This window comes from Streptomyces sp. NPDC041135 (genome assembly GCF_055592085.1).
Map to the genome: position 1 here is coordinate 281,459 of NZ_JBVIYZ010000006.1, position 111,309 is coordinate 392,767.

A 111,309-nucleotide genomic window follows, 5' to 3' on the forward strand; every position below is an offset into this window, starting at 1 on the left:
TCTGGTCGAGCCGCTCCGCGATGCGGGCGCGCATGGGGACGACGCCTTCCTCTTCGAGTTCGAGGATGGTGCGGAGATACATCTCCGTGGTGTCGATCAGTCCGGACATACGTGCCCCTCGATTACCTTCGGCCGGAAGCTCACCGCTCGCCGGCGCGTGCGCTGGCCCTGGATTCAATTCTGACGCATACCACTGACAACCGTGCCGCGCGTCCGAAACCATACGGGGGCGGACCACACGGTGGCGGACCACATGGGCCGGACCCCCAGGTGCCGCCGGGCCGGGGACCGGCGGCGCGGCGCTCCCGCCGTATTGACAGCGCACTGGTCCAGACCGCACGGTGATCCGCGACACAGACGCTGCGAAGGGGCACCGCATGAGCGACGGTACGCCGGCCGGCCAGTTCTTCGACGCCGCCATCGGCCTGCTGCGACAGGTCCGCGACGAGGAGGCGGAGTCGATCGCGGCGGCCGGCGCCCTGCTCGCCGACACCGTCGCCGCCGGCGGCCGCCTCTTCGCCTTCGGCGCCGGGCACTCCTCCCTCGCCGCCCAGGACGTCGTCTACCGCGCCGGCGGCCTGGCCCTGATGAACCTGTTGGCGGTGCCCGGGGTCGTCGGCGTCGACGTCGTCCCCGCCACCCTCGGCTCCGCCCTGGAACGCGTCGACGGCCTCGCCGCAGCCGTCCTGGACACCTCACCGGTCCGGGCCGGCGACACCCTGGTGATCGTCTCCCTCTCCGGCCGCAACGCCCTGCCCGTGGAGATGGCGCTCAACGCCCGCGCCCTGGGGCTGCGGGTGATCGGGGTGACGTCGGTGGCGTACGCGGAGCAGACCAAGTCGCGGCACGCCTCCGGGACGTTCCTGAAGGACCACTGCGACATCGTCCTCGACTCCAAGATCGCGGTCGGCGACGCGGAACTCACCCTGGACACCGTCCCCGCGCCCTTCGCACCCGCCTCCACCGTGGTCACCACCGCCCTCCTCCAGGCGGTCATGGCCACGACCGCCGCCCTCCTGGCCGACCGCGGCATCGAGCCCCCTCTGCTGCGCTCCGGGAACGTCGACGGCGGCCACGAGTGGAACGGCCGGGTCATGGAGGAGTACGGCGACCGGATCTTCTACCGCCGCTGAGGCTTCAGGAGCCTGCTTCAGGGACCCGCTTCGGAGTCCGGCCGGGCCGTCAGCGCCGCCGCCAGGTCCAGCGCCGCCGCGATCCGCACCGCGACGTCCTCCGCGTACACCGCGTCGGGGCGCTCGAAGCGGCTGCGCCCGGCGCCGCGCAGGAAGGTCACCACGCCCAGCGTCCGGCCCCGGCTGCGCAGCACCGCGCACAGGGCGTGCACCGCGTCCTGCGGCCACTGCCGGGCCAGCGCCCACTCCCGCGCCCGCTCCGCCGGGACGTCCCCGGCGTCCGCGCGCACCATCCCGGCCCGCTCGACGCACTGCAACGCCGGATGCCCCTCCTCGTAGCGCACCGGCAGGCCGGCCGCCCCGGTGAGCGGGCTGGGCCCGGGCGCTCCGGAGGGCGTGGCGGCGATCCGCACCAGCCGTACGGGGGCCGCCGTACCGGCGTCGCGCGCGTGCGGGCCCTCGGGGCCGTCGGCCCGGGCGCCGCCCGCCAGCCGGTCGACCAGGGCGTGATCGGCGAATCCGGCCAGGGCGAAGTCCAGGTGGACGGTGGCCGCCTCGGCCGGGTCCTCGCACTCGGCCGCGGCGCGGGCGGCCCGGTGCAGCTGGCTGGTGCGGAAGCGCAGCAGGGAGGCCTCCTGCTCGCCCTGCTTGGCCTCGGTGACGTCCAGGAAGAACCAGCCCACGCCGAGCGGCACCGGTTCCTCGGTGAGCGGCGACGCCAGCCGCAGGAACCCGCTGCGCCAGCACCGCCGCTTCTCGCCCTCGGGCGTGCGCACGCTCACCCACATCTCGGCCGGCGCGGGCGGCGCGCCCTCCCCCAGGACGTGCGTGAGGGCGCTCTCCAGGTCCTCCACACCCTGTGCGAGCAGCTCGCCCAGGGGCCGGCCCAGCACCGAGGTGCGCCCGATGCCCAGGGCACGCGCGGCGTGCGCGTTCACGACGGCGGGCCGCAGGTCGGCGTCGACCAGGACGACCCCCCAGGCCGCGTCCTCGAACAGAGCCTCGCTGAGCGCGATCGACCGCTCCAGGTCGATCTGGGTGTGCACCTCACTGAAGGCGCAGTAGACGCCCGCGGGCTTGCCGTCCGGTCCGCGTACGGCCGCGGACTGAGTGCGCACCAGCACCCGTCCGCCGTCCTTGGTGACCAGCGCGAACTCGTGCACCTGGCGGCCGGGCGCGTGCATGGCGGACAGCAGCCGCGCCGCGACGTCCTCGGCGTCGGCGCTACGCACCGCCCAGCCGGCGAAGCCCCGCCGCCCGACGGCCTCGGCCGCGCTCCAGCCCAGGATGCGCTCCGCCTCGCGGTTCCAGTGGGTGACGACACCGTCGGCGTCGAAGGCGCACAGTGCCGCGTCCATGCCGTCCAGCAGGGCGGCGAGCAGGTCGGAGCCGCCCGGGTCCTCCGGGCCGCCACCACCCCGTGGACCGTCCGGGCCCGGGCCACCGCCGCGCTCGGGCTCGTCGGGCCCCAGCTCGTCGGTGGTCCCACTTCGCCGGGAAGCACTCACCTGGACCCCCTGCAGGCTGCGTCCGCACGTAAGGCGCTGTTCACTCGCCGCTCTTCATTCAACTCGAACGTGACGCAGCCCACACCGTGTTCCCGCAAGATTGCCGGAATCGTTGTGCGCGCATCAGGACGCGCCCCCCGCGGCCGCCCGTCCGCCCCTCCCGCAACGGCTGCGTCCCACGTCAGTCGGCCGGTGCCGGGAGCGGGCCGAGGCGCAGGTCCACCCATTCGTCACGTTCCCCGTCCAGCACGTACCGGTCGGTCTCCACGAACCCGTGGCGCAGGGCGAACCGCAGCCCGTCCGCGTTCGCGGCCAGCACGCACGTCTCGACCACGGCGGCGCCCCGCACGCGCGCGTGGGCGAGCGCGTGCTCGTACAGCGCCGTGCCGAACCCGCGCCGCCGGTACGCGGGCAGCACGCGCGCGATGACCGTCGCCACCCGGTCCGCCCCGGTGGGCGGCCGGACGGTGGAGCAGCCGACGAGGACGTCACCGAGGTAGGCGTTGTCCAGCCGGTAGCGCGCGTGCCGGTCCCGGGCGTCGTCCGGGGACATCGCGGCCGGCGGCACCACCAGGTTGTGGACGTGCCGCCACTGTTCGAGCGCGTCCGCGCCGTCCACGGCGGCGAACAGCAGGCCGTCCGGTGCGGCGGGCGGGCCGGGGGTCACGCCGGCCGCCGGGCGGTGACTTCGATCTCTATCTTCATGCGCTCGTCCGCCAGCCCGCAGACCATCATCGTCGCGGCCGGCCGCACCGGGCCGAACACCCGGCGCAGCACCGGCCAGCACGGCTCGAAGTCGGCCCGGTCGGGCAGCAGGTAGCGCACCCGCACGACGTCCTGGAACCCGCAGCCGGCCTCCCGCAGGGCGGTGCCGATGTTCCACAGGCACTGTTCGGCCTGCTCGACGACGTCCTCGGAGATCGTCATGGTGGTGTAGTCGAACCCGGTGGTCCCCGAGACGTGCACCCGGTCCCCGTCCACCACGGCCCGCGCGTAGCCGATCTCCTCCTCGAACACCGAACCGCTGAGGATCACGTGCCGCCCGTCGCTGTCGCTCATGCCCGGACGCTAGCCGGGGGCGGGCGCGGACGGCCAGGAAAAAAACGCTTGAACAACCGCCGAGGCGTTTCTTAGGGTGTGGAGCACACGAGAAGGGAGGTGGTTCGGCAGATGTATCAGAACCGGACGCGTGAGGTGGCTGCGGGCTAGCGGCCCGTCACCACACCGAGTGCGGTGCCGGACCAGCACGTGACAGAGGCGTGCAGCCGGCCCAATCCCAGGCAGTCACCCGACCCGCGAACTCGCCGGTACGTCCGGCCGGCTCCCCGCCGACAGGCGGTGGAACCCGAGTTCGCGGGTCGTCTGCGTGTGCGCCCGCACCGGGCCGCCCACGCGACCCGGGCGGCCCGTGCGGCCGCCGCGGGCGTCAAGGGCGTCACTGGCCTCTGGGGCCTCAGGGGCCTCACGCTGCCTCACGGGCCGAGCCGCTCGATCCGCCAGGAGCCGTCGGGCCGCGCCACGTACCGCAGCCTGTCGTGCAGGCGGTTCTCCCGGCCCTGCCAGAACTCGACCGTCTCCGGGACGACGCGGAAACCGCCCCAGTGGGGCGGCACCGGGACGGGCTCGCCCTCGGGGTGGCGGGCGCGCAGGTCGGCGTAGTGGGCGTCGAGGGCGGCGCGGGAGGGGATCACCGCGGACTGTGTGCTGGCCCAGGCGCCGAGCTGGGAGCCGTGCGGCCGGGTACGGAAGTAGGCGGCGGTCTCGTCCCGGCCGGTGCGGCGGGCGACGCCGGTGACCACGACCTGGCGGGCGAGCGGGTGCCAGGGGAACAGCAGGGACACGTACGGGTTGGCGGCCAGGTCGCGGGCCTTGCGGGAGTCGTAGTTGGTGTAGAAGACGAAGCCGTCGGTGTCGTACTGCTTCATCAGGACCGTGCGCGAGCTGGGCCGGCCGGCCGCGTCGGCCGTGGAGACGACCATCGCGTTGGGTTCGTAGAGCGTGCCGTGGGCGGCCGCCAGCGCGGCCTGTTCGAACCAGCGCTCGAACTGGTCCATGGGGTGAGTGGCCAGGTCCTTCACGTCGAGGCCCTCGGCCCGGTACTGCTTGCGCATGGCGGCGGGGTCCAGGAGCGGGTCACGGTCGGTCACCCGGTCATCTTGCCGCACCGGGCGCGCGGGCGCGGGGTGGCACTGAGTGTCGCTGGGGCTCCCCAATCGTGGCACTCGGGGATATCGTGCTGGTTCCGTCCGCATGGCCTGTCCGTTTCTTCCGCCGCACGGGGCCGCCGGCCGATCGGGGCATCGCCGGTGCGACCGTCACCACACCACTAGGAGCCGCCTGATGTCCGATTTCGTACCCGGACTCGAAGGGGTCGTCGCGTTCGAGACGGAGATCGCCGAGCCGGACAAGGAGGGCGGTGCCCTGCGCTACCGGGGCGTCGACATCGAAGAGCTGGTCGGGCACGTCTCCTTCGGGAACGTGTGGGGGCTGCTCGTCGACGGCGCGTTCGATCCGGGGCTGCCGCCCGCCGAGCCGTTCCCGATCCCGGTGCACTCCGGTGACATCCGCGTCGACGTGCAGTCGGCGCTCGCCATGCTGGCCCCGGTGTGGGGTCTGAAACCGCTGCTCGACATCGACGCCGACCGGGCCCGTGACGACCTCGCGCGCGCGGCCGTGATGGCGCTCTCCTACGTCGCCCAGTCCGCGCGCGGACAGGGGCGGCCGATGGTGCCGCAGCGGGAGATCGACAAGGCGCAGTCGGTCGTCGAGCGGTTCATGATCCGCTGGCGGGGCGAGCCGGACCCCCGGCACGTCGCGGCCGTCGACGCCTACTGGACCTCCGCCGCCGAGCACGGCATGAACGCCTCCACCTTCACCGCCCGGGTCATCGCCTCCACCGGCGCGGACGTGGCCGCCGCGCTCTCCGGTGCCGTCGGCGCCATGTCCGGGCCGCTGCACGGCGGCGCCCCTTCGCGCGTACTGCACATGATCGAGGAGATCGAGCGCACGGGCGACGCGGTCGGGTACGTCAAGCGGGCCCTGGACCGGGGTGAGCGGTTGATGGGCTTCGGCCACCGCGTCTACCGCGCCGAGGACCCCCGCGCGCGCGTGCTGCGCCGTACCGCCCGTGAGCTGGGCGCGCCGCGCTTCGAGATCGCCGAGGCGCTGGAGAAGGCGGCGCTGGAGGAACTGCACAACCGCCGTCCGGACCGGGTGCTGGCGACCAACGTGGAGTTCTGGGCGGCCATCATGCTGGACTTCGCCGAGGTCCCGGCGCACATGTTCACGTCGATGTTCACCTGCGCCCGGACGGCGGGCTGGTCGGCGCACATCCTGGAGCAGAAGCGGACGGGACGGCTGGTGCGCCCCTCCGCCCGGTACGTGGGCCCGGGCCCGCGCAGCCCCCAGGACCTCGAGGGGTACGCGGACATCGCCCACTGAGCGGCGCGACGCGGCCGGGGGCAGCAGCAACGCGGGAGGCCGCGGGAGCGGAGGGCGGCAGCGGGGCGGGGCGCTCAGCCCAGCGCCTCGTCCAGCAGGGCCGCCCACTGCGCCACCACCCGCCGGCGCCGCCCGGCGTCGTCGGTGAGCAGGTTGGCGAGCCCCAGGCCGCGGGCCATGTCGAGCAGGCCCTGCACGCTCTCGCGCACGCCGGGGCGGGACTCGTCGGCGCCGAGCAGCTCGACGGCGATGCGGTGGGTCTCGCGGCCGACGCGGGCCTCCAGCTCGGTCACGCGCGGGCGCAGCTGCTCCTCGTCGGAGGCGGCCACCCACAGCTGGAGGGCGGCCCGGAAGAGGGGGCCGGTGTAGAGGTCGACGAGGGCGGCGACGACGGCCCGGCGGTCGGCGGCGCCGTCGGGGAAGAGGGCGCGCAGGGCCGTGGAGCGTTCCTCGGCGACGTACTCGACGGCGGCCGTGAAGAGGTCCTCGCGGGTACGGAAGTGGTGCTGGGCGGCGCCCCGGGAGACGCCGGCGCGTTCGGCGACGACGGCGACCGTGGAGCCCGCCCAGCCCCGTTCGGCGAGGCAGGCCACGGCGGCCGCCAGGAGCCGCTGCCGGGTGGCCCGGCTGCGGTCCTGCTTGGGCACACGCGTGTGTTCGTCCGTGGTCACACCACCCACGCCGCATCCCGTCGTTCGAGGAAGGCCGTCATCCCCTCCCGGGCCTCGGTGGAGGAGAACAGCCGGGCCGAGAGCGCCGTCAGGTCCCCCGCGTCCCGGTCGAATGTCTCCAGCACCCTAGCCGTGAGCAGCCGTTTCGTCTCGGCCAGGCCTTGCGGGGAGGAGCGGCGCAGGCCGTCGAGGACGGGGGCGAGGGCGGTGTCGACGTCGTCGGCGGTGAGGGTGAGCAGGCCCGCGCGGACGGCTTCGGCGGCGTCGAAGCGTTCGCCGGTGAGGCAGTAGCGGGCGACGGCGCGCGGGTCGGCGCGCGGCAGCACCGGCAGGGAGATCACCGCGGGTGCCACCCCGATGCGTACCTCGGTGAAGGCGAAGGTCGCGGCCGGGGACGCGGCCGCGATGTCGCAGGCGGCGAGCAGGCCGAGGCCGCCGGCCCGGACGTGTCCGGTGATCCGGGCGACGACGGGTTTGGGCAGCGCCACGATCTGCCGCAGCAGGGCGGTCAGCGCGTCCGGGTCGGGCGGGTCGCGCAGGTCGGCACCGGCGCAGAAGGTGCCGCCGGTGTGGGTCAGGACGACGGCCCGCACCCCGGTGTCCCCGGCGCAGTCGGTGAGCGCGTCGGCGAGGGCGCCGACGAGGGCCGCGGACAGGGCGTTGCGGCTGCCGACGGCGTCCAGGCTGAGCGTCTCCACGCCCCGCGCCCGGGTGCGTCCGACCGCTGTCACGAGGTCTCCCGGGGTTCGCGCAGCTGCCGGCGCAGGATCTTGCCGGAGGCGGCGCGGGGGACGCTGTCGGTGAAGGTGACCCGGCGCACCCGTTTGTAGGGGGCGACGCGTTCCGCGACGTGCATCATGACCTCGCTCTCGGACAGGCCGGGTGCGCCGGGCCGGCGGACCACGTACGCGTGCGGGATCTCGTTGCCGTCGTCGTCGCGGGCACCGACGACGGCCGCGTCCGCTATGCCCGGGTGGGTCAGCAGCAGCGCCTCCAGTTCGGCCGGGGCCACCTGGAAGCCCTTGTACTTGATGAGTTCCTTCACCCGGTCGACGACGAACAGCCAGCCGTCCGCGTCGACGTGCCCGACGTCCCCGGTGTGCAGCCAGCCGTCGGTGTCGATCATGGCGGCGGTGGCGTCGGGGCGGCCGAGGTAGCCCTTCATCACCTGCGGTCCGCGGATGAGGATCTCCCCGGGCTCGCCGGTGCCGAGGTCCTTGCCGGGGTCGTCGAGGGAGACGATCCGCATCTCGGTGCCGGCGATGAGCCTGCCGACCGTGCCGGGCGGCGCCGCGTGCATGGCGGCCAGGGGGACGACGTGGGTGCCCGGGGACAGTTCCGTCATGCCGTAGGCCTGGCCGACCGGGGGCAGGCCCAGGCGCCGGGAGCAGGCGGCGGCGAGCTCGGCGTCCAGCGGGGCGGCGGCGCTCATGACGTATCGCAGCGAGGACAGGTCGTAGCGGGCGACGGACGGGTGCTTGACGAGGGCCAGGACGATCGGCGGGGCGACGTACAGGCCGGTGATGCGGTGGGTCTGGATGGCCGCGAGGAACGTCTCCAGGTCGAAGCGGGGCAGGACGACCACCGTGGCGCCCCGGCTCAGGGGCGCGTTCATCAGCGCGGTCAGGCCGTAGATGTGGAAGAAGGGCAGCACGGCGAGGATGCGGTCGCCGGGGCCGGCCGAGACGGCGGGTTCCAGCTGGGCGAGGTTGGTGGCGATCTGCCGGTGGGTGAGCATCACGCCCTTGGGGACACCGGTGGTGCCGGAGGAGTACGGCAGCGCCGCGACGTCCTCGGCCGGGTCGATCGCGACCCGGGGTTCCGGCGCCGCGCAGGCCAGCAGGTCGATCAGGGAGCGGTGGCCGGGCGCGCCGTCGCAGACCAGGATCTCGCGCACGCCGCCCGCCAGTGCGGCGGCCCGGCGGGCGGACTCCAGCAGCGGCGAGACGGTGACGATCCAGCGGGCGCCGCAGTCCCGCAGCTGCTTGGCGAACTCCTCGGGCGTGGCGAGCGGGTGCACGGTGGTGACGCAGGCACCCGCGCGCGTGGCCGCGTAGAAGGCGACCGGGAAGACGACGGTGTTCGGGCTGTGCAGGGCGAGCACGTCGCCCTTGCGCAGGCCCGCCTCGGCGAACGCGGCGGCCAGCCGCCGGTGGAACCGGTCCACCTGCGCGTACGTGAGGGTGGTGCCGTCCGTGCCGTCGACGAGGGCCGGCCGCTCGCCGAACTCGGCGGCCCGGCCCAGGACGGCCTCGTGGATGGGGAGTTCTACGGGCAGGACGTCTGCGTACGTGCTGCGGAACACGGTTCCTCCAAGACGGCCTAGTACGACTTGGGCAGGCCCAGGGTCTGGTGGGAGACGTAGTTGAGGATCATCTCCCGGCTCACCGGTGCGATACGGGCCACGCGCGCGGCCGTGATCAGCGAGGCGAGCCCGAACTCGCGGGTGAGGCCGTTGCCGCCGAGGGTGTGCACGGCCTGGTCGACGGCTCTCACACAGGCCTCCCCGGCCGCGTACTTCGCCATGTTGGCGGCCTCGCCCGCCCCGGTGTCGTCCCCGGCGTCGTAGAGGTGGGCGGCCTTCTGCATCATCAGCCGGGCCAGTTCCAGGTCGATGTGCGCCTGCGCGAGGGGGTGGGCGATGGCCTGGTGGGCGCCGATGGGGGTCTGCCAGACGGTGCGGTCGCGGGCGTACTCGATCGCCCGGGCCAGGGCGTAGCGGCCCATGCCGATGGCGAACGCGGCCGTCATGATCCGCTCCGGGTTGAGCCCCGCGAACAGCTGGAGCAGGCCCGCGTCCTCCTCCCCCACCAGCGCCTCGGCGGGCAGCCGCACATCGTCCAGGACCAGCTCGAACTGCTTCTCCGCGGCCTTGAGTTCCATGTCGATGGGGTGCCGCCGGAAGCCCTCGGTGTCCGTCGGGACGATGAACAGGCAGGGCTTGAGGCGGCCGGTGCGGGCGTCCTCGGTGCGGCCGACGATCAGGACGGCGTCGGCCATGTCGACGCCGGAGATGAAGACCTTGCGGCCGGTCAGGAGCCAGTCGGTGCCGTCCCGGCGGGCCGTGGTGGTGATGCGGTGGGAGTTGGATCCCGCGTCGGGTTCGGTGATGCCGAAGGCCATGAGCCGGGTGCCGTCGGCGAGCCCGGGCAGCCAGGCCCGCCGCTGCTCCGGTGTGCCGAAGCGGGCGATGACGGTGCCGCAGATGGCGGGTGAGACGACGAGCATGAGCAGCGGGGAGCCCGCCGCGCCCAGTTCCTCCAGCACGATGGACAGCTCCGCTATGCCGCCGCCTCCGCCGCCGTGGCTCTCGGGCAGGTTGACGCCGAGGTAGCCCAGCTTGCCCGCCTCGGCCCACAGTTCGGTGGGGGGTTTTCCCTCGGCGACGGTGCGGGCGATGTAGGCGCGGCCGTAGCGCTTGCCGAGGGCGGCCACCGCGGTTCGCAGGGCCCGGTGCTCTTCGGTTTCGACGAGAGTGCTCATGCGGCTCCTTGGCGTGCGGATGGTGGGTGGCCGGTGCGGATGGTGGGTGGCCGGTCGCGCGGGTCGCCCGCGCCCCGGGGCCGGACAGGCTTCAGCTGGGCCGCACCACCGCCAGGACCGTGCCGGGCTCGACCTGCTGCCCGGACCTGGCGTGCAGTGCGCTGAGCGTTCCGGCTGCCGGCGCCGAGATCTGGTGCTGCATCTTCATCGCCTCCAGCCAGATGAGTCCCTGGCCGGCCTGGACCGTCGCCCCTTCCGCGAGGCCCTCGGCGACGCGGACCACCGTGCCCGGCATCGGGGCCAGCAGGGAGCCGGGTGCGTGGCGGGTGGCGGGGGCGGGGAAGCGGGGCAGGGCGGTGAGGGTGGTGGCGTTGACGTGGACCTGGTCGCCGTAGCGCTCGACGGCGTACGTCCGCTCGACCCCGTCCACCTCGAGCACGACCGTGTGCGCGTCGGCGCGCACCACCCGGACGCCGTCGGCGGCCAGACCCTGCCGGGTGTGCCGGTAGCGGACCTCGTGCTCCTCGCCGGCCATCGCGTACCGCTTGACCTGCGGCTGGGAAGGAACGTTGCGCCAGCCGCCGAAGCGGGAGCGGCCGTGGGCGTCGGCGAGGGCGGCGGCCAGCGGGGCGTACGGGTCGGCGGCCGGTACGGTCAGCGCGCCGAGGTGGCGGTCGTAGAAGCCGGTGTCCATGCGGCCGGCCGTGAACTCCGGGTGGCGCAGGGAGCGTACGAGGAGGTCGCGGTTGGTGACCGGGCCGTGGATCACGGCCTTCTCCAGGGCTCCCGCCAGTTTCCGCACCGCCTCCGCGCGCGTGTGGGCGTGCGCGACGACCTTGGCGAGCAGCGGGTCGTAGTGGACGCCGATGGGGTCGCCGTCGGTGTAGCCGGTGTCCAGGCGGACACCGGCCGGTACGGCGAGGCGGTGCAGGGTGCCGGTCTGCGGGGCCCAGTCGCGCGCGGGGTCCTCCGCGTACAGGCGGGCCTCGATGGCGTGCCCCCGCGCGCGGGGCGGGTCGGCGGGCAGGGCGTGGCCCTCGGCGACGCGGATCTGCTCGGCGACCAGGTCGAGGCCGAACACCGCTTCCGTCACCGGGTGCTCGACCTGGAGGCGGGTGTTCATCTCCAGGAAGTGCGCGCGGCCGTCGGCGACGAGGAACTCGACGGTGCCGGCGCCGACGTAGCTGACGGCCCGGGCGGCGCGGATGGCCAGCGTGCGCAGCTCCTCGGCGAGCCGGTCGGGGAGTCCGGGCGCCGGGGCCTCCTCGACGACCTTCTGGTGGCGGCGCTGGAGCGAGCAGTCGCGGGTGCCCAGCGGCCACACCGTGCCGTGGGTGTCGGCGAGGATCTGCACCTCCACATGGCGGCCGTGCTCGATGTACGGCTCCACGAAGACCTCGCCGTCACCGAAGGCGCTCGCCGCCTCGGCACGTGCGCCCTCCAGCGCGCTCTCCAGCTCCGCCGCCCGGCGCACGACGCGCATGCCGCGCCCGCCGCCGCCCGCCGCGGCCTTCACCAGCACGGGCAGGTCGGCCTCGGTGACCTCCGTGAGGGGTGCGATGCCCATCAGCTCCTTGGCGCGCGTCTTGGACGCCATCGCCTCGATCGCCTCCGGTGGCGGCCCGATCCAGACCAGCCCCGCGTCCAGGACCGCGCGGGCGAACCAGGGGTTCTCGGAGAGGAAGCCGTACCCGGGGTGCACGGCGTCCGCGCCCGCCGCCACGGCCGCCCGCACGATCAGGTCGCCGCGCAGGTACGTCTGCGCGGGCGTCGCCCCCGGCAGCCGTACCGACGTGTCCGCCACGCGCGTGTGCAGGGCGGCGGCGTCGGCGTCCGAGTGCACCGCGACGGTGCGGATGCCCAGGTCACCGCAGGTACGCATGATCCGGCAGGCGATCTCGCCCCGGTTGGCGACGAGCACAGAAGTGATCACTGGTGGTCCCTCACATCCGGAAGACGCCGAAGCCGCCGCGGGCGCCCTCGTAGGGGGCGGTGTGCACGGCCGACAGGCACAGGCCGAGGACGGTGCGGGTGTCGCGGGGGTCGATGACGCCGTCGTCGTAGAGCCGCCCGGACAGGAACGCCGGCAGCGACTCGGCCTCGATCTGCTGCTCGACCATGGCGCGCAGGGCGGCGTCGCCGTCCTCGTCGTAGGGCCTGCCCTTGGCGGCGGCCGACTGCCGGGCGACGATGGAGAGCACCCCGGCGAGCTGCTGGGGGCCCATGACGGCCGACTTGGCGCTCGGCCAGGCGAACAGGAAGCGCGGGTCGTAGGCGCGGCCGCACATGCCGTAGTGCCCGGCGCCGTAGGAGGCGCCCATCAGGACGGACAGGTGCGGGACCCGGCTGTTGGCGACCGCGTTGATCATCATGGCGCCGTGCTTGATGATGCCGCCCTGCTCGTACTCCTTGCCGACCATGTAGCCGGTGGTGTTGTGCAGGAACAGCAGCGGGATGTCGCGCTGGTTGGCGAGCTGGATGAACTGGGCCGCCTTCTGCGACTCCTCGCTGAACAGCACGCCCCGGGCGTTGGCGAGGATGCCGATGGGATAGCCGTGCAGGCTCGCCCACCCGGTGGTCAGGCTCGTCCCGTACAGCGGCTTGAACTCGTCGAAGTCGGAGGCGTCGACGAGCCGGGCGACGACCTCGCGCGGGTCGAAGGGCGTCCTGAGGTCCCCGGGGACGATGCCGAGCAGGTCCTCCTCGTCGTACTTCGGGGGCGCCGCCGGGCCCGGGTCGCCGTACGCCTTGCGGTGGTTGAGGCGGGCCACGACGCGCCGCGCCTGGCGCAGGGCGTCGCGTTCGTCCACGGCGAAGTGGTCGGCGAGGCCCGACACGCGCGCGTGCATCTCGGCGCCGCCCAGCGACTCGTCGTCGCTCTCCTCGCCGGTGGCCATCTTCACCAGCGGCGGTCCGCCGAGGAAGACCTTGGCCCGCTCCTTGACCATGATCACGTGGTCGGACATGCCGGGGACGTAGGCGCCGCCCGCGGTGGAGTTGCCGAAGACGACGGCGACGGTCGGGATGCCGGCGGCGGACAGCCGGGTCAGGTCGCGGAAGACGGCGCCGCCCGGGATGAAGATCTCCTTCTGGGAGGGGAGATCGGCGCCGCCGGACTCCACCAGGCTGATGCAGGGCAGCCGGTTGGCGAGGGCGATGTCGTTGGCGCGCAGTGCCTTCTTCAGGCTCCAGGGGTTGCTGGCGCCGCCGCGCACGGTCGGGTCGTTGGCGGTGATCAGGCACTCCACGCCCGCGACGACCCCGATGCCGGTGACGAGCGAGGCGCCCACCGTGTACTCGCTGCCCCAGCCGGCCAGCGGCGACAGCTCCAGGAAGGGGGTGTCCGGGTCGAGGAGCAGCTCGACGCGTTCGCGGGCGAGCAGCTTGCCGCGCGCGCGGTGCCGCTCGACGTACTTCTCGCCGCCGCCCGCGAGGGCCTTGGCGTGCTCGGCGTCGAGGTCGGCGAGTTTCGCGAGCATGGCCTCGCGGTTGGCCCGGTGATCCGGACCGGCCGTGTCCAGCTGGGAGTCGATCACGGTCACAGCAGGGCCTCCGGGACGTCCAGGTGGCGGGAGCGCAGCCATTCGCCGAGGGCCTTGGCCTGCGGGTCGAAACGGTGCTGTGCGGCGACGCCCGCGCCGAGGATGCCCTCGACGACGAAGTTCAGGGCGCGCAGCCGCGGCAGGACGTGCCGGGTGACGGGCAGTCCGCGGCTCTCCGGGATCAGCTCCCGGAAACGGTCGACGGTCAGGGTGTGCGCCAGCCACCGCCAGGCGTCGTCGGTGCGGGCCCACACCCCGGTGTTGGCGTTGCCGCCCTTGTCGCCGCTGCGGGCCCCGGCGACCAGACCGAGGGGCGCGCGCCGGGTGGGACCGGGAGGCAGGGGCGCCGGCAGCGGCGGACCCGGTACGGCTTCCAGCGCCTGGGTGTCCTGGGGCGCGGGCACGGGGACGCGGCGGCCGTCATGGAGGACGGCCACATGGGAGACGGCACCATGGGGCACGGCCATGTCCTCGAAGACCCCATAGGGTGCGCCTTTCCCCGGTGGGGCCAGCACATGGAAGCCGGGGTAGCTGGCCAGGGCCAGCTCGATGGCGGCTCCGCTGAGCGCACGCCCGACGGCCTTCTGGTCCGGGTCCCGGACCACCAGCCGCAGCAGCGCGCTGGCCGCCTCCTCGGTGCCGGCGTCGGGGCGGTCGGTGCGCACCAGGTCCCACCGCACTTCGGCGGGCGGTGCCGCGGCGAGCGTGTCCGCCAGCTGCGCGCGCACCAGCTCCGCCTTGGCCTCGATGTCGAGCCCGGTGAGGACGAAGACGACCTCGTTGCGGAAGCCGCCGAGCCGGTTGACGCCGACCTTCAGCGTGGGCGGCGGCGCCTCCCCCCGCACCCCCTCGATCCGCACCCGGTCCGGCCCGTCCTGGCTCAGCCGTACGGAGTCCAGCCGGGCGGTCACGTCGGGGCCGGGGTAGCGGGCGCCGCCGGTCTCGTACAGCAGCTGCGCGGTGACCGTGCCGACGTCGACCAGCCCGCCGGTGCCGGGGTGCTTGGTGACGACGCTGCTGCCGTCGGCGTGGATCTCGGCCAGCGGGAACCCGGGGCGGCGCACGTCGGCCTCCCGGAAGAAGGCGTAGTTGCCGCCGGTGGCCTGGGTGCCGCACTCCAGCACGTGCCCGGCGACGACGGCGCCCGCGAGGCGGTCGTGATCCCCCGGCCGCCAGCCGAAGTGGGCGGCGGCCGGCCCGGTGACCAGGGCCGCGTCCGTCACCCGCCCGGTGACGACGATGTCGGCGCCGGCCCGCAGGCACTCCGCGATGCCGAAGCCGCCCAGGTAGGCGTGGGCGGCGAGGGCTCCGGGATGCGCGGCGGTGAGGTCGTCGCCCTCGACGTGGGCGACCGTGACCGGGATGCCGAGCCGCCGCGCCGACTGCCGTATCGCGCCGGCGAGTCCGGCCGGGTTCAGGCCGCCCGCGTTGGTCACGATCCGTACCCCGCGCTCCCGGGCGAGGCCGAGACAGTCCTCCAGCTGCCGCAGGAAGGTGCGGGCGTACCCGGCCTCCGGGTCCTTCAGCCGGTCCCGACCGAGGATCAGCATGGTCAGCTCGGCGAGGTAGTCACCGGTGAGGACGTCCACCTCGCCGCCGGTGAGCATCTCGCGCAGGGCGTCGGAGCGGTCACCGTAGAAACCGGAGAAGTTGCCGACGCGCAGCGGCTTCACCGCCCGGGTTCCCGCGCCGGGCGCCCGGTGCCGGGCGGCCCCGCGAAGGCCTGGGCGATGTCCAGCCAGCGGTCGGCGTCGGGGCCCTCGGCGCGTACGGCGAGGTCGGCGCGGTGGGCGCGCTGGGTGACCAGGAGGCAGAAGTCGAGGGCGGGGCCGGTGACGCGCTGGGCGGCGTCCTGCGGACCGAAGGCCCACACCGCGCCCGACGGGGCGGTGACCTCGATGCGGAACTCCTCCTGGGGTGCGGGAACGCCATGCACCACGAAGGCGAAGTCCCGCGCCCGCACACCGATGCGCACCACATGCCGGAGCCGGTCGGTGGGGGTGCGGACCACACCCAGGGCGTCCGCCACGTCCTGGCCGTGGGCCCAGGTCTCCATCAGCCGCCCGGTCGCCACGGAGGCGGCCGACATGGGCGGTCCGAACCACGGGAACCGCGCACCCTGTGGTGCCGCCCGCAACGCCGCGTCCAGCGCGCCGCGTCCCTCGCGCCAGCGTGCGAGCAGCTCGGCCGGCGGCAGCGCGGCGCCCTCGTCGGCGGCCGTGTCGACGAACGAGTCGGGTGCCGTGAGCGCCTTCTCGGCGACCTCCCGGAAACCGGCTTCGTCCGTCAGGGCGAGCAGTGCGCCCCGGTCGGTCCAGTGCAGGTGGGCGATCTGATGGGCGATGCTCCAGCGCGGCGCGGGGGTGCTGAGCGCCCACCGCTCGTCGCTCAACTCGGCCACCAGGCGGTCGAGTTGTTCGCTTTCCTCACGCAGATCGTCGAAGACGGGCGTCGGATCGGACATGCGGCGAGCATGGCAGCGGCCCGGGAAACAATCAAGCGTGCTTGCATGGTTTGTTTCCCGGGCCGTTCACGTGCCGCCGCCGGCGCCGCTGCGGCCGCCGGACGGCTGTCAGCCGGTGGGTGCGAGGTCCAGTTCGACCTCCTGGCGTGTGCCCCAGCCCGTGCGGTAGCAGGTGGCCATGGCGTACCAGCGCACGACTCGGAAGACGGTGAACGCGAACAGCTGCGCCACCGGTGCCGCCAGGAACGTCAGGAACTGGGCGCGGAACGGCTCGTCGCTGCGCCGGAAACCGAGGTAGCGCAGGGCCTGTCCGTAACCGACCAGGACGGGGATCAGCAGCAGCTGCCACGTCCACACCCCCCGCACGACCGGCAGGTAGAGGAAGAGGGCGACGAAGACGACCGTGGAGAGCGCCATCTGCACCCAGCCGATCAGGTGGCCCCAGTAGGCGTAGTTGTCCAGGCGCGGATACCGGAACCGCCAGAAGGTACGGATGAAGGCGCCGCGCATCCACCGGGTGTACATGCGGAACAGCTGCGAGAGGTGTCCGGCATGAGCGTGGTCGCGAAGGCCGTGGGCTGCTGCACCGCCTTGCCGTGCTGGAGGGCGTAGATGGTCAGCATGGAGTCGTCGGAGAACTCCACCTTCCGCCCGAGGAAGGTCTCGTTGAGGTAGCCGTCCAGGTTGTCCTCGACGATCGGGGCCCGGTAGGCCGCCGGCACGCCGGAGTTGTCGAGTACGCCGCCCAGCGCGGACTGGGCCGAGCGGTCCACCAGCCGGCCCACCACGAACCACAGGTCCGTCAGCCGGACCAGCACGTCCCGCCGGCGCCGCCGCTCGCCCTTGCCGTTGGCGTTGCCCCGCAGGTCGGTAAGTTGTTACCGAACCGTCTCGTCCTGAACTGCCTGGTCCGGGGCCGTCTCACCCTGGACCGTCTCCGCGGGGGCGTCTCCGTCGGAGCTGTCTCGTCCCCGTCCCATCTGGGTCCGCACCGCTCCGATGCTCGCCGCGATGACCAGCGCGATGGCCGCGGCCTCCGTGGCCGACAGGGTCTGGTGCAGGACGAGGAAGCCGGCCGAGGCCGCGATGGCCGGTTCCAGGCTCATCAGGATGGCGAAGGTGGAGGCGGGCAGGCGGCGCAGGGCCAGCAGTTCCAGGGTGTACGGGAGTACGGAGGAGAGCAGCGCCACCGCGGAACCCAGCGCGACGGTCGTGGGGTCGAGCAGGCGGGTCCCCGCCGCCGCGACGCCCAGCGGGAGGAACAGCAGCGCGGCCACCGCCATGGCCAGCGCCAGGCCGTCCGCCTGCGGGAAGCGGCGGCCCGTACGGGCGCTGAAGACGATGTACGCCGCCCACATGACCCCGGCCCCCAGCGCGAAGGCGACGCCCACCGGGTCCAGGTCGCCCACACCCCCGCCGCCCAGCAGGAAGACGCCCGCCAGGGCGAGGGCCGCCCACACCGCGCTGACCAGGCGCCGGGAGGCCAGCACGGAGAGGGTCAGCGGGCCGAGGACCTCCAGGGTGACGGCGGCGCCCAGCGGGATGTGGGCCAGCGACTCGTAGAAGAGGCCGTTCATCGCACCCATGGCGACACCGAAGATGATCACTGTGCCCCAGTCGGCGCGCGAGTGGCCGCGCAGCCTCGGACGGCAGACCAGGAGGAGGACGACCGCCGCCGCGAACAGGCGCAGGGTGACCACGCCCAGCGCGCCGGCGCGGGGCATGAGGGTCACCGCGAGCGCGCCGCCGAACTGGACCGAGATGCCTCCGGCGAGCACCAGGCCCACCGGTCCCAGCGAGCCGGACGAGCCGAGCCGGCCGGGTGAACGGCCTCGACCGGGGCCTCCGGCGGGGACGGGGGCACCCGAGGGCGTGACCGCCGGGGGTACGGGCGGCGGGGTGGCTGCGCTGGGGGTGGTCACGGGCGGTCCAGGGGTCGGCGCGGATCTCGGTCGTGCATCGCGATGTACTTCCAAGTCCAGGGTAGTAGACCGTCGTCAGGAGTGTGCGGCCTCTATGTAACTGTTCTGGATGCTGAGATGCGCCCGTTTCAGATGTCGGGCCAGGTGTCCGGATGCGCGCCGGGCCAGGGCTGTTGCGGTGACCAGGCCGGAGCTTGGGCATGAGCATGAGCCTCGGCATGGGCCTGGGCCTGGTACGGCGAGGGCGCCGAGTAGGCGGGGCAAGCGTGGTGGGGCTCGGGGGACTGGGGCTCCTGGTACTGGTGGGATTGGTACGACTGGGCCGGTACTGCCGCGTAGGCCTGTTGATCAGCGTCGTACGGGAAGCCGTGCGGGAACTGGCCGTGTGGGAACGGCAGCTGGAGTTCGCCGGTGTCCATCACCGCGTTGTTCTGGGAACGGTGCAGGCGGGAGTAGGCGCCCTGGCGCGCCAGGAGGTCGGCGTGGCGGCCGGTCTCCACGATGCGGCCCCGGTCGACGACGAGGATGCGGTCGGCGTCGGGAGCCAGGTTCAGGTCGTGGGTGATCATGATGGTCGTCCGCCCGGCCATCAGGCGGCGCAGCGGTGTGACGATCCGGCGCGCGGCCATCGCGTCGAGCCCCGTCGTCGGCTCGTCCAGGACCAGGACCGGCGCGTCGCGCAGGATGGCGCGGGCGATGGCCAGCCGCTGGAGCTGGCCGCCGGAGAGGCGGGCCGAGTGGGGGTCGACCCTGGTGTCGTACCCGTCGGGCAGCCCGAGGATGAACTCGTGGGCGTCCGCCGCCTTCGCCGCCTCCACGATCGCCTGTTCGCTGGCGCCGGGGCGGCCGCAGGCGATGTTGGCGCGGACGGTGTCGTGCAGGACCAGGGTCTCCTGCGGGAGCAGGGTGACGTAGGTGCGCAGCCGGGCCAGCGGGAAGTCGCGCAGCGGGAGGCCGTCGAGGAGGATCTCGCCCGCGTCGGGGTCGTAGAAGCGCAGCAGGAGCTTCGACACCGTGGACTTGCCCGCCCCGCTGGGGCCCGTGATGATCACCAGTTCGCCGGGGCTGACCGTGAAGGAGAGGTCCTCCAGGGCGCTGCTGTCGGCCCCGGGGTAGCGGAAGCCGACGCCACTGACCTCGACGGTGCCGTCGGGGCGGCCGGTCTCCACGCCTCGCCGGGGATCGGCGACCGAAGGCCGGACGTCCAGGATCTCGATCAGGCGTTCGGCGCCCGCGGTGGCCGCGGTGACGGTGAGACCGAGCTGGGCCAGGCCCCGGACGGGCGGATAGAGGTAGCCGAGGAAGGCGGCGAAGGCCAGGAGCTGGCCGAGCGTCATCCGGCCGGTGGATATCTCCCAGGCGCCGATGCCGATGACGGCGAGGACGCAGATGGTCTCGATGACCTGGACCAGCTGCTCATAGGCCTCGTTCAGCCGAGTGGAGCGGACCGAGGCGCGGAACCACGCCCCCGCCTCCTCGCTCAGCCGCCGGCGCTCGGCGTCCCGCCGGTCGTAGGCCTGGGTGAGGACGATGTTGCCCAGCGATTCCTCGACGACCGAGGTGATCGCCCCGTCGGCGACCCGGCCCTCGCGCGAGACGTCCTTGATGGACCCGGAGAAGCGCCGGGCGGCGAGCCAGAACAGCGGGGCGAGGACGAAGGTGGCGGCGGCCAGGTCCCAGCGCAGCCAGAAGGCGGCGGCCGCGTAGAAGAGGGCGGAGAACAGTGCCGAGGCCGCACCCACGCAGCCGGAGACGACCATGGTCTCGATGGCCTCGACGTCACCGGTCAGGCGGGAGAGCAGATCGCCCTGGCGGTGGCGCTGGAAGAAGTGCGGGGGCAGTTGCTGCACGTGGTCGAAGACGTGCTCGCGCAGGCGCATCACGAAGCGTTCCGTGACCCAGGCGGCCAGCGAGTTGCCCGCGTACGCGACGATCGCGCCGACCACCGCCACGCCCAGCCACTGCGCGGCCGGGGACCAGAACGCGGTCGTCGAGCCCTGCTGGAGGGCGTGGTCGGTGAGGTCGCCGAACAGCAGGATGGCCGCGGTCTCCGCGAGCGCGGCGAGCACCGTGCACACCCAGACCACCAGCAGCCAGCGGCGCAGCCCCCGGGTCAGCGGCCAGAAACGGCGGAAGGCGACACGGGCGGGAATGGTGGGGGTGTCCTCGCATGGCGCGTCCTCGTATGGAGTGTCCTCGCATGCGAGGCTCTCGCCGTCCTCGAAACCCTCAGCGCTCTCGCCACTCCCGGCTTCCGCACGCATGGCCCGCCTCTTTCGATTCCCGCAGCTTCCGCGATTCGGCGATTTCTGCGATTCCGCGATTTCTGCGATTCTCGCGACTCACCGAATTCTGCGGTTTCTGCTATTCGCTCGGTTATTTTCGGCCGCTCGGACCCGGACGCCGCCCGGGTGCGGGCCGGAAGGGGTGCGGGCCGGAAGGGGTCGACTGTGCACCGCCGACCCCGGTCCCAGCGATTCCTCAGTGCTCGGTCAGCCGGTTCAGCGGTCCTGGCCGGGCAGCGGCTTGGGGAGCGCCGGCGCCTGGTGCTTCTTCTTGGGCTTCGGCTTCGGCGGCGGGGGGAGCTGCTTCGACTTGGGCTTGGGGGGCAGCGGGGCAAGCTTCTTGAAGCTCATTCCGTCTCCTGGTGTCTCGCGGTTCAGTGGCCCGGGAATTCCGTGTCCGGCTCCCGATGACCAAGAATCTACACGCCCCTCGCGAGCGGAAAAGGCAAAAATGGCAAAGGGGCGCTGTGAGAAGCCATGGATAAGCTGGGAGTTGTTCCGGGAAGCTGAGAGTGCCCTCAGCGCCGGGACAGATAGACGTCCAGCGCCTTGTGCAGCAGCCGGTTCAGCGGGAAGTCCCACTCCCCCAGGTACTCCACCGCCTCACCGCCCGCGCCGACCTTGAAGCGCAGCAGGCCCAGCAGGTGGTTGGACTCCTCGAGGGTGTCGGTGATGCCCCGGAAGTCGTACACGGCGGCGCCCAGCCCATGGGCGTCGGTCATCATGCGCCACTGCATGGCGTTGTTGGGCTGGACCTCGCGCCTGCGGCTGGTGGAGGCGCCGTAGGAGTACCAGACGTGCGTGCCGACGGTGAGCATGGTGGCCGCGGCGAGCACCTCTCCGTCGTGGTGGGCGAGGTAGAGCCGCATGCGGTCGGGGTGTTCCGCGGTGAGGGCCGTCCACATGCGCTGGAAGTACGCCAACGGGCGCGGCAGGAAGCGGTCCCGCTCGGCCGTCTCGGTGTACAGGGCGTAGAAGGCCGGCAGGTCTTCATAGCCGCCGCGCACGACCTTGACGCCCGCCTTGTCCGCCTTCTTGATGTTGCGGCGCCACTGCTGGTTGAGGCCGCCCTGGATGTCGTCCAGGGATCTCCCGGCGAACGGCACCTGGCACACGTACCGGGGCTGCCCGGCGGCGAAGCCGTCCTCGCCGCCCGGCTCGGTCCGCTGCCAGCCCATCCGGCTCAGCCGTCCGGCGAGTTCCAGGGCGAGGGGCTCGTGCGACGTCGCCTCCGCGTCCCCCAGCCGGCGGGCGCCCGGGTCGGCGATCGCGGCCTTGACCGCCTCGGGGCTCCAGCGGCGCACGACGACGGGCGGCCCCATCTTCACCGAGAAGGCACCCCGGCGCTTCAGGTATGCCAGCATCGGTTCGAGCCAGCGCCCCAGGTCGGGTGTGTGCCAGTCGATCACCGGCCCCTCCGGGAGGTACGCCAGGTACCGCTTCACCTTCGGCAGTGGGCGCAGCAGCACCAGACCCACCCCGACGAGCTGCCCGTCCGTGTCGAACCAGCCCAGGCTCTCCGCCGTCCAGTCCGGCTTCACCGCGCCCCAGGACGGCAGCTGCATATGGCTGGCCGAGGGCCGGCTCGCCACGAACGCCAGGTGCTCCGCGGGGGTGATGGTCCGGAGGGTGAGGGTGGTCATGCGCGGGCTCCTTGTGACGAGGTGAGGGGCAGGAGGGGTGCGTGCCGGGTGGGAGGTGACTGTGCGTCAGTCTTTTCGCAGCCTACGAAGGGTTCTGCCGTCCCGCGGTCCCGCGCCTCCGGGACCTTTCGTGTCCGCCGCCCGGACGGCGCCATGGCGTGGCCCGCGCTCGGCGTCCGGTCAGCCTGGCTCCTCCCCCGCCCCTGGCCTGATCGGGTCCTGCGGCGCGCTTTCCAGCGCCTGGGCCAGCACCTCCGCGAGGTGCCGCCCCCGCACCCCGGCCAGTTGCTCCAGCTGGGTGCGGCAGGAGAAGCCGTCCGCCAGGACCACCGCCCCCTCGGCCGCTTCCCGCACCGCCGGCAGCAACTGTTCCTCCGCGCAGGCTCTGGACACCTCGGTGTGGCCCCGCTCGAAGCCGAAGTTCCCGGCGAGTCCGCAGCAGCCACCGCTCAGCTCACCGCTCAGGCCTGCCGCCTCGCGCAGGCGCCGGTCGGGGGCGTCACCGAGGACCGCGTGCTGGTGGCAGTGCGTCTGGCCCACCACCGGGCGGTCGAGAACAGGGGGCTTCCAGTGCGGGGCGTGCCGTTCCAGCGCCTCCGCGAAGGTGACCACGGCTGAGGCCAGCCGGGCTGCGCGGGGATCGTCGTGCAGCAGCTCGGGCAGGTCGGTGCGGAGGGCGGCGGCGCAGCTGGGTTCCAGCACGACGACGGGCGCCCCGGACCGCAGCACCGGTTCCATCAGGTCGAGGGTGCGGCGCATGACCGCGCGGGCGTGATCCAGCTGGCCGGTGGAGACGTAGGTCAGCCCGCAGCAGACCCGGTCGCGTCGCGGGCGCCCGGCGGCGCGGGCCGGCGGCAGTGCCACCCGCAACCCGGCCGCCTCCAGCACGCGGACGGCGGCACGGCCGACCGACGGCGAGAGGTGCTCGGTGAAGGTGTCGGGCCACAGCACGACCAGGCCCTCGGCGTCGGCCGGCGGCACGGTCGCGGCCGGCGGCACGGTCACGGCCGGCGGCACGGTCACGGCCGGCGGCACGGTCACGGCCGGCGGCACGGTCGCGGATACGGGGCGTCGGGCCTCCCACCGCCCACGCCCACGCCCGCGTCCGCGTCCGCGTCCGCTCCTGCGCCACCAGCCGCTGAACGTCTCGGTGGCCACCCGGGGGATCTCCCGCTCCTCCGCGATCCCACCCAGCCGTTTCGCCCACCGGGCCAGCGGCGGGACCGAGGCGAGCGCGTTGACCAAGGGCGCGGTACGGGTGCGGGCCACCCAGCGCAGCCAGAGCGGCAGCCGGCCCATGGCGTAGTGGGCGGCGGGCCGCCGCCGGCCTTCGTAGTGATGGTGCAGGAACTCCGCCTTGTAGGTGGCCATGTCGACGCCGACCGGGCAGTCGGAGCGGCATCCCTTGCAGGACAGGCACAGGTCCAGCGCGTCCCGCACCTCCGTCGAGCGCCAGCCGTGCGTCACCAGCTCGCCCGCGAGCATCTCGTGCAGCAGCCGGGCCCGGCCGCGGGTGGAGTGCTCCTCCTCGCCGGTCGCCCGGAACGACGGGCACATGACGGCCGGCCCGGACACCTCCGTCGTACGGCACTTGGCGACCCCGACGCAGCGGCGGACGGCCGCCGGGAAGTCGCCGCCGTCGGCCGGGTAGCCGAACGCCACGTCCACCGGGCGGCGCGGCAGGACGGAGAAGCGCAGGCCGGCGTCGAGTGGCGCGGGGCGGACCAGGATGCCGGGATTGAGGAGATCGCCGGGGTCCCAGACGGCCTTGGCCCGCTCGAACAGGGCGACCAGGTCCGCGCCGTACATCCGCGGCAGCAGCTCGGCCCGGGCCTGGCCGTCCCCGTGCTCCCCGGACAGCGAGCCGCCGTGCGCCACCACCAGGTCCGCCAGTTCCTCGGAGAAGCGGCGGAAGCGGCCGATGCCCGCCTCGGTCAGCAGGTCGAAGTCGATGCGGACGTGGATGCAGCCGTCCCCGAAGTGGCCGTACGGCGTCCCGCGCAGCCGGTGCTCCGCCAGCAGGGTGCGGAAGTCCCGCAGGTAGGCGCCGAGCCGGGCGGGCGGGACGGCGCAGTCCTCCCAGCCGGGCCAGGCCTCGCTGCCGTCCGGCATCCGGGTCGCCGTGCCGGCCGCGTCCTCCCGGATGCGCCACAGGGCCCGCTGGGCGGCCAGGTCGGTGACGATCAAGGCGTCGGTGACATCCGCCGCGCGCACGACGGACGCGGCCCGGGCATGGGCCTCGGCTGCCGACTCCCCGCCTGTCTCCACGAACAGCCAAGCTCCTGCCGGGGGCAGTCCGGCCGGGGACGGCACCAGGTCGGCGGCCATGCCCTCCACGGTCAGCGGCCCGTGCGGCAGCAGTCCGGCGGCGGCTTCCGCGGCGGCGCTCTCGTCGCCGTACGGCAGCACGGCCAGGGCACGTGCCCGGGGAGTCTCGACCAGGCTGACGGCGGCCTCGGTGAGGACGCCCAGGGTGCCCTCCGAGCCGCAGAAGGAGCGGGCGACATCGGCGCCGTTCTCGGGGAGCAGCGCGTCCAGGGCGTATCCGGAGATCCGGCGGGGCAGGTCGGGGAAACCGGTGCGCAGGCGGGCCAGTTCTCCTTCTACCAGGGCCCGCAGCCCGTCCGGGGCCCCCTGCCAGTTCCGGCCGAGCCGCAGCCGCTGCCCGCCTCCCGTGACGACGGCCAGCTCACGCACACTGTCCGCGGTCGTGCCCCAGGCCACCGAGTGGGAACCGCACGAGTTGTTGCCGATCATGCCGCCGAGCGTGCACCGGCTGTGCGTGGACGGGTCGGGACCGAAGCGCAGCCCGTGCGGGGCGGCGGCCTCCTGCAGCCGGTCGAGGACCAGCCCCGGCTGCACCACGGCGGTACGCGAGCCGGGGTCCAGTTCCAGCAGCCGGTTCATGTGCCGGGTGAAGTCCAGCACCACGCCGGTGCCCGTCGCCTGGCCGGCGATCGAGGTGCCGCCGCCGCGTGCCACCACCGGCACCCCGCGCACCCGGCACACCTCCAGTACGGCCGCCACGTCGTCGGCGTCTCTCGGGGCGACCACGCCCAGCGGGACGCGCCGGTAGTTGGACGCGTCCATGGTGACCAGCGCCCGGGCGGTGACGCCGAAGTCCACCTCACCCCGGACGGCCCGCCGCAGCTCCGCCTCGAGTTCCGAGAGATCCGTCATGCGTCCCAGGATGCATCCGATCACCGACGGTCACGCCGAGTTGTCCACAGGCACCCCGTATTGCTCATACAAGCCCACCGGTAACCCTTCGGCGACCCGCCGCCGACGCCGTCACGGCACGGCGTTAACCGTGCGACTCGCCAGTGGCACCACACGGCACCACCTGGCGCCACACGGGCACCACACGACCACCGAGTGGCATCACTGAGTGCCACCGAGTGCCGCCGGGCGCCACCTCTCGCCACCAACAGCACCACCAAGCCCAGGAAATTCCACCGCGGCACACCAATATGTAGAAGGAAGTGCAGCTCACAGCGGTTCAGCCCATCGAGTGAGCCAAAGCCTCTCGCCATGGCACCACTCGTGTGCCATCATGGTGCCATGAACTTGACGCCCTACGTCGACAACCTCCGGCAGGAGCTGGCCGTCGCAGCCGAGGCCGGCGGAGATGACGCACGCGCCCTCGCCGAGCGGCTCGCGACCCCGCTGGAGTCCGCCGTCCGCCTGACGCTCCTCAACGCACTGTCCGACGCGATGGTCGAGGTCACCCGGGAGATGGCGCCCGGCTCGGTCGACGTGCGGCTGCGCGGACTCGACCCGGAGTTCGTGGTGACCGCGCCCCCCGCCCCAGAACCGTTCCCCGACACCCGGGAGCCGGTCTCGGAACCCGTCGCGTCCGCGCCGCCGGCGCCGGTCGCGGACGCCGAGGACGGTGCCATGGCGCGGATCAACCTGCGCCTCCCCGCTCACCTCAAGGCCCGCGCCGAGAGTGCGGCGGCGGCGGAGGGTCTGTCGGTCAACGCCTGGCTGGTGCGGGCCGTGGCCACCGCCCTCGACGGCGGGGAGCGGCCGAGCACGCCGGGCCGTGGCAAGGAGAAAGGCGGCCGGGGCTTCACCGGCTGGGTCCGCTAGGACCTCCGCTCACAGCACTCCGCTCACAGCACTCAACACCCCGCCTCACCAGCGGGTTCACCCAACCGAGCCAAGAGGACGGAACAGCCATGCCTTCTTTCGAGACCCCCGGACCGATCTCCGTCACCCTGGAACTGGAGGTCGGCACCGCCCGGATCACCGCGGGCAAGCGCACCGACACGGTCGTGGAGGTGCTGCCGAGCAACGGTAGCGACGACCTCGACGTGCGGGCCGCACAGCAGACGCAGGTCACCTTCACCGGCGGCCGCCTCACGGTCAGGACGCAGAAGAAGCGGTCCCTGTTCGGCAAGCCGGGTTCCATCGACGTGAGCGTCGAGCTGCCCGCCGGATCCGACGTCCGGGGCACCACGGCCATGGGCGGTTTCCACTGCACCGGCCGGCTCGGCGAGACCGTGCTCAAGACCTCGCTCGGCGACCTCCGGGTCGACGAGGTGACCGTCGCCCAGCTCAAGACCGACCACGGTGACATCCACCTGGCCCGCTCGACCGGAGACGTCGAAGTCACCGGATCGGGGCGGATCGAGATCGGCGCCGTCGACGGCACGGTGTCCGTCAAGAACGGCAACGGCGGCACCGCGGTCGGTGAGGTCACCGGTGAGCTGAGGGCCAACGCGGCCAACGGCGACATCACCGTCGGCACCGCGCACAGCGGCGTCGAGGCCAAGTGCGCCAACGGCCGGATCGTGATCGGCGTCGCCCGTGCCGGGGTCGCCGCGACGTCCTCCAACGGCGGCATCCGCGTCGACGACGTGGCCCGCGGCCGTATCGACCTGCGCACCTCCGTCGGCGACCTCGAGGTGGGCATCCGGGAGGGCACCGCCGCCTGGCTGGACCTCGACCCCAAGTACGGCACGGTACGCAACTCGCTCGGCGCTTTCGACGGCCCCGCGGACGACGACGAGACCGTCGAGGTGTACGCGCGGACCGCGGCCGGCGACATCATCGTCCGCCGCGCCTGAGCCCACGCCCTGCCTCCGTGACCCCGGCACCCCCTGACCCCGCACCCTCGTGACCCAGGCACCCCTGACTCCCCGGAAGGGAAGCGGCATGACTGCCACCCGGACACCCGCGCCGAACACCACGGCGCCGGCGATCACCGCCACCGGACTGCGCAAGTCCTACGGCGACAAGCTCGTCCTCGACGGCATCGACCTGTCGGTGCCGCAGGGCACCGTGTTCTCCCTGCTGGGCCCGAACGGGGCCGGCAAGACCACCGTGGTCAAGATCCTCTCCACCCTGGTCACGACCGACGCGGGCGAGATCCGCGTCGGCGGCCACGACCTGGCCACCGACCCCCGGGCCGTGCGGGCCGCGATCGGCGTCACGGGCCAGTTCTCCGCCGTCGACGGCCTGATCACCGGCGAGGAGAACATGCTCCTGATGGCGGACCTGCACCACCTCTCCCGTCGCGAGGGCCGCCGCACCACCGCCGAACTGCTGGAGCGCTTCGACCTCGCCGAGGCCGCCAAGAAGCCGGCGCAGAGCTACTCCGGCGGCATGAAACGCCGCCTGGACCTCGCCATGACGCTCGTCGGCGACCCGCGGATCATCTTCCTCGACGAGCCGACCACCGGCCTCGACCCGCGCAGCCGCCACTCCCTGTGGGAGATCATCCGCGAACTGGTCTCCGGTGGGGTCACCGTCTTCCTGACCACGCAGTACCTGGAGGAGGCCGACGAACTCGCCGACCGCATCGCGGTGCTGAACGACGGCCGGATCGCGGCCGAGGGAAGCGCCGAGGAGCTGAAGCGGCTCGTCCCCGGCGGGCACGTACGGCTCCGCTTCACCGATCCGGCCGCGTACCGGTCCGCCGCCGAGGCACTGCGCCCGGTCACCCTCCCCCACGCCCGGCTCCGCAAGAGCAGAGGAAGCTCCGCCGACGAGGGGCTGACGCTGCACGTCCCCAGCGACGGCAGCCAGCGCGCGCTGCGCTCCGTCCTGGACCTGCTGGACGCGGACGGCATCGAGGCGGACGAACTGACCGTGCACACCCCCGACCTCGACGACGTGTTCTTCGCCCTGACCGGCGGCGCCGGTGTCCCCGACCAGCCCAAGGAGGCTGTCCGATGAGTTCCCTCGCCCTCGCCGTGCGCGACTCGTCCACGATGCTGCGGCGCAACCTGCTGCACGTCCGGCGCTACCCGTCCCTCACCCTGAACCTGCTGCTCACGCCGATCATCCTGCTGCTGCTGTTCGTCTACATCTTCGGCGACACGATGAGCGCGGGCATCGGCGGCGGTCCGGACCGCGCCGCCTACATCGCCTACGTCGTCCCGGGCATCCTGATGATGACCATCGGCGGCACCGTGGTCGGGGCCGCGGTGTCCGTCGCCACCGACATGACCGAGGGCGTCATCGCCCGCTTCCGCACGATGGCGATCCACCGCGGCTCGGTGATCATCGGGCATGTCGTCGGCAGCGTGCTTCAGTCGCTCGCCAGCGTGGTCCTCGTCGGCGCCGTCGCCGTCGCCATCGGCTTCCGCTCCACGGACGCCACGGCCCTGGAGTGGCTGGCGGCCTTCGGGTTGATCGCGCTGTTCGCCCTGGCCCTCACCTGGATCGCCGTCGGCATGGGAATGGCCGGCCCGAACGCCGAGGCCGCCGGCAACAGCGCGATGCCGCTGGTCGTCCTGCCGCTGATCTCGAGCGCCTTCGTCCCGGCCGACGCGATGCCGGGCTGGTTCCAGCCGATCGCCGAGTACCAGCCGTTCACCCCGGCCATCGAGACGCTGCGCGGGCTGCTGCTCGGCACCCCGATCGGCGACAACTGGTGGATCGCCATAGCCTGGAGCCTCGCCCTGACCGCGCTCGGCTACCGCTGGTCGACGGCGCTGTTCCACCGCGACCCGCGATGAGAGCGCACACCCCGCCACAGCCGCGCCGGACACCCCCTGCACCGGCACTCGAATGCTCGTACAACCCGACAAGTCCGCGGCTCGGAAATCTCGTCTCATCGAACGGACACGGTTCCGTCCGGTTTCGCATAGGAGATACCCTCCGGCACGTGGCCGATATCCAGATCCCCGCTGACATCAAGCCCGCCGACGGACGCTTCGGCGCGGGCCCCTCCAAGGTGCGGACGGAGGCGCTGGACGCCCTCGCCGCGACCGGCAGCTCCCTGCTCGGCACCTCTCACCGCCAGGCCCCGGTCAAGAACCTGGTCGGCCAGGTGCGCGAAGGCATCAGCTCCCTCTTCTCCCTCCCCGAGGGTTACGAGGTCGTCCTCGGCAACGGCGGCTCCACCGCCTTCTGGGACGTCGCCACCCACGGACTGATCGACGCCAGGTCCCAGCACCTGAACTTCGGCGAGTTCTCCTCCAAGTTCGCCAAGGCCGCCAAGCTCGCCCCCTGGCTGGGCGAGCCCACCGTGATCGCCTCCGACCCGGGCACCCACCCGGAGACGCGGGCCGAGGAGGGCGTGGACGTCTACGCCCTCACCCACAACGAGACCTCCACCGGTGTCGCCATGCCGATCAAGCGCGTGGCCGGGGCCGACGAGGGCGCGCTGGTCCTGGTGGACGCGACGAGCGGCGCCGGCGGTCTGCCGGTCGACGTCGCCGAGACCGACGTCTACTACTTCGCCCCCCAGAAGTCCTTCGCCTCCGACGGCGGCCTGTGGATCGGCGTCTTCTCCCCGGCCGCGATCGAGCGCGCCGAGCGGATCCACGCCTCCGGCCGCCACGTCCCGGAGTTCTTCTCGCTCCCGACGGCGATCGACAACTCCCGCAAGAACCAGACGTACAACACCCCGGCCCTCGCCACCCTCTTCCTGCTCAACCAGCAGCTTGAGTGGATCAACGGCCAGGGCGGCCTGGACTGGTCCACGGCCCGCACCAAGGACTCCTCGACCCGCCTGTACTCCTGGGCGGAGGAGTCCAAGTACGCCGCCCCGTTCGTCTCGGACCCGGCCAAGCGCTCGCAGGTCATCGGCACGATCGACTTCTCCGAGGAGATCGACGCCGCCGCCGTCGCCAAGGTGCTGCGCGCCAACGGCATCGTCGACACCGAGCCGTACCGCAAGCTGGGCCGCAACCAGCTGCGCATCGCGATGTTCCCGGCGATCGACCCGGCGGACGTCGAGGCGCTGACCAAGTGCGTCGACTACGTCATCGAGAAGCTGTAGCCGTCCCGCCACGACACCGAAGGGCGCCCGGCAGCTCACCCGCCGGGCGCCCTTTCGCGTGCTCAGGCGCGCATCAGGTGCGCAGCACGAAGCCCTCCGCAGGCCGAGCTGCCGGCGACGGCTCGTCTCCCTAGCCCGACAGCACCGGAACCCAGTGATCCCTCACTCGGCGCAGACGCTGCCGGTGGCCGGCGATCCAGTCGTCCGGCGGGACGAGCGGGACCCGCACGGTGACCATGGAACCCGACTCGTCCTCCACGGTCACCTCCGGGCAGCCGCGCTCGCCGCTGAGCTGCACGCGGACGGTCGGCCCCCTGCTCATCTCCATCCAGGCCGCGTCCGCGCCGCCGTCGAGCCGGTCCAACGCCTCGGCCCAGCCCTCCAACTGCCGCACCCCGAGCGCGAGGTCGACACGGCCGGAGACGAAGGGCGTCTGGACGACGATCTCGGCGCTCAACCCAGCGGTCCACCTGGGGTCACGCCCCAGGACGTTGACCGTGACGCTGTTGCCCTCGTCATCGGCCAGGGAGATGAGCTCCCTGGGGGGACTGTCACCCATGCCTGCCCTTTCGTCCGCGACCCGTGCGAGATCCTCGCTCGGCCGGAGGGCATCTTCCATCCCAATTCATCAGCGGTTGCGCGACCCGGTCTGCCGTGCCCCCTCCGCGGGTGAGGGGGGCACGGCAGGCCGGGGTGGTGGTCAGCTTGCTGTGCAGGTCAGCGTGGGTGTCGTGCCGGCGCCCGGGGTGCCGCCGAAGCCGAAGCTCGCTGAGGCGCCCGCCGCGAGCGACCCGTTGTGAGCGGCGTTCACGGCGGTGACCGTGCCTCCGCTCTGGGTGTACGACGCGTTCCACATGCTGGTGACCTTCTGCGACCCGCTCCAGGTCCAGGTCACCTTCCAGCCCTTGATGGCCGTGGTGCCCGTGTTGGTGACCTTGACGTCGGCGTTGAAGCCGCTGCCCCAGTCGCTGCTGACGGTGTAGGTGGCGCTGCACGCGGCGGTGCTGCCTCCGCCGCCGCCGCCGCCGCCACCGCCGCCACCACCGCCACCGCCGCCCGTGCCCGGGAAGCCGGCGGCCTTGATGCTCGCCAGGTAGCCGTCCTTCGCGGTGTCGACGGTCGCCCAGTCGTCCTTGAGGATGCCACCGGTGTCACCGGAGTTGGGGTTCCACGCCCAGTACGTCCACTGGAAGGAGTCGGCGCCGTAGGTCGCGGTGGGCCGGAGGTAGCTCACCAGCGCGGCCAGCCACTTCTGGTCGACGGTGGACTGGAGGGTGGTGCCGAACTCGCCCACCCAGACCGGGGCGATGTTCTGCTTGAAGATGTAGCCCCAGTACTTGTCCCAGACGCCCGGCATGTTGGCCGGGAACGACGGGTCGGTGAACCAGGTCTGCTGGGCGACGCTGGTGGCGTAGTCGTGGGCGGAGTACACCACCCGGTTGGCCACGCTCAGTTGCACCGGGTACTGGGCGACGCCCATCAGGTTGCCGCCCCACCAGCCGGAGACGCCGTCGACGGTCTGCACGCCCTCGACGAAGATCAGCACGTCGGGGTTGGCGGCGAGGACCGCGTCACCGGCCCGCTGGGCGGCCAGGCGCCAGTCCTTCGTGGTGTCGCCGCAGCCCCAGCAGGCGGGATCGTGCGGCTCGTTGTGCAGGTCGATGCCGATCACCGTGGAGTTGCCGGCGTAGCGCGCGGCCAGCGACTTGAGGTTGCTGATCCAGGTCGACTCCGGGACGGAGGCGGTGTACCAGAGCGCCGACTGGCCGCCGGAGTCCGGGCGGTGCCGGTCGAGGATGACCTTCAGGCCGTCCTGCCCGGCGTAGGCGACGAGCTTGTCCATGACCTGGAGCGAGTTCAGGCCCTGGAGGTCGGTGTTCTTGCCGGCGGAGAAGTCGATGCCGGCGGGGACGGTCCCCGGCTTGAAGATGTCGTCGCTGTAAGGCAGCCGGATGGTGTTGTAGCCCAGCGACTTCATCTGGTCGATCATGCTCTTGTAGTCGCGGGACCAGAGACCGTGGACGACGTAGTTGCCGGTCTCGAAGCCGAACCAGTTGATCCCGGCGATACGCACCGGCTGGCCGGACGCGTCCAGGATCTGCCGGCCGCTGGTGTGCCAGTAGCCCGCCCCGGGGGCGGTGGCCGCGTGCGCGGACTGGGCCGCACCGGCCAGGGGCAGGAGGAGCGCGGCGGCGGCAGCACACAGCGCTCTTCGCAAGCTGCGGAACATGTTGCCTGGTTCCTCTCGGGGTAGCGCGGCCCCGGAACAGGATGGGAGCGCTCCCATTGCCGCGCTCCACCAGGAAACTGGCACACCATGGTCACGTCAAGATGTGTGACAGCCTCTGTTGCCCCGCCGACCCCGCGCGCCCCGCTCGTTCAGCCGCGCCCGGCCCGCCCCCTGCGCCGCAGCCGCCGCAGCCGCCGCATGCCGAACAGGACGAGCGCGCCCAGGGCGACGGCGACCGCTCCGTTCCTGAGGCCGGAGCCGCCCGCGCCGGCGGACCCGTCACCGGCGGCCGGGCTGCCCCTCCCGGAGGGCGAGCCGGCGGCCGACGCCCCCTCCGGCACGTCCTCGGCCCGCACGGCGCTGCGGGCGCCCTCGCTGCCGTACATCAGCTTCGTGCCGTCGGCGGAGTAGGTGACCGACTCGCCCTGCCCCTGGAGGGGTACGTCGAGACGGCCCCCGCGCTTGATCGTGCCGCCGTCGACGTCGTACCAGATGCCTCCGAAGTAGCCGCGTACGGCGAGCCGGCGGCCGTCGGGCGAGAACGCGGCGTCGGTCGCCCACAGGTCGACGGCGGCGACCGGCTTGAAGACGTTGGTGCCCGAGGCGGAGAGCCGGGCGGGGCCTTCGTAGAGGTGCCCGCCGTTCTCGTTCTTGTCGATGATGTAGACGCGCCCGGTGCGCGGGTGGACGACGAGCGACTCGGCGTCCCGGGGACCGTTCGCGTACTTCACCACGTACTGCGTGGCGCGCACGGTCCGGTCCGCCAGCACCTTCGGCTCGGGCAGCCGGTAGATCCACACGTACGGCCACCGACCGCCGAAGTTGTCCCCGATGTCGCCGACGTAGATCTGGTTGCCGGGTCCGATGGAGATGGCCTCGACGTCGCGCGGGGAGCCGATGCCGCGCAGGGTGAGCGTGGCGACCGTGCGGCCCGTCCTGCTGTCCACGGCGTAGAGGTAGGGCCCGTCGTCGCTGTCGTTGTGCGTCCAGTAGATGCCCGGGTGGAGCCGGGACGCGGCGAGGCCGCTGGACTCGGTGATCCGGGGGTCGGTGATCGTGAACCCCTCGTCACCGTCGGCGGCGGAGGCGGGCGCGGCGAGGCCACCGGTGAGCAGGCCACCGGTGAGCAGGAGGGCCCCGGCGAGGAGGGCGGACGGTCGGCGCATGCGCCAAGCCTGCCATCCCCCGCCGGGCGGCCGGACGGGAGGCGTGATCGGCTTGGCAGGAAGGCGAGATGGGCTCGGCAGGAAGGCCTGATGGGCTCGGCAGGGAGGCCTGATGGGCTCGGCGGGGAGGAGTGGCCGGTTTCCCGGTGAGGCGTGGTCGGCTTCACACGGAACCGGGTCGGCCGGGGGCGGGGAGATCGTCCATCATGAGCGGATGCTCAGGTTCATGCCCGTAGGCGACTCCATGACGATCGGCAGCGCGGGCGAGCACACCTGGCGTCACCGGCTGTGGCGGCACCTGTGCGAGACGTACGCCGGCCCCTTCACGCTCGTCGGCCCGCGCGAGACGCTGTACGACAAGGCGGCTCAGGCACCGGTGTCGCTCGCCTACGCCGAGCCCGGTTTCCCCCGCGGGCACCTGGCGGGCTGGGGCGAGGGCTGGCTGCACATGGCCCCGCTGATCGGCGGGGCGGTGCGTGAGTGCCGGGCGGACGTGCTGCTGGTGTCGCTGGGGCTGATCGACCTGGGCTTCTACACCAACGCGGAGCAGACCGCGGAGAACGTGCGGGAGTTCGTGGCGGCGGCGCGCCGGGCGCGGCCGGACATCCGCATGGTGGTGCTGCCGGTGCTGCGCAATGTGCGGGCCGCGACGGACGAGGCGTTCGGCGAGCAGGTGGCGCGCTTCAACGAGCTGCTGGCCAAGGCGGTGGCCGACCTGGACGAGCCGCGCTCCCCGCTGGTGCTCGCGCAGCCGCCCGAGCCGTACGACGTCCGCACCGACACCTACGACGGCACCCACCCGAGCGCCCGCGGGGAGCACCGCATCGCCGGGGCGTTCGCGCGGGCGATGTACGAGGCGTGGGGGCTCGGGGAGCCGTACCCGGCGGGCCGGGGCTGAGCGGCCGGACGGGAGCCGGGGCCGCCTCGGCCGGAGGCGGCACCGGCACCGGCACCGGCACCGCGAGCGTTCGTCCGGCGGAGGTGCCCGACCCGCTTGCTTAGAGCGCACTCCACGCCGTTGGCTAGGGGCCCATGGAGTACACGCAGCTCGGACGTACCGGACTCAAGGTCAGCCGACTCGTCCTCGGCACCATGAACTTCGGACCGCAGACCGACGAAGACGACAGCCACGCGATCATGGACGCGGCGCTCGACGCCGGCATCAACTTCTTCGACACCGCCAACGTGTACGGGTGGGGTGAGAACAAGGGGCGGACGGAACAGATCATCGGGAACTGGTTCGCCAAGGGCGGCGAGCGGCGCGACAAGGTCGTGCTCGCCACCAAGGTGTACGGCAACATGGCCCCCGAGGGTGAGCCCTGGCCCAACCACGACAAGCTCTCCGCGCTGAACATCCGGCGGGCGGTGGACGCCAGCCTGAAGCGGCTGCGAACCGACTACATCGACCTGTACCAGTTCCACCACGTCGACCGGTCCACCCCCTTCGACGAGATCTGGCAGGCCGTCGACGTCCTGGTGCAGCAGGGCAAGATCCTGTACGCCGGGTCGTCCAACTTCCCGGGCTACAAGATCGCCCAGGCCAACGAGACCGCGGTCCGCCGCGGCGGCACCATCGGCCTGGTCAGCGAGCAGTGCCTGTACAACCTCGCCGAGCGGCGCGCCGAGATGGAGGTGATCCCGGCCGCCCAGGACTACGGGCTGGGGGTCATCCCCTGGTCGCCGCTGCACGGCGGACTGCTGGGCGGGGTGCTGAAGAAGGAGACCGAGGGCGGCCGCCGGGCGAGCGGGCGGTCCGCGGACGCGCTGGCGAACAGCGCGGTGCGCACCCAGATCCAGGCGTACGAGGACCTGCTCGACAAGCACGGGCTGGAGCCCGGCGAGGTGGCGCTGGCCTGGCTGCTGACCCGGCCCGGGGTGACGGGGCCGATCGTCGGGCCGCGTACCGCGGAGCAGTTGGCGTCCGCGCTGCGGGCCGTGGAGCTGGAGCTGGACCAGGACCTGCTGGGCGGGCTGGACGAGATCTTCCCGGGTCCGGGACCGTCCCCGGAGGCCTTCGCCTGGTAGGCGGAGGGTAGGTGGCCGACCGCCTCCGGCCGCGCGCGGCGGCCGGGGGCGGCGACGGGGACTGCGGTGACGGCGCGGCGGCGGGGGGCCGGAAGGCTGCTACCTGCCGACCGCCGCCGCCACCGCCACCACCACGAACAACAGCACGAGCGCACCGGCCATGATCCGGTTCCGGGTTTTCGGGTCCACGCCTTCGAGCCTAACCGGCGCCGCCGAGTGCCCAGCGGGCGACCGCCTCGTACCGGGGCTGCTCCCCGGGCACCCCGGACGCGGGCAGGTTGCTGCGGACCAGCGTCAGCTCGCGGACGGTCCAGGTGCGGCCGGTGAAGTCGCGGAGGCCGCCGGGGCCGTCGAGGTAGGGCGTCACGTCGAGCGCGTCGCGGCTGCGGGCCACGGTCAGGTGGGCCGTGTACCGGCGGTGCTCGCCCATCGGTACGCCCGCCTTCCGCGCCGCCGCCTCCGCCCGGTCCGCCAGCAGCCGCAGCGCCTCCACGTCGCCCCGGGCCCCCGCCCACAGCGCCCGGCCGTGCCCGAACCGGCCACCGCCCGCCACCGCCAGCTCGAAGGGCGCGGTACGGCGGGCGGCGCGCTCCAGCCGGGCCGACAGCTCGGGTACGACGTCGTCGCCGACCTCGCCGTAGAAGGCGAGGGTGTAGTGCCAGCCGGGGCGGCCGGTCCAGCGCAGTGCGTCCGCGCCGGGGCGTTCGCGCAGGCGGGAGACGACGGCGGCGAGTTCGTCGGCGGCCTCCTCGGGGGGCAGCACGGCGGCGAAGAGTCTCATGGCGTCACCCTGGCAGGGAACCTGCCGCCCGGCGAGCCTCCCCCGCCCGGCGCCCGACCGCGCGGAGCCGCCGGCCCAGGCGGGGCGGGGCCACGGTGAGGCGGTCCCACGGCGATCCCACGGGGGGTGTCCCTCCCGGGGCCGGACCCGGACCCGGGAGGGGTGCGCGCGCCCGGGCGGGGGCGCGGGGGTTATGCGGCCGTCGCCAGCCGTTCCCGCTCGCGCGGGACGAACCGCACCTGCGGATGACCGTGGTGCCAGCCCACCGACAGCTTCAGGCCGCCGACCCGGGCCAGGAGCAGGCCGACCGTGACCGCGGCGGCGGCCGAGACCACACCGCCGAGGACGAAGCCGACGCGGGGGCCGTAGGTGTCGGTGATCCAGCCGACGAGCGGCGCGCCCAGCGGCGTACCGCCCATGAAGACCATCATGAACAGGGCCATCACCCGGCCGCGCATGGCCGGGTCGGTGGCCATCTGCACGGCGGTGTTGGCGGTGACGTTGACCGTCAGGCCGGCGATCCCGATGGGGACCATGAGCAGCGCGAACAGCCAGTACGACGGCGCCAGCGCGGCCACGATCTCCAGGGCGCCGAAGGCGGCCGCCGCCGCGATCAGCACGCGCAGCCGGGCCGTGCCGCGGCGGGCGGCGAGCAGCGCGCCGACCAGGGAACCGACGGCCATCAGCGTGTTGAACAGGCTGTAGGCGCCGGCGCCGGCGTGGAAGACGTCGTCCGCGTAGGCCGACAGCCAGACGGGGAAGTTGAAGCCGAAGGTGCCGATGAAGCCGACCAGGACGATGGGCCAGATCAGGTCGGGGCGGCCGGCGACGTAGCGCAGGCCCTCCCGGAGCTGGCCCTTGCCGCGCGGCGCCCGCCGCACCACGTGCAGCTCGCGTCCCCGCATCAGCAGCAGGCCGGCGATGGGCGCGACGAAGGACACGCCGTTGAACAGGAACGCCCAGCCCGTGCCGACCCCCGTGATCATCACACCGGCGACGGCGGGCCCGACCAGGCGGGCCGACTGGAAGTTCGCGGAGTTCAGGCTGACCGCGTTCTGCAGCTGGTCGGGGCCGACCATCTCGGAGACGAAGGACTGGCGGGCCGGGTTGTCGACGACCGTGGCCAGGCCGACGGCGAACGCGGTGACGTAGACGTGCCAGACCTGGACGTGGCCGGAGAGGGTCAGGAAGGCCAGCACCAGTCCGGTGAGGGCCATCGCCGCCTGGGTGGCCAGCAGCGTGGGGCGCTTGGGCAGCCGGTCGACGAGGACGCCGCCGTACAGACCGAAGAGCAGCATCGGCAGGAACTGCAGGGCGGTGGTGATGCCGACGGCCGCGGAGGAGCCGGTGAGGCTGAGCACCAGCCAGTCCTGGGCGATGCGCTGCATCCACGTACCGGTGTTGGAGACGACCTGGCCGATGAAGAACAGGCGGTAGTTCCGGACCTTCAGCGAGCTGAACATCGAGGACCGGGCGGGGCCAGGGGTAGCAGGGGTGGTCGGTGCGGGGGCGGAAGCTGCTCCGGGTCCCGTACTCAACAGGGTTCGCCTCCTTCGGTGGCTTGGCTTACAGGTGTGCGAGCTTCTCCAGCACGGGGGCGGCGGCGCGCAGCGCGGCCCACTCGTCCTCGTCCAGGTCCTCGACCAGGCCGGCCAGGAACGCGTTGCGCTTGCGCCGGCTCTCCTCGAGCATCGCCTCGGCCTGCTCGGTCTTGGTGACGACCTTCTGGCGCCGGTCCTCGGGGTGCGGCTCGAGCCGGACCAGCCCCTTGGCCTCGAGCAGCGCCACGATGCGGGTCATGGAGGGCGGCTGGACGTGTTCCTTGCGGGCCAGCTCGCCCGGGGTGGCGCTGCCGCAGTTGGAGAGGGTGCCGAGCACCGACATCTCGGTCGGGCTCAGCGACTCGTCGACCCGCTGGTGCTTGAGCCGACGGGACAGCCGCATCACGGCGGAGCGCAGGGAGTTCACGGCGGCAGCATCGTCGCCATGGGTAAGGTCCGGCATGTTCTTTAGCGTAACTCATTACCCTCCCTAAGGACCACCGGAGACACGCCCAGTGCCCGTGACCCTGGCCACTGAAACCCGCCCATCACCCGTACGAGTGATACGGGAACGGATCGGCGCGCACGGCGCCCGCCTCCCCCGACCCTCGTGCCATGGGGACCAGCGTGCTCAGCCTGCGGATGGACGGGGAGCTGCTCGACCGGCTCCGGCACCACGCGGCGAAAAGAGGAATGAGCGTCCAGGACTATGTGGTCCGGACGCTCATTCGGGACGACTTCGACGAGCGGTTCCAGACCGCGGTCGAGGAGACGGAGAGGTTCTACGGGGTCACCTGACCCCTGGGGCTCAGGTCAGGCCCAGGGCCGGCATCAGGTAGTAGAAGGCGAACACCGCGGAGACGACGTACATCGCCACCGGGACCTCGCGGGCCCGGCCGACGGCCAGGCGCAGCACCACGAAGGTGATGAAGCCCATGCCGATGCCGTTGGTGATCGAGTAGGTGAACGGCATCATCACCATGGTCACGAAGGCCGGGACGGCGATCGTGTAGTCCGCCCAGTCGATCTCCTTGATGGAGCCGGCCAGGATCAGGAAGCCGACCGCGAGCAGCGCCGGGGTGGCGGCCTGGGAGGGCACCATCGTGGCGAGCGGCGTCAGGAACAGCGCCACGGTGAACAGCGCGCCGGTGACCAGGTTGGCGAAGCCGGTGCGGGCGCCCTCGCCGACGCCCGCGGTGGACTCCACGAAGCAGGTGGTGGCCGAGGAGGAGCTGGCGCCGCCGGCGGCCACGGCGATGCCGTCGACGAAGAGGACCTTGTTGATCCCGGGCATCTGGCCCTGGGCGTCGGTGAGCTTGGCCTCGTCGCTGACGCCCATGATCGTGCCCATGGCGTCGAAGAAGCAGGACAGCAGGACGGTGAAGACGAAGAGGATCCCGGTCAGGATGCCGACCTTGCCGAAGCCGCCGAACAGGCTCACCTTGCCGAGCAGGCCGAAGTCGGGGGTGGCGGCGGGGTTGCCGGGCCACTTCGGGGTGGTCAGGCCCCAGGACGGCACCGTGGCGACCGCGTCGACGATGAGCGCCAGGACGGTCATCGACACGATGGAGATCAGGATCGCGCCGGTGACCTTGCGCACGATCAGCGCCAGGGTGAGCAGCGAGCCCAGCACGAAGATCAGCACCGGCCAGCCGTTGAGGTGGCCGTTGGCGCCGAGCTGGAGCGGGACGGTCGTCTGGGCGACATCCGGGATGCGGCTGACGAAGCCGGAGTCGACGAGCCCGATCAGCATGATGAACAGGCCGATGCCGATGGAGATGGCCTTGCGCAGGCCGTAGGGCACCGCGTTCATGACCCGCTCGCGCAGTCCGGTCGCCACCAGCAGCATCACCACGAGGCCGGCCAGGACGACCATGCCCATCGCGTCCGGCCAGGACATGCGGGGCGCGAGCTGGAGGGCGACGACCGTGTTCACGCCGAGGCCGGCGGCCAGGGCGATCGGGACGTTGCCGATGACGCCCATCAGCAGCGTGGTGAACGCGGCCGTGACGACCGTGGCCGTGACCAGCTGGCCGTGGTCGAGCTGGTGCCCGTACATGTCCTTGGCGCTGCCGAGGATGATCGGGTTCAGCACGATGATGTAGGCCATCGCGAAGAACGTCGCGAAGCCGCCGCGGATCTCCCGGCCGAGGGTGCTGCCCCGCTCGGAAATCTTGAAGTAGCGGTCTACGGCGCCGTATGCGGGCGCTCCGCCCGGCTGGTCGGGGGCGGGGACCTTGGCTGGTGCCGAGGTGGACATGCGGGACCTTTCCTCACCAGTGGGCGTCCCCCGAGCCCGATTGGTGGCTTTCTACGAATAAATGCGGCCAGAGGCAAACGGTTTCAGTATGAAGATATGAGTGCGGTTGCGCCATCTCCGCGCGTAGAACAGATCGGCTCGTAAGCTGTGCGCATGGCCGCTTTCTCTTCGGGACCCTTCAAGCACGAGGCGCCGGAGCCACTGGAAGGCCCGGTGGTCGCCACCGTCACCGGCGGCACGATCCTGTGGTTCGTGCTGTTCCTGGTCCAGCTGCCCTTCTACGGCTGGTTCGACGACCACGGCCACACCTGGTGGCTGTGGACGTGCCTGGCCGGAGGCGGCCTCGGGCTGATCGGCATCTGGTACGTCCGCAGGCGCGACGCGGCGATCAAGCGGTCGGCGGCCGCCCCGGCCGAACCCTCCGGGCGGCCCACCGCCTCCCCCTCCGAGTAGCACCCGGGGCCGACCGGGCGGTCCCAGGGGCCGTCGGCCGCTCGGCAGGTGAAGCCGTACGTCCGCACGTACCGTCGAATGCATGACGCACGTCGACGCGGGCGCCGGACTCGACCCCGTGCACCCTGTGCCGTCGCCCGTGCCGGAGACCCCGCCGGGCGGGCTGAGCGCGGCCGAGGTGGCCGCACGGGTGGCCCGCGGCGAGGTCAACGACGTGCCGGCCCGCAGCAGCCGCTCGCCCGCCGAGATCGTGCGCGCCAACGTCCTCACCCGCTTCAACGCCATCATCGGCGTCCTCTGGCTGCTCATGCTGTGCGTCGCGCCGATCCAGGACAGCCTCTTCGGCTTCGTGATCCTCGCCAACACCGGTATCGGCATCGTGCAGGAGTGGCGGGCGAAGAAGACCCTGGACTCCCTCGCGGTGATCGGCGAGGCGCGGCCCACCGTGCGCCGGGACGGCACCGCCACCGAGATCGCCACCGGTGAGATCGTGCTCGGCGACCTCGTCGAGACCGGCCCGGGCGACCGCGTCGTCGTGGACGGCGTCTGCGCGGGGGCCGAGGGGCTGGAGGTCGACGAGTCGCTGCTGACCGGCGAGGCCGACCCGGTGCCCAAGCGCCGCGGCGACCCGCTGCTGTCCGGCAGCTTCGTGGTCGCGGGGTCGGGGACGTTCACCGTCACGAAGGTCGGCCGCGAGGCCTACGCCGCCCAGCTCGCCGAGGAGGCCTCCCGGTTCACCCTGGTCCACTCCGAGCTGCGCACCGGCATCTCCACCATCCTCAAGTACGTCACCTGGATGATGCTCCCGGCCGCCGCCGGCCTGGTCGTCACCCAGCTCGTGGTGAAGAACGACGGCCTGAAGGACGCCGTCGCCCGTACCGTCGGCGGGATCGTGCCGATGGTCCCGGAGGGGCTGGTGCTGCTGACCTCCGTCGCCTTCGCGATCGGTGTGATCCGGCTCGGCCGCCGGCAGTGCCTGGTGCAGGAGCTGCCGGCCATCGAGGGCCTGGCCCGCGTCGACACCGTCTGCCTGGACAAGACCGGCACCCTCACCGAGGGCGGCATGGACGTCACCGCCCTGCGGCCGCTCGACGGCAGCGACGAGACCCACGTGCGCAAGGCGCTGGGGGCGCTCGGCGAGTCCGACCCGCGGCCCAACGCCTCCCTCAGGGCGATCATCGACGCCTTCCCCGACAGCGAGGAGTGGCGGTGCGTGGAGTCGCTGCCGTTCTCCTCCGCCCGCCGCTACAGCGCCGCCACCTTCAGCGAGGGCGACGGCGAGAGCAGCACCTGGCTGCTGGGGGCGCCCGACGTGCTGCTCGGCGACGACGACCCGGCGCTGACCGAGACCGAGCGGCTCAACGAACAGGGCCTGCGGGTCCTGCTGCTCGCCCGCGCCGCCCGCGACCTGGACGACCCCGAACCGGCCGCGGACGCCCGGCCCGCCGCGCTCGTCGTCCTGGAGCAGCGGCTGCGCCGCGACGCCGCCGCGACCCTGCGCTACTTCGCCGAGCAGAACGTGCGCGCCAAGGTCGTCTCCGGTGACAACGCGGTCTCCGTCGGCGCGGTGGCCGCCAAGCTCGGCCTGCCGGGCGCGGCGGTGGACGCGCGCCGGCTGCCCACCGGGCGGGCGGAGCTGGCCGAGGCCCTGGACGGGGCGAGCGTCCTGGGCCGGGTCACCCCGCGGCAGAAGCGGGACCTGGTCGGCGCGCTGCGCTCGCGCGGGCACACGGTCGCGATGACCGGCGACGGCGTGAACGACGTCCTCGCGCTGAAGGACGCCGACATCGGCGTCGCGATGGGCTCGGGCTCGGAGGCGACCCGGGCGGTGGCGCAGATCGTGCTGCTGGACGACAGCTTCGCCGGCCTGCCGTCGGTGGTCGCCGAGGGCCGCCGGGTCATCGGCAACATCACCCGGGTGGCCACGCTGTTCCTGGTCAAGACCGTCTACTCGGTGCTGCTCGCGGTGCTGGTGGTGTGCCGGCAGGTGGAGTACCCGTTCCTGCCCCGGCACCTGACCCTGCTGTCCACCCTCACCATCGGCGTCCCCGCCTTCTTCCTGGCCCTCGCCCCCAACACCGAGCGGGCGCGGCCGCACTTCGTCCGGCGGGTGATGCGGTACGCCGTGCCGGGCGGGGTGGTGGCCGGGGCGGCGACCTTCCTGACGTACCTGCTGGCACGCCACCACTACAGCGGGCCCGGCGCGCTGGACGCGGAGACCAGCGCGGCCACGCTCACCCTGTTCCTGGTCTCCCTGTGGGTGCTGGCCGTCATCGCCCGCCCGTACACCTGGTGGCGGGCGGCCCTGGTGGTCTCGATGGGGGCCGCGTTCCTGCTGGTGCTGGCGGTGCCCGCGCTCCAGGACTTCTTCGCGCTGAAGCTGGTGGGCACCGCGCTGCCGTGGGCGGCGGTGGGGATCGCGATGGTGGCGGCGGCCGTGCTGGAGGCGCTGTGGCGGTGGACCGACCGCCGGTCGGCCGTCCGGGAGAGCCGGGACGCCCGGGCCGGGGAAACGGTCCGGCCCCGGAGGCCGTGAGGTCTCCGGGGCCGGACGGGCGGTGACGCCCCGCGGGCCGGTGGGCCCGCGCCGCTTACTTCACGTCGACGAAGTCACCCGCGGCGCTGACCGCCGGGGTGGTCGAGGTGCCCGCGAAGGAGTAGCGGAAGTAACCGTCGGCCGTGGCCGTGGTCGTGGTCTTCAGGTTGCCCGAGGAGTCCGTCTTGACGGTCTTCAGCGTGGTGTAGGTGCTGGAGCCCGACTTGCGGAACTGCAGGGCCACCGGCTGGGCGGTGTAGCCGTGGTACTTGTGGTCCTCCCAGTTGGCCCGGGAGAGCTTGCCGGTGACCGTGATGGTGGCGCCCTTGCGCACCGGCTCCGGCGAGGCGTTGACCGTCTGCTGGGAGTTGCGCTGGACCAGGGTGGTGCCCAGGCCGAACTGCGCGGTGCTCGCCTCGGTGGCGTAGTTCAGGGCGAGGCCGCCGCCGTGCCAGGTGCCGGCGTCGGAGTTGATCAGCTCCTCGTAGTCCACGCCCGGGTAGATGTCGATCAGGCCGGTGCAGTTGGCGGTGGTCTCCGTGGCGGCGATGCAGGTGGCCGCCTCGTCGCCGAGCAGGACGTTGTCCGGGGCGTCGGCGGAACCCTTGTAGATGAAGGGGCCGTTGGCGAAGTCCTCGGAGGTGATGTCGACGTCGGCGCCGTGGGTCAGGGTGTACGTGACCTTGGTGGAGACGTGGTTGGTGGTACCGACCTTGACGGCCTTGGCGATCTTGAAGTTCGAGAAGGACACGTCGATGTCCCCGTCGGCGGCCGCGGCGCTGAAGGCGGACTTGCCGGAAGTGGCGTGCGAGACCGCCTGCCCCGCGACGGCGCGGTAGGACGAGGCGTCGTCGGCGGCGTGGGCGGCCGGCATCGCGAAGGCGGAGAGGGCCAGGGCGCCGGAGACGGCGGCCACGGTGGCACGAGTGCGCATGCGTTCCCCTGTGTGGGAAGGGTCCCGGCGACGGCCGCACCGCACGGGTGCGTCGTCGTCGCCGGAACCGAATGATCCTGGGAGCCTGCTGGCTCGCAAGATCAGATCCCCGGTGGATGCGAATGGTTGTACGGGATTCGAAAATTTTCCGGTAAACCAATGGGGGCAGACGCTCGCTCGAACACTCAGTCGAACCAGCGGTCGCGGGCCAGCTCCTGGGTCCGGGACGGGTCCTCCAGCAGGGCCGCCACCTCGAACCGGCGCGGCCACTGCCCGGCCGCCCAGGCCAGGCCCGCGGCGACGCCCTCCAGGGTGGCCGCGTGCAGCACGCCGTCGCGGGTGAGCCGCCAGTCGATCTCCACACCGTCCACGACGAGTTCGTCGTGCTCGACGTAGACGTCCGGGGTGCGCGGGCCGAGCAGTACCCGCACCGGCTCCGGTACGTCGTGCTCGGCGCCCTCGGAGGTGACCTCGCCGGTGACGGACTCGCTCAGCCGCCGCACCTGGAACAGCTCGGCCAGCTCGGCGGCCCGGGCCGGGCGCACCGGCAGCAGCGGCACCCCGGCGGCGAACGGCAGCAGGTCGGGCGAGTCGACGACCACGGCGTCGGCGGCGTCCACCACCTCCACCCGCCCGTCCAGCACGGCCCGCAGCTCGTCCGGCAGGGTCACCTGCTCGGGGTCGAGGTCGGCCAGCGCGCTGTACAGGCCGTGCAGCTGGGCGGCGGTGACCGGGCGGTCGGGGTCGGCGAGCCGGTCCAGCAGCTCGGCGGCGCCGCCGGGTTCGTCCAGCAGGGCGGCGACGGAGGTGCGCACCCCGAGGGCGCGCAGCACCTGCTCGTCCGCGAAGCCGGTGGCGTCGGCCTCGTCGTACAGGCCGCGCAGCAGCGGATCGCCGCCGGACGCCAGCAGTCCGGCGGGGCGGCGGCCGTCCAGCACCGGATGACCGCGCAGCCACCAGGCGGTGTACGGCCGTACCAGCTCGTGGGTGCCGTCGGGCAGCAGGATGCGGACCGGCTGGGTGAGCGCGTCGCGCAGCGGGGGGCGGGCCAGCAGGGCGAGGGCGCGCGGCCACTGGTCGTCGTCGACCAGGTCCAGGTCGCGGACGGCGACCAGCTCGGTGGCGACGGGCGGCACGGGCGTGTCGGGGAAGCGGTCGAGGATGTCCTCGCACCACACGTCGACGGCGTCCAGCAGACCGGCGTCGTCGGGAGCGGGGAAGTCGCCGTCCCCGGGCTCCAGTTCGTCCGGGTCGAGGACCACGTCGGTGGCGCGGACCAGCGCGAAGTCGGCGAGCACCCCGCAGGCGGTCAGCGGCTGTTCGCCCCACTTGGCGGCCAGCTCGCCGTCGACGGCGGCCAGTTCGCCCTCCCGGACGACCCGGGCGAAGGGGCTGCCGGGGAAGACCAGTTCACCGGCGGGGGCGAGTTCACCGTCCTCGTCGGGCAGGGCGAGCGCGCCCAGCCAGGGCTCGTCGCCCGGTTCCAGGTCCGCGTCGCGCACCAGGGCCAGCACGGTGTCGGCGAGTTCCTCGGCGTCGGGCGCGTCCTCCTCCCAGGACAGCGCGCCCTCGTCGTCGAGCGAGGCGGCGACGGCGGCCCGCACCTGCGGGGTGGTGAGCACCGCGCGAGGGGTCGCGGGCAGCGCGCCCAGCTTCTCCAGCAGCGGGTGGACGGCGTCCTGGTGGGCGACCTTCAGACCGAGCCGGGCCAGCATCCCGGCGTCGATGCCGGGCGCCTGCGCGGTGGGCAGCAGCACCTGCCGCGGGCCCACGGCCGTACGTCCCGCGGCGCCGCCGAAGCCCCGCGCGTCGTCCCCGGCCAGCGGCACCGGCAGCCCCGACAGCCGGTCGGGGTCGACGCCGGCGAGGCTGTCGTACAGCCGCCACCACCAGCCGGGGTTCTTCTCCAGGCCGGCCAGCCGGTCGATCGCGTCGGCCAGCGGCAGCCGGGCCACGCCGAGCGTGCGCAGCTCCGCGCGGCGCTCCAGGCCGGCCGGGAGCAGCGTGGGCAGCACCTCCGCGAGGACCCGGACGGTGTCCGCGCCCGCGCCCTCGACGACCTCGGCGTCCCGGGGGCGCAGCGCCTCCGGGAGGCCGTCGGCGTCGTCGGCGTCCTCGTCGCGGGGGCCGGCGGCAGGCGGCAGGAACGCGGTGCGCGGCAGCCGCTCCAGGATGGCCCGGCGCAGCGCCCCGTCCAGTTCGCCCTTGGCCAGCGGTCCGGGCACCAGGCCGATGACGCCCTCGGTGACCGGGCGCCAGTCGGCGAGGAGCCCGGCGTAGGCGTCCGCCGCCCGCTGGACCAGGAAGTCGGTCAGCGGGCCGGGTGCGGCGTGCCGGCGGGTGGTGTCCAGCGGGAAGGAGGCGATGAGCAGGGCGGGCACGCCCAGCGGCTCGTCGCTGGGCGTGGGGGCGTGCAGCACGGGGGCGGTGCGGGGGCGGGCCGGGGCGCCGTCGGCACTGGCGGGGTCCTCGGGCACCGCCCAGGTGACCGACCAGTGCGGGCGCAGCCGCTCCTCGACCGGGCGGTCGGCGAGCAGGTCCGGGGTGAGCGGCCCGTGCGCGGAGGCGGTGTGCCAGCGGGTGGTGCCGTCCCGGGAGTCCTCAACGACCGTGCGGCTGCCCTCGGTGCGGCGGGTGAGGGTGCGCGGCGGGGCGTCGCCGCTCTCGATCACCACCTCCGCGAGGCCGGGCAGGGCGAGCAGCAGGGCGTCGTCGACGGCGTGCAGCAGGCGTTCGGCGAGACCGGCGGCGGCCGGGTCGCGCAGCGGCAGGACGACGACCGTGTCGTACGGGCCGGGCGCGGTCCCCTCGGCGGCGAACGGCAGGCGCAGCAGCGGCACGTGCCCGTCGCGGCGGCGGATCTCGTCGCCCAGGCCCGGGCTGTGCCGGGCGGTGTCGGCGGCCAGCTCGCGTGCCTCGGCCAAGGACCAGCGGACGCCGCCGTGCCGGCCGAGGACGGCGGGCTCGTCGGTGACGGCGAGGACGGCGGCGAAGCCGACGCCGAAGCGGCCGACGGATCCCTGGGTGTGCTCGGTGCCGCGTTTGGCGGAGGCGCGCAGGGTGGCGAGCGACTCGACGCCGGCCGCGTCCAGCGGGGCGCCGGTGTTGGCGGCGGCCAGGACGCCGTCGCGCAGGGTGAGGCGGAAGCGGCCCGGCACCCCGGCGCGGGCGGCGGCGTCGGCGGCGTTCTGGGCCAGCTCGACGACGAGCCGGTCCCGGTAGCCGCCGAGGACCAGGTCCTCCTCGGCGTTGGCGTCCTCCCGGAAGCGGGCGGGGCTGGTCGCCCAGGCGTCCAGGACGCCACGGCGCAGACGGGCGGTGCCGAAGGGGTCGGCGCCCTCGGCCGCGGGCTGCACGAACATGCTCACGTTCACCTCTTCATCGTCACCGTGATGACGAAGGTACCGCTCGTCGGTACCGCGGTGCCGTCTGCCCCATGGGTGGTCCCGTGGCCCCGCGGCCGCGCCCGTGGGCGCTCGTCGGCCGAGGGGACGCGCCGGCGCGGGGTGTCAGGAGTGGCCGAGTTCCGCCGTGTCCTCGTCGGAGACCGCCGGCACCGAGCCCGAGTCGGGCGCCGGGCGCAGCGGGAAGGGGTCCACCCGGGTCTCGTCGATCACCGGCTGGGCCGGCTGGGGCGGCTTGGGCATGACCGCCGCCTCCGAGTGGCCGCCGCAGCCGTAGGCCAGGGAGACGACGCGGCCGTCGGCCGGGGAGAACTCGTTGGCGCAGACGCCGAAGGCCTGGCCGAGGGAGCCGCCGATGCGGGCGAGGAAGCCGCAGCTCTCGCAGGAGGCGGGGGCCGCCTGGGCCATCGGGGTCTTGGGGCCGAACGCCTCCTCCCAGCGGTCGGCGGCGATGTGCAGGCCGTAGCGGGAGAGCACCCGGGCGCGGCGCAGCCCCAGTTCCTCGGCGACGGAGGCGATCGACCCCCGGGAGGGCACGGTCGGCTGGCTCGCCGGGGCGCCCGGCGTGACCACCGCGTCCTCGGCCTCCGCCAGCTCGGCCAGGTCGGCGGAGAGCGGCGAGTTGGGCGGCGGCTCCTCGCTCTCGGCGTAGCCGGGCTCCAGGCGCAGGTCGTCCTGGTCGGTGGGCAGCAGGTCGCCGGGGCCCATGTCGCCGGGGCGCAGCCGCTCGCTCCACGGCACCCACTCGGGGGCGAGCAGGGAGTCCGGGCCGGGCAGCAGCACGACCTCGTCCAGCGTGACGAGCTTGGCGCGGGAGGCCCGGGCCACCGTCACCGCCCACCGCCAGCCGCGGTAGCCCAGCTCCTTGCACTCGAAGAAGTGCGTGACAACGCGGTCGCCCTCGGAGACCACTCCCGCGTGCTCGCCGACCACGCCGGGCGCGGCGGCCTCCTCGGCGGCGGAGCGGGCGAGGTCGACCGCCTCGGCGCACAGGCGGTCGGGGGTGCGGCTTCGCGTTGTCGCTGCGCTCACAGGTATCGCTTCTCTCCTACGCCGTCTCACGCGTGCGCCGGCCTCCGGCGGTGGGGCGGACGGAGCGGACCTGGGGGCCGCATCGACGTCCGCGTCCGACCGCGGGTCGGGCGCACCTGTGCCATCCATTCTGCGGGATGGCTGAGATACGCACGCTACCTGTTCGCGTGCGCTCGGCCTACACCGACGGGGGGGTTCGCCGCCTCGCGGTGATGTTTCCGGCCCGGCGGCCCGACTCGCTCGGTGCCAAACCGCACTACGGACCCCGGTCCCGGGGCACTATGAACCTCGTGGCAGCCGCGAGGTCATCCGAGGGCGCCGCCGGGGTCGGCGGCGCCGTTCGCGCGGTCGGACGTGCCCTGCACTACCCGGTCACCGGCACCGCTCGGGGCATCCGCAAGGCCACCCACGCGCACGGCGCTGGCGAGTCCGGGCTCGGCAAGCTGATCGAACTCCACGGGGTGAACGGCGCCGGCGACGTCATGATCACCGTGGCGCTGGCCTCCACCGTGTTCTTCTCGGTGCCGACCGACGAGGCCCGCGGGCGCGTCGCGCTGTACCTGGCGATCACGATGGCGCCGTTCACCGTGCTCGCGCCGGTGATCGGGCCGCTGCTGGACCGGCTGCCGCACGGCCGCCGGGCGGCGATGGCGGGGGCGATGCTGGCCCGCGCCCTGCTCGCGCTGATCATCTCGGGGGCGGTGGCCGACGGCAGTCTGGAGCTGTATCCGGCCGCGCTGGGCGTGCTGGTGGCGTCCAAGGCGTACGGGGTGGTCAGGAGCGCCGTGGTGCCCCGGCTGCTGCCGCCCGGGTTCTCCCTGGTGAAGGCCAACTCGCGGGTCACGCTGGGCGGACTGCTGGCGACCGGGGTGGCCGCGCCGGTGGGCGCGGGGCTCCAGACCGTCGGCTCCGCCTGGCCGCTGTACTGCGCCTGCGTGATCTTCCTCGGAGGGACGGCCCTGTCGTTCACCCTGCCGCCGAAGGTGGACTCCGCCAAGGGCGAGGACGTGGCGCTGCTCGCGGCCGACGCGGAGCACCTGCACGGCCCGCACCGCGGCCAGGTCAAGCGCCCCGGGCTGCGCACGGTCGGCCCGGCCGTCACGCACGCGCTCGGCGCCAACGCCGCCCTGCGCTGCCTGTCCGGCTTCCTGATCTTCTTCCTCGCCTTCCTGCTGCGCGAACACCCGCTGACCGGGGAGAGCGCGGCGGTGTCGCTGGGCATCGTCGGCGTCTCGGCGGGCGCGGGCAACGCGCTGGGCACGGCGGTGGGGGCCTGGCTGAGGTCGCGGGCGCCGGAGATCATCATCGTGACCGTGGTGGCGGTGGTGGCGGGCACGGCGGTCGTGGCGGCCGTGTTCTTCGGCGCGTTCCTGGTGGCCTGCCTGGCCGCGGTGGCCGGGTTCGCCCAGGCGCTGGCCAAGCTCTCGCTGGACGCGCTGATCCAGCGCGACGTGCCCGAGCTGGTGCGCACCTCGGCGTTCGCCCGCTCGGAGACGCTGCTGCAGATGGCCTGGGTGTTCGGCGGCGCCGTCGGCATCGTGATGCCGCTCAACGGCACCCTGGGCCTGGCGGTGGGCGCCGCGCTGGTGGCGGTCGGCTGGCTAACCACGGTGCGCGGGCTGCTGGGCTCGGCCCGGCAGGGCGGGACCACCCGGGCCCGCGTGGCGTAACGAACCGGGCACGCCGCACCCCGCATGGGGGGACGGCCCGCACCGCCCGATAGCCTTCGGTCATGACCACGCTGCAATCCGCTGTGCGACGCCGCCGCGCCGTCGCTGCCGCCGGTGCCGTTTCCGCGGGACTGCTCGTTCTGTCGGCCTGCGACAAGCCGTCGCCGATGTCGACGATCACCGTCGGCACCCGTTCGGTCAGCTCCGAGGCCACCTGCTACAACGACGGCGACGCCCTGGACACCGCGTCCCTGACGAAGTGCATCAAGGACACCGACATCGAGTCCATCAAGGTGGACCCGGACGAGACGGTCCGCCTCGGTGTCGACCCGAAGATCGCCGACAGCGGCTGGACGGTCCTGATGAACGGCCAGCCCCTGACCGACTCCAGCACCAAGACCTACCGCACCATCCCGGGCAGCGTGTTCTTCAACGCCCAGTACGGCGCGCAGGGCAACACGACCACGGTCTCCATCAAGGAGGGCGACAAGACGGTCAAGGGCCTGTGGTCCTTCAAGCTCAAGAAGGACTCCTGACCACGTCCCCGCCACGGGTACTGGTGGCCACCGCGGTCCTGCCCGAACGGGACGCGGTGGCCCGGGCGTTCGCGGGCCCCGCGCACGAGGTGCCGCTGCCGGGGGCGACCCTGCTGCGCACCGGCGCCGGGTACGACCTGCTCGCCGCCGGGGTGGGACCGGCGCTCGCCGCCGCCTCCACCGCCGCCGCGCTCACCGCGGCCGCCCTCACCGGCACCCCCTACGACCTGGTCGTCTCGGCCGGGATCGGCGGCGGCTTCCTGCCGGGGGCGCCGCTCGGCTCGCTGGTCGTCGCCGACGAGATCACCGCGGCCGACCTGGGCGCCGAATCACCCGACGGCTTCCTGCCGGTCACCGCGCTCGGCTTCGGGACCGTCACCCACCGTCCGCCGGAATCAGCCGTACGAGCGGCCGCCGGGGCGACCGGGGCCGCCACCGGAGCCGTCCTGACGGTCTCCACCGTGACCGGCACCGCCGCCCGCGCCGCCACGCTGCGCGCCCGCCACCCCCGCGCCCTGGCCGAGGCCATGGAGGGCTTCGGGGTGGCCGAGGCGGCCGCCGCGCACTGCGTGCCCGTGCTGGAGATCCGCGCGGTGTCCAATCCGGTGGGCCCGCGCGACCGCGCCGCCTGGCGGATCGGCGAGGCGCTCGCCGCCCTCACCGAGGGCTTCGGGAAGCTGCCGGCCGCCCTGGAGAGTTGGAACACCCATGACCACTGAGCCTCTGCGGACCGCCTACTCCCCCTGCCCGAACGACACCTTCGTCTTCGACGCCCTGGCCCACGGCCGCGTCCCCGGCGCGCCCGCCCTGGACGTCACCTTCGCCGACATCGACCTCACCAACGGCATGGCCGAGCGCGGCGAGTTCGACGTGCTGAAGGTGTCGTACGCCGCCCTGCCCTACGTCCTCGGCGACTACGCGCTGCTGCCCTGCGGCGGCGCGCTGGGCCGGGGCTGCGGGCCGCTGGTGCTCACCCGGGAGGCGGGGGCTGCGGTGGACCTGGCGGGCCGCACCGTCGCGGTGCCGAGCGAGAGGTCGACCGCGTACCTGCTGTTCCGGCTGTGGGCGGCGGACACCGTGCCCGGCGGGGTCGGCGAGATCGTGGTCATGCCGTTCCACGAGATCATGCCGGCCGTGCGGGACGGCAAGGTCGACGCGGGGCTCGTCATCCACGAGGCCCGCTTCACGTACCAGGACTACGGGCTGCACCGGCTCGCCGACATGGGCGAGCACTGGGAGGCCACCACCGGGCTGCCGATCCCGCTGGGCGCGATCATCGCCAGGCGGTCGCTGGGCGCGGACACGCTGCGGCTGCTCGCCGAGTCGATCCGGACCTCGGTGCGGGCGGCCTGGGACGACCCCGAGGCCTCCCGCCCGTACGTCATGGCGCACGCCCAGGAGATGGACCCGTCCGTCGCCGACCAGCACATCGGGCTGTACGTCAACGACTTCACCGCGGACCTCGGCGAGGACGGGTACGCGGCCGTCCGCGGGCTGCTCACGCGCGCGGCGGCCGAGGGACTGGTGCCGCCCCTCGGCCCGCGGGCACTCGACTTCCCCTGACGGGCCGTGCCGGCCGGGCGGCGGGCGGTCAGACGTCCAGCTGGTCGGCGACCGCCCGGAGCAGGCCGGCGATCTTCTTGCCGGAGGCCTTCTCGGGGTAGCGGCCCTTCTCCAGCATCGGCGTGATGTTCTCCAGGAGCGTCGTCAGGTCCTGCACGATCGAGGCCAGCTCGTCCGGCTTGCGGCGGGTCGCGGCCGCGACCGACGGGGTGGGGTCGAGCAGGATCACCGACAGGGCCTGGTCGCCGCGCTGTCCGGCGACCACGCCGAACTCCACGCGCTGTCCCGGCTTGAGCACGTCGACTCCGGCGGGCAGGACCGAGGAATGGACGAAGACGTCACCGCCGTCGTCACGGGAGAGAAAGCCGAAGCCCTTCTCACTGTTGAACCACTTGACCTTGCCGGTAGGCACGTCTGTCCTCGTCCTCGTACTCGTCGGAAAACTGCTGGGAAAGGGCTCTTGATAGCACTCGGGCGGGTCGACCTCGACCCGCCGGTACCAAGGCTAATGGTCTTGGGGCCGCTGACAAGACGTCCCCCGGTTGTTCCTTCGCGCTGGGAACTACCCTGGTCCGGTGCGTGACAAAACCCAAACGAATTCCGCCCGGCCCGGCGACGGACTGATCCGCGCCGGTGCCCTGGTCTTCTTCGCCGGAGCCGTGGCCACCCTGGTCACCGTGGCCCCGCTGCTGCTCGGCGCGACGCCTTTGCCGACGTACATGTTCGGACTGAGCATGCTGATGGGCGTCGGCTTCCTCATCGCGGGCGCGGGACTGCTGCGCTCCATCGCGGACGGCCGCCGCCGGGACCGGGACGCGGCCTCCCGGTAGCCCCGGCAGGGCCGGGTGACCCTCGGGGCAGGGGCTCAGGCGGCAGGGGCTCAGGCGGCCCGGCGGTGGCCGGTGAGCCAGGCCGGGAAGGCGGACAGGTCGTCCAGGACGACGTCGGCCCCGGCCGCGCGCAGTTCCGCGGGCGCGCACGGGCCGGTGGCCACCGCCACCGACAGCGCCCCGGCGGTGCGGGCGCCCCGCACGTCACCGACGTGGTCGCCGACGTAGACCGTCGCGCCGTGCTCGCGCAGCGCCCGCGCCTTCTCCTCGGCCCACAGGTCGCCGACGACCGCGTCGGGCTCCATCCCGAGGTGGCTGAGGTGCAGCTTCGCGTTGGGCTCGTACTTGGCGGTGACGACGAGGGCCCGTCCGCCGGCCTCCCGCACGGCCGCGATGGCCTCCCGGGCCCCGGTCATCGCCAGGGTCGGGGCGATGGCGATGGCCGGGTACATCTCGCGGTACAGGGCGGCCATGGGCCCGACCTGCTCCGCCGGGAACCAGTTGAGCAGCTCGTCGGCGAGCGGCGGTCCCAGCCGGCTGACCGCCAGGTCGGCGTCGATGTACGTCCCCGTCCGCTCCGACAGCGCCACGTAGCAGGCCCGGATGCCGGGCCGGGAGTCGATGAGCGTCATGTCGAGGTCGAAGCCGACGGTGAGGGCGGGGAGCGTCATGCCCGCCATTGTGCCCGGGGCCCGCGACGGCCGGCCGGGCCCGCTCATCCACCGGACGCGCTGGTCCACCGGACGCGCTGGTCCACCGGACGCGCTGGTCCACCGGACGCGCTGGTCTACCGGACGCGCTGCGAGCGCCACAGCAGGAACAGCGCCGAGGCGACGGCGGCGCCCCGGACCACCCAGGGCCAGGTCTCCGTGAGGGCTTCGCCCAGGTGACCCTGGGCGATGGGGGCGCCCCAGCGGCCGTCGGTGCGGCCCCAGAGCCAGACCACGCCCGCGGCGAGCGCCAGGCCGGGCAGGCCCATCACCGCCCACTTGGTCTCGGCCGCGGTGAGGCGGCGGGAGCCGTAGGCGATGAGCCAGCCCAGCAGCAGCGCGAACCAGTTGCCGAGTACGGCACCGGCCACCAGGGCGGCGGCGGCGAGCAGCAGCAGGGGGTTGCTCCAGCGGGCGGCCGGGCGGGACAGCCGCCGGCCGGGCAGCAGCCGGCGGCGCGCCGGGGCGGGGGCCGCGGCGTCCGGGGCCGCGGCTGCGTTCGGGTCCACGGCGGTGTCCGCCCCGATGCGGGCCGGGGTGCCGGTGGGCGCCGTGCCGGTGGGTGCGGGCCGGCCGGGGAGGCCGTCGCGGTCCGGCCGGTCCTTCTCGGGGCGCTGGAGCAGTTCCGGGATCTCCACGCCGCCCACGAAGCCGGGCACGCTGTCGCCCGGACCGAACGGGCTGCTGTCCGTCCGCCACCAGTCCGGCTGCGCGGCGCTGTCCCCGAGTTCATGCGCGCCGGCCAGATGCGGCGGCGACGGCACGTCCGGCCGGGCGGGCCGCTCCGGTTCGGCGGGCGGCCCGGGTTCGGCGGGCCGGGGCCGCGGCACGATCCGGCGCAGCCCCTTCGGCCGGTCCCCGCCCCGCGGCCCGCGCTCGGAGGTCACCGGCTGCACGGGCACCGAGGCCGCCGGTGCCCGCGGGGCGTCCCCGCCGTCGCCCGCGGCCGCGACGACCTCCTCCGGGGAGCCCAGCCGGTCCACGATGCGGCGCACGGCGGCGGGCGAGTCCACGACCGCCTGGGCGCGCCGCCGGTCGATCTCGTCGCGCAGCCGGGACACCAGCCGCATCCGGGCGGACGACGGCAACTGGCGCTGCTGCGCCACGTCACCGACGCGGCTCAGATACTCGTAGACGACCCGGTCGCTCTCGATACCCACGAAGTCCCTCCGGGGGCAGCGGTGTTGTTCCCCGGTGCACGAAGGTACCGCTTCCGCGCGGGTGCCCGGCGGGGCGGGGCGGCCGGCGCACCGCCCCGCCGGGGCCGTCCGCGGGCATCCCCACGGCCACACCCAGCCGGTACCGTTGGCCGGATGAGCACCGAGGAGAAGCCCGCGGCCCCGCGTTCCCTCGCGGAGGCGCTGCGCGCGAGGGACGACACCTCCCTGGCCGCGCTGCTGCGCGCCCGCCCGGACCTCATCACGCCCGTCCCCACCGACCTCACCCAGCTCGCCACCCGCGCCGGGACCCGCGCCTCGGTGCTGCGCGCCCTGGAGCGGCTGGACCGGTTCGCCCTCCAGACGGCCGAGGCGCTGGCCGTGGCCCCCGACCCGGCGTCCTACGGCGACCTGCTCGGTCTGATGGCGGGCGACGCGGGCGATCCGGCCGTCGCCGCCGCGCTCCCCCGGGCCCTGGGCACCCTGCGCGAACAGGCGCTGGTCTGGGGCGACGACGACCGGCTCAGGCTGGTGCGCACGGCCCGCGAGGTGCTCGCGCCCGGGCCGCAGCACCCGTCCCCGACCGGGCTCGGCCCGAGCGTGCGGGAGGCGACCGCGGGCATGTCGCCGGGGCGCATCCAGGAGATCGTCGGCGCGGCCGGACTGCCGTCGACGCACGACTCCGTCTCCGCAGTCGCCGCGCTGAGCGCCCTCTTCGGCGACCGCGCGCGCATGACGGCCCTGCTGGACACCGCGCCCGCCGAATCCCTTGAGGTGCTGTCGCGGCTGGTGTGGGGGCCGCCGTACGGGCAGGTGACCGCCGATCCGGCGGCCCATCTGCGCTGGCTGCTCGACCGGGGCCTGCTGCTGCCGACCGCGCCGGGCACGGTGGTGCTGCCCCGGGAGGTCGCGCTGCACCTGCGGCGGGGCCGCGCGCACCGCGCGGCCGAGCCGGTGCCGCCCGCCGTCGAACCGGCCGCCACGCACCGTCCACAGGTGGTGGACGCCACCGCCGCCGGGCAGGCCTACACCGCGCTGGACACCATCGAGGAGCTGCTGAAGGACTGGGACGAGGGGGGTCCGGCCGTCCTGCGGGCCGGCGGGCTGAGCCAGCGGGACCTGAAGCGGACCGCCGTCGCCCTCGACGTGGCGGAGCCGGTGGCCGCCTTCTGGGTGGAGCTGGCCTACACCGCCGGGCTGATCGCCTCCGACGGCGAGGCCGACGAGCGCTACGCCGCCACCCCCGCCTACGACGAGTGGCTGGAGCGGCCGCCCGCCGAGCGCTGGGGACGGCTGGCCCGGGCCTGGCTGACGGCCACCCGCACGCCGGGGGTGATCGGCGGACGCGACGGCAAGGACCGCACGCTGTCCGCGCTCGGCCCCGGCCTGGACCGCTCCGCCGCCCCCGAGGTGCGCCACCGCGTCCTGAGCCTGCTGGCCCAGCTCCCCGAGGGCGCCGCCCCGGCCGCCGACTCCGTACTGGCCCGGCTGGGCTGGGAGCGCCCGCTGCGCGGTGCGCAGCGCGGCCGGCCCGAGGACGACCTGCGCTCCCGCCTCGCCCTGTGGACCCTGTCGGAGGCGGAACTGCTGGGCGTGACCGGGCGCGGGGCGCTGTCCGGGCACGGGCGGGCGCTGCTGGGCGCCCCGGCCCCGGCGGGGCCCGCGGCCGAGCCCGCCGGGCCCGGGGACAAGCTGCCCGTGCACCACCGGCCCGCCGCGCCGCTGGAGCCGCTGAGCGGGTCCGAGCAGGGTGTCGCCACCGCCGCCGCGGTGCGGCTGCTCGCGCCGCTGCTGCCCGAGCCGCTGGACCACGTCCTGCTCCAGGCCGACCTCACCGCGGTCGCCCCCGGCCCGCTGCAACGCCCGCTCGCCGAGGTCCTCGGGGTGCTCGCGGACGTCGAGTCCAAGGGCGGGGCGACCGTCTACCGCTTCACCCCGGGCTCGGTGCGCCGCGCCCTGGACGCCGGCCGCAGCGCCTCCGACCTGCACGACTTCCTCACCGCCCACTCCCGCACCCCGGTCCCGCAGCCGCTCGCCTACCTGATCGACGACGTGGCCCGCAGACACGGCCGGCTGCGCGTGGGCGCGGCCTCGGCGTACGTCCGCTGCGACGACGACACCCTGCTGAACGAGATCCTGGCGGACAAGCGGTCGGCGGGTCTGCGGCTGCGCCGGCTGGCCCCGACCGTGCTGGCGGCCCAGGCGGACCCGGGCGCGCTGCTGGAGGGGCTGCGCTCGATGGGGTACGCGCCCGCCGCCGAGTCCGCCGAGGGCGACGTGCTGATCACCCGGGCGCACGCCCACCGCTCCCCGCCGCGCACCGCCCCGGAGCCGGTCCCGGACGGGCCGCCGCCGCCCGACGCCACGCTGCTGGGGGCCGCGATCCGGGCGATCCGGGCGGGTGACCTGGCGGCGACCACACCGCGCCGGACGACCGGTGCCCCGCTGCCCGGCGGCGAGCTGCCCCGCACCTCCCCCGCCGAGACGCTCGCCACCATGCAGGCCGCCGTCCTGACCGGTGAGGCCGTGTGGATCGGCTACGTCAACGCCGAGGGCGCCGCCAGCCAGCGCGTCATCGCCCCGGTCCGCGTCGAGGGCGGCTTCGTCACCGCCTACGACCACACCGCCGACGAGGTGCGCACCTACCCGCTGCACCGGGTGACGGGGGTCGCGGAGCTGGCGGACGAGCAGCCCTGACCGCCGGCCCCGGCGGGCCCACCCGGGCCGGCCGGCCGCGGCCGGCCCTGATCACCGCCGGAAATGGCACACTGGACGTTTGGCCGCTGCCATGGGCGCGGGGAACATGGCCACAGGGAAAGGGGGCCGCGCGTGAATGGTCCACTCATCGTCCAGTCCGACAAGACGCTGCTCCTGGAGGTCGACCACGAGCGGGCCGACGACTGCCGCCGGGCCATCGCGCCGTTCGCCGAGCTGGAGCGGGCGCCGGAGCACATCCACACCTACCGGGTGACCCCGCTGGGCCTGTGGAACGCCCGGGCGGCCGGGCACGACGCCGAGCAGGTCGTGGACGCGCTCGTGGAGTTCAGCCGCTACCCGGTGCCGCACGCGCTGCTCGTCGACGTCGCCGAGACGATGGACCGCTACGGGCGGCTGACGCTCAGCAAGCACCCGGCGCACGGGCTGGTGCTCACCACCACCGACCGGCCGGTGCTGGAGGAGGTCCTGAAGTCCAAGCGGATCATCCCGCTGGTCGGCACCCGGCTCGACCCGGACACCGTCGCCGTGCACCCCTCCGAGCGCGGGCAGATCAAGCAGACGCTGCTGAAGCTGGGCTGGCCCGCCGAGGACCTCGCCGGCTACGTGGACGGCGAGGCGCACCCGATCGAGCTGGCCGAGGACGGCTGGGCGCTGCGGCCCTACCAGAAGCAGGCGGTGGAGAACTTCTGGCACGGCGGCAGCGGAGTGGTCGTGCTGCCCTGCGGCGCCGGGAAGACGCTGGTCGGGGCCGGGTCGATGGCCCAGGCGAAGTCGACGACTCTCATCCTGGTCACCAACACCGTCTCGGCCCGGCAGTGGAAGCACGAGCTGGTCAAGCGGACCTCGCTGACCGAGGAGGAGATCGGCGAGTACAGCGGGACGCGCAAGGAGATCCGCCCGGTCACCATCGCGACCTACCAGGTCCTGACGACCCGTCGCAAGGGCGTCTACCCGCACCTGGAACTCTTCGACTCCCGGGACTGGGGCCTCATCGTCTACGACGAGGTGCACCTGCTGCCCGCGCCCGTCTTCAAGTTCACCGCCGACCTCCAGGCGCGGCGCCGGCTGGGTCTGACCGCCACGCTGGTGCGCGAGGACGGACGGGAGTCGGACGTGTTCTCCCTCATCGGGCCCAAGCGGTTCGACGCGCCCTGGAAGGAGATCGAGGCGCAGGGCTACATCGCGCCCGCCGACTGCGTCGAGGTCCGCGTCAACCTCACCGACACCGAACGGCTGGCGTACGCCACCGCCGAAGCCGAGGAGAAGTACCGCTTCTGCGCCACCACCGCGACCAAGCGGAAGGTCACGGAGGCGATCGTCCGCCGGTTCGCCGGGCAGCAGATCCTCGTCATCGGCCAGTACATCGACCAGCTCGACGAACTGGGCGAGCACCTGGGCGCGCCGGTCATCAAGGGCGAGACCTCCAACGCCCAGCGCGAGAAGCTGTTCGAGTCCTTCCGGCAGGGCGAGATCAGCGTGCTGGTGGTCTCCAAGGTCGCCAACTTCTCCATCGACCTGCCGGAGGCCACGGTCGCCATCCAGGTGTCCGGCACGTTCGGCTCCCGGCAGGAGGAGGCCCAGCGCCTGGGCCGCGTGCTGCGCCCCAAGGCCGACGGCCACCAGGCCCACTTCTACTCGGTCGTCGCCCGCGACACCATCGACCAGGACTTCGCCGCCCACCGGCAGCGCTTCCTGGCGGAACAGGGCTACGCCTACCGGATCATGGACGCGGACGAACTGCTGGCGGACGGCTGATCGTCCCCCCGGGCGGACGACCGGGCCCCGGCCAGCGCCGCGAACAGCAGCACCGGCACCAGCAGGGCGTACGGCGAGGCGAGCGGCTGCTGCCACCAGGGCAGCCGCAGGTCCACGTCGCCCCGGTGCGGGACCAGCCACATCGTGCGCGCGGTGAACACGGCCGCCGTCAGCGCCACGAGCAGCGGGCGGCCGTCGGACAGCAGCACCGCCAGCAGCGGGACGCACCACACCCAGTGGTGGGACCAGCTGACCGGGCACACCAGCAGACCCGTGAAGGCGGTCAGCAGCACGCCCCAGCGGGCGTCGCGGACCCGGGCCGCCGCCCACAGCCCCGCCACCGCCACGGCCGCCGCCGGCAGCGCCCAGGCCGGTCCCGGCGCCGGGTCCCCCAGCGCCCGGGCGATCAGGCCCTGGAGCGACTGGTTGTCGACGATCCAGACCTTGCCGACCCGGCCCGTCTCGTACAGGCGGCGCGTCCAGAAGTCCACGCTCGCCGCGGGCAGCAGCAGCGCCCCGAGCAGGACGGTGCCGGCGGCGGTCGCCGCGGCCGTCGCCGCCTCCTTCCTGCGGCCGGTCAGGAGGAGGTAGGTGATGAAGACGGCCGGGGTGAGCTTGACGCCGGCCGCCAGGCCGACGGCCACGCCCCTGGCCCGGGCCCCGGCGGGCCGGGTGAGGTCCCACAGCACCAGACAGGCGAGGGCGAGGTTGATCTGGCCGAACAGGACCGTCTGGAAGACCGGTTCGAGCCACAGGGCGAGCGCGGTGGCGGCGCAGCGGGCGGACGGGGACAGGGTGCGGCCCGCCAGGCGGGCGGAGAGGGCGACGAGGACGGCGAGCAGGAGCGCGTTGCCCGCCAGGGACGCCGCCTTCAGCACCGGGACGGGCGGCCAGGCCGCCGGGACGAACAGCGCGGCCGCGAAGGGCGGGTAGGTGGCCGGCAGCCGCCACCGGGTGGCCGTGAAGCCGTACAGGTCACCGCCGTGCGCGGCGGCCTCGCCCTCGGCGCGGTAGACCAGCGCGTCGGCCATCGGGGCGTGCCGCAGGAGGCAGAGGGCGGAGAAGGAACCGAGGGACAGGAGCAGGAGGCTGGGGGCGAGCAGGCGGGCAGGAAGCAGGCGGGGCGTCGCCGTCCGTCGGGGCACGGGGCGACCTTATGGGGTCAGACGCGGCGTATGCCCGCTTCCTCGCCGTACTCGCCGAGGACGACGACGCTGAAGGCGGCGCTGAGGAACACCCGGACGGCCCGCACGGCGTCGCCCAGGCGGTGGTGGGTCACGCCCGTCACGGCCGTGGCGCCGGACGGGGGACGGTGGACAGGGATGTGGTTGACGGCTGCTGCGCTCATGACTCCATGGTGGAACACCGGACATACCACGCGCATCGGCCTGCGGGTCGGTATCCGGCGGCCGTCCGTCCACCCCCGGACGGACCCCGTCCCCTACCCCCGACCGGCGCCTTCCCCTAGGGGGAGAGCCTCCCGCCGGCCGGACGGCAACGAAGGCCGTTCTCCCGGCGGCGGGGGGCCGCGCGGAAAAGCATTGGCCCTCACCGCCCGCACCTCATTACAATCTCCGCCCTTGCCCGCCTCCCCCAGGGAGTGCGACCGCCCGGACGGAAACCGGCCGGTCCCCGCGGCGGCGACCGCACCGCGGCCACCGCCGCCGCAGACCCAGACGCAGCACACCCAGATCCGGAGGCACCCCCTTGTCCACGCCCGTCGACGACCCGCTCGGCCCCCTCGCCCGAGAGCGCTCCCACCTGTCCGCCTCCCGGGCCGCGCTGCGCGCCATGCGCAAGGACGTGGAGTCGCTGGACATCAAGGACGTCACCGCGAACTGGGTCAACGCCGAGGTGCTCGCCCGCCAGATCGACGAGCGGATCAAGGCGCTGGCCGACCTCAGCGACACCCCGCTGTTCTTCGGCCGGCTCGACTACCTGCACGCCCCGGGGGCCGACCGGGCCGAGGGCGCGCAGGGCGAGCGGTTCTACATCGGGCGCCGGCACGTGCACGACGCGGACGGCGACCCCATGGTCATCGACTGGCGCGCGCCGGTCTCGCAGCCGTTCTACCGGGCCTCCCGGAAGGACCCGATGGACATCGGGCTGCGCCGCCGCTTCGGCTACACCGGCGGCGACCTGACCGCCTACGAGGACGAGCGCCTCTCCGACCCGGCCGAGTCGGCGACGGCCACCACCAGCAAGCTGCTCCAGCAGGAGATCGAGCGCCCGCGCGTGGGCCCGATGCGGGACATCGTGGCCACCATCCAGCCCGAGCAGGACGAGATCGTCCGCTCCGGCCTCGACGGGACGGTGTGCGTCCAGGGCGGCCCCGGCACCGGGAAGACGGCCGTCGGCCTGCACCGCGTGGCCTACCTGCTCTACGCCCACCGCGAGCGGCTGGCCCGCACCGGTACCCTCGTCATCGGGCCGAACAAGTCCTTCCTGCACTACATCGAGCAGGTCCTGCCCGCGCTGGGCGAGCTGAGCGTGCGGCAGGCGACCGTGGACGACCTGGTGTCCCACGTCGAGGTGCGCGGCACGGACGAGGCGGCCGCCGCCGTCGTCAAGGGCGACGCCCGCATGGCCGAGGTCCTCAGGCGGGCCCTGTACGCGCACGTGAGCATGCCGACCGAGCCGGTCGTGGTGGTGCGCGGCTCCCGCCGCTGGCGGGTCCCGGCGTACGAGGTGGAGGAGATCGTCCGCGAGTTGCTGGCCCGCGACATCCGCTACGGCGCCGCGCGCGAGGCCCTGCCGCAGCGCATCGCGCACGCCGTGCTGGTGCAGATGGAGCGCTCCGGGGAGGCGCCGGACGACCGGGTGCAGGACGCGGTGGCCCGCAACACCGCGGTGAAGGCGGCGGTCAAGGCGATCTGGCCGGCCGTCGACCCGGCGAAGCTGGTCCTGCGGCTGCTGACGGACGCCGCTTTCCTCGCCGCGCACGCCGACGGCGTCCTCGACGAGGACGAGCAGAAGACGATCCGGTGGGCGAAGCCGGTGCGCAGCGTGAAGTCGGCCCCGTGGTCGGCCGCGGACGCCGTGCTGATCGACGAGGCCACCGACCTGGTGCGGCGCACCCACTCGCTGGGGCACGTGGTGCTCGACGAGGCGCAGGACCTGTCGCCGATGCAGTACCGGGCCGTCGGCCGCCGCTGCACCACCGGCAGCGCCACCGTCCTCGGCGACCTGGCGCAGGGCACCACCCCGTGGGCGACCCGCGGGTGGGACGAGGCGCTGGCGCACCTGGGCAAGTCCGAGGGAGTGGTCGAGGAGCTGACCGCCGGGTTCCGCGTGCCGACGGACGTCATCGCCTACGCCTCCCGGCTGCTGCCGCACATCGCGCCCGGCCTCGCCCCGGTCGCCTCGGTCCGCGAGAACCCGGGGTTCTTCGACGTCCGCGAGATCGCCGGGACGGCCGAGTCCGTGGCCGCCTGCGAGGAGCTGCTGCGCAACGAGGGGTCGACCGCTCTGATCGCCGCCGACGCCCGGATCCCGGCGCTCGCCGAGGCGCTGACGGCGGCGGGCCTGCCGTATCTCGCGCCCGGCGAGGAGACCACCCGGTGGACGCGCCTCACCCTGGTGCCGGCCTCCCTCGCCAAGGGCCTGGAGTACGACTACGTGGTCCTCGACGAGCCGCGGGCCGTGGTGGACGGCGAGCCGGACGAGCGGACGGGGCTGCGGCGGCTGTACGTCTGCCTCACCCGCGCGGTCTCCGGGCTGATCGTGACCCACACGGCCGCCCTGCCCGCCCAGCTGTCCTGACCGCCCCGGCGGCCGGGGGCGGCGCCAGGCGGGGGCGGGCACGCGCGCAGGGCACGCCCTACGCGGCCACCGCGCCGTCCAGCACCCTGCGCCACTCGGCGACCGCGTCCCGCGACACCGGCCCCGCCCAGCCGCGGGGCCGGGCCGCGCCGCCGATGTGGAAGCCGTCGATGCCCGCGGAGCGCAGGGCCGGCACGTGGTCCAGGCGCAGTCCGCCGCCGACGAGGAGGACGGGCTCGTACCCCGGCTCGCCCCGCCGCCGCGCCTCCGTGAGCAGCGTGGGCAGGCCCTCGTCGACGCCGGCGGCCGAGCCGGCGGTGAGGTAGGTGTCCAGGCCCGCGAGGTCGGCGAGCTGCTTGCGCAGGGCGTCGCGGTCGGCGGCGCGGTCGATGGCCCGGTGGAAGGTCCACCGGCAGCCCTCCAGCTCGGCGACGACCTCCTCCACCGCCGTCAGGTCCAGCCCGCCGTGCGGGTCGAGGAACCCGAGCACGAACTGGTCGGCGCCCTCGCCCCGCAGCTCCCGGGCCGCCCGCACCAGCCGGTCGACGCCGGCCGGGCCGCCGGCCGCGAACCCGTCGGCGAGCCGCAGCATCACGCGCAGGTCGATGTCGACGGCGGCCCGGATCGCGGCGAAGGTCCGCGCCGACGGGGTCAGCCCGTCGGCCGCCATCTCGGTGACCAGTTCGAGGCGGTCCGCGCCTCCGGCCTGAGCGGCGACCGCGTCCTCGGCGTCGAGGGCGATCACCTCCAGGACTGCACGCGTGCTCATAGGACCCCTTCCGTCGGTGTTCCCCTGGAGCGGCTACAGGTCTAGTCCAATCTCAGGGTACGTCGGAAGGGCCCGGCGTCGCGACAGTGCCTCCGGCATCCGCACCGGCCGGCGCGCACGGACGGCGTGCGGGGGCCGCGCGGGCGGGAGAATGAGGGGCATGGCCGATCCCGATGCCCTGCGTCCCCGCTTCGTCCGCGCCCTGGAGGCGGCCCGCGGCCCCGGCGGGGGTCCCGATCCGCTGCTCTACGCCGACCGCCTGCTCGCCCGCTGGCAGGAGCCGCAGCGCCGCTACCACACCCTCACCCATCTGACCGCGGTCCTCGACCACGTGGACGTGCTGGAGGAGTACGCCGGCGACCCCGACGCCGTGCGCCTCGCGGCCTGGTTCCACGACGCGGTCTACCTCCCCGACCGCTCGGAGAACGAGGAGCGCTCCGCCCGCCTCGCCGAGCGCGCGCTGACGGAGGCGGGCGTCGGCGCCGAGCGGACCGCGGAGGTGGCCCGCCTGGTCCGGCTCACCGTCACCCACGACCCCGCCGACGACGACCGCGACGGCCAGGTGCTGTGCGACGCCGACCTGGCGATCCTGGCCGCGCCCCCGTCGGCGTACGCCGCCTACACCGCGCAGGTCCGCGAGGAGTACCACTTCGTGCCGAACGACGCCTTCCGCGCGGGCCGCTCGGCCGTTCTACGCCAACTCCTCGCCCTGCCAAGGCTGTTCAGCACCCCGCACGGACAGGCGACATGGGAGGTGACGGCCCGTCACAATCTGGCGGCCGAGCTGGAAATGCTGTCGACCTGAGCCGTCCGGGCCGCCTAGGGTGCGGCCCATGCGCGCACTGGGTGGGGAACAGGTGGAAGAGGCCGTCGCGAGCTGCGTGGCGGCGCTGCGGCCGGCCGTGGACCGGGACTGGACGGCGGTGCCGGCCGGGGGACTGGAGTGGAACTGCCGTACCACGGCGTTCCACATCGCCGAGGACTGCGTCGCCTACGCCGCCAACCTGGCCGGACGCGCCCAGCACGGATACGTGCCCTTCGAGATCACCCTGGACGAGGGCACCGGCGAGGCGGAGCTGCTGCACGTGATCGAGGCGACCGGCGCCCTGCTCGCCGCCGCCGTCCGCACCGCCCCGCGCGACGCCCGCGGCTACCACCCCTACCCGTTCGGCAGCGCCGACCGCGAGGGCTTCGCCGGGATGGGCATCGCCGAGATCCTGCTGCACACCCATGACATCGCCCGGGGACTGGACCTCGCGTACGAGCCGCCCGAGGAGCTGGCCGAGTCCGTCCTGACCTGGCTGTTCCCGCACGTGCAGCCCGGGCCGGAGGCCTGGCCGACGCTGCTGTGGGCCACCGGCCGCGGTGAACTGCCCGGCCGGGCCCCGGTCACCGAGTGGCGCTGGCGCAACAACCTCGTGATCCCCGCCGAACGCCTCACCCTCACCGGCGTCCGCCCCGCCGCCGCGCGCGATCTGCGCCTGGGCGGCGACGGCGGCTTCGAGTGGATCGCGGGCGGCCCCTTCGAGGGCACCCGGGAGGCCGCCGGCATGCTGGTCAAGGCCTACGAAGCGGGCGTGCACCGGCCGGAGTTCGGCATCTTCGTCCTGGTCCGGCGCTCCGACGGCCGGGCCGTGGGCGGCATGGGCTTCCACGGCGCCCCGGACGATGAGGGCCGCGTGGAGATCGGCTACGACCTCGCCGAGGGCGCCCGCGGCCAGGGGTACGCCACCGAGGCCCTGACCGCGCTGGCGCGGTGGGCGCTGGCCCGCGACGACGTACGGACCCTGTTCGCCACCATCGACCACGACAACCTGGCCTCCAGGGCGGTCGTCACCCGCGCCGGGTTCCGCAAGGTGAGCGAGCCCACCGACAGCGGCGAGGACGGCGAGACGCTGGTCGCCTACGAGCTGCGCGGCTGACCGCCCGCGCCCGGACCGCCCGCGGACCCGGCTCTCCGCCCGGCCCCGCCCTTGGGCCGGCGCAGCCCGGCCCCGTACAGCAGCCGCACCACCTCGCGGCTGCCGACCTCCACCGCACCGGCGGCCACCGCGTCCGCGTACCGGTGCGAGGGGAGGTCGTAGTGGTCGCCGTCGAAGGCCCGCCGGGGCATGCCCAAGGCGGCGGCGAACAGGTGCAGTTCCTCGTAGGAGACGTCGCTCACCAGGTGCGACCACATGCGGCCGTGCCCGGGCCAGCTGGGCGGGTCGACGTACACGGTCATCGCGGCCGCCTCACGAGGACGCCGGCCGGCCCGTGGCCCGCGCCAGCGTCCCCACCGCGGCGACCCGCACGCCCGCCTTGTGGCACACCCAGTGCGGATCGGGCCCCAGTTCCGGCTCCACGTCCAGCGCGTGCGGGTCGCCGGAGCCGCACACCGGGCACAGCGGCCAGCGGCCGTACCGCTCCAGCAGCGCGTCCTGCACGTCCTGCGCGACCAGCCCGGCGACGAAACCGGCGCCGTCCGGCCACTGCTGGACCCACCAGCGGCGCTGGACGACGGAGTCCTCGACCAGCGACACCACGTCCGCCTCGGCGACCTCTCCGGCGACGAGGTCGGCGAGCACCAGGGCGCGCGCGGCGTGCAGGGCCTGCTCCAGGGGGCTGATGGGATCCATGCACCCATTGTGCGCACTCTTGACCCCGGCACCGAGCCGAAAATATCTTTCAGAGGTGACCCAGGACGTGAAGGAAATTTTCGGGGGCGCGCTCGCGGCCAAGGTGCGCACCCTCGCTCCCTCCATGACCCGTTCCATGCAGCGCGTCGCCGAGGCCGTCGCGAGCGACCCGGCGGGCTGCGCCGCCCTCACCGTCACCGGCCTCGCGGAACTCACCGGCACCAGCGAGGCCACCGTGGTGCGCACCGCCCGGCTGCTCGGCTACCCCGGCTACCGCGACCTGCGCCTGGCGCTGGCCGGACTCGCCGCCCAGCAGCAGTCCGGCCGCGCGCCGGCGATCACGACCGACATCGCGGTGGACGACCCCATCGCCGACGTCGTCGCGAAACTCGCCTACGACGAGCAGCAGACCCTCGCCGACACCGCCGCCGGGCTCGACACCGTCCAGCTGGGCGCGGCCGTCACCGCGCTGGCCGGCGCCCGCCGCACCGACGTGTACGGCATCGGCGCCTCCGGGCTGGTCGCCCAGGACCTCACCCAGAAGCTGCTGCGGATAGGACTCATAGCCCACGCCCACAGCGACCCGCACCTCGCGGTGACCAACGCGGTGCAGCTGCGCGCGGGCGACGTCGCCCTGGCCATCACGCACTCCGGGTCCACGGGCGACGTCATAGAGCCGCTGCGGGTCGCCTTCGAGCACGGGGCGACCACCGTCGCGATCACCGGGCGCCCGGACTCACCGGTCACCCAGTACGCCGACCACGTGCTGACCACCTCCACGGCCCGGGAGTCCGAGCTGCGGCCGGCCGCGATGTCCTCGCGCACCGGTCAGCTCCTCGTGGTGGACTGCCTGTTCGTGGGGGTGGCGCAGCGCACCTACGAGTCGGCGGCGCCCGCCCTGGCCGCGTCCTACGAGGCGCTGGCCCACCGCCACCGCAGTTCCTCCCGCTAGACCGGGCGGGGGACCGTTCCGCCCGGTGCCGGGCGAGGGACCGTACGACCGGCTGCCGCGGGGACGCCGTTCCGCGCGCCGGGAACCGCACAGACCAGCGTTCGAAAAGAGCCCTGCCTCATGACCTCCACCCCCCGCTCCCTCCAGTCCGAGCTGGCCGCCCTGACCACCGAGGCCTTCCGGCCCGAACTCGCCGGCATCGACCGGCTGTCCACCCTCGACATCGCCCGCCTGATGAACGGCGAGGACACCGGTGTGCCCGCCGCGGTCACCGGGCAGCTGCCGCGCATCGCGGCCGCGATCGACGCCGTCGCCGAGCGGATGGCGCGCGGCGGCCGGCTGGTCTACGCCGGCGCCGGCACCGCCGGACGGCTCGGCGTGCTGGACGCCTCCGAGTGCCCGCCCACCTTCAACACCGCTCCCGGCCAGGTCGTCGGCCTGATCGCGGGCGGACCGCGCGCGATGGTCACCTCCGTCGAGGGCGCCGAGGACTCCGCCGAACTGGCCCGCGAGGACCTCGACGCGCTGGCGCTGACCCCCGAGGACAGCGTCGTCGGCGTCTCCGCCTCCGGCCGCACCCCCTACGCCGTCGGCGCCGTCCGGCACGCCCGCGCCCGGGGTGCGCTGACCGTCGGCCTGTCCTGCAACGCGGACAGCGCCCTGGCGGCCGCCGCCGAGCACGGCATCGAGGTCGTCACCGGGCCCGAACTGCTCACCGGCTCCACCCGTCTGAAGGCCGGCACGGCGCAGAAGCTGGTGCTGAACATGCTGTCGACGATCACCATGATCCGGCTGGGCAAGACCTACGGGAACCTGATGGTCGACGTGCGCGCCTCCAACACCAAGCTGCGCGCCCGCTCGCACCGGATCGTGGCGCTGGCCACCGGCGCGGCGGACGACGAGATCGAGAAGGCGCTGACCGAGACGGGCGGCGAGGTCAAACACGCGATCCTGGCCATCCTGGCCGGCGTCGACGGCCCGACGGCCGCCCGCCTTCTGGAGGAGTCCGGCGGCCATCTGCGCGCCGCGCTGGCGAACGCGGGCGGCTGACCCGCACCCTCGGGGAGTGCCTACCCCGTGCGACACCGCCACCGCGCTCCTCGCCCCGCTGGGCGGCCCCGCGAACATCGTCTCCGTGGCCCACTGCATGACCCGGCTGCGCCTCGTCCTCGCCGATCCCGCGGCCGCGGACGAGGCGGCGGTGCGGGCGGTGCCCGGGGTGCTGGGGGTGGTGGCGGACGGGGAGGCGTACCAGGTGGTGCTCGGTCCCGGCGTGGTCGCGGAGGTCACCGCCGAGGTGACCCGGCTGACCGGGGACGGCACGGCCGCCCGGCTCGCCTCCCGGGGCGCCGAACTGCGCGAGGAGCGCGAGCGGCGCCACACCGGGCCCGTGCGCACCGCCCTGCGCCGCGTCGCCGGCGTCTTCGTGCCGCTGATCCCGGCGCTGATCGGCTGCGGCGTCCTGGCCGGCCTGAACGGGCTGCTGGTCAACGCCGGTCTGCTGCCCTGGCTGACCCCCGCCCTGGCCGCCGTCGCCTCCGGCTTCATGGCGCTGATCACGGTGTTCGTCGGGTACAGCACGGCGAAGGAGTTCGGCGGCACGCCGGTGCTGGGCGGCGCGGTGGCCGCCGTCATCGTCTACCCCGGGGTGGCCCAGGTGACGGTGCTCGGGGTGCGCCTGGCGCCCGGGCAGGGCGGGGTGCTGGGCGCGCTGGCGGCGGCGCTGCTGGCGACGCGGGTCGAGCGGTGGTGCCGGGGCCGGGTGCCCGGGGCGCTGGACGTGCTGCTGACGCCGACCGTGACGGTGCTGGTCTCGGGGCTGGCCACGCTGTACGGCCTGATGTACGCCGCCGGTGCCGTCTCCGCGGCCATCGGCACGGCCGCCGACCGGCTGCTGGTGACCACCGGCGCCTTCGCGGGGCTGGTCCTCGGCGGCCTGTTCCTGCCGCTGGTGATGCTGGGGCTGCACCAGGCGCTGATCCCCATCCACACCACCCTCATCGAGCAGCAGGGCTACACCGTCCTGCTGCCCCTGCTGGCCATGGCGGGCGCGGGCCAGGTGGGCGCGGCCCTCGCGGTCTACGTCCGTCTGCGCCACGACACCTCGATCCGCACGACGATCCGGTCCGCGCTCCCGGCGGGGCTGCTGGGCGTGGGCGAACCGCTGATCTACGGCGTCTCGCTGCCGCTGGGCCGGCCCTTCCTGACGGCCTGCGCGGGCGGGGCGGCGGGCGGGGCGTTCGTCGGCTTCTTCGCGATGGCCGGGGACCGGGTGGGCGCGACGGCGATCGGGCCGTCGGGCTGGGCCCTGTTCCCGCTGCTGGCGGGCAACCGGGGCCCGGCGCTGACGGCGGCCGTCTACGCGGGCGGCCTGCTGACCGGCTACCTCGTCGGCTTCGTGGCCACCTACCTCTTCGGCCTCGGCGGCCACGGGCACCCGGGCGGCGACGGCCCGGGTGGACGCCTCGGCGTGACGCCCACCGGCGGCCGGTCGTTGCCCCGGGCATGATGAAGAAGCTCCTGGCCGCGGCCGCCCTGGCCGTCACCTCCGCCGCCCTGACGGCGCCCGCGCAGGCCGCCGCCACCGCGACCGCCACCGACCGGGACGCCGGCCACTGGACCGCCACCGACACGGTCGCGTGCGCCGAGGGTCCGGCGGTGTACCCGGTGCTGCGGGCCGTGACCCCGCCGCCGCTGCTCAGCGCTCCCGCGCGCCCCTGCGGCGAGGGCAGCCTCCTGCACCACGGTCGCTGACCGGCGGCGGGGAGGGCGGGCCGGTGCCGGCCGGCCGCCGCCCTCCTACAGTGGACGGACACGGGCCCGCGAAGGCCACCGCCGGACCGCCCCCTGCGCCCGCACAGCCGAAGGACCAGGCCGACCGACCATGAACCACGCCCAGCTCACCGCCCTCGGCCGCGCACTGCGGCTGCTGGGCGAGCACGGAGAAGCCCTCAGCACCGACACCCCCGACTCCCGGCTGCACGAGGTCAAGGCCGATCTGCGGCGCGCGCTCAACCTGCTGGAGGAGAGCGTCACCACCGGCGTGATGACCACGCGGTGCCCGGAACATCCGAACGGGCCCGTCGACAAGGGCGCCCCCGACCTCTGCCTGCTGTGCGAGACCCGGCGCCGGGCGGCCCGGCGCTCCGGCTTCCAAAGCGGCCGGGGCCGCGGCGAGCCGGCCGAGACCGCCGCCCCGAGCCCCTCGCGCTACGGCGTCCGGGCCGACCGGCCCCAGCCGCAGCAGCGCTGGCTGCCGGAGCTGTGGAACGGGCGGGAGTGGCAGCTGTGCGGCACCCCGCGGCGCGACCGGCACGAGGCCGAGCTGTACCTGGCCGCCCAGCGCCGCGGCTCCCGGCCGGCGATGGCCTACCGCCTCGTGCACGAGTTCACCGACTACGAGGTGCTGCGGATCTGGGGCACCCCGGTCCAGACCGACATCGAGCCGATGGGCAACCTGTAGCCCGCGCCGGCCGGTCCCTCAGCCGAGCAGCGGCAGCACGGGGACGCCGTACCCCTCCCACAGCCGGGCGCGCTCCGCGGGATACCCCGCCACCCCGGCCCCCGGGGCGGCGTCCAGGAACTGCGTCAGCCGCCGCTCCGGGTCGAACGCGGGCCAGCCCGGCTCGCCGTCGGCCGCGAACGCGGTCCAGGACCGGCGGAAGCGGGACGACAGCTCCGCCGCCTCCTCGGACACGTCACCGTCGAACAGCAGCAGGCCCAGGTCGGCGGCGAAGGTGCCGAACAGGAGCGGGATGTCCAGTCCGTGGCAGGAGCCCAGCAGGTGGCCGCCCGGCGCCGGCCAGGTGAGCTGGTAGAGGTGCGCGCTGCCGCCGCCCGCCACCTGGGCCTCGGCCAGGCGCAGGGAGGGTATGCCGAACAGCCAGTCGGTGTGGACGTGTTCGTAGAGGTCGGCCGGCGTCGCCCCGGGGAAGGCCGCGCGGTAGGCGCGCTCGCCCGCCTCCCCGCCCGGCAGGTACAGCCGCATGACGGCGCCGGCCTGCTCGTCGGTGATCTTGCCGAGCAGGCCGCCGAGGACCATGAAGAGGCGGAACTCGTCGAGGTTGTGGCCGACCAGGAGGTCGATGTCGCGGGCCGCGCCGGACGCGAGGGCCTCCCAGGGGGTCGTGGGCAGGACCTCGCCGTCGACCACCGGAGAGTAGGGAGTGGCCGTGAGCGCCGCCGGGCCCCACCGGTCGCGGTACCGCTCCATCGTCGCGCCGAGGGCCTCGCCGGCCTCGACCAGCCGGCCGGGTGGGGCCGCCGCCAGGTCGGCCGCCGTCGGGCGCAGGCCCGCCTGTGCCGCCAGCGCCGTCGCCATGTCGCGGGCCAGGCCGGCGGAGAAGAAGGTGCCGGGCACGCTCTGGGCCACCGCCCGCCGGAAGAGGCCGCGCGCGGCCGGCATCGCCAGCAGCGAGACCACCGAACCCGCACCGGCCGACTCGCCGAACACCGTGACCAGATCCGGGTCGCCGCCGAACGCGGCGATGTTGGAGCGCACCCACTCGAGGGCCGCGACCTGGTCGAGCAGGCCCCGGTTGGCCGGGGCGCCCTCGACGTGGGTGAAGCCCTCCACGCCGACCCGGTAGTTGAAGGTGACGACCACCACGTCACCGTCCCGGGCGATGCGCCGCGCGTCGTAACCGGGCTGCCCGGAGTGGCCCGTCTTGTATGCGCCGCCGTAGATCCACACCATGACCGGGAGGCGCGCGGCGGGGTCGGGGTCGGGGGTCCAGACGTTGGCCGTCAGCCAGTCGCCGTCCGCCGGCGCGCTCACCGCGGCTCTCCGCGTGGTGAGTCCGGCGCTCTGCGGGGGCGGCGGGCCGAAGGCGTACGCCTCGCGGGTCCCGTCCCAGGCGCGCGCGGGGCGCGGCGCTTGGAACCTGGCGTCGCCGACCGGCGGCGCCGCGAACGGTATGCCGCGGAAGACCGCCTGCCCGTCCTCCCACCGGCCGCGCAGCGCGCCGGTGGTGGTGCGCACCACGGGCTCGGGGCCGCCGGGAACCGTCCCGCGGGACGCGGATGTCGTCATGATCGCTCCTCACTGGTCATCAGGGGAACGGCCGGGGCCGCCCGGACGTGCCGGGCGGCCGCCACTCCATCCCTGTGGGTGACGGCCGCGCCCGCGGGCGGCCCGGTGGTGTCAGACGAGGGTGCGCAGGGACTCCGCGTCGTAGGGCGTCAGCTCGTCGAGGCGGCCGGAGAGGACCTTGGCCGCCCACTGCGGGTCCTGGAGCAGCGCCCGGCCGACGGCCACCATGTCGAACTCCTCGGCCTCCAGGCGGTCCAGCAGGTTGTCGATGCCCTTGACCGGCGCGCCCTCGCCCTGGAAGGCGCGGGTGAAGTCGCCGTCGAGGCCGACCGAGCCGACGGTGATGACCGGCTTGCCGGTGAGCTTCTTCGTCCAGCCGGCGAGGTTGAGGTCGGAGCCATCGAACTCCGGCAGCCAGTAGCGGCGGGTGGAGGCGTGGAAGGCGTCCACGCCGGCCGCCACGAGCGGGGTGAGGACGGCCTCCAGCTCCTCGGGGGTCTCGGCGAGCCGGGCGTCGTAGGCCTCCTGCTTCCACTGGGAGTAGCGGAACAGGACGGGGAAGTCCGGGGAGACGGCCGCGCGGACGGCGGCGACGACCTCGGCCGCGAACCGGGTGCGGGCGACCGGGTCGCCGCCGTAGGCGTCCGTGCGGCGGTTGGTGCCCGCCCACAGGAACTGGTCGAGGAGGTAGCCGTGGGCGCCGTGCAGTTCGACGCCGTCGAAGCCGATGCGCTCGGCGGCGGCCGCGGCCTCGGCGAACGCGGCGACGACGGCGTCCAGGTCGGTGCGGGTCATCGCCCGGCCGGTGCCCTCGGTGCCGTCGATGCGCAGTCCGGAGGGGCCGACGGCGGGGGCGTCCGGGAAGGGCGGCTGGCCCTGCTCGCGGACCATGCCGACGTGCCACAGCTGCGGGACGATCGTGCCGCCCGCCGCGTGCACGCCCTCGGCCACCTTCGCCCAGCCCGCCAGCTGCTCCTCGCCGTGGAAGCGCGGGACGCGGTTGCTCTGCCCGGCCGACTCGTGGCCGACGTAGGTGCCCTCGGTGACGATCAGGCCGACGCCCGCGGCCGCGCGGCGGGAGTAGTACGCGCGCACGTCGTCGCCGGGGACGCCGCCCGGGGAGAACTGGCGGGTCATGGGGGCCATCGCGATCCGGTTGGGCACGGTCAGGCCGTTGAGCGCGACCGGGCGGGAGAGGATCTGGGCCGCGCGGGTGGCGGGGGGCGTGGTGGCCGTCACGGTGGGGGCTCCTCGGGTAAGGGGCGGGCACGGCACCGGCCGGAAGGTCGACCGGCTGGTATGTGCACGCGCATCGAGTACGTCTCCCTGCGCAACGACCGGCCCCCGCCACCGCATTCCGCCGCCCGGCGCGCCTCCCGTGTGACCCCGGACACGCCGGAGGGCGGCACCCCCTGCGATCCAGGGAGTGCCGCCCTCGGCGACGGACGGGTCCGATCCTCGAAGAGGATCAGAAGTCCATGTCACCGCCCGGCATGCCGCCGCCGGCCGGAGCGGCGTTCTTCTCCGGCTTGTCGGCGATGACGGCCTCGGTGGTGAGGAACAGCGCGGCGATGGAGGCGGCGTTCTGCAGCGCGGAACGGGTCACCTTCGCCGGGTCGATGATGCCCTCGGCGACCAGGTCGACGTACTCGCCGGTCGCGGCGTTGAGGCCGTGACCCGGGGTGAGGTTGCGGACCTTCTCCACCACGACGCCGCCCTCGAGGCCGGCGTTGACGGCGATCTGCTTCAGCGGGGCCTCGAGCGCCAGCTTGACGGCGGCGGCACCGGTGGCCTCGTCGCCCTCCAGCTCGAGCTTCTCGAAGACCTGGGAGGCCTGGAGCAGGGCCACGCCACCACCGGCGACGATGCCCTCCTCGACGGCCGCCTTGGCGTTGCGGACGGCGTCCTCGATGCGGTGCTTGCGCTCCTTCAGCTCCACTTCGGTGGCGGCGCCGGCCTTGATGACCGCGACACCGCCGGCGAGCTTCGCCAGGCGCTCCTGCAGCTTCTCGCGGTCGTAGTCCGAGTCGCTGTTCTCGATCTCGGCGCGGATCTGGTTGACCCGGCCCTGGACCTGCTCGGCGGAGCCGGCACCGTCCACGATCGTGGTCTCGTCCTTGGTAATAACAACCTTGCGGGCGCGGCCCAGGAGGTCCAGGGTCGCGTTCTCCAGCTTGAGGCCGACCTCCTCGGAGATGACCTCGCCGCCCGTGAGGATGGCGATGTCGCCGAGCATGGCCTTGCGGCGGTCGCCGAAGCCCGGGGCCTTGACGGCGACGGACTTGAAGGTGCCGCGGATCTTGTTGACGACCAGGGTCGACAGGGCCTCGCCCTCGACGTCCTCGGCGATGATCAGCAGCGGCTTGCCCGACTGCATGACCTTCTCCAGGAGCGGGAGCAGGTCCTTGACGGAGCCGATCTTGGAGTTGGCGATCAGGATGTAGGGGTCGTCGAGCGACGCCTCCATCCGCTCCATGTCGGTGGCGAAGTACGCCGAGATGTAGCCCTTGTCGAAGCGCATGCCCTCGGTGAGTTCCAGCTCCAGACCGAAGGTCTGGGACTCCTCGACGGTGATGACGCCTTCCTTGCCGACCTTGTCCATGGCCTCGGCGATCAGCTCGCCGATCTGGGTGTCGGCGGCGGAGATGGAGGCCGTGGAGGCGATCTGCTCCTTGGTCTCGACGTCCTTCGCCTGCTCCAGCAGGGCGGCGGAGACGGCCTCGACGGCCTTCTCGATGCCGCGCTTCAGGGCCATCGGGTTGGCACCGGCGGCCACGTTGCGCAGGCCCTCGCGGACCAGCGCCTGGGCCAGCACGGTCGCGGTGGTCGTACCGTCGCCGGCGACGTCGTCCGTCTTCTTGGCGACTTCCTTGACCAGCTCGGCGCCGATCTTCTCGTACGGGTCCTCGAGCTCGATCTCCTTGGCGATGGAGACACCATCGTTGGTGATCGTGGGGGCGCCCCACTTCTTCTCGAGGACGACGTTGCGGCCCTTGGGGCCGAGCGTCACCTTCACGGCGTCCGCGAGCTGGTTCATGCCGCGCTCGAGGCCGCGCCGCGCCTCCTCGTCGAACGCGATGATCTTGGCCATGTGAAGTGGTCCCTCCAGGACTGGGGGTGATTCCTTCGGACCGCGCCCGCGCCCGCGACGGACGGCTCGCCTACCCCGTGGTTCCTTGCCCCACTTGGTCTGCGGCCTCACCGACCCGGTCCTTCGTTGTCACTCTCACCTTCAGAGTGCTAACGCCAATGATTAGCACTCGGCACCCCCGAGTGCAAGCGCCGGCCGGGATCGGAGGCGCACTGTCAGCCTCCCGCGAACAGCGGGGAGGAGCGCGCCGGCCCAGCACGCGCCCCGGCGCGCGCCCCCGTACCCCTCTCGCGCCCGTCGCGGCGTGCGCCATCGGGCCCGGGCCGCGCCGGCCCGCGCCGGCGCAGGGCGAAGGGCCCGCCCCCTGGCCGGGTGCGGGCCCTTCGTGACGAGCGGTGAGAATGTCTAGGCGGTGACGCGAACCATGTCGGCCTGCGGACCCTTCTGGCCCTGCGAGATCTCGAACTCGACCCGCTGGCCCTCTTCCAGGGTGCGGTAGCCGTCCATCTGAATCGCGCTGTAGTGGACGAAGACGTCCGCACCACCGTCGACCGCGATGAAGCCGTACCCCTTCTCCGCGTTGAACCACTTGACGGTGCCCTGAGCCATGCCTAACTCCCCTATTACTGGCCCTTGCACAGATCCGCACTTCGCGGACCCGGGTCAGACCTCACCCCCCAACGTTGGGGGCGTGCGCCGGAACGCGTCGACCGCGGCCGAATGTATCTGTCCAACTGCCGTCTGCAACAGGTCAATCGGACGGGGAATTCTGGACGAACGGCGTCCGGAATGTGCGCCGAATGCATCCGAATGCAGGGCAAGTCGGGCCCCACAAACGCCGCAAAGGCCACATAAAGGCCAGTCAATTTGGCGACTTCTCGTCGGGCGGGCGCCGGCAATCCGGGGCTTGCGACCCGGGAACCGCGGGCGGGTTCCCCAACCTTACCCCGCTCAACCACACTGAATTGCCCCTTCCGTTTCTCGCGCGGAAGGGGCAATTCGATGAACAGCCGGTGACCTCGATTACCGAAGGTAATGACCGGCCCGCGTCAGCCGCCGGCGACCGCCGGAATGATGGAGATGCCGGCACCGTCCGGAGTGGCCGTCCCCAGACCCTGCTCGAAGCGGACGTCGTCGTCGTTGACGTACACGTTGACGAAGCGGCGCAGCTTGCCCTGGTCGTCCAGGACCCGGGCGGCGATACCGGTGTGGTTCTTCTCCAGGTCCTCGATGACCTCGGCGAGGGTCGCGCCCTCGGCCGTCACCTCGGCCTGTCCACCGGTGTAGGTGCGCAGGATGGTGGGGATGCGGACGTTGACGCTCATGATGCGAGGCCAGCCTCTCGGAAAGAGTCCAGGGTGGGGCGGATGGTCGCGGTCAGGCCCGTGCCGGCCACCGCGTCCAGGGTCTTCAGGCCGTCACCGGTGTTGAGGACGACCGTGGTCAGCGTGGGGTCGAGCAGACCGCTGTCGATGAGCTTCTTCGTCACGCCCACGGTCACACCGCCGGCGGTCTCGGCGAAGATGCCCTCGGTCTGCGCCAGCAGCCTGATGGCGTCGACGATCTCCTCGTCGGTCACGTCCTCGACCGCGCCGCCCGTGCGGCGCGCGATGTCCAGCACGTACGGCCCGTCGGCCGGGTTGCCGATCGCCAGCGACTTGGCGATGGTGTCCGGCTTCTGCGGGCGGACGACGTCGTGACCGGCCTTGTAGGCGGTCGACACCGGCGAGCAGCCCTCGGCCTGCGCGCCGAAGATCCGGTAGGGCCGGTCCTCGACGAGGCCCAGCTCGATCAGCTCCCGCAGACCCTTGTCGATCTTCGTGAGCTGGGAGCCGGAGGCGATCGGGACGACGATCTGGTCCGGCAGCCGCCAGCCGAGCTGCTCGCAGATCTCGTACGCCAGCGTCTTGGAGCCCTCGGCGTAGTAAGGCCGCAGGTTGACGTTGACGAAGCCCCAGCCCTCGCCGGCCGGGTCGCCGATCAGCTCCGAGCAGAAGCGGTTCACGTCGTCGTAGTTGCCGTCGATGCCGACCAGCTCGCCGCCGTAGACCGCGGCCATGACGACCTTGCCCTGCTCCAGGTCGTGCGGGATGAACACGCACGAGCGCAGGCCCGCCCGGGCGGCGGCGGCGCCCACCGCGCCGGCCAGGTTGCCGGTCGAGGAGCACGACAGCGTGGTGAAGCCGAACGCGCGCGCCGCCTCCAGCGCCTGGGCCACCACGCGGTCCTTGAAGGAGTGCGTCGGGTTACCGGAGTCGTCCTTCACATACAGTCCGCCGGTGACGCCCAGCGACCGGGCGAGGTTGTCGGCCTTGACGAGCTTGGTCCAGCCGGGGTTCAGGTTGGGCTTGCCGGCCACGTCCGCCGGGACGGGCAGCAGCGGGGCGTAGCGCCAGATGTTCGCGGGGCCCGACTCGATGCGGCGCCGCAGTTCCTCGGTGTCCCAGGCGGAGAAGTCGTAGGCGATCTCCAGCGGACCGAAACACTCCTCGCAGGCGAACACCGGGCCGAGGGGGACGCGGTGACCGCACTCCCGGCAGCTCAGGGCCGCGGCGGGACCGAGGTCGACGGTGGGATTGCCGGTGGTGGCAACAGTCTGCACAGCCATGTGAGGCGAGGCCCTTTCTCCTCATCTTCCTCACGACGCATCTCGCCGTGAGACGGATTTGGCACCTTCCCTAGCCGGGAGCCTCGCGCGTGGACGAGTACCGACTGGAGGGTTGCCGGGGCTTCATCGGGCCGTTTCCCTCTGCCCCTCTGGATGAGCTGTATGGAGTTGTGAACGCGGGTGACCCCGGACATGCGATGGTCATCGGCGTTGTTCAAGACTGTAACCGAAGGCCAGGACAGTTGAGAGAGTCGTCCGTACCGCGAGATGGATCACATGGTCACGCCATGTGGTCACGACAGTGAGGAGCACCGGACCGTGCTGGAAGAAGTCGAGCGCTGGCTGGCCACTCGCTCCTGGTCCGTGGCCGACCGCCCGCTGCACCGGATACTGGCCGCGAAACAGCGCACGGGCCAGTCCGTCTCCGTCGTCCTGCCCGCCCTCGACGAGGAGCGGACGGTCGGGGACATCGTCGCGGTGATCCGCCACGACCTCATGCGGCAGGTCCCGCTCGTCGACGAGATCGTCGTCGTCGACTCGGGGTCCACCGACCGCACCTCCGAGGTGGCCGCCGCCGCGGGCGCCCGGGTCGTCCACCGCGACGACATCCTGCCGCGCGTCCCGGCCGTCCCCGGCAAGGGCGAGGTGCTGTGGCGCTCGCTGCTGGTCACCGGCGGGGACATCGTCTGCTTCATCGACGCCGACCTGCGGGAGTTCTCCTCCGACTTCGTCTCCGGGATCGTCGGCCCGCTGCTGACCGACCCGGACGTGGACCTGGTCAAGGCCATGTACGACCGCCCGCTCGCCGGCGCGGCGGGCCAGGGCGGCCGGGTCACCGAGCTGATGGCCCGCCCGCTGCTGAACATGCACTGGCCGCAGCTGGCCGGGTTCGTGCAGCCGCTGGGCGGCGAGTACGCGGCCCGCCGCTCGCTGCTGGAGCAGCTGCCGTTCCCCGTCGGATACGGCGTGGAGCTGGGGATGCTGGTGGACGCGCTGCACCTGGTGGGCCTGGACGCGCTGGCCCAGGTGGACGTGGGCGAGCGCGTCCACCGCCATCAGGACGGCCAGGCGCTGGGCCGGATGGCCGCGGCCATCTACCGCACCGCCCAGCTGCGGCTGGCCCGCGGGCATCTGATCCGCCCGGCCCTGACCCAGTTCGAGCGGGGCGAGGACGGCTTCGAGCCGCGCACCTACTCGGTGGACACCGAGGAACGGCCGCCGATGGCGGAGATCGCGGAGTACGCGGCGCGCCGGGTGGCCTGACCCGGTGCCTGCCGGGCCGGGCGGCACCTTCCGTACGTTTGAGCGTTTCCGGGCCGGGCTAGGTTGAGGCGTATGGCTTCCACGCACGCTGCTGAGGTGCTGGTCGCGTCCAATCGCGGCCCGGTCTCGTACGAACTACGCCCCGACGACGGAAAGGGCTCGCTGCACGCCAGACGAGGTGGCGGCGGGCTCGTCTCGGGTCTGTCGGCCATCGGGCCGGACGCCGGCGCGGTGTGGGTGTGCGCCGCGCTGAGCGACGCCGACCGCGAGGCGGTGCGCCGGGCCGGGGGCGGGCACCTGCCGGCCGAGGACACCGGCGGGCAGCGCGTGCGGATGCTCGACATCGACGCGGACGTGTTCGCCGACGCCTACAACGGCATCGCCAACTCCGTGCTGTGGTTCATCCACCACCTGCTCTACCAGACCCCTCTGGAGCCGGTGTTCGACGCGGAGTTCCGGCGCCAGTGGGCGGCCTACCGGGAGTACAACCGGGCCTTCGCCGAGGCCCTGGCCGCGGAGGCGGCCGAGGGCGCCGCGGTGGTCATCCAGGACTACCACCTGGCGCTGGCCCCCCGGATGCTCCGCCAACTCCGCCCGGACCTGCGCATCGGGCACTTCTCGCACACCCCGTGGGCGCCGCCGGACTACTTCCGGCTGCTGCCCGACGACATCGCGGCCGAGCTGCTGAGCGGCATCCTGGGCGCGGACCGGGCGGCGTTCCTGACCCGGCGCTGGGCGGACGCGTTCACCGACTGCTGCCACGCGGTGCTGGGCCCGGGCATCCCCTCCGGCACCCGGATCGGGGTGCACGGACTGGGCGCCGACGCGGACTTCCTGCGGGAGCGGGCGCACCGGCCGGACGTGGACGAGCGGATGGCGGCGCTGCGCGAGGAGATCGGCGAGGGCCGCAGGACGGTCGTCCGGGTCGACCGCACCGAGCTGTCGAAGAACATCGTGCGCGGCCTGCTGGCCTACCGCCAGCTCCTCGACGACCACCCGGAGTGGCGCGAGCGGGTGGTCCACGTGGCCTTCGCCTACCCCTCCCGGCAGGACCTGGCCGTGTACCGCGACTACACCGCCGAGGTGCGGCGGGTGGCCCAGGAGATCAACGACGCGTACGGCACCCCGGGCTGGACGCCGGTCGTGCTGCACGTCAAGGACGACTTCGCCCGCTCGCTGGCCGCCTACCGGCTGGCCGACGTGGCCCTGGTCAACCCCATCCGGGACGGCATGAACCTGGTCGCCAAGGAGGTCCCGGTCGTCTCCGACGAGGGCTGCGTGCTGGTGCTGTCCCGGGAGGCGGGGGCGTACGAGGAGCTGGGCGAGGACGCCGTCACGGTGAACCCGTACGACATCCAGGGCACCGCCGAGGCGCTGCACCGGGCGCTCACCCTGCCCGCGGCGGACCGCGCCGAGCGGACCAAGCGGCTGGCCGCCGCGGCCACGGCGCTGCCGCCGGCCCAGTGGTTCCTGGACCAGCTGCACGCGCTGCGGGAGGATCAGCCCAGCTGAGCCGCGAGCGCCCCGAGCAGCGCGACGACGCCGGCCGCGCCGTCGACCACCAGGTCCGCCCGTTCCGCCAGCTCGGTCACCTCGGCGCTGCCGCTGCACACCAGCAGTCCGGGGACGCCGTCGGAGCGGAGTTCGCCGACGGCCGCGAAGGCGGGCAGGTCGCCGAGGTCGTCGCCCGCGTAGAGGACGGCCTCGGCGCCGGTGGCGCGGACGTGGTCGAGCAGCGCGACGCCCTTGTCCATGCCCGGCGGGCGCAGTTCGAGCACCATGCGGCCGGGCTCGACGATCAGGCCGTGCCGGGCGGCGAGGCCGGCGAGGGGTTCGCGCAGCGCCTCGAACGCGGCCTGCGGGTCCTCGGCGCGCCGGGTGTGCACGGCGACCGCGCGGCCCTTCTCCTCGATCCAGGTGCCGCGCACGGCGCCGATCCGGTCCAGGAAGCCGGGCAGCTCCGCGCGCGCCGCGGTGACCCCGGGGTGCGGGGGCGGGGCGCTGACGGTGCCGGTGACGGCGTCCCAGCGCTCGGCGCCGTAGTGGCCGAGGACGACGAGGTGCTCCAGGCCGGGGACGCCGGCGAAGCCGCCGTTGCGCACCGCGACGGCGGCCGGGCGGCCGGTGATCACGGTGATGCCCGCGACCTTCGGGGCCAGGGCGGCCAGCGCGGCAACGGCGCCGGGGTGGGCGCGGGCCTGTTCGGGGTCGTCGACGATCGGGGCGAGGGTGCCGTCGAAGTCCAGCCCGATCACCGCGGCGCGCGGCCGCTCGAGCAGGGCCCGCAGTCCGTCCCGTCCGGCCGGGGTGGCGGGGGCCGGCAGCGGGTTGCCGGAATCGGTGGAGTCGGTGGTGTGGATGCCCATGAAAGGACCCTATCCAGCGAGGACCGGCGCACGCATGGCCCCGGCCCGCCGCACCCGGGGTCCCGGTGGCGCCGGGGTCAGCGCTCGGTGCGCCGGGCGTCCCGGACGCGGCGCAGGCGGTTGACCGTCACCGGGTCGTGGGCGAGGGCCCGCTCGTCGTCGAGGAGGGCGTTGAGCAGCTGGTAGTAGCGCACGGGGGCCAGGCCCAGCTCCTCGCGTATCGCGCGTTCCTTGGCGCCGGGGCCGGTGAAGCCCCGGCGCTCCAGCGCCAGCACGGCCCGCTCCCGTACCGGCAGGCCGCCCGGCTGCCGGCCCGCCTCCTGATCCCGGTCACGGCCCGTGCCGCGCTCGTCCTCCGCCATGCCCGCAACGCTAACGCCGGGCACCGACAACCGGCACTCAGCCGGTGGCGTCGGCGCTGTCCGCCGTGGTGGCCGCGGTCTGCAGCCGGGTCAGCACGGCGACCGGGCTGCCGTCCGGGGCGACCGCCCGGCCGATGTCCTTCTTCACGGCAGCGCTGACCGCAGCCCAGGAGGTCTTGCCGACCGGGTACAGCTCGGAGGTCGGCAGCTGGTCGAGGAAGGCGTGCAGGTCCTTGTCCTGGTCCGAGGCGCTCATGATGTCGGAGGCGGAGCTGGTGACCGGCAGCAGCCCGTACTCGCGGGAGAAGGCGACGACGTTCTTCTCGGCGTAGACGTAGTCGAGGAAGTCGCCGATCTGCTCGGCGTGCCCGTTCTGCCGGAAGCCCATCATCCAGTCGGCGACGCCGAGGGAGGCCGCGGCCCTGCCGGTCCGGCCGGGCATCGCCACCATGCCGAACTTCACGCCCTTGCGGGCGGCCTGCCGCATCAGGGTCGGGTGCCCGTCGAGCATGCCGACCTTGCCGTCGGCGAAGGCGGCGAAGGCGTCGGCGCGGTTGAGCCGGCCCGGGGCGACCGGCCCGGTCAGACCCTTGCCGACCAGCTCGTCCTTGAGCCAGTTGAAGGTCTCGACGTTCTCCGCGGCGTCCAGGGTGTAGGTGCCGACGTCGTCGGTGTAGCCCTTGCCGCCGCTCAGCAGCCACTGCATGGTCTCGGCCTGCGCCTCCTCGGGGCCGAGGGGCAGCGCGTAGGGGTAGGTCACGCCCTCCGCCTTCAGCGCCCGGGCGTCGGCGGCCAGCTCGCTCCAGGTGGTGGGCGGGGTGAGGCCGGCCCGGGCGAAGAGGGTCTTGTTGTAGAAGAGCACGCGGGTGGAGGCGGCGAAGGGGATGCCGTACTGGGTGTGCTTCCACTGGCCGGCCTCGGCGAGCTGGGCGGGGAAGTCGGCCTGGGTGCGTATGGAGAGCAGGTCGGAGGCCTGGTAGAGCTTCCCGGCGGCCGCGTAGTCGGCGTAGGCGCCGATCTGCGCGATGTCGGGGGCGTGGCCCGCGTCGACCAGTTCCTTGACCTTGGCGTCGACGTCCTTCCAGGAGTGGACGCTGACGTCGACGTGCACGCCGGGGTGCTGTGCCTCGTAGGCCTTGGCCAGCCGGTCCCAGTACGTCCGCGAGCTGTTGGCCGCGGAGTCGCCGTAGTCGGCGGCCACCAGCTTCAGGGTCACGTCCGAGGATCCGGTGGCCCCGCAGCCGCCGAGCACCGCCGTCATGCCCAGTGCGGCGAGCGCCGCGATCGTTCCCGAAGTCCGACGACGCACTGCCAATGCCCCAACCCTGCTGTCTCGCTGTTCAATATGTGGACACATAAGGTCTACACCACGTGAGTGGACTAGACCTCTTGCGGGTCGGGGGGTCACACTGGCCTCGTGAGACATGTCATCGCCCTGGACGTGGGCGGTACCGGAATGAAGGCCGCCCTCGTCGGGGACGGCGGTGAGCTGCTGCACCGCGCCCGGCGCGCCACCGGCCGCGAGCGCGGCCCCGAGGCGGTGGTCGAGGACATCCTCGGCTTCGCCGCCGACCTGCGGGCCCACGGCACCGAGCGCTTCGGCGCCCCGGCCGCCGCGGCCGGCCTCGCCGTGCCCGGCATCGTCGACGAGGCCCGGGGCGTCGCCGTCTACGCGGCCAATCTCGGCTGGCGGGACGTGCCCCTGCGGGCCCTGCTCGCCGAGCGGCTCGGCGTCCCGGTGGCCCTGGGCCACGACGTGCGCACCGGCGGGCTCGCCGAGGGCCGGGCCGGCGCCGGCCGGGGAACCGACCGGTTCCTGTTCGTGGCGCTCGGCACCGGGATCGCCGGCGCCATCGGCATCGACGGCCGGGTCGAGGCGGGCGCGCACGGCTTCGCGGGCGAGATCGGGCACGTCGTCGTACGCCCCCAGGGCCTGCCGTGCCCCTGCGGGCAGCACGGCTGCCTGGAGCGGTACGCCTCCGCCGCCGCGGTGAGCGAGGCGTGGGCCACCGCCGGCGGCGACCCGGACGCGGACGCCGCCGGCTGCGCCGAAGCCGTCATGTCCGGCGACCCGAACGCCGTACGGGTCTGGCAGCGGGCCGTGGACGCGCTCGCCGACGGGCTGGTCACCGCCCTCACCCTGCTGGACCCGCGCACCCTGATCATCGGTGGCGGGCTGGCCGAGGCCGGGGAAACCTTGTTCACGCCGCTGCGGGACGCCGTCCGGCGCCGCGTCACCTTCCAGAAGCTCCCGGCGATCGTCCCCGCCGCCCTCGGGGACGCCGCCGGCTGCCTGGGCGCGGGACTGCTCGCCCAGGATCTCCTCGCCACCACTGACCCCTCGGAGGTACCCGCCTGATGGCCCCCAGCTTGGTTCTCGCCGGTGCCCGGGTGGTGCTGCCCACCGGGATCGCGCACGACGGGCGCGTGACCGTCGAGGGCACGAAGATCACCGAAGCCGGTCCCGGCGGCGACGGGGGCACCGCGGCCGCGGCCGTTTCCGCCGGCGCCGAGGTCGTGGACGTACGGGACCACTGGGTGGTGCCCGGGTTCGTCGACCTGCACAACCACGGCGGCGGCGGCGCGTCCTTCGCCGGCTCCGCCGAGGAGGTCCTCCGGGCCGTCCGCACCCACCGCGAGCACGGCACCACCACGCTCGTCGCCTCCACCGTCACCGACGAGATGGACCTGCTCGTCCGGCAGGCCGGTCTGCTCAGCGAGCTGGCCGAGCAGGGGGAGATCGCCGGCGTCCACTTCGAGGGGCCGTTCATCTCGCCGTGCCGCAAGGGCGCGCACTCCGAGGAACTGCTGCGCGACCCGGAGCCGGCGGAGGTCCGCAAGCTCATCGACGCCGCGCGTGGCCAGGCCCGCATGGTCACCCTCGCCACCGAACTGCCCGGCGGCCTGGACTCCGTACGGCTGCTCGCGGAGCACGGAGTGATCGCGGCGGTCGGGCACACGGACGCGACCTACGAGCAGACGGCCGCGGCCATCGACGCGGGCGCCACGGTCGCCACCCACCTCTTCAACGCCATGCCCGCCCTCGGGCACCGCTCCCCCGGCCCGGTCGCCGCCCTGCTGGAGGACGAGCGGGTCACCGTCGAGCTGATCAACGACGGCGTCCACCTGCACCCCGCCGCCCTGGAACTGGCGTTCCGTCACGCGGGCGCGGACCGGGTGGCGTTCATCACCGACGCGATGGACGCGGCCGGCTCCGGCGACGGCCGCTACCTGCTGGGCCCGCTGGAGGTCGAGGTCAGCGAGGGCGTGGCCCGGCTGGTGCACGGCGGTTCCATCGCCGGCTCCACGCTCACCCTGGACCGCGCGCTGCGGCGGGCGGTGACGGTCGACGGGCTGCCCGTGGAGCAGGCCGTCGCGGCGCTCACCGCCAACCCGGCCCGGCTGCTCGGCCGCTACGACCGCGTCGGCTCCCTGGAACCCGGCAAGGACGCCGACCTGGTGATCCTGGACGCCGACTTCACCGTCCGCGGTGTGATGCGCCGGGGAGAATGGGTGGTCGCGCCCCGACTGCCCTGATCCGTCCGGCAGTTCGGCGGACGGCGGCCGCGCCCGGCACTGGGCCGGCCGCCGTCCGTTTGGCATGATCGGGTCCCGGAACCGGACGGCAGGCACGCACGTCGAGGGAGGTCGGCCCGGGTGATCCTCACGGTCACGCTGAACACCGCTCTCGACGTCACCTACCGGGTGCGCGTCCTGCGCCCGCACACCACCCACCGCGTCACGGAGGCCGTCGAGCGGCCGGGCGGCAAGGGCGTCAACGTGGCCCGGGTGCTCGCCGCCCTCGGGCACGAGGTCACCGTCACCGGGTTCGCGGGCGGCGCCACCGGGGACGTGGTGCGCTCCCGGCTCGCGCACACGCCGGGCCTGACCGACGCGCTGGTCCCGGTCGCCGGGACCACCCGGCGCACCGTCGCCGTCGTGGACGCGCTCAGCGGTGACACCACCCAGTTCAACGAGCCCGGGCCGCACGTCACGGCCGCCGAGTGGGCCGCCTTCCAGGAGCGCTACGGCGTCCTGCTGCGCTCGGCCTCGGCGGTCGCCCTGTGCGGGAGCCTGCCGCCCGGGGTGGCGGTGGGCGCGTACGCGGGGCTGATCCGGGCGGCCCGGGCCGCCGCCGTCCCCGTGCTGCTGGACACCAGCGGCGAGCCGCTGCGGCGCGGGGTCGCGGCCCGGCCGGACGTGGTGAAGCCGAACGCGGTCGAACTGGCCGAACTGACCGGCTCCCACGACCCGGTGCGCGCCACCCAGGACGCCCGCCGCCGGGGCGCCCGGGCGGTCGTCGCCTCACTGGGCCCGGCGGGCCTGCTGGCCGACACTCCCGAGGGCCGCTGGCGGGCCGTCCCGCCCGCCCGCGTCCACGGCAACCCCACCGGCGCCGGTGACTCGGCGGTGGCGGGCCTGCTCGCCGGGCTGGTCGAGCGCCTGCCCTGGCCGGACCGGCTGGCCCGCGCGGCCGCTCTGTCCGCGGCGACCGTCGGCGCGCCCGCGGCGGGCGAGTTCGACCACGCGGCCTACGAGAACCTGCTGGGCCGGGTCGCGGTGACCGGGCAGGCCGGCGCGGCCCAGCGCATGTCCGGCTCCGGCCAAGTCACTTCTTGACCTGGCCCTTCTTGACCCAGAGCTGGTCGAGCAGCACGTCGCACTTGTCGCCGCTCTGGCAGCTGACGGACACGGTGTTCGAGCCCTTGACGAGCGTGGGATAGGAGAAGGTCGTGGTCCAGCCCTTGGCGTAGTCGCCCTTGGCGGCCTTCGCCCAGTTGGCCATGCCGAACTTGGTGCCGAACGGCTTGCCGTTGACGATCAGCGTCATCGACTGGTCCTCGCCGGGCACGCTGTAGCGGGCGAAGACGGTGTACGAGCCGGCCTCGGGGACGTCGAAGGTCCAGGTGGCCGAGGCGCCGGCCTGGTTGAGGCCGCCGATGTAGGTGCCGCCGGCGCCCAGCGCGCCCGGGACGTCCGAGGCGGTGGCCGCGCCGCCGGCCGCCTGGATGGTCTTCGCGTCGGCCTTCGGCAGCTCGGCGGGGGGTGCCGAGGCGCTGTCCGACGGGCTCGGGGAGCCGCTCTGCGACTGGGTCGGGGTGGCGCCGGCCTGGCTGCCCCCGTCGTCGTCGGAGTTGCCGTTGAGCATGGCCACGCCGATGCCGATGACGACCGCGGCGACCACCGCGACGGCGCCGATCAGCAGGCCCTTGGTGTTCGGCCCGCGCCGGCCGCCGCCGATGCCGGTGGACGCCATGGCCTGCCGGCCGGTGGGAGCACCGCCCGGGAGCGTCTCCGGGGCCTGGTAGTGGGCGTTCGGCCGGCCGTGGGCGCCCTGCTGCTGCGGCGGCGGCGTGCTCGGCGCGTACGTGCCCTGCTGGCCGTAAGCCGGCTGCTGGCCGTACTGGCGCTCGCCGACCGGACGCACCCTGCTGACCGAGTTCGGGTAGCCGTAACCGCCGCCGGACGGCGGCTGGGCCCCTCTGGCCTGGCCGTCTGCGTACAGGTAGCCGAACGGGTCGTCGTCCTCGGGCGTGCTCGCGCCGTTGTCGCCGGGCGTCATCCCTTGGTACTCCTCAACAGGTGCGTGCGGATGCGGTACAGCTGATGAATGGCGAGCCTACCCGCTCCCGCTGCCCCGAACGGGTGACCCACCTCGCAGCCATGCGCCGACCTGCGCGTCAGCCTGCCCGGCGGTGCTGTTTGGGACGAGATCGTTTCTCGACGTACATCCGCTCGTCGGCGGACTTCAGCACCTCGTCCGCGCTCATGCCGCAGTGGGCCCACCCGATGCCGAAGCTGGCGCCCACCCGCACGGCCCGGCCCTCGGCCCGGATCGGCTGGATGATCTCGTTGCGCAGCCGTACGGCGAGGTCCTGTGCGTCGGCCTGGCCGAGGCCGTCGGCGAGGATCACGAACTCGTCGCCGCCGAGCCGGGCCACCGTGTCGCCGTCCCGCACGCCCCGCGACAGCCGCCGGGCGACCTCGATGAGGACCGCGTCGCCCGCGTTGTGCCCGAACCGGTCGTTGATCGACTTGAACCCGTCGAGGTCGCAGAAGAGCACCGCGAGGCCCTTGGTGCCGTCGTCGCGGCCCTCCTCGGGGGCGACGGTGTGCACGTGGTGGTCGTAGGCGTCGTAGGCCGCCGCGCCCCCGGCGAAGTCGAAGCCGTGCCCGCCGGCGTCGAAGGCGGGGTGGCCGTAGGCCGCGTCCAGCGACTCCAGCGCACCGGCGTGGGCGGGGCGCCGGCACAGGCGCGCCGCCAGGCGGGAGCGCAGCTCGGCGGAGTTCGGCAGGCCGGTGAGGGAGTCGTGGGAGGCGCGGTGGGCCAGCTGGAGCTCGCGGCGCTTGCGCTCCTCGATGTCCTCGACGTGGGTGAGCAGGAAGCGGGGGCCGTCCGCGGCGTCGGCGACCACGGAGTTGCGCAGCGACACCCACACGTAGGTGCCGTCGCGGCGGCCCAGGCGCAGCTCGGCCCGGCCGCCCTCGGCGGAGGTCCGCAGCAGGGTGCCGATGTCCTCGGGGTGGACGAGGTCGGAGAAGGAGTAGCGGCGCATCGCGGAGGCCGGGCGGCCCAGCAGCCGGCACAGGGCGTCGTTGGTGCGCAGGATGCGGCCGTGCTGGTCGCCGCCCATCTCGGCGATGGCCATGCCGGAGGGGGCGTACTCGAAGGCCTGGCGGAAGCTCTCCTCGCTGGCGCGCAGCGCCTGCTGTTCGCGTTCCAGGCGGACCAGGGCGCGCTGCATGTTGGCGCGCAGCCGGGCGTTGCTGATGGCGATGGCGGCCTGGAACGCGTACATCTGGAGCGCCTCGCGGCCCCAGGCGCCGGGGTGGCGGCCGTTGCGCGGCCGGTCGACGGATATCACGCCGAGCAGTTCGCCGGAGGAGCCGCCCTGCACGCCGGGCGTGTACATCGGCGCGAACAGCCGGTCGGCGGGGTGCCACTCGTCCTCGAAGCGGGGCGCGGGCCCGTCGGTGTACCACTGCGGCACGTCGTCGTCGTCGAGGACCCAGCCCTCGGTGTGCGGTATGAACCGCAGGTCGCCCCAGGCCTCGCCCATGCTCAGCCGGCGGTCCCAGGACTCGCGCGAGCCGACCCGGCCGGTGATCAGGGCCTCGGCGGCGGAGTTGCCCGCGAAGGCGGCGACGACGAGGTCGCCGTCGGGGCGCACCAGGTTGACGCAGGCCATCTCGTACCCGAGGGCGTTGACCGCGCCGTCCGCCACGCTCTGGAGCGTGTCCGCGAGGCTGCGTGCCGTGTTCATGTCGGCCATGACCTGGTGCAGCTGTCGCAGGGACGCAAGGCGGACATACGGCTCCGACTCGGTCTCCATGCTCGCCCTCCCCCCGAGACCTCGCAGCGAATCAAGGGACGTCTTCGGCGCTTCTAGTCGGCGGTTCCTGTCGGCGGCGCCTCTCGGCGGTGCCAGTGGTCGGCGGTGCTCGTGCAGCTTCCCGCCACTGAATCACAGCGCGCTGCCCACTCGGTACACAGGGTCAACAATTAATGGCCCCTGTGACTCAAGTCACAAGGTAACGTGAACAATTGCGTGGAGTTTCTGCGTTTTCCCTGTGCGTTCACTGAACGCGGGCTTTGCGGTTGTGTGCACATGATGCACGAACAGTCCCGCCCGGTGCGGTCTCTCCCGTTCTCCGGGCCGCTCCCGGGCTGCTCCCCGGGTCCTAGGACCAGGCCGCGACCCGGCTGGTCCGCAGGGCCGATGCCCCCGGCCGGGACCGCAGACTAGCGTTTCCGGCGTGCTGACGACTCCCTCTCCCGCCTCCCCAGCCGCTTCCGGGCATGCTGAGGGGGTGAGCGACGACGAGTTCCGGGCCGCGATGGCCCGGCTGGCGGCCGGTGTGGTGCTGGTGGCCGCGCAGGAGCCGCCGCTGGACCCGGACGACCCGCAGGCGCCCGGCGGCGAGGACGTCGGCATGACCGCCACCGCCTTCGTGTCGGTCTCCCTGGACCCGCCGCTCGTGCTGGTCAGCCTGCGGGAGGGCTCCCGCATGGACGACCTGCTGGACGAGCAGCCCCGGTGGGCCGTCTCCGTCCTGGCCGAGAGCCAGCGGCACATCGCGGGCCGCTTCGCGATGAAGGGCCGCATCAGCGACCGCCTGCTCTTCGAGGACCTCCCCCACGTCCGCGGGGAGGCCAGCGGGGCGCTCCTGATCGGCGGCGCGCTGGCCGCGCTGGAGTGCGAGACCGAGCAGCGGGTGCGGGCCGGGGACCACACGCTGGTGATCGGCCGGGTGCTCACGGCACGGGTGCCGAGCGCGGACGGGGGCCCGCTGCTGTACTTCCGGGGGCGGTACCGGCAGCTGGGCTAGGACCTGTTGCCGGGCCCTCCCCCTCGGGCCTCTCCCGGCCAGGCCTTAGGGTGCCGGGATGTCCTCCCGCCCGCACCTGGAAAAGGTCACCACCGAGAATCTCGAGGCCGCTCTCGCCGTTCGGGTCCGCCCCGATCAGGAGCACGCGGTGTCGCCGGTGGCGGACTCCCTCGCCGAGGCCTACGTCCACCCGGCCGGGGTGGCCTGGCCCCGCCTGATCGTCGACGGTGACCGCACGGTCGGCTTCCTGATGGCCTTCCTCGACATCGACTGGCACCTCGACGGCAGCGTCCTGCGCTCCGGCCTGTGGCGGCTGAACATCGCCGCCGGCGAGCAGGGCAAGGGCTACGGCCGGTTCGCCGTCGAGGCCGTCGCCGCCGAGATCCGCCGCCGCGGCGGCACGGAGCTGTACGTCACCTGGCACCCCGGGCCGACGGGCCCCGAGGAGTTCTACCGCCGCCTGGGCTTCCGCACGACCGGCGAGACGAGCGGGGGCCAGACGGTCGGGGTCCTGGCCCTGGACGCGGCGTAGGCCCGGGGCCGTCGAGCCCCGCTGGTGCGAGGCGGGCCCGAAGCTCTATCCCCAGTCCCGGCCCGAGCGGCCGCGCTTGGTGTCCGAGCGCTGCTTCTTCTGCCTGAGCCGCCGCTCGTTGATGCCGCGCGGGATGCGGGTGGGCCGGCGGGGCTTGGGGGGCGGGGCGGTCGCCTCGGCGAGCAGGGCGGCGAGGCGGACGGCGGCGGCCTCCCGGTTGCGCCACTGCGAGCGGTGCTCGGAGGCGCGCACGGAGAGCACCCCGTCGGTCAGCCGGCCGGCCAGCCGTTCGAGCGCGCGTTCCTTCCACACCGGCGGCAGGGCCTCGGTGTTCGCCAGGTCGAAGCGCAGCTCCACCTGGGAGTCTGTGGTGTTGACGTGCTGTCCGCCGGGTCCGGACGACCGCGAGAAACGCCACACCAGCTCGGCCTCGGGGAGCGGGACGGAGCCACGGATGACGTAGGGACCGGACATGTGCTCCATGTTCCCGGCTCCGTCCGGTCCACGTCACCTGGATTTCCGGGCGGGTAAAAAAGGTAAAGGCATCCGGAACCGGGAGCACCCCCCTCGACGTTGTTCCCGGTGACGGTAGCTTCGTCGGCACAGATACCTACGGAAGGGACTCCCAACAATGGCTGTAAGCCTGTCCAAGGGTGGCAACGTCTCGCTCACCAAGGAGGCTCCGGGCCTGACCGCCGTCACCGTGGGCCTCGGCTGGGACGTCCGCACCACCACCGGCACGGACTTCGACCTGGACGCCTCGGCCATCGCGGTCAACGGCCAGGGCAAGGTCTACTCGGACGGCCACTTCGTCTTCTTCAACAACAAGCAGACCCCGGACAGCACGATCGTGCACACCGGTGACAACCGCACCGGTGAGGGCGCGGGCGACGACGAGGCGATCAACGTCAACCTCGCCGGACTCCCGGCCGACATCGACAAGATCGTCTTCCCGGTCTCGATCTACGACGCCGAGAACCGCGGCCAGAACTTCGGCCAGGTCCGCAACGCCTACATCCGCATCGTCAACCAGGCCGGCGGCGCCGAGATCGCGCGCTACGACCTGTCCGAGGACGCCGCCACCGAGACCGCCATGGTCTTCGGCGAGCTGTACCGCAACGGCGCCGAGTGGAAGTTCCGCGCCGTCGGCCAGGGTTACGCCTCGGGCCTGGTCGGCATCGCGCAGGACTTCGGCGTGAACGTCTGACGGACGCCGCCCCGGGCGGCGGCCCCGGCCGCGGGTCACGACGCGGGCCGGGGCCGCGGCCTGCCCGCGCCGCGGCCCGCGCGGGCGCCGCCGGTCTCTCCCCGGGCCCTGGTCGCCGCGGCGGCCGGGCGTGACACCATCGCTTGCGTGCTCGACATCGGCTACGCCCTCTCCAACCGCTTCCCCGACCCGCCGCAGACCGACTACCGCCGCGCGGACGTCCACGCCCTGCGGCACGACCTGTTCTGCGGGGACGTCTACCTCGCCGACACGGAGACGGACCGGGAGCTGTCCACGGCCTGGGGATGGGTGCCCGTGCTGGACTTCGCGTGGGCGCTGTGCGACATCGTGGAGCGGCTGGACCGGGACCCGGCAGGCTCCCGCGCCTCCCGCCCCCAGCACGCGGAGCTGGACTTCACCGAGTCCACCGACCGCATCCTCTTCGAGCGCCGCTTCGGCTGGGTGGACATCGAGTCCGACTGGATGCCGGCCGAGGAGCCCCCGCTCACCTTCTCGCACGCCGAACTGCGCCGCGAGGCCCGCGACTTCCTGCACGACCTGCTCGCCGACCTGACCGACCTGCACGAGGACCTCGCGGAGAACCCGGCCGTCTGGACCCTCCAGGCCCGCTTCCCCCGGCTCCCGGACACCCGCCGGTAAGCGAGGCTCTCCCCCGGTCCCGCCCCGCGGCCTCCGGTCCCTGCTCCGCCGCGAGGCCCGCGGCCCCGCGCCCTTGGGCCCGTACCGCCGTCCGTGTCTCAGTCCTCGACCCGGATGCCTACCGCCGCCGCCAGCACCGGGGCCAGGTCGAGCAGCTGGCCCGTGCTGATCACGGCCCCCGCCAGCCGGTCCACCCCGCGGGCGATCTCCAGGGCGGCCACCCCGCGCAGGTCCACGTCCGTCAGGGTGACGCCGGTCAGGTCGGCCGCGCGCAGGGTGCAGTCCTGGAAGCCGACGCGTTCCAGGGCCGCGCCGCCGAAGTCGGGCTCGGTCAGGACGCAGTTCTCGAACACCACGTCCCGCAGCCGGGCCCGGCGCAGGTTGAGGTAGTCGATCTTGCCGCCGCGGATCACGACGCGCTCCAGGACGGCGCCGTGCAGCTGGACGCCGCCGAGCCGGGGGTCGGTGATCTCGACGTCCCGCAGGGTCGCCCCGGACAGGTCGGTGCCGACGCCCCGCGGCCCGGCGAGGACCGTGTCCAGCAGACGTGCGTGCGGCAGGCGTGTCTCGTCGAGCGCGCAGCCGCGCAGCGCGCAGTCCAGGAAGCGCGCCCCGGTGCCGTCCTGCCCGGCGAGGTCCGCCTCCGCGAACTCCAGCCCGTCGTAGTCCCCGTCCGGCTCCAGCCCACCGCCCGCGTACGGCTCCAGCGGCGGCAGCCGCACCTCCGGCCGGCGTGCCGCCCGCACCCCGTCCCCGCCGACCGCCCGCCCCGTGACTCTGCTCCTCGCCATCCCCCCATGCTGCACCCCCGCACCGACAGCGCCCCCGCCGGGATGCGACGCCTCCTGATCCATGGTCTTCTGACCAGATGAGCGTCACCCGGACAGGTGAACCCGCGACGCATCCGGACCCCCGCCGGTGGTGGGGTCTGGTGATCATCGCGCTCGCTCAGCTGATGGTCGTCCTGGACGCGACGATCGTGAACATCGCGCTCCCCTCGGCCCAGCGCGCCCTGGGCATGTCCGACGGCAACCGGCAGTGGGTCATCACCGCCTACACCCTGGCCTTCGGCGGCCTGCTGCTGCTCGGCGGCCGCGTCGCCGACCTGGTGGGCCGCAAACGGACCTTCGTCATCGGCCTCATCGGCTTCGCGGCCGCCTCCGCGCTGGGCGGCGCGGCCACCACCTCCGGCATGCTCTTCGGCGCCCGCGCGCTCCAGGGCGCCTTCGCCGCGCTGCTCGCGCCGTCCGCGCTGAGCCTGCTGACCACGACGTTCACCGACCCCCGGGAGCGCGGCAAGGCGTTCGGCATCTACGGCGCCCTGGCGGGCAGCGGCTCGGCGATCGGGTTCATCGTCGGCGGCCTGCTCACCGAGTACCTGAACTGGCGCTGGTGCCTGTACGTCAACGTGCCCATCGCGATCGTCGCGGTCGTCGGCGCCTTCGCGCTGCTGCACGACCGCCCCGGCCACCCGGGCGCCCGCCTCGACGTGCCCGGCGCGGTGCTGGGCTGCGGCGGGCTCGTGGCGATCGTCTACGGCTTCAGCGAGGCCGAGCCGCGCGGCTGGACCGACCCGCTGGTGCTGGGGCTGTTCGCGGCGGGCGTGGCGCTGCTCGCGCTCTTCGTGTGGTGGCAGGCCCGGGCGCCGCAGCCGCTGCTGCCGCTGCACATCGTCAAGGACCGCGACCGGGCGGGCTGCTTCCTGACGATGTGCCTCGCGGTGATCGGCATGTTCGGCCTGTTCCTGTTCATGACCTACTACCTCCAGGTCATCCTGGGCTGGTCACCGGTCCGGGCGGGCCTGGCCTTCCTGCCGCTGACGGTGGCGATCATCATCGGTTCCACCCAGATATCGGCCCGCCTGCTGCAACGCGTGGCCCCGCGCCTGCTGATGGTCCCCGGCATGCTGCTCGCCGCGTCCGGGCTGCTGCTGCTGACCCGGCTGCGGGTGGGCTCCTCCTACACCGGCGAGATCCTGCCCGCGCTGCTGCTGATGGGCCTGGGCATGGGCCTGACCTTCATGCCGGTGTTCGCCACCGCGACCTCCGGCGTCGCCCCGCGGGACTCCGGGGTCACCTCGGCGACCGTGAACACCTCCCAGCAGGTCGGCGGCTCGATCGGCACGGCCCTGCTGAACACCATCGCCACCACCAGCGGCGCCGCCTACATCACGGCCCACCTGCGCCTGCCCGCGCAGAAGGCCCGGGTGGTCCCGGAGGGCATCGTGCACGGGTACACCGTCGCCATCTGGTGGGCGGCCGGGGTGATGCTGCTGGCGGGGCTGGTGGCCGGCCTGATGGTCACGGCGAAGGCCCCCGGGCACGGCGCCCCGGCCGAGGCCCCGCTGCCGGAACCGGTGCCCTGAACCCGGGCACCCATGATCCCGGGGCTTCGCGGACCCGCGCTCAGTGGCGCCCGGACACCCGGTCCGCCACCCGCGCCAGCCGGGAGGACGCCGCGTCCGGGCGGCGCCGTTCCCGCCGGTCGGCGGCGCGGTAGGTGGCGTACAGGCCCTGCACGCCCAGCCAGCGCAGCGGTTCCGGCTCCCACTTGCGGACCTTGTGGTCCACCCAGGGCAGCCGGGTCAGGTCGGTCGGGCCGGCCTGGCCGGAGTCGAGCCGCACCAGGTCGCGCAGGGTGCGGGCGGCGAGGTTGGTGGTGGCGACCCCGGAGCCGACGTAACCGCCCGCCCAGCCGAGGCCCGTGGAGCGGTCCAGGGTGACGGTGGCGCACCAGTCGCGCGGCACGCCGAGCACACCGGACCAGGCGTGCCCGATCCGCACCCCGGCCAGCGCCGGGAAGAAGCCGGTGAGGATCTCCCGCAGCGCCTCGACCGTCGCCGCCTGGGTGCGGCCGTCGTTGTCGGTGCGCGACCCGAAGCGGTAGGGCACCCCGCGCCCGCCGAGCGCGATCCGGCCGTCGGCGGTGCGCAGGGCGTAGGTGTAGGCGTGCGCCATGTCGCCGAGGGCCTCCCGGCCGTCCCAGCCGATCGCCGCCCACTGCTCGTCGGTGAGCGGCTCGGTGGCGATCATGGAGGAGTTCATCGGCAGCCAGGTGCGCCTCTCGCCCTTCAGCGCCGCCGTGAACCCCTCGGTGCAGCGCAGGACGTAGGGCGCGCGGACGGTGCCGTAGGGGGTGACCGCGTGGCCGGGGCGGATCTCGGTCACCGGGGTCGACTCGTGCACGGTGACGCCGAGCGCCTCCACGACCGCCGCCAGCCCCTTGACCAGCTTCGCCGGGTGCACCCGGGCGCCGTGCGGGGTCCAGGACGAGCCGACCGCGCCGGCCACCCTGATCCGCCGGGCCGTCTCCCGGGCGCCGTACAGCTCCCGGTCGTGCTCGCCGTAGGACAGCTCGTGCGCGTGGAACGCCTTCAGCCGGGCCAGCTGGGCGGGGGTGGTGGCCACCTCCAGCACGCCGCCCTTGTGCAGGTCGGCGTCGATGCCCTCGGCGGCGGCGACCGCGATCACCTCGTCGACGGTGTCGTTCATGGCCTGCTGGAGGCGTACGGCGGCCTCGCGGCCGTGCAGCGCGGCGTACCGCTCGCGGCCCGCGACGCCGTTGTAGAGCCAGCCGCCGTTGCGCCCGGAGGCGCCGTAGCCGCAGAACTTCTGCTCCAGGACGGTGACGCGGAGGAAGGGGGCGGCCTTCTTCAGGTAGTACGCCGTCCACAGGCCGGTGTAGCCGCCGCCGACGACGACCACGTCCGCGGTGGCGTCCCCGTCGAGCGGCTCCCGGGCCGGCGGAAGGCCGTCGTCCGCGAACCAGAACGAGATGCCGCCGTTGACGGCACTGCTTGCCGAGCTGCTCATGCGCGGACGTTAACCCCTGAGGGCGGCCAGTGTCTCCTTCGGATTCCATGCCTTCGCGCGGCCCCTGACCAGCGGACAGCAGCACAGGCCGATCAGCACGGAGACGAAGTGGCCGAAGTCGGTGAAGGTCGGCCGCTCGGTCAGCGGCAGCCCGAACACGGCCAGGACCGCCCCGAGATACAGGTACCGCCACGGCGCCGCGATCCGGTAGGCGAGCACCGCGATCACCCCGGCCAGCGCGTAACTGACCCCCACGTCCAGGGTGTTGAGCGCCGAGTGCGGCACCATCCCGTCGTGCACCGCCTTCAGCAGCGCGCCCTCGCTGATCAGCGTCGCCAGCACGTGCGCCGCCGCGCACACCGCGAGCCACCGCCCGGTGCCCAGCCAGCGCTCGGCCGGCGCGTGGAAGACGCTGTACAGCAGCACGTACGGCAGCCAGTTCCCGTCGTCGATCCACATGGCGCTGGAGATCAGCACCCGCACCGGGTTGCGCGACAGCTCGTGGATGTTGGTCGACCGCTGCCGCAGGAAGTGCTGCTCGAACTGCGGCGACATATGGTGCAGGGCGACGGTGGTGAAGAACAGGACCAGCAGCCACACGTACGTCCCCGGGGCGCTGCGCACGTACCGCGCCACCGCCCCGATCCCGCGCCGCCACCCGATGACCCCGTTCACACCCGCCAGTATGGTCGGCGGGGCGATCGGGGCGCCCGCCGGACCGGACGCCGCGCCCCGGGTGCGCGGCGGTGACACGCCACCGGATGGCCGATCCACCCGGTCTCGCGCCCCTGCGGTCATAACGTGCGCAATATGAAGAAATGCCATATCGCGTACCTGGCGTGCAGCGTGGCGGTCCTCGGCACGGGCCTGGGCGCCGCACCGGCACAGGCGACGCACAGCACCCTCGTGGTCCGTCCGGGCCAGTCCATCCAGAAGACCGTGGACCGCGCCGCGAAGGGAGACACCGTCTACGTCTCCCCGGGCACGTACCACGAGAGCGTCACGGTCCACACCTCCGGGGTGACCCTGCGCGGCGCCGGCACCCGCACCGTCATCAAGCCGGCCCGCAAGAAGACCGGCGCCTGCGCCAAGGGCGGCAACGGCATCTGCGTGATCGGCACCAAGAAGCACGACGTCAAGAACGTCACCGTCGCCGCCCTGACCGTCAGCGGCTTCACCCGCGCCGGGGTCTTCGGCATGGCCACCGACCAGCTGGCCGTACGGCACGTCACCGCGGTGAAGAACAAGCTCTGGGGCATCGCCCTGGAGCGGTCGGTGCGCGGCCTGCTGCTGGGCAACACCGCCCGCGACAACGGCGACGCGGGCCTGTTCCTGGCCAACACCGTCACCACCGAGGAAGGCGCCCAGAACACCAAGGGCACGATCGTCGAGCGCAACCACCTGGAGCGCAACCGGATCGGCGTCACCGTCCGGCGGCTGCGCAACCTGACCGTCGCGCACAACGAGGTCACCGGCAACTGCGCGGGCGTCTTCGTCGTCGGCGACGAGAACAAGCCCAAGGCCGGCCACCTCACCGTGGCGGACAACCGCGTCGCCTCGAACAACAAGCACTGCGTGAAGACCGCCCGGCTGCCCTTCCTCCAGGGCACCGGCATCGTCCTGACCGGCACCGAGGACACCCTGGTGACGCAGAACGAGGTCACCGGCAACTCCGGCAGGTCACCGCTGTCCGGCGGGATCGTCCTCTACAAGAGCTTCGTGGGCGTCAAGGGCGAGCGCAACCGGGTCAGCAACAACGTGCTGGACGGCAACGCCCCCGCCGACCTCGTCAAGACCGAGACGGGCAAGCAGAACGTCTTCACCGGCAACCGCTGCCGGGCGTCGAAGCCCGCCGGACTGTGCTGACGAGGCCCATGGTGACCGAGCCAACAAGGAAGGAAGGCGGCACATGACGACCACGCACAGTGCCCCACCCCCGTCGATGCGGCTGCGCGAGCTGGTGTTCGGGGCGGCCTGCGCCGCCGCCGTCCGGGCGGCCGCCCGGCTCGGGGTGGCCGACGCCCTCGGCGACGCCCCCACGGACGTACGCGACCTCGCGGCCGCGGTGAAGACCGAGCCGGCCCCGCTGCGCCGGCTGCTGCGCGCCCTGTCCTGCTACGGCGTCTTCGCCGAGGGACCGGACGGCACGTTCACCCACACCGACATGTCCCGGCTGCTGCGCGAGGACGACCCGCACAGCCTGCGGGCCATCTCCCTGTGGTGCACCGAGCCGTGGACCTGGGACGCCTGGCCCAAGCTCGACGAGGCGGTGCGCACCGGCCACAACGTCGTCGAGAGCCTGTACGGCAAGGAGTTCTTCCAGTACCTCAACGAGGACGCCCCCGAGTCGGCGGACGTCTTCAACCGGGCGATGACCACCTCCAGCGAGCAGTCCGCACGCGACGTCGCGGCCCTGCTCGACCTCTCCGGCGCCAAGTCCGTCGCGGACATCGGCGGCGGCCAGGGGCACGTGGTGGCGAGCCTGCTGGAGAAGTACCCGGCCATGCACGGCAGCCTGCTCGACCTGCCCCGGGTCGTCGAGAACGCGGTGCCCCGGCTGCGCGAGGGCGGCGACCTCGCCGACCGCACCCGGATCGTGCCCGGCGACGTCCGGACGGCCGTCCCGGTCCACGCCGACGTCTACGTCATCAAGAACATCCTGGAGTGGGACGACGAGAGCACGGCCCGCACGCTGCGCAACGTCAGCGAGGCGGGCGGCCCCGGCGCCCGGGTGATCGTCATCGAGAACCTCGTCGACGACACCCCCTCGATGCGCTTCAGCACCGCGATGGACCTGCTGCTGCTGCTCAACGTCGGCGGCGCCAAGCACACCACCGAGAGCATGAAGAGCCGGCTGACCGCGGCGGGCCTGGTGGTGGACGGCATCGAGCCGGTCAACCCCTACCTGCACGCCTTCGACTGCCACGTCCCCGGCTGATCCCCCGGCGGCGCCCCGCCAGAGGCCCCGCGCAGACACCGGTCGCCGGGCCCGCGACGCTGCGGGCCCGGCGACCGGTGTTCGTCCGGGGCTCACCCGGCGGTGTCGCGCTCCCACAGGTAGAAGCGCTGCGCCATCGCGTCCTTCGGCGACCGCCAGGTCTCGGGGTCGTAGGCGCTGACGTACGCCGACAGGCGCTCGCTGATGCCCCGGAACTCCGGGTGCGAGGTGACCTTGGCGATGGCGGGTCCCGGCTCGCGCTCCGACTCGACGAGGTGCATGTACACATCGCCGAACTGGAACAGGCTGCGCCGCACGACGCCCACCAGTTCCGGCAGCACGCCCCGGTCCGACTCCTCGAACACCTTCGCGATATCGGGGGCCGAGCCGGGAGCCATACGGGCCACGATGAGGGCCTGGTGCATCGGTTCTCCTCCGCCCGGCTCAGTCGGCCAGGACCGACGCGGGCCGGTGCCCGGCGGCCGCCTTCTCGACCTTGTCCCGGATCAGCTCCATCTGGACCTTGGAGTTGCGGTTGATGTTGTCGGTCATCCAGTCGTCGTCGACCGGCGCCTCGGGCTTCATCGCGAAGTCCTGGGTCCACACCATCCGGGTCCCCTGCGCGACCTCCTCGTACGCCCAGTGGATGTTCATGTGCGCGAACGGCCCCGTCTCCACCCGGCGGGCCCGCACCGTGCGCGTGGCGCGGTCCGGCTCCCGCTCCGAGACCCAGCTCCACACCGTGCCGTTCTCGTCCGGGTGCATGGTGAGCCGGAACGTCGTCCGCTCGCCCTCCCGGGAGAGGATCTCGACGGACGCGTACTCGCTGAACAGCTGCGGCCACTTCTCCAGGTCGTTGGTCATGTCCCAGACCAGGTCCAGCGGCGCCGCGATGGTGATCTCGTTCTGTGTGTGTCCGGCCATGTCAGGCTCCTGCGATGAGAGTGCTGTTGACGAGGTCCAGGAACTGCCGGGGCGTCTTGCAGCGCTCCGCGTCCGGGGGCATCGGCGTGCCGTACCGGTTCTCCAGCTCGCCGACGATGCCGAGCAGCCCCAGCGAGTCGACGCCGAGCGCGTCGAAACCGGTGTCGAACCGCTTCTCCAGGTCCTGCGGAGCGACGGTGACCCCGGCGGCCTGCTTCATCAGGCCGGACAGTTCCTCGAAGTTGACCTGAGCGATTTGCGACGTCATGCGTGTGTTTCCTTTCCTTGATCTCCGGGCCCCGCTTACGACACGGCGGTGTCGCCGCGCCGCAGCACGAGCGCCGAGTTCGACCCCATGAGGCCCCGGCTGAGGACCAGCGCGGTGCGCAGTTCGGCCGGGCGGGCCCGGCCGGTCACCAGGTCGAGGTCATGGCAGATGCCGGCCACGTTGGGCGTGGGCGGGACCAGCCCGTGCTCCATCGCCAGCACCGCCGCCGCGCTGTCCAGCACCGGTGCCGCGCAGTAGCCGCGGCCGATGCCGGTCTTGGGCGCCGTCACCGGCACCCGCCGGCTGTGCGCGCCGAGCACGTCGGCCAGCGCCAGCGCCTCGGCACGGTCCGCCTCCGGCACGCCGAGCGCGTCCGCGAAGACGACGTCGACCTCCTCGGGCGCACAGCCGGCCTCCGCCAGCGCGCCGCGGATCGCCTCCGCCAGCCCCTGCCGGGAGTGCTCCCAGCGGGAGGCGCCGGTGAAGGTCGCCCCGTGCCCGGCGATCACGGCCCGCACCGGCACGTCCCGCCGCCGGGCCGCGCCGGCCTCCTCCACGACGAGCATCGCGCCGCCCTCGGCCGGCACGAACCCCGTCGCGCCCTCGGTGAAGGGCCGGTAGGCGCGCGCCGGGTCCGCCTCGGTGCTCAGCTCCCGGTAACCGAGCTGGCACACCATGGAGTACGGGGCGAGCGGCGCCTCGGTCGAGCCGGCGACGATCACGTCCGTACCCCGCCGCACCGCCCGTGCCGCGTGGGCGAGGGCGTCCAGACCACCGGCCTCGTCGGCGGCGACCACCGAGCAGGGCCCCCGCAGACCGCGGCGGATGGAGATCTGGCCGGTGCTGGCGGCGTAGAACCAGGCGATGGACTGGTACGGGCCGACGAACCGGCTGCCCTTGCCCCACAGCCGCTGCAGCTCGCGCTGGCCGAACTCGCCGCCGCCGGAACCGGCCGCCGTGACCACGCCGATGGAGAACGGCGCCTCGTCGGTGTCGGCCTGGCCGAGGCGGGCGTCGTCCAGGGCCAGGTCGGCCGCGGCCATCGCGAAGTGCGTGAACCGGTCGGTCTGGACCAGGTAGCGCTCCTCGACCGCCGCCGACGCCTCGAAGGCACGGACCTCACCGGCCACCCGCAGCGGCAGGTGCTCACAGCCCTCCCGGGTGATCCGGTCCAGGACGCTGATCCCTTCCTGGGTGGCCTTCCAGAAGGTCTCGGTGCTGGTTCCGTTGGGCGCGACCACCCCGATACCGGTGACGGCGGCGCGGCGTTCGTGCGGTGCACTCATGTTGTCCTCACTCCCTCGAACGGGTCAGGACCACCGCGGACTGGAAACCACCGAACCCGCTGCCCACGGAGAGCACGTTGTCCAGCTTCCGTTCGCGGGCGACCCGCGGAACGTAGTCCAGGTCGCACTCGGGGTCAGGGGTCTCGTAGTTCGCGGTCGGCGGTACGACCTGATGGGCCAGGGCCAGCACGCAGGCCACGACCTCGATCGCCCCGATCGCCCCGAGGGAGTGCCCCACCATGGATTTGATGGAGCTCATGGTCGTCTCGTAGGCGTGCCGTCCCAGGGCCCGCTTCACCGCGGCCGTCTCGTGGCGGTCGTTCTGCCGGGTCCCCGAGCCATGGGCGTTGACGTAGTCGATCCCCGAGGGGTCGACCCGGGCCTGGTCGAGGGCGACCTCGATCGCCCGCGCCATCTCCAGACCCTCGCTGGTCAGCCCGGTCATGTGGTAGGCGTTGCCGAAGGTGGCGTAGCCGCTCAGTTCGCAGTACACGTGCGCGCCGCGGGCCCGGGCGTGCTCCAGGTCCTCCAGGACCAGCACCGCGCCGCCCTCACCCATGACGAACCCGTCCCGGTTGTTGTCGAACGGCCGGGAGGCGTGCGCGGGATCGTCGTTGTTCGGGGACGTGGCCTTGATGGCGTCGAAGCAGGCCATGGTGATCGGGGAGATCGGCGAGTCCGACGCACCGGTTATGCAGACGTCGGCCCGGCCCTCCGCCACGGTGTGGAAGGCGTACCCGACCGCGTCGAGACCCGAGGTGCAGCCCGTGGAGACGGTCTGCACCGGCCCGCAGGCCCCGAACCGCTCGGCCACCGCAGACGCCAGCGTGCTGGGCGAGAACGCCCGGTGCAGCTGCGCACCCGCCTTCTCGTGATCCACGTCCCAGCGCTCACCACCATGGCTGACCAGCACGTAGTCGTTCTCCAGCCGGGTGGTGCCGCCGACCGCGGTGCCCAGCGAGACCCCGACCCGCCAGGGGTTCTCCCGGGCCAGGTCGAGCCCCGAGTCGCGGACCGCCTCGTCGCCGGCGACCAGGGCGAACTGGATGTACCGGTCCGCCCCCTCGATGGCCAGCGCGTCCAGGCCGTGCGCCACCGGGTCGAAGTCGCACTCGGCGGCGATCCGGGAGCGCAGGCCGGACGGGTCGAAGAAGGTGATGCCTCGCGTCGCGGTCCGGCCGTTGGAGAGCAGGTCCCAGAACGCCGGCGCGCCGATGCCGCCCGGTGCCACGATGCCTATGCCGGTGACCGCCACGCGCCGGGTCATGAAAGGACCTGACCCCGGCCGGCCGGCCGGGCCGCGCCCGCCTCGGCACCCTCGGTGGTGACGGCGGCCGCACCGATGACCTCCGTCTCCTCCGTGTCGACGTGGCCCAGCTGCGGCCGGGGCGCCAGCGGGCCCAGGTGGAAGACGATGCGCGCCTCCACGTCACCCACGTTGCGGAACCGGTGGCGCACGTGCGCGGGGATCATCAGCCCCTGCTCGGGCCGCAGCGCGTGCGGCTCGCCGTCCAGGTCCACCTCCAGCCGCCCGCACACGACGTAGACGAACTCCTCGGAGTACGGGTGGTAGTGCTCACCGATGCGGTCGCCGGGCTGCACGAGGGCCACGCCCATGAAACCGCTGGTGGCGCCCACCGTGGCCGGGGTGAGCATGGCGCGCAGGTCACCGCCGCGCTTGACGTTCGGCTCGACCTCGCTGAGATCGACGATTCTGGGACGGGGTTTGATCACGACGTTCCTCCGTGTGGTCCGTGTGGGTGTGCTGCGTCGGCGTGGGGAACCGGGCCGCCGGCTCAGGCGTCCGGCGAGCGGCGGTCGGTGACGAGGTCCATCCGGACGGCGTCCCCGTCGAGCAGGGGCGCCAGCTCCGCGGCGCCACCGGCCTGCCCGACGTCGGAACCGGCCCCGGCGCGGACGTCGATCAGCCGCACCACGACGTCGTCGCGCTGGAAGATCGTGCTGCGCAGCACCGGGCCGGCGGCGTCCTGGGCCGCCGCCTCGTCCTGCCGGGCGAGCACCTCGGCCAGCTTCATCCCGCTGCCGGCCCGGGCCGGGTAGTACAGCGCGTGCCGCTCGCCGCCGGCCGGCTCGCCCGCCGTCACGTGGTGCACCGCGGGCAGGGCCGCCCGGGTGAAGAACACCCGCGCCGACTCCTGGTTGTCCAGGTCCCGCTCCTGCTCCAGATACGGGTTAATGGCCTCCTCCACGGCCCGCACCTCCGGCTGCCGGGCGACGTGGCGCAGCGCGGCGAGCAGGTCACCACGCACCTCGATGGCCCGCACGACCCGGTTGCCGTGCATGAACAGGGAGGTCCGGCACAGCCGGGTGGTGTCGTCCACCCGCGCCTCGGGCGAGGCGTAGTCCGCGAGGATCTTCGCGACCTTCGCCTCGCTGCCCGGCTTGACCGTGAAGGTCAGGGCGTGGCGGATCACGCCGTCGCCGATCCGGGGGGACGCCTGGAGCCTGCGCCGCGCCGCCTGCGTGCCTGCCGCCTCGCCGCCGGTCTCCCGCACGACGTGGAAGCGCAGCGAACGGGTGTCGCGGACGCAGCTGTGCAGCGGCTCCACCATCGCCACGTGTTCCTCGCTGTTCACCCAGGCGAGGAACGGCGGGGCACTCTCCCACTCACTCGTGATGAGCCATTGGGAGGGATTCTCGATGGACTGGCAGAGTTGGTCGCTGACATGCCCGGGCACGGACGCAACCTGGGTGCAGAGTTGTTCGTAGGCCTCCAGGAACTGCTGCTGGGCTCCGTCGTAGACGTCGACCAGCAGGACGACCCGGAGCCGGGAGCCGTCGAAGACGGACTGCGAGACACGCTTCGACACCTGTTGCGACAGCGTTGCTGAAACATGTTCAGACGTGGTGGTCATCCTGCGCACATCTCCTTCGCGGGGCAGAGGCGGACGCCGGCCGCGAGTGACGCGACGTCAGCGTTCCTTGATCCTGTGCCGGTCCACAGGCGCCCGCGACTCGTATGAACCACGTGGGTGATTGGGCACGCCGACGCGCTCCCGAAGCGCGCCGCAGGGCATGGAACCTGCAACGCGCCCCATACGCGCACCCCTGCCTCTGGAGGCTTCGATGCACCAAAAAGCCGACCACCGGGTTCCCGTCCTCATCGTCGGCGGCTCCCTGGTGGGCCTGTCCATGTCCGTGTTCCTGGGCCGTCTCGGTGTCCGGCACATGCTCGTCGAACGGCACTCCGGCACCTCGATCCATCCCCGCGGACGCGGCAACAACGTGCGCACGATGGAGCTGTTCCGGGTCGCCGGCATCGAGCCGGACATCAAGGCGGCGGCCTCGCTGCTCGCCGACAACCACGGCATCCTGCAGACCCCGTCCCTGCTCGGCGACGAGGGCGAGTGGCTGTTCAAGAACATCGACCCGGGCGGCGGCCTGGCCCGCTTCAGCCCCACCGCCTGGTGCCTGTGCAGCCAGAACGACCTCGAACCCGTCCTGCTGGACTCCGCCCGCGACCTCGGCGGCGACCTGCGCTACTCCCACGAGCTGGAGTCCTTCGAGCAGGACCCCGAAGGAGTGACGGCGCTCGTCCGCGACCGCGGCACCGAGGAGCGTTACACCGTCCGGGCGGACTACCTGGTCGCCGCCGACGGCCCGCGCAGCCCCGCCCGCAACCGGCTCGGCATCCCCCAGAGCGGCCCCGGCGACCTCTTCGCCAACGTCAGCGTCACCTTCCGCTCCCAGCAGCTCGCGGACGTCGTCGGCGACCGGCGCTTCATCTGCTGCTACCTCACCGCCCCGGAGGCCGACGGCGCCCTGCTGCCCGTCGACAACAAGGAGAACTGGGTCTTCCACGCGCCCTGGCACCCCGAGCGCGGCGAGACGCTGGAGGAGTTCACCGAGGAGCGGCTGCGCGAGCACATCCGGCGCGCCGTGGGCGTGCCCGGGCTGGACGTGGCGATCACCGGCAAGGCCTCCTGGCGGGCCGCCGAACGGGTCGCCGACCAGTACGCCGCCGGACGGGTGTTCCTGGCCGGCGACTCCGCCCACGAGATGTCCCCGACCGGCGCCTTCGGCTCCAACACCGGCATCCAGGACGCCCACAACCTGGCCTGGAAGCTGGCCGCCGTCATCGAGGGCTGGGCGGGCCCCGGCCTGCTGGCCACCTACGACACCGAGCGCCGCCCGGTCGCCGTCGCCACCAGCGCCCGCGCCTCGGCCCGCTCGGTGGAGCACAGCCACCCCGGCTTCGCCCCGGCACCGGGCGTCGGCGGCGGCAAGCGGGGCGGCATCCTCAACGTCGTCCTCGGCTACCGCTACCCCGAGGGCGCCGTCCTGGGCGCCGACCCCGGCCAGCCGGTGGTGCCCGAGGGCATGGACCTGACCGGGCAGCCCGGCAGCCGGGCCCCGCACATGTGGCTGCGCCGCGAGGGCCGGCGGGTGTCGACGCTGGATCTGTACGAGCGTTCCCTGGTCCTGCTCAGCGACGCGCCCGACGACGCGGGCTGGCACGGCGCCGCCCGCCGCGTCGCCGACCGCCTGGGCGTCCGCCTGGACGCCTACCGCATCGGCCACGGCCCCGACGCCGACCTCACCTACGACACGGAGGGCGAGGCCCGCGGCCCGGCCGACTGGGCCCAGGTGCACGGCACCACCGCCGACGGCGCGGTCCTGGTCCGCCCCGACGGCTACGTCGCCTGGCGGGCGCCCGGCGCCGCCCCCGACCCGGAGGCGGCCCTCATCCAGGCCCTGACCCACATCCTGCGCACCGCCTGACCCCCGGCCCGGCCGGCACCGGCCCTCCGGCCCGGCAGCACGACGGCGAAGGCCACCCGCACCGGCCGGTGCGGGTGGCCTTCGCCGTAAGGAGCCCCCTGTCGGATTCGAACCGACGACCTTCGCTTTACAAGAGCGGCGCTCTGGCCAGCTGAGCTAAGGGGGCGCGCGCAGGGGCGCCCGTGCAGTGTACCCAGGTCCGGGCCGGGGGCCGGGGAAAAATTTCCGGGAAGTTCACAGGGGCCCGCTACTGACAGAACGAGTGATCGCCGGGTACCGTCCTGACCCAGTTCACTCGCGTGGACTACACCAACCACCTTCCTACAACGGATCGTCCGGCACGTTCCTGCCGGTAGAAGGGGTCCATCACCATGGCCACTGTTTCGTTCGACAAGGCGACCCGGATCTACCCGGGTTCCACCAAGCCCGCCGTCGACGCGCTCGAGATCGACATCGCGGACGGCGAGTTCCTCGTCCTGGTCGGCCCGTCGGGCTGCGGCAAGTCCACCTCGCTGCGGATGCTCGCGGGGCTGGAGGACGTCAACGGCGGAGCGATCCGCATCGGTGACCGCGACGTCACGCACCTGCCGCCGAAGGACCGGGACATCGCCATGGTGTTCCAGAACTACGCGCTCTACCCGCACATGACCGTCGCCGACAACATGGGCTTCGCGCTCAAGATCGCCGGCGTCAACAAGGCGGAGATCCGGCAGAAGGTCGAGGAGGCCGCGAAGATCCTCGACCTCTCCGAGTACCTGGACCGCAAGCCGAAGGCGCTCTCCGGCGGTCAGCGCCAGCGTGTCGCCATGGGCCGCGCGATCGTGCGTGAGCCGCAGGTGTTCCTCATGGACGAGCCGCTGTCCAACCTGGACGCCAAGCTCCGCGTGTCCACCCGTACGCAGATCGCCTCGCTCCAGCGCCGGCTCGGCATCACCACCGTCTACGTCACCCACGACCAGGTCGAGGCCATGACGATGGGCGACCGGGTGGCGGTCCTCAAGGACGGTCTGCTCCAGCAGGTCGACTCGCCGCGCAACATGTACGACCGCCCGGCCAACCTCTTCGTCGCCGGCTTCATCGGCTCCCCGGCCATGAACCTGGTCGAGGTCCCGATCACCGACGGCGGCGTGAAGTTCGGCAACTCGGTCGTCCCGGTCAACCGCGACGCGCTGAAGGCCGCCGCCGACCGGGGTGACCGCACCGTGACGGTCGGCGTCCGGCCCGAGCACTTCGACATCGTCGAGCACAACGGCGGTGCCGCCGCGGCCCTCACCAAGGACAGCGCCGACGCCCCGGCCGGCCTCGCCGTCTCCGTGAACGTCGTCGAGGAGCTGGGCGCCGACGGTTACGTCTACGGCACCGCCCACGTCGGCGGCGAGCAGAAGGACCTGGTCGTGCGGGTCAACGGCCGCCAGGTGCCGGAGAAGGGCGCCGAGCTGCACGTCGTGCCGCGGGCGGGCGAGACCCACGTGTTCTCGACCTCCACCGGCGAGCGCCTCACCGACTGAGGCACCGGCGGCGCCGGGAACTCCCGGCCGACGCACCCGGATCGACGGGAAGGGCCCCGCGGAATGCCGCGGGGCCCTTCCCGTATGCGCCCCGAATCCCGGCACGGCGACCGCTGCGGGCGGCGGCCGTCAACCCTCTACCCAAAAAGAGGTGCCACTTCATCCCCCGTAAGGGTGACTAAATGTCGCCAAATCATTACCGCGCGCTACCCTCACACGCGTGAAGCACTCCACCACCCAACAGACGCGACGCGGCCACCGGGGCGGCCCTGCCCGCCGGATCGGCCGCACCCTCGCCCTCGTCCTGCCCGTCGTCCTGGTGCTCTCCGGGACCCTCGCGGTCACCCGGGTCAACTGGACGGGAAGCCCGTCCGGCTCGGTGCTCACCGCCTCGGACGTCACCCCGGCCGACGTCCCCGCCAAGGCGGTCACCCGCGCACCGCAGGACGTGCTGCGCGACCAGCTGATGACCGAGCTTCAGGAGAAGGACCCGGGCGTGGTCCTCACCCACCTGCAGCAGTCCGTCAACGGCCACCCGTCGCTGGCCCGGCACTGCACCTCCATCGCCCGCGCCCTCGGCAGGGCCGCGGTGAACATCTACGGCGCCTCACGCGCGCAGTCCTACGCCCGCCCGGTGTGCGACACCTCCTTCGCCTCCGGGGTGCTCGACGCGCACAGCTGAGGTCAGCGCCGGCGGTGACGGTGCCCCGAGCGGACCGTCACCGCCGCGCAGGCCACCGGTGGGGCGCCACGTACAGTTCGGGTCATGACCCATCCGAGCGCCGCGACGCGCCCCACTCAAGCCGTGGTCCTGGCCGGTGGCCAGGGCTCACGGCTGCGCCCGTACACCGACGACCGGCCCAAGCCGATGGTCGAGATCCCCGGTACGGGCACTCCGATCATCGGCCACCAGCTGACCTGGCTCGCCGAAGAGGGCGTGACCGACGTGGTGGTCTCCTGCGGCCACCTCGCCGAGGTCCTGCAGAAGTGGCTGGACTCGGCCGACCTGCCCGTCTCCGTCACCACCGTGGTGGAGGGCGAGCCCCTCGGCCGCGGCGGCGGCCTGCGGTACGCCGCCGCGCACCTCCCGCACCCCGACCGGCCCTGGTACGCCACCAACGGTGACATCTGGACCCGTTTCTCGCTGCGCGACATGGCGGACTTCCACGCCGAACGCGACGCGGTGGCGACCCTCGCGCTGGCCCGGCCGCGCATCCCGTGGGGAGCGGTGAGGACCGACGGCTTCGGGCACATCACCGACTTCATCGAGGCGCCGCCGTCGACGTTCGAGATCAACGCGGGCGTGTACGTCTTCTCGCCCGAGTTCGCCTCCCTGCTGCCCGAGCGCGGCGACCACGAGCGGTCCACGTTTCCCCGGCTGGCCCGCGAGGAGCGGCTGTTCGGCTTCCCCATCCCGCAGGGCGCGTACTGGCGGGCCATCGACACCGCGAAGGACCTCACCGAGGCCGCGAAGGAGCTGGCGGCCCTCGGCCGCTGACCCGGCGTACGGCAGGCGAACGGCAGCGGCCCCGCACCGGGTGGTGCGGGGCCGCTGCCGTGGCCGGGGGTGCGAGCAGGCTGGGGGCCCTAGCCGAGCAGGCCGCCGACCAGGCCGGGCTGGCCGGTGGAGGAGCCGCTGCCGGAGCCGGTGCCGCCCGTCGTGGAGCCGCCGGTCGAACCGCCGCCGCCCGTCGCGGAACCGCCGGAGGCCGGGCCCGTGGTGGTGCTGGGGGCGCCGCCGCCACCACCGACCGGGGCGGACTGGCGGGGCGGGGTACGGCCCGTGGTGCCCTGGGTCTGGCTGGGGGTGGTCGTGGTGGTGCCCGAGGAGGTGCGGGCCGCCCCGGGCGTGGTGGCGGAGCCGGAAGGGCTGGCGCCGGCCGTCGCACCGCCGGTGGGCGGGGTGGAGGCCGCCGGGGCCTTCTTCTGCGGCCGCTCGCCGGGCTCGCCAGGGAGCGGGGAGCCGGGCTGGTTGTTGCGCGGTGCCTCACCGGGGCCCGGCACGACCACGCGGCCGGAGTCGCGGACGGCGGAGCCGAGCAGCGAGCCGACGAGCAGGGTGAGGCCGACGGTGACCGTGGTGATCAGGGCGCCGCGGCGCAGGACGTAGCGGCGCAGCTCCCAGATGTCGGAGCGGGGGCCGAGCCGTCGCCAGGCGCTGCCCGCGAGGCGGCCGTCCACGGAGTAGACGGGGGCACCGGCGATGATCAGCGGGGACCAGGCGGCCAGGTAGATGATGTCGGGCGCGTCGTAGACCGGGACGGTCTTCCAGCTGACGGTGACGATGAGCGCGGCGGAGAGCAGGAAGCCGCCCACCGCGGCGACCCGCTGCCAGCAGCCGAGCACGGTCAGGACGCCCACGACGACCTGGAGGAAGGCGATGACCAGGCCGGAGCCGACGGGGTGCTGGAGCGCGAACTGGCGCAGCGGCTCGGCGACGTCCCAGGGGTGCAGGGTGTCGAGCCAGGTGACCATGGAGCCCCGCTTGCCGCCGTCGAAGTAGACGGGGTCGCAGAGCTTGCCCATGCCGGCGTAGACCGAGATGAAGCCGAGGAAGATGCGCAGCGGGAGCAGCACCACGCCCAGGTTCATCCGGCGGCCGGGGTAGTAGGCGTGCCGGGCGGGGTCGTCGCCGTGGCGCCTGGACG

The 111,309-nt window shown here is 73.6% G+C and carries 104 protein-coding genes, 1 tRNA gene, 1 pseudogene and 1 riboswitch (2 of these 107 only partly in view); of the genes and pseudogenes, 44 read left to right on the forward strand and 62 right to left on the reverse strand.

The features are described 5' to 3' along the window. A protein-coding gene (locus ACZ6CZ_RS17025; protein WP_469021128.1) for a metal-dependent transcriptional regulator crosses the window boundary here: on the reverse strand, window positions 1-109 show its 5' portion. It extends 584 nt beyond the left edge of the window; 109 of the gene's 693 nt are visible here — the first part of the coding sequence; its start codon is at window positions 107-109; its stop codon lies off the left edge, out of view. Window positions 110-377: 268 nt separating this feature from the next. On the opposite strand from ACZ6CZ_RS17025, the gene ACZ6CZ_RS17030 reads away from it, so the two are divergent. Next, complete coding sequence (locus tag ACZ6CZ_RS17030; RefSeq protein WP_469021130.1) at window positions 378-1,133, forward strand: SIS domain-containing protein; 756 nt, start codon at window positions 378-380, stop codon at window positions 1,131-1,133. 17 nt (window positions 1,134-1,150) lie between these two features. On the opposite strand, the gene ACZ6CZ_RS17035 is transcribed toward ACZ6CZ_RS17030, so the two are convergent. From ACZ6CZ_RS17035 to pdxH, 4 genes are all read right to left on the reverse strand, one after another. Beyond that, entirely contained in the window at window positions 1,151-2,641 is a 1,491-nt protein-coding gene (locus ACZ6CZ_RS17035; RefSeq protein ID WP_469021132.1) for a PAS domain-containing protein, read from the reverse strand. Window positions 2,642-2,822: 181 nt separating this feature from the next. After that, the gene (locus ACZ6CZ_RS17040) at window positions 2,823-3,308 is read right to left on the reverse strand and encodes a GNAT family N-acetyltransferase (RefSeq protein ID WP_469021135.1); all 486 of its coding nucleotides are present in this window, start codon (window positions 3,306-3,308) and stop codon (window positions 2,823-2,825) included. Next, on the reverse strand, window positions 3,305-3,700 hold the full coding sequence (locus ACZ6CZ_RS17045; RefSeq protein WP_469021137.1) for a RidA family protein: 396 nt from the start codon (window positions 3,698-3,700) through the stop codon (window positions 3,305-3,307). The genes ACZ6CZ_RS17040 and ACZ6CZ_RS17045 overlap by 4 nt, the downstream gene beginning before the upstream one ends. 413 nt (window positions 3,701-4,113) lie before the next feature. Further along, window positions 4,114-4,788, reverse strand: a complete 675-nt coding sequence (gene pdxH, locus ACZ6CZ_RS17050) for a pyridoxamine 5'-phosphate oxidase (RefSeq protein ID WP_469021140.1) — start codon at window positions 4,786-4,788, stop codon at window positions 4,114-4,116. A 193-nt stretch (window positions 4,789-4,981) separates the two neighbouring features. Here pdxH and ACZ6CZ_RS17055 point away from each other — a divergent pair, with 193 nt between their 5' ends. Further along, entirely contained in the window at window positions 4,982-6,082 is a 1,101-nt protein-coding gene (locus ACZ6CZ_RS17055) for a citrate synthase 2 (RefSeq protein WP_469021142.1), read from the forward strand. 74 nt (window positions 6,083-6,156) lie between these two features. On the opposite strand, the gene ACZ6CZ_RS17060 is transcribed toward ACZ6CZ_RS17055, so the two are convergent. From ACZ6CZ_RS17060 to ACZ6CZ_RS17125, 14 genes are all read right to left on the reverse strand, one after another. Beyond that, on the reverse strand, window positions 6,157-6,762 hold the full coding sequence (locus ACZ6CZ_RS17060; protein WP_469021144.1) for a TetR/AcrR family transcriptional regulator: 606 nt from the start codon (window positions 6,760-6,762) through the stop codon (window positions 6,157-6,159). Continuing rightward, entirely contained in the window at window positions 6,750-7,484 is a 735-nt protein-coding gene (locus tag ACZ6CZ_RS17065; RefSeq protein ID WP_469021147.1) for an enoyl-CoA hydratase family protein, read from the reverse strand. The genes ACZ6CZ_RS17060 and ACZ6CZ_RS17065 overlap by 13 nt, the downstream gene beginning before the upstream one ends. Then, window positions 7,481-9,058 (reverse strand): 4-coumarate--CoA ligase family protein, encoded by a 1,578-nt coding sequence (locus tag ACZ6CZ_RS17070; protein WP_469021148.1) that lies wholly within the window; start codon window positions 9,056-9,058, stop codon window positions 7,481-7,483. The genes ACZ6CZ_RS17065 and ACZ6CZ_RS17070 overlap by 4 nt, the downstream gene beginning before the upstream one ends. A gap of 17 nt (window positions 9,059-9,075) precedes the next feature. Continuing rightward, window positions 9,076-10,236, reverse strand: coding sequence for an acyl-CoA dehydrogenase family protein (locus ACZ6CZ_RS17075; protein ID WP_469021151.1), 1,161 nt, complete (start codon window positions 10,234-10,236; stop codon window positions 9,076-9,078). A 91-nt stretch (window positions 10,237-10,327) separates the two neighbouring features. Further along, complete coding sequence (locus ACZ6CZ_RS17080) at window positions 10,328-12,169, reverse strand: acetyl/propionyl/methylcrotonyl-CoA carboxylase subunit alpha (RefSeq protein ID WP_469021153.1); 1,842 nt, start codon at window positions 12,167-12,169, stop codon at window positions 10,328-10,330. Between the two features lie 10 nt (window positions 12,170-12,179). Further along, window positions 12,180-13,820: an acyl-CoA carboxylase subunit beta gene (locus ACZ6CZ_RS17085; protein ID WP_469021155.1), complete on the reverse strand. Its 1,641-nt coding sequence runs from the start codon at window positions 13,818-13,820 to the stop codon at window positions 12,180-12,182. After that, entirely contained in the window at window positions 13,775-15,451 is a 1,677-nt protein-coding gene (locus ACZ6CZ_RS17090; RefSeq protein WP_469021158.1) for an acyclic terpene utilization AtuA family protein, read from the reverse strand. The genes ACZ6CZ_RS17085 and ACZ6CZ_RS17090 overlap by 46 nt, the downstream gene beginning before the upstream one ends. Then, entirely contained in the window at window positions 15,448-16,242 is a 795-nt protein-coding gene (locus tag ACZ6CZ_RS17095) for a TIGR03084 family metal-binding protein (protein WP_469021161.1), read from the reverse strand. The genes ACZ6CZ_RS17090 and ACZ6CZ_RS17095 overlap by 4 nt, the downstream gene beginning before the upstream one ends. A 108-nt stretch (window positions 16,243-16,350) precedes the next feature. Further along, entirely contained in the window at window positions 16,351-16,752 is a 402-nt protein-coding gene (locus ACZ6CZ_RS17100) for a hypothetical protein (protein WP_469021164.1), read from the reverse strand. Beyond that, window positions 16,674-17,060: a hypothetical protein gene (locus tag ACZ6CZ_RS17105; protein WP_469021166.1), complete on the reverse strand. Its 387-nt coding sequence runs from the start codon at window positions 17,058-17,060 to the stop codon at window positions 16,674-16,676. Before ACZ6CZ_RS17105 ends, ACZ6CZ_RS17100 begins: the two co-directional genes overlap by 79 nt. 60 nt (window positions 17,061-17,120) lie before the next feature. Continuing rightward, complete coding sequence (locus ACZ6CZ_RS17110; RefSeq protein ID WP_469021169.1) at window positions 17,121-18,164, reverse strand: EamA family transporter; 1,044 nt, start codon at window positions 18,162-18,164, stop codon at window positions 17,121-17,123. A gap of 128 nt (window positions 18,165-18,292) precedes the next feature. Further along, a complete protein-coding gene (locus tag ACZ6CZ_RS17115; RefSeq protein WP_469021171.1) occupies window positions 18,293-20,428 on the reverse strand; it encodes an ABC transporter ATP-binding protein in 2,136 nt (711 codons plus the stop codon). A gap of 237 nt (window positions 20,429-20,665) precedes the next feature. Then, window positions 20,666-20,800 carry a hypothetical protein gene (locus ACZ6CZ_RS17120; RefSeq protein ID WP_469021174.1) on the reverse strand — a complete coding sequence of 45 codons (135 nt, stop codon included), beginning with the start codon at window positions 20,798-20,800 and terminating at the stop codon, window positions 20,666-20,668. Between the two features lie 167 nt (window positions 20,801-20,967). Next, on the reverse strand, window positions 20,968-22,092 hold the full coding sequence (locus tag ACZ6CZ_RS17125; RefSeq protein ID WP_469021177.1) for a lipid II:glycine glycyltransferase FemX: 1,125 nt from the start codon (window positions 22,090-22,092) through the stop codon (window positions 20,968-20,970). A 934-nt stretch (window positions 22,093-23,026) separates the two neighbouring features. On the opposite strand from ACZ6CZ_RS17125, the gene ACZ6CZ_RS17130 reads away from it, so the two are divergent. Then, window positions 23,027-23,398, forward strand: a complete 372-nt coding sequence (locus ACZ6CZ_RS17130; protein ID WP_469021651.1) for a hypothetical protein — start codon at window positions 23,027-23,029, stop codon at window positions 23,396-23,398. Between the two features lie 125 nt (window positions 23,399-23,523). Here the strand turns inward: ACZ6CZ_RS17130 and ACZ6CZ_RS17135 are convergent. Next, window positions 23,524-25,272, reverse strand: a pseudogene (locus tag ACZ6CZ_RS17135) (FAD-binding oxidoreductase); the annotation flags it as partial. Window positions 25,273-25,653: 381 nt separating this feature from the next. Between ACZ6CZ_RS17135 and ACZ6CZ_RS17140 the strand changes: the two are divergent. The 5 genes from ACZ6CZ_RS17140 to serC all read left to right on the forward strand — a co-directional run bounded on the left by ACZ6CZ_RS17140 (window position 25,654) and on the right by serC (window position 30,328). Beyond that, complete coding sequence (locus tag ACZ6CZ_RS17140) at window positions 25,654-26,184, forward strand: toxin-antitoxin system HicB family antitoxin (RefSeq protein ID WP_469021180.1); 531 nt, start codon at window positions 25,654-25,656, stop codon at window positions 26,182-26,184. An 89-nt stretch (window positions 26,185-26,273) separates the two neighbouring features. Then, window positions 26,274-27,164, forward strand: coding sequence for a DUF4097 family beta strand repeat-containing protein (locus tag ACZ6CZ_RS17145; protein ID WP_469021183.1), 891 nt, complete (start codon window positions 26,274-26,276; stop codon window positions 27,162-27,164). Window positions 27,165-27,252: 88 nt separating this feature from the next. Next, window positions 27,253-28,275, forward strand: coding sequence for an ATP-binding cassette domain-containing protein (locus ACZ6CZ_RS17150; protein ID WP_469021186.1), 1,023 nt, complete (start codon window positions 27,253-27,255; stop codon window positions 28,273-28,275). Next, the gene (locus ACZ6CZ_RS17155; RefSeq protein ID WP_469021189.1) at window positions 28,272-29,060 is read left to right on the forward strand and encodes an ABC transporter permease; all 789 of its coding nucleotides are present in this window, start codon (window positions 28,272-28,274) and stop codon (window positions 29,058-29,060) included. Before ACZ6CZ_RS17150 ends, ACZ6CZ_RS17155 begins: the two co-directional genes overlap by 4 nt. Before the next feature lie 149 nt (window positions 29,061-29,209). Further along, window positions 29,210-30,328, forward strand: coding sequence for a phosphoserine transaminase (gene serC, locus ACZ6CZ_RS17160; protein ID WP_469021192.1), 1,119 nt, complete (start codon window positions 29,210-29,212; stop codon window positions 30,326-30,328). Window positions 30,329-30,458: 130 nt separating this feature from the next. Here serC and ACZ6CZ_RS17165 read toward each other — a convergent pair whose 3' ends face one another. The 3 genes from ACZ6CZ_RS17165 to ACZ6CZ_RS17175 form a co-directional block, all read right to left on the reverse strand. Continuing rightward, complete coding sequence (locus tag ACZ6CZ_RS17165; protein WP_469021195.1) at window positions 30,459-30,887, reverse strand: DUF5959 family protein; 429 nt, start codon at window positions 30,885-30,887, stop codon at window positions 30,459-30,461. A gap of 141 nt (window positions 30,888-31,028) precedes the next feature. Beyond that, window positions 31,029-32,558: a cellulase family glycosylhydrolase gene (locus tag ACZ6CZ_RS17170; protein WP_469021197.1), complete on the reverse strand. Its 1,530-nt coding sequence runs from the start codon at window positions 32,556-32,558 to the stop codon at window positions 31,029-31,031. 149 nt (window positions 32,559-32,707) lie between these two features. Continuing rightward, on the reverse strand, window positions 32,708-33,724 hold the full coding sequence (locus ACZ6CZ_RS17175; protein ID WP_469021200.1) for a TolB-like translocation protein: 1,017 nt from the start codon (window positions 33,722-33,724) through the stop codon (window positions 32,708-32,710). 214 nt (window positions 33,725-33,938) lie between these two features. Here ACZ6CZ_RS17175 and ACZ6CZ_RS17180 point away from each other — a divergent pair, with 214 nt between their 5' ends. Continuing rightward, window positions 33,939-34,622, forward strand: coding sequence for a GDSL-type esterase/lipase family protein (locus ACZ6CZ_RS17180; RefSeq protein ID WP_469021203.1), 684 nt, complete (start codon window positions 33,939-33,941; stop codon window positions 34,620-34,622). Window positions 34,623-34,756: 134 nt separating this feature from the next. Then, entirely contained in the window at window positions 34,757-35,749 is a 993-nt protein-coding gene (locus ACZ6CZ_RS17185) for an aldo/keto reductase (protein WP_469021204.1), read from the forward strand. A gap of 199 nt (window positions 35,750-35,948) precedes the next feature. Here ACZ6CZ_RS17185 and thpR read toward each other — a convergent pair whose 3' ends face one another. From thpR to ACZ6CZ_RS17200, 3 genes are all read right to left on the reverse strand, one after another. Beyond that, window positions 35,949-36,530 carry an RNA 2',3'-cyclic phosphodiesterase gene (gene thpR / locus ACZ6CZ_RS17190; protein ID WP_469021207.1) on the reverse strand — a complete coding sequence of 194 codons (582 nt, stop codon included), beginning with the start codon at window positions 36,528-36,530 and terminating at the stop codon, window positions 35,949-35,951. 191 nt (window positions 36,531-36,721) lie between these two features. Continuing rightward, the gene (locus tag ACZ6CZ_RS17195; protein WP_469021210.1) at window positions 36,722-38,068 is read right to left on the reverse strand and encodes an MFS transporter; all 1,347 of its coding nucleotides are present in this window, start codon (window positions 38,066-38,068) and stop codon (window positions 36,722-36,724) included. 28 nt (window positions 38,069-38,096) lie between these two features. Continuing rightward, on the reverse strand, window positions 38,097-38,534 hold the full coding sequence (locus tag ACZ6CZ_RS17200) for a MarR family winged helix-turn-helix transcriptional regulator (RefSeq protein WP_469021213.1): 438 nt from the start codon (window positions 38,532-38,534) through the stop codon (window positions 38,097-38,099). A gap of 152 nt (window positions 38,535-38,686) precedes the next feature. Between ACZ6CZ_RS17200 and ACZ6CZ_RS17205 the strand changes: the two genes are divergently transcribed. After that, on the forward strand, window positions 38,687-38,869 hold the full coding sequence (locus tag ACZ6CZ_RS17205; protein WP_469021216.1) for a ribbon-helix-helix protein, CopG family: 183 nt from the start codon (window positions 38,687-38,689) through the stop codon (window positions 38,867-38,869). Window positions 38,870-38,879: 10 nt separating this feature from the next. Here ACZ6CZ_RS17205 and ACZ6CZ_RS17210 read toward each other — a convergent pair whose 3' ends face one another. Beyond that, window positions 38,880-40,331: an NCS2 family permease gene (locus tag ACZ6CZ_RS17210; protein ID WP_469021218.1), complete on the reverse strand. Its 1,452-nt coding sequence runs from the start codon at window positions 40,329-40,331 to the stop codon at window positions 38,880-38,882. Between the two features lie 153 nt (window positions 40,332-40,484). Between ACZ6CZ_RS17210 and ACZ6CZ_RS17215 the strand changes: the two genes are divergently transcribed. Together ACZ6CZ_RS17215 and ACZ6CZ_RS17220 are read left to right on the forward strand one after the other, a co-directional pair. Then, window positions 40,485-40,784 carry a DUF2530 domain-containing protein gene (locus ACZ6CZ_RS17215; RefSeq protein WP_469021221.1) on the forward strand — a complete coding sequence of 100 codons (300 nt, stop codon included), beginning with the start codon at window positions 40,485-40,487 and terminating at the stop codon, window positions 40,782-40,784. An 82-nt stretch (window positions 40,785-40,866) separates the two neighbouring features. Further along, a complete protein-coding gene (locus ACZ6CZ_RS17220) occupies window positions 40,867-43,320 on the forward strand; it encodes an HAD-IC family P-type ATPase (protein ID WP_469021224.1) in 2,454 nt (817 codons plus the stop codon). Between the two features lie 55 nt (window positions 43,321-43,375). Here ACZ6CZ_RS17220 and ACZ6CZ_RS17225 read toward each other — a convergent pair whose 3' ends face one another. The 3 genes from ACZ6CZ_RS17225 to ACZ6CZ_RS17235 form a co-directional block, all read right to left on the reverse strand. Then, the gene (locus ACZ6CZ_RS17225; protein WP_469021227.1) at window positions 43,376-44,254 is read right to left on the reverse strand and encodes a hypothetical protein; all 879 of its coding nucleotides are present in this window, start codon (window positions 44,252-44,254) and stop codon (window positions 43,376-43,378) included. Window positions 44,255-44,439: 185 nt separating this feature from the next. Beyond that, on the reverse strand, window positions 44,440-47,622 hold the full coding sequence (locus ACZ6CZ_RS17230; RefSeq protein WP_469021653.1) for a sacsin N-terminal ATP-binding-like domain-containing protein: 3,183 nt from the start codon (window positions 47,620-47,622) through the stop codon (window positions 44,440-44,442). Between the two features lie 141 nt (window positions 47,623-47,763). After that, window positions 47,764-48,690: a DUF3027 domain-containing protein gene (locus tag ACZ6CZ_RS17235; RefSeq protein WP_469021230.1), complete on the reverse strand. Its 927-nt coding sequence runs from the start codon at window positions 48,688-48,690 to the stop codon at window positions 47,764-47,766. A 281-nt stretch (window positions 48,691-48,971) separates the two neighbouring features. Between ACZ6CZ_RS17235 and ACZ6CZ_RS17240 the strand changes: the two genes are divergently transcribed. The 4 genes from ACZ6CZ_RS17240 to ACZ6CZ_RS17255 all read left to right on the forward strand — a co-directional run bounded on the left by ACZ6CZ_RS17240 (window position 48,972) and on the right by ACZ6CZ_RS17255 (window position 52,459). After that, window positions 48,972-50,360: an MFS transporter gene (locus ACZ6CZ_RS17240; RefSeq protein WP_469021232.1), complete on the forward strand. Its 1,389-nt coding sequence runs from the start codon at window positions 48,972-48,974 to the stop codon at window positions 50,358-50,360. Between the two features lie 62 nt (window positions 50,361-50,422). Continuing rightward, on the forward strand, window positions 50,423-50,896 hold the full coding sequence (locus tag ACZ6CZ_RS17245; protein ID WP_469021234.1) for a DUF2771 domain-containing protein: 474 nt from the start codon (window positions 50,423-50,425) through the stop codon (window positions 50,894-50,896). A 23-nt stretch (window positions 50,897-50,919) separates the two neighbouring features. Beyond that, a complete protein-coding gene (locus ACZ6CZ_RS17250) occupies window positions 50,920-51,615 on the forward strand; it encodes a futalosine hydrolase (protein ID WP_469021237.1) in 696 nt (231 codons plus the stop codon). After that, the gene (locus tag ACZ6CZ_RS17255) at window positions 51,605-52,459 is read left to right on the forward strand and encodes a 1,4-dihydroxy-6-naphthoate synthase (protein ID WP_469021240.1); all 855 of its coding nucleotides are present in this window, start codon (window positions 51,605-51,607) and stop codon (window positions 52,457-52,459) included. The genes ACZ6CZ_RS17250 and ACZ6CZ_RS17255 overlap by 11 nt, the downstream gene beginning before the upstream one ends. A 28-nt stretch (window positions 52,460-52,487) precedes the next feature. On the opposite strand, the gene ACZ6CZ_RS17260 is transcribed toward ACZ6CZ_RS17255, so the two are convergent. Continuing rightward, entirely contained in the window at window positions 52,488-52,871 is a 384-nt protein-coding gene (locus ACZ6CZ_RS17260; protein ID WP_469021243.1) for a cold-shock protein, read from the reverse strand. Window positions 52,872-53,034: 163 nt separating this feature from the next. Between ACZ6CZ_RS17260 and ACZ6CZ_RS17265 the strand changes: the two genes are divergently transcribed. Continuing rightward, window positions 53,035-53,289 (forward strand): hypothetical protein, encoded by a 255-nt coding sequence (locus ACZ6CZ_RS17265; RefSeq protein WP_469021246.1) that lies wholly within the window; start codon window positions 53,035-53,037, stop codon window positions 53,287-53,289. Window positions 53,290-53,339: 50 nt separating this feature from the next. Here ACZ6CZ_RS17265 and ACZ6CZ_RS17270 read toward each other — a convergent pair whose 3' ends face one another. Then, window positions 53,340-53,969 carry an HAD family hydrolase gene (locus ACZ6CZ_RS17270; protein WP_469021248.1) on the reverse strand — a complete coding sequence of 210 codons (630 nt, stop codon included), beginning with the start codon at window positions 53,967-53,969 and terminating at the stop codon, window positions 53,340-53,342. A 107-nt stretch (window positions 53,970-54,076) separates the two neighbouring features. Beyond that, entirely contained in the window at window positions 54,077-55,159 is a 1,083-nt protein-coding gene (locus ACZ6CZ_RS17275; RefSeq protein ID WP_469021250.1) for a hypothetical protein, read from the reverse strand. A gap of 153 nt (window positions 55,160-55,312) precedes the next feature. Here ACZ6CZ_RS17275 and ACZ6CZ_RS17280 point away from each other — a divergent pair, with 153 nt between their 5' ends. Together ACZ6CZ_RS17280 and ACZ6CZ_RS17285 are read left to right on the forward strand one after the other, a co-directional pair. Beyond that, the gene (locus ACZ6CZ_RS17280) at window positions 55,313-57,853 is read left to right on the forward strand and encodes a helicase-associated domain-containing protein (RefSeq protein WP_469021252.1); all 2,541 of its coding nucleotides are present in this window, start codon (window positions 55,313-55,315) and stop codon (window positions 57,851-57,853) included. A gap of 132 nt (window positions 57,854-57,985) precedes the next feature. Beyond that, window positions 57,986-59,629 (forward strand): DNA repair helicase XPB, encoded by a 1,644-nt coding sequence (locus ACZ6CZ_RS17285; RefSeq protein ID WP_469021255.1) that lies wholly within the window; start codon window positions 57,986-57,988, stop codon window positions 59,627-59,629. Here ACZ6CZ_RS17285 and ACZ6CZ_RS17290 read toward each other — a convergent pair. After that, window positions 59,587-60,660 carry a glycosyltransferase 87 family protein gene (locus ACZ6CZ_RS17290; protein WP_469021656.1) on the reverse strand — a complete coding sequence of 358 codons (1,074 nt, stop codon included), beginning with the start codon at window positions 60,658-60,660 and terminating at the stop codon, window positions 59,587-59,589. The genes ACZ6CZ_RS17285 and ACZ6CZ_RS17290 overlap by 43 nt on opposite strands. A gap of 131 nt (window positions 60,661-60,791) precedes the next feature. After that, window positions 60,792-60,977 carry a hypothetical protein gene (locus tag ACZ6CZ_RS17295; RefSeq protein WP_469021258.1) on the reverse strand — a complete coding sequence of 62 codons (186 nt, stop codon included), beginning with the start codon at window positions 60,975-60,977 and terminating at the stop codon, window positions 60,792-60,794. Between the two features lie 359 nt (window positions 60,978-61,336). Here ACZ6CZ_RS17295 and ACZ6CZ_RS17300 point away from each other — a divergent pair, with 359 nt between their 5' ends. Continuing rightward, window positions 61,337-63,391 carry a HelD family protein gene (locus ACZ6CZ_RS17300; protein WP_469021261.1) on the forward strand — a complete coding sequence of 685 codons (2,055 nt, stop codon included), beginning with the start codon at window positions 61,337-61,339 and terminating at the stop codon, window positions 63,389-63,391. Window positions 63,392-63,449: 58 nt separating this feature from the next. Here the strand turns inward: ACZ6CZ_RS17300 and ACZ6CZ_RS17305 are convergent, their stop codons facing one another. After that, window positions 63,450-64,160: a copper homeostasis protein CutC gene (locus tag ACZ6CZ_RS17305; RefSeq protein ID WP_469021264.1), complete on the reverse strand. Its 711-nt coding sequence runs from the start codon at window positions 64,158-64,160 to the stop codon at window positions 63,450-63,452. 160 nt (window positions 64,161-64,320) lie between these two features. Here ACZ6CZ_RS17305 and ACZ6CZ_RS17310 point away from each other — a divergent pair, with 160 nt between their 5' ends. Together ACZ6CZ_RS17310 and ACZ6CZ_RS17315 are read left to right on the forward strand one after the other, a co-directional pair. Next, on the forward strand, window positions 64,321-64,965 hold the full coding sequence (locus tag ACZ6CZ_RS17310; protein ID WP_469021266.1) for an HD domain-containing protein: 645 nt from the start codon (window positions 64,321-64,323) through the stop codon (window positions 64,963-64,965). A gap of 28 nt (window positions 64,966-64,993) precedes the next feature. Next, complete coding sequence (locus tag ACZ6CZ_RS17315) at window positions 64,994-66,082, forward strand: GNAT family N-acetyltransferase (RefSeq protein WP_469021269.1); 1,089 nt, start codon at window positions 64,994-64,996, stop codon at window positions 66,080-66,082. Here ACZ6CZ_RS17315 and ACZ6CZ_RS17320 read toward each other — a convergent pair. After that, a complete protein-coding gene (locus ACZ6CZ_RS17320) occupies window positions 66,064-66,384 on the reverse strand; it encodes a DUF4031 domain-containing protein (RefSeq protein ID WP_469021272.1) in 321 nt (106 codons plus the stop codon). The two genes, ACZ6CZ_RS17315 and ACZ6CZ_RS17320, sit on opposite strands and share 19 nt — an antisense overlap. 10 nt (window positions 66,385-66,394) lie before the next feature. Then, window positions 66,395-66,778 (reverse strand): hypothetical protein, encoded by a 384-nt coding sequence (locus ACZ6CZ_RS17325; RefSeq protein WP_469021275.1) that lies wholly within the window; start codon window positions 66,776-66,778, stop codon window positions 66,395-66,397. 55 nt (window positions 66,779-66,833) lie between these two features. On the opposite strand from ACZ6CZ_RS17325, the gene ACZ6CZ_RS17330 reads away from it, so the two are divergent. From ACZ6CZ_RS17330 to ACZ6CZ_RS17350, 5 genes are all read left to right on the forward strand, one after another. Then, window positions 66,834-67,730 carry a MurR/RpiR family transcriptional regulator gene (locus tag ACZ6CZ_RS17330; RefSeq protein ID WP_469021277.1) on the forward strand — a complete coding sequence of 299 codons (897 nt, stop codon included), beginning with the start codon at window positions 66,834-66,836 and terminating at the stop codon, window positions 67,728-67,730. 120 nt (window positions 67,731-67,850) lie between these two features. Next, window positions 67,851-68,780: an N-acetylmuramic acid 6-phosphate etherase gene (murQ, locus tag ACZ6CZ_RS17335; protein WP_469021279.1), complete on the forward strand. Its 930-nt coding sequence runs from the start codon at window positions 67,851-67,853 to the stop codon at window positions 68,778-68,780. A gap of 16 nt (window positions 68,781-68,796) precedes the next feature. After that, a complete protein-coding gene (locus ACZ6CZ_RS17340; protein WP_469021283.1) occupies window positions 68,797-70,239 on the forward strand; it encodes a PTS transporter subunit EIIC in 1,443 nt (480 codons plus the stop codon). Next, window positions 70,236-70,484: a hypothetical protein gene (locus ACZ6CZ_RS17345; protein WP_469021286.1), complete on the forward strand. Its 249-nt coding sequence runs from the start codon at window positions 70,236-70,238 to the stop codon at window positions 70,482-70,484. Before ACZ6CZ_RS17340 ends, ACZ6CZ_RS17345 begins: the two co-directional genes overlap by 4 nt. Window positions 70,485-70,614: 130 nt before the next feature. Then, a complete protein-coding gene (locus ACZ6CZ_RS17350; protein ID WP_469021288.1) occupies window positions 70,615-71,193 on the forward strand; it encodes a hypothetical protein in 579 nt (192 codons plus the stop codon). A gap of 18 nt (window positions 71,194-71,211) precedes the next feature. On the opposite strand, the gene ACZ6CZ_RS17355 is transcribed toward ACZ6CZ_RS17350, so the two are convergent. The 6 genes from ACZ6CZ_RS17355 to thrC all read right to left on the reverse strand — a co-directional run bounded on the left by ACZ6CZ_RS17355 (window position 71,212) and on the right by thrC (window position 78,461). Continuing rightward, entirely contained in the window at window positions 71,212-72,762 is a 1,551-nt protein-coding gene (locus ACZ6CZ_RS17355) for a carboxylesterase/lipase family protein (protein WP_469021293.1), read from the reverse strand. Window positions 72,763-72,873: 111 nt separating this feature from the next. Beyond that, complete coding sequence (locus ACZ6CZ_RS17360) at window positions 72,874-74,001, reverse strand: NADH:flavin oxidoreductase (protein ID WP_469021297.1); 1,128 nt, start codon at window positions 73,999-74,001, stop codon at window positions 72,874-72,876. 229 nt (window positions 74,002-74,230) lie between these two features. Next, window positions 74,231-75,853: a chaperonin GroEL gene (gene groL, locus ACZ6CZ_RS17365; RefSeq protein ID WP_469021300.1), complete on the reverse strand. Its 1,623-nt coding sequence runs from the start codon at window positions 75,851-75,853 to the stop codon at window positions 74,231-74,233. Window positions 75,854-76,258: 405 nt separating this feature from the next. Beyond that, the gene (locus ACZ6CZ_RS17370; RefSeq protein WP_004986573.1) at window positions 76,259-76,462 is read right to left on the reverse strand and encodes a cold-shock protein; all 204 of its coding nucleotides are present in this window, start codon (window positions 76,460-76,462) and stop codon (window positions 76,259-76,261) included. A 440-nt stretch (window positions 76,463-76,902) separates the two neighbouring features. Beyond that, a complete protein-coding gene (locus ACZ6CZ_RS17375; protein WP_469021302.1) occupies window positions 76,903-77,178 on the reverse strand; it encodes a MoaD/ThiS family protein in 276 nt (91 codons plus the stop codon). Then, entirely contained in the window at window positions 77,175-78,461 is a 1,287-nt protein-coding gene (thrC, locus tag ACZ6CZ_RS17380; RefSeq protein WP_469021305.1) for a threonine synthase, read from the reverse strand. The genes ACZ6CZ_RS17375 and thrC overlap by 4 nt, the downstream gene beginning before the upstream one ends. Window positions 78,462-78,479: 18 nt before the next feature. Further along, window positions 78,480-78,621, reverse strand: a riboswitch (SAM riboswitch). 158 nt (window positions 78,622-78,779) lie between these two features. Here thrC and ACZ6CZ_RS17385 point away from each other — a divergent pair. Together ACZ6CZ_RS17385 and ACZ6CZ_RS17390 are read left to right on the forward strand one after the other, a co-directional pair. After that, window positions 78,780-79,724, forward strand: a complete 945-nt coding sequence (locus ACZ6CZ_RS17385; protein WP_469021308.1) for a glucosyl-3-phosphoglycerate synthase — start codon at window positions 78,780-78,782, stop codon at window positions 79,722-79,724. A gap of 72 nt (window positions 79,725-79,796) precedes the next feature. Next, complete coding sequence (locus ACZ6CZ_RS17390; protein WP_469021311.1) at window positions 79,797-81,236, forward strand: alpha,alpha-trehalose-phosphate synthase (UDP-forming); 1,440 nt, start codon at window positions 79,797-79,799, stop codon at window positions 81,234-81,236. Here the strand turns inward: ACZ6CZ_RS17390 and otsB are convergent. The 3 genes from otsB to ACZ6CZ_RS17405 all read right to left on the reverse strand — a co-directional run bounded on the left by otsB (window position 81,224) and on the right by ACZ6CZ_RS17405 (window position 83,761). Then, complete coding sequence (gene otsB / locus ACZ6CZ_RS17395) at window positions 81,224-82,090, reverse strand: trehalose-phosphatase (protein ID WP_469021314.1); 867 nt, start codon at window positions 82,088-82,090, stop codon at window positions 81,224-81,226. The two genes, ACZ6CZ_RS17390 and otsB, sit on opposite strands and share 13 nt — an antisense overlap. Window positions 82,091-82,167: 77 nt before the next feature. Further along, on the reverse strand, window positions 82,168-82,452 hold the full coding sequence (locus ACZ6CZ_RS17400) for a DUF3263 domain-containing protein (protein WP_469021317.1): 285 nt from the start codon (window positions 82,450-82,452) through the stop codon (window positions 82,168-82,170). Window positions 82,453-82,489: 37 nt separating this feature from the next. Continuing rightward, window positions 82,490-83,761, reverse strand: coding sequence for an ABC transporter substrate-binding protein (locus ACZ6CZ_RS17405; protein ID WP_469021658.1), 1,272 nt, complete (start codon window positions 83,759-83,761; stop codon window positions 82,490-82,492). A 108-nt stretch (window positions 83,762-83,869) separates the two neighbouring features. Between ACZ6CZ_RS17405 and ACZ6CZ_RS17410 the strand changes: the two genes are divergently transcribed. From ACZ6CZ_RS17410 to ACZ6CZ_RS17420, 3 genes are all read left to right on the forward strand, one after another. Further along, window positions 83,870-84,811, forward strand: coding sequence for an ROK family protein (locus ACZ6CZ_RS17410; RefSeq protein WP_469021320.1), 942 nt, complete (start codon window positions 83,870-83,872; stop codon window positions 84,809-84,811). Then, on the forward strand, window positions 84,811-85,989 hold the full coding sequence (gene nagA / locus ACZ6CZ_RS17415) for an N-acetylglucosamine-6-phosphate deacetylase (RefSeq protein WP_469021322.1): 1,179 nt from the start codon (window positions 84,811-84,813) through the stop codon (window positions 85,987-85,989). Before ACZ6CZ_RS17410 ends, nagA begins: the two co-directional genes overlap by 1 nt. Window positions 85,990-86,109: 120 nt before the next feature. Next, window positions 86,110-87,072, forward strand: a complete 963-nt coding sequence (locus tag ACZ6CZ_RS17420; protein ID WP_469021325.1) for a 1-phosphofructokinase family hexose kinase — start codon at window positions 86,110-86,112, stop codon at window positions 87,070-87,072. Here ACZ6CZ_RS17420 and ACZ6CZ_RS17425 read toward each other — a convergent pair. Next, window positions 87,062-88,015, reverse strand: a complete 954-nt coding sequence (locus ACZ6CZ_RS17425; RefSeq protein WP_469021327.1) for a CBM35 domain-containing protein — start codon at window positions 88,013-88,015, stop codon at window positions 87,062-87,064. The two genes, ACZ6CZ_RS17420 and ACZ6CZ_RS17425, sit on opposite strands and share 11 nt — an antisense overlap. Window positions 88,016-88,133: 118 nt before the next feature. Beyond that, complete coding sequence (gene cdgB, locus ACZ6CZ_RS17430) at window positions 88,134-89,786, reverse strand: diguanylate cyclase CdgB (RefSeq protein ID WP_469021329.1); 1,653 nt, start codon at window positions 89,784-89,786, stop codon at window positions 88,134-88,136. A 505-nt stretch (window positions 89,787-90,291) separates the two neighbouring features. Between cdgB and ACZ6CZ_RS17435 the strand changes: the two genes are divergently transcribed. Both ACZ6CZ_RS17435 and ACZ6CZ_RS17440 read left to right on the forward strand, forming a co-directional pair. Continuing rightward, complete coding sequence (locus ACZ6CZ_RS17435) at window positions 90,292-90,783, forward strand: flavin reductase family protein (RefSeq protein ID WP_469021660.1); 492 nt, start codon at window positions 90,292-90,294, stop codon at window positions 90,781-90,783. Between the two features lie 58 nt (window positions 90,784-90,841). Further along, window positions 90,842-91,315: a GNAT family N-acetyltransferase gene (locus ACZ6CZ_RS17440; protein WP_469021332.1), complete on the forward strand. Its 474-nt coding sequence runs from the start codon at window positions 90,842-90,844 to the stop codon at window positions 91,313-91,315. Between the two features lie 45 nt (window positions 91,316-91,360). On the opposite strand, the gene arfB is transcribed toward ACZ6CZ_RS17440, so the two are convergent. Beyond that, complete coding sequence (gene arfB, locus ACZ6CZ_RS17445) at window positions 91,361-91,789, reverse strand: alternative ribosome rescue aminoacyl-tRNA hydrolase ArfB (protein ID WP_469021663.1); 429 nt, start codon at window positions 91,787-91,789, stop codon at window positions 91,361-91,363. 157 nt (window positions 91,790-91,946) lie between these two features. Between arfB and ACZ6CZ_RS17450 the strand changes: the two genes are divergently transcribed. Then, complete coding sequence (locus ACZ6CZ_RS17450) at window positions 91,947-92,522, forward strand: TerD family protein (protein WP_469021334.1); 576 nt, start codon at window positions 91,947-91,949, stop codon at window positions 92,520-92,522. Between the two features lie 147 nt (window positions 92,523-92,669). Next, window positions 92,670-93,182 (forward strand): hypothetical protein, encoded by a 513-nt coding sequence (locus ACZ6CZ_RS17455; protein WP_469021336.1) that lies wholly within the window; start codon window positions 92,670-92,672, stop codon window positions 93,180-93,182. Window positions 93,183-93,280: 98 nt separating this feature from the next. Here ACZ6CZ_RS17455 and ACZ6CZ_RS17460 read toward each other — a convergent pair whose 3' ends face one another. Next, a complete protein-coding gene (locus ACZ6CZ_RS17460; protein ID WP_469021339.1) occupies window positions 93,281-93,973 on the reverse strand; it encodes a pentapeptide repeat-containing protein in 693 nt (230 codons plus the stop codon). Between the two features lie 77 nt (window positions 93,974-94,050). Here ACZ6CZ_RS17460 and ACZ6CZ_RS17465 point away from each other — a divergent pair, with 77 nt between their 5' ends. Further along, entirely contained in the window at window positions 94,051-95,547 is a 1,497-nt protein-coding gene (locus tag ACZ6CZ_RS17465) for an MFS transporter (protein WP_469021341.1), read from the forward strand. 40 nt (window positions 95,548-95,587) lie between these two features. Here the strand turns inward: ACZ6CZ_RS17465 and ACZ6CZ_RS17470 are convergent, their stop codons facing one another. Together ACZ6CZ_RS17470 and ACZ6CZ_RS17475 are read right to left on the reverse strand one after the other, a co-directional pair. Then, window positions 95,588-96,994, reverse strand: a complete 1,407-nt coding sequence (locus ACZ6CZ_RS17470) for an NAD(P)/FAD-dependent oxidoreductase (protein ID WP_469021343.1) — start codon at window positions 96,992-96,994, stop codon at window positions 95,588-95,590. Between the two features lie 9 nt (window positions 96,995-97,003). Further along, window positions 97,004-97,669, reverse strand: a complete 666-nt coding sequence (locus ACZ6CZ_RS17475) for a rhomboid-like protein (RefSeq protein WP_469021345.1) — start codon at window positions 97,667-97,669, stop codon at window positions 97,004-97,006. Between the two features lie 135 nt (window positions 97,670-97,804). On the opposite strand from ACZ6CZ_RS17475, the gene ACZ6CZ_RS17480 reads away from it, so the two are divergent. Together ACZ6CZ_RS17480 and ACZ6CZ_RS17485 are read left to right on the forward strand one after the other, a co-directional pair. Further along, window positions 97,805-98,860 carry a right-handed parallel beta-helix repeat-containing protein gene (locus ACZ6CZ_RS17480; RefSeq protein WP_469021347.1) on the forward strand — a complete coding sequence of 352 codons (1,056 nt, stop codon included), beginning with the start codon at window positions 97,805-97,807 and terminating at the stop codon, window positions 98,858-98,860. A gap of 43 nt (window positions 98,861-98,903) precedes the next feature. Beyond that, complete coding sequence (locus ACZ6CZ_RS17485) at window positions 98,904-99,932, forward strand: methyltransferase (RefSeq protein ID WP_469021349.1); 1,029 nt, start codon at window positions 98,904-98,906, stop codon at window positions 99,930-99,932. A 92-nt stretch (window positions 99,933-100,024) separates the two neighbouring features. Here the strand turns inward: ACZ6CZ_RS17485 and ACZ6CZ_RS17490 are convergent, their stop codons facing one another. The 7 genes from ACZ6CZ_RS17490 to ACZ6CZ_RS17520 all read right to left on the reverse strand — a co-directional run bounded on the left by ACZ6CZ_RS17490 (window position 100,025) and on the right by ACZ6CZ_RS17520 (window position 105,286). Then, window positions 100,025-100,357 (reverse strand): TcmI family type II polyketide cyclase, encoded by a 333-nt coding sequence (locus ACZ6CZ_RS17490; RefSeq protein WP_469021351.1) that lies wholly within the window; start codon window positions 100,355-100,357, stop codon window positions 100,025-100,027. Between the two features lie 19 nt (window positions 100,358-100,376). Beyond that, on the reverse strand, window positions 100,377-100,856 hold the full coding sequence (locus ACZ6CZ_RS17495; protein ID WP_469021354.1) for an SRPBCC family protein: 480 nt from the start codon (window positions 100,854-100,856) through the stop codon (window positions 100,377-100,379). Window position 100,857: 1 nt separating this feature from the next. Beyond that, window positions 100,858-101,124 (reverse strand): acyl carrier protein, encoded by a 267-nt coding sequence (locus ACZ6CZ_RS17500; RefSeq protein ID WP_469021356.1) that lies wholly within the window; start codon window positions 101,122-101,124, stop codon window positions 100,858-100,860. Window positions 101,125-101,159: 35 nt separating this feature from the next. After that, window positions 101,160-102,410: a ketosynthase chain-length factor gene (locus tag ACZ6CZ_RS17505; RefSeq protein ID WP_469021359.1), complete on the reverse strand. Its 1,251-nt coding sequence runs from the start codon at window positions 102,408-102,410 to the stop codon at window positions 101,160-101,162. 7 nt (window positions 102,411-102,417) lie between these two features. Further along, the gene (locus ACZ6CZ_RS17510; protein ID WP_469021361.1) at window positions 102,418-103,677 is read right to left on the reverse strand and encodes a beta-ketoacyl-[acyl-carrier-protein] synthase family protein; all 1,260 of its coding nucleotides are present in this window, start codon (window positions 103,675-103,677) and stop codon (window positions 102,418-102,420) included. Continuing rightward, window positions 103,674-104,144 carry a cupin domain-containing protein gene (locus ACZ6CZ_RS17515; RefSeq protein ID WP_469021363.1) on the reverse strand — a complete coding sequence of 157 codons (471 nt, stop codon included), beginning with the start codon at window positions 104,142-104,144 and terminating at the stop codon, window positions 103,674-103,676. Before ACZ6CZ_RS17515 ends, ACZ6CZ_RS17510 begins: the two co-directional genes overlap by 4 nt. Before the next feature lie 62 nt (window positions 104,145-104,206). Beyond that, window positions 104,207-105,286: a SchA/CurD-like domain-containing protein gene (locus ACZ6CZ_RS17520; RefSeq protein ID WP_469021366.1), complete on the reverse strand. Its 1,080-nt coding sequence runs from the start codon at window positions 105,284-105,286 to the stop codon at window positions 104,207-104,209. Window positions 105,287-105,497: 211 nt separating this feature from the next. Between ACZ6CZ_RS17520 and ACZ6CZ_RS17525 the strand changes: the two genes are divergently transcribed. Then, window positions 105,498-107,153 carry an FAD-dependent oxidoreductase gene (locus ACZ6CZ_RS17525; protein ID WP_469021368.1) on the forward strand — a complete coding sequence of 552 codons (1,656 nt, stop codon included), beginning with the start codon at window positions 105,498-105,500 and terminating at the stop codon, window positions 107,151-107,153. A gap of 92 nt (window positions 107,154-107,245) precedes the next feature. Here ACZ6CZ_RS17525 and ACZ6CZ_RS17530 read toward each other — a convergent pair. Further along, window positions 107,246-107,319 (reverse strand) — tRNA-Thr (locus ACZ6CZ_RS17530). Window positions 107,320-107,524: 205 nt separating this feature from the next. Here ACZ6CZ_RS17530 and ACZ6CZ_RS17535 point away from each other — a divergent pair. The 3 genes from ACZ6CZ_RS17535 (at window position 107,525) to ACZ6CZ_RS17545 (ending at window position 110,159) form a co-directional block, all read left to right on the forward strand. Further along, complete coding sequence (locus ACZ6CZ_RS17535; protein ID WP_469021370.1) at window positions 107,525-108,661, forward strand: ABC transporter ATP-binding protein; 1,137 nt, start codon at window positions 107,525-107,527, stop codon at window positions 108,659-108,661. A gap of 220 nt (window positions 108,662-108,881) precedes the next feature. Beyond that, a complete protein-coding gene (locus ACZ6CZ_RS17540; RefSeq protein ID WP_469021373.1) occupies window positions 108,882-109,343 on the forward strand; it encodes a hypothetical protein in 462 nt (153 codons plus the stop codon). Between the two features lie 84 nt (window positions 109,344-109,427). Next, complete coding sequence (locus ACZ6CZ_RS17545; protein WP_469021375.1) at window positions 109,428-110,159, forward strand: nucleotidyltransferase family protein; 732 nt, start codon at window positions 109,428-109,430, stop codon at window positions 110,157-110,159. A gap of 89 nt (window positions 110,160-110,248) precedes the next feature. Here the strand turns inward: ACZ6CZ_RS17545 and ACZ6CZ_RS17550 are convergent, their stop codons facing one another. Beyond that, window positions 110,249-111,309, reverse strand: partial view of a DoxX family membrane protein gene (locus ACZ6CZ_RS17550; RefSeq protein ID WP_469021377.1) — the 3' portion only. 682 nt of this gene lie beyond the right edge of the window; the window shows 1,061 of its 1,743 coding nt (coding positions 683-1,743); its start codon lies beyond the right edge, outside the window — the gene reads right to left on this strand; the stop codon is at window positions 110,249-110,251.

Excerpts from the sequence above, each read along its gene's own strand:
- ACZ6CZ_RS17425 (WP_469021327.1), bottom strand. The coding sequence starts at position 88,015 with ATGACGCCCGGCGACAACGGCGCGAGCACGCCCGAGGACGACGACCCG.
- ACZ6CZ_RS17525 (WP_469021368.1), top strand. The coding sequence starts at position 105,498 with ATGCACCAAAAAGCCGACCACCGGGTTCCCGTCCTCATCGTCGGCGGC.
- murQ (WP_469021279.1), top strand. The coding sequence starts at position 67,851 with ATGACCTCCACCCCCCGCTCCCTCCAGTCCGAGCTGGCCGCCCTGACC.
- ACZ6CZ_RS17375 (WP_469021302.1), bottom strand. The coding sequence starts at position 77,178 with ATGAGCGTCAACGTCCGCATCCCCACCATCCTGCGCACCTACACCGGT.
- ACZ6CZ_RS17325 (WP_469021275.1), bottom strand. The coding sequence starts at position 66,778 with ATGGATCCCATCAGCCCCCTGGAGCAGGCCCTGCACGCCGCGCGCGCC.
- ACZ6CZ_RS17175 (WP_469021200.1), bottom strand. The coding sequence starts at position 33,724 with ATGCGCCGACCGTCCGCCCTCCTCGCCGGGGCCCTCCTGCTCACCGGT.
- ACZ6CZ_RS17030 (WP_469021130.1), top strand. The coding sequence starts at position 378 with ATGAGCGACGGTACGCCGGCCGGCCAGTTCTTCGACGCCGCCATCGGC.
- ACZ6CZ_RS17355 (WP_469021293.1), bottom strand. The coding sequence starts at position 72,762 with ATGACGACATCCGCGTCCCGCGGGACGGTTCCCGGCGGCCCCGAGCCC.
- ACZ6CZ_RS17280 (WP_469021252.1), top strand. The coding sequence starts at position 55,313 with ATGAGCACCGAGGAGAAGCCCGCGGCCCCGCGTTCCCTCGCGGAGGCG.
- ACZ6CZ_RS17095 (WP_469021161.1), bottom strand. The coding sequence starts at position 16,242 with ATGTCCGATCCGACGCCCGTCTTCGACGATCTGCGTGAGGAAAGCGAA.
- ACZ6CZ_RS17145 (WP_469021183.1), top strand. The coding sequence starts at position 26,274 with ATGCCTTCTTTCGAGACCCCCGGACCGATCTCCGTCACCCTGGAACTG.
- ACZ6CZ_RS17245 (WP_469021234.1), top strand. The coding sequence starts at position 50,423 with ATGACCACGCTGCAATCCGCTGTGCGACGCCGCCGCGCCGTCGCTGCC.
- ACZ6CZ_RS17490 (WP_469021351.1), bottom strand. The coding sequence starts at position 100,357 with ATGCACCAGGCCCTCATCGTGGCCCGTATGGCTCCCGGCTCGGCCCCC.
- ACZ6CZ_RS17435 (WP_469021660.1), top strand. The coding sequence starts at position 90,292 with ATGGCCCGGCTGGCGGCCGGTGTGGTGCTGGTGGCCGCGCAGGAGCCG.
- ACZ6CZ_RS17200 (WP_469021213.1), bottom strand. The coding sequence starts at position 38,534 with ATGCCGGACCTTACCCATGGCGACGATGCTGCCGCCGTGAACTCCCTG.
- ACZ6CZ_RS17100 (WP_469021164.1), bottom strand. The coding sequence starts at position 16,752 with ATGCGCGGCGCCTTCATCCGTACCTTCTGGCGGTTCCGGTATCCGCGC.
- ACZ6CZ_RS17140 (WP_469021180.1), top strand. The coding sequence starts at position 25,654 with ATGAACTTGACGCCCTACGTCGACAACCTCCGGCAGGAGCTGGCCGTC.
- otsB (WP_469021314.1), bottom strand. The coding sequence starts at position 82,090 with ATGGGCATCCACACCACCGACTCCACCGATTCCGGCAACCCGCTGCCG.
- thpR (WP_469021207.1), bottom strand. The coding sequence starts at position 36,530 with ATGAGACTCTTCGCCGCCGTGCTGCCCCCCGAGGAGGCCGCCGACGAA.
- ACZ6CZ_RS17295 (WP_469021258.1), bottom strand. The coding sequence starts at position 60,977 with ATGAGCGCAGCAGCCGTCAACCACATCCCTGTCCACCGTCCCCCGTCC.
- ACZ6CZ_RS17305 (WP_469021264.1), bottom strand. The coding sequence starts at position 64,160 with ATGAGCACGCGTGCAGTCCTGGAGGTGATCGCCCTCGACGCCGAGGAC.
- ACZ6CZ_RS17055 (WP_469021142.1), top strand. The coding sequence starts at position 4,982 with ATGTCCGATTTCGTACCCGGACTCGAAGGGGTCGTCGCGTTCGAGACG.
- ACZ6CZ_RS17180 (WP_469021203.1), top strand. The coding sequence starts at position 33,939 with ATGCTCAGGTTCATGCCCGTAGGCGACTCCATGACGATCGGCAGCGCG.
- ACZ6CZ_RS17045 (WP_469021137.1), bottom strand. The coding sequence starts at position 3,700 with ATGAGCGACAGCGACGGGCGGCACGTGATCCTCAGCGGTTCGGTGTTC.
- ACZ6CZ_RS17320 (WP_469021272.1), bottom strand. The coding sequence starts at position 66,384 with ATGACCGTGTACGTCGACCCGCCCAGCTGGCCCGGGCACGGCCGCATG.
- nagA (WP_469021322.1), top strand. The coding sequence starts at position 84,811 with ATGGCCCCCAGCTTGGTTCTCGCCGGTGCCCGGGTGGTGCTGCCCACC.
- ACZ6CZ_RS17125 (WP_469021177.1), bottom strand. The coding sequence starts at position 22,092 with ATGACCACCCTCACCCTCCGGACCATCACCCCCGCGGAGCACCTGGCG.
- ACZ6CZ_RS17220 (WP_469021224.1), top strand. The coding sequence starts at position 40,867 with ATGACGCACGTCGACGCGGGCGCCGGACTCGACCCCGTGCACCCTGTG.
- ACZ6CZ_RS17075 (WP_469021151.1), bottom strand. The coding sequence starts at position 10,236 with ATGAGCACTCTCGTCGAAACCGAAGAGCACCGGGCCCTGCGAACCGCG.
- ACZ6CZ_RS17310 (WP_469021266.1), top strand. The coding sequence starts at position 64,321 with ATGGCCGATCCCGATGCCCTGCGTCCCCGCTTCGTCCGCGCCCTGGAG.
- ACZ6CZ_RS17215 (WP_469021221.1), top strand. The coding sequence starts at position 40,485 with ATGGCCGCTTTCTCTTCGGGACCCTTCAAGCACGAGGCGCCGGAGCCA.
- ACZ6CZ_RS17165 (WP_469021195.1), bottom strand. The coding sequence starts at position 30,887 with ATGGGTGACAGTCCCCCCAGGGAGCTCATCTCCCTGGCCGATGACGAG.
- ACZ6CZ_RS17520 (WP_469021366.1), bottom strand. The coding sequence starts at position 105,286 with ATGACCACCACGTCTGAACATGTTTCAGCAACGCTGTCGCAACAGGTG.
- ACZ6CZ_RS17390 (WP_469021311.1), top strand. The coding sequence starts at position 79,797 with ATGGCTTCCACGCACGCTGCTGAGGTGCTGGTCGCGTCCAATCGCGGC.
- ACZ6CZ_RS17150 (WP_469021186.1), top strand. The coding sequence starts at position 27,253 with ATGACTGCCACCCGGACACCCGCGCCGAACACCACGGCGCCGGCGATC.
- ACZ6CZ_RS17500 (WP_469021356.1), bottom strand. The coding sequence starts at position 101,124 with ATGACGTCGCAAATCGCTCAGGTCAACTTCGAGGAACTGTCCGGCCTG.
- ACZ6CZ_RS17240 (WP_469021232.1), top strand. The coding sequence starts at position 48,972 with ATGAACCTCGTGGCAGCCGCGAGGTCATCCGAGGGCGCCGCCGGGGTC.
- ACZ6CZ_RS17345 (WP_469021286.1), top strand. The coding sequence starts at position 70,236 with ATGATGAAGAAGCTCCTGGCCGCGGCCGCCCTGGCCGTCACCTCCGCC.
- ACZ6CZ_RS17495 (WP_469021354.1), bottom strand. The coding sequence starts at position 100,856 with ATGGCCGGACACACACAGAACGAGATCACCATCGCGGCGCCGCTGGAC.
- ACZ6CZ_RS17450 (WP_469021334.1), top strand. The coding sequence starts at position 91,947 with ATGGCTGTAAGCCTGTCCAAGGGTGGCAACGTCTCGCTCACCAAGGAG.
- ACZ6CZ_RS17315 (WP_469021269.1), top strand. The coding sequence starts at position 64,994 with ATGCGCGCACTGGGTGGGGAACAGGTGGAAGAGGCCGTCGCGAGCTGC.
- ACZ6CZ_RS17535 (WP_469021370.1), top strand. The coding sequence starts at position 107,525 with ATGGCCACTGTTTCGTTCGACAAGGCGACCCGGATCTACCCGGGTTCC.
- ACZ6CZ_RS17205 (WP_469021216.1), top strand. The coding sequence starts at position 38,687 with ATGGGGACCAGCGTGCTCAGCCTGCGGATGGACGGGGAGCTGCTCGAC.
- ACZ6CZ_RS17185 (WP_469021204.1), top strand. The coding sequence starts at position 34,757 with ATGGAGTACACGCAGCTCGGACGTACCGGACTCAAGGTCAGCCGACTC.
- ACZ6CZ_RS17545 (WP_469021375.1), top strand. The coding sequence starts at position 109,428 with ATGACCCATCCGAGCGCCGCGACGCGCCCCACTCAAGCCGTGGTCCTG.
- ACZ6CZ_RS17485 (WP_469021349.1), top strand. The coding sequence starts at position 98,904 with ATGACGACCACGCACAGTGCCCCACCCCCGTCGATGCGGCTGCGCGAG.
- ACZ6CZ_RS17225 (WP_469021227.1), bottom strand. The coding sequence starts at position 44,254 with ATGCGCACTCGTGCCACCGTGGCCGCCGTCTCCGGCGCCCTGGCCCTC.
- ACZ6CZ_RS17155 (WP_469021189.1), top strand. The coding sequence starts at position 28,272 with ATGAGTTCCCTCGCCCTCGCCGTGCGCGACTCGTCCACGATGCTGCGG.
- ACZ6CZ_RS17255 (WP_469021240.1), top strand. The coding sequence starts at position 51,605 with ATGACCACTGAGCCTCTGCGGACCGCCTACTCCCCCTGCCCGAACGAC.
- ACZ6CZ_RS17400 (WP_469021317.1), bottom strand. The coding sequence starts at position 82,452 with ATGGCGGAGGACGAGCGCGGCACGGGCCGTGACCGGGATCAGGAGGCG.
- ACZ6CZ_RS17270 (WP_469021248.1), bottom strand. The coding sequence starts at position 53,969 with ATGGCGGGCATGACGCTCCCCGCCCTCACCGTCGGCTTCGACCTCGAC.
- ACZ6CZ_RS17505 (WP_469021359.1), bottom strand. The coding sequence starts at position 102,410 with ATGAGTGCACCGCACGAACGCCGCGCCGCCGTCACCGGTATCGGGGTG.
- ACZ6CZ_RS17085 (WP_469021155.1), bottom strand. The coding sequence starts at position 13,820 with ATGGCTGCGCTCCCGCCACCTGGACGTCCCGGAGGCCCTGCTGTGACC.
- ACZ6CZ_RS17460 (WP_469021339.1), bottom strand. The coding sequence starts at position 93,973 with ATGGCGAGGAGCAGAGTCACGGGGCGGGCGGTCGGCGGGGACGGGGTG.
- ACZ6CZ_RS17480 (WP_469021347.1), top strand. The coding sequence starts at position 97,805 with ATGAAGAAATGCCATATCGCGTACCTGGCGTGCAGCGTGGCGGTCCTC.
- ACZ6CZ_RS17290 (WP_469021656.1), bottom strand. The coding sequence starts at position 60,660 with ATGGCCGACGCGCTGGTCTACCGCGCCGAGGGCGAGGCCGCCGCGCAC.
- ACZ6CZ_RS17440 (WP_469021332.1), top strand. The coding sequence starts at position 90,842 with ATGTCCTCCCGCCCGCACCTGGAAAAGGTCACCACCGAGAATCTCGAG.
- ACZ6CZ_RS17170 (WP_469021197.1), bottom strand. The coding sequence starts at position 32,558 with ATGTTCCGCAGCTTGCGAAGAGCGCTGTGTGCTGCCGCCGCCGCGCTC.
- ACZ6CZ_RS17465 (WP_469021341.1), top strand. The coding sequence starts at position 94,051 with ATGAGCGTCACCCGGACAGGTGAACCCGCGACGCATCCGGACCCCCGC.
- ACZ6CZ_RS17470 (WP_469021343.1), bottom strand. The coding sequence starts at position 96,994 with ATGAGCAGCTCGGCAAGCAGTGCCGTCAACGGCGGCATCTCGTTCTGG.
- ACZ6CZ_RS17115 (WP_469021171.1), bottom strand. The coding sequence starts at position 20,428 with ATGCGTGCGGAAGCCGGGAGTGGCGAGAGCGCTGAGGGTTTCGAGGAC.
- ACZ6CZ_RS17510 (WP_469021361.1), bottom strand. The coding sequence starts at position 103,677 with ATGACCCGGCGCGTGGCGGTCACCGGCATAGGCATCGTGGCACCGGGC.
- ACZ6CZ_RS17210 (WP_469021218.1), bottom strand. The coding sequence starts at position 40,331 with ATGTCCACCTCGGCACCAGCCAAGGTCCCCGCCCCCGACCAGCCGGGC.
- arfB (WP_469021663.1), bottom strand. The coding sequence starts at position 91,789 with ATGTCCGGTCCCTACGTCATCCGTGGCTCCGTCCCGCTCCCCGAGGCC.
- groL (WP_469021300.1), bottom strand. The coding sequence starts at position 75,853 with ATGGCCAAGATCATCGCGTTCGACGAGGAGGCGCGGCGCGGCCTCGAG.
- ACZ6CZ_RS17350 (WP_469021288.1), top strand. The coding sequence starts at position 70,615 with ATGAACCACGCCCAGCTCACCGCCCTCGGCCGCGCACTGCGGCTGCTG.
- cdgB (WP_469021329.1), bottom strand. The coding sequence starts at position 89,786 with ATGGAGACCGAGTCGGAGCCGTATGTCCGCCTTGCGTCCCTGCGACAG.
- thrC (WP_469021305.1), bottom strand. The coding sequence starts at position 78,461 with ATGGCTGTGCAGACTGTTGCCACCACCGGCAATCCCACCGTCGACCTC.
- ACZ6CZ_RS17120 (WP_469021174.1), bottom strand. The coding sequence starts at position 20,800 with ATGAGCTTCAAGAAGCTTGCCCCGCTGCCCCCCAAGCCCAAGTCGAAG.
- ACZ6CZ_RS17370 (WP_004986573.1), bottom strand. The coding sequence starts at position 76,462 with ATGGCTCAGGGCACCGTCAAGTGGTTCAACGCGGAGAAGGGGTACGGC.